The organism is Herminiimonas glaciei (assembly GCF_042664955.1).
GTDB lineage: Bacteria > Pseudomonadota > Gammaproteobacteria > Burkholderiales > Burkholderiaceae_D > Oxalicibacterium > Oxalicibacterium glaciei.
Window position 1 is genome coordinate 656,843 of sequence record NZ_JBHTBU010000001.1, and the last position, 115,343, is coordinate 772,185.

Sequence of the window (115,343 nt, forward strand, 5' to 3'; positions counted from 1 at the left end):
TTCTCTTCACGGTGACACCAGATAGTCCGATGCTCGACGCAGTCAATGCAATGGCGGAAAAAGACATCGGTTCCCTGGTTGTGATGGAGGCGGGCAATCTGATCGGCATGCTGACTTTTCGCGAAGTCATGGCGACCATCCATCAGAATGGTGGCGCGGTAGGTAGCGATACCGTGCGTCGTTATATGGATAAACATCCGATGACGATTACATCCGATGCCGAGATCAATGAGGTGCGACGGCTAATGCTGGAAAAGCACGCGCGTTATGTCCCGGTACTGGATGGAAAAGTCCTGGTCGGGGTCATCTCTTTCTATGACGTGGCGAAGGCTGTACTCGAAGCGCAAAGCTTTGAAAATAAAATGCTGAAATCCTATATCCAGGATTGGCCGGCAGTCGCGAACGAACAAGACGGTTAAGCAGCACGCTCGTCACCTGAAAAGCCGTTCGCGTATCCGTTTGGATGCGCGTGCGGCTTTTTGTCATCTGTATCCCTTACAATCGCGTGATATTGAGCGCGCGTAGCATGCGATGCGTTCGCATTCCTGAACCAATAAATGGATACCCATGAGTAAACCCAGCCAATTCAAGTTGCTCGCACAAAGGCGTTTCGCGCCATTTTTCTGGGCGCAGTTTTTTGGCGCGTTTAACGACAATGTCTTCAAAACGGCATTGCTGACAGTGCTGACGTTTGAAGCCTTGAGCTGGACCACGATGGATCGGGGCTTCCTGAATAACCTGATCCCGGGTTTGTTTATCCTGCCTTTTGTTTTGTTTTCGGCGATTGCCGGGCAACTGGCCGACAAGTTTGAAAAATCCGGTCTCGTGCGGTATATCAAATTGCTGGAAATCGCGATCATGTTGATGGCGGCAGTGGGCTGGATGCGGCAGGACTTATGGTTGCTGATAGCCGCTGTTGCCGGTATGGGTTTGCACTCGGCTTTATTCGGTCCGGTGAAGTATGCCTACCTGCCGCAAAAACTGGCGCCGAATGAATTGGTCGGCGGTAACGGCCTGGTCGAGATGGGTACCTTTGTCGGTATCTTGCTGGGTGAAGTATTGGGTGCCGTGCTGGTCTTGCACAAGCCATGGGGCGTTGAATTGGTGGCGGGCGGCACGATTGCGATTGCCTGCGCCGGCTGGCTCGCCAGTCGCGCGATTCCGCTGTCACCGGCCCCGGCCCCCGAGCTGAAAATCAACTGGAATCTGGCGACCGAAACGGTACGCAATATTCGTTACTCCAAACAGAACCGCCCGGTTTTTCTGTCAATGCTGGCGAACTCCTGGTTCTGGTTTTACGGCGCAATACTGCTGGCGCAATTCCCGCTCTATGCGAAAGAATATTTGCATGGCGACCACGGTATTTTTGTCTTGTTGCTGACGATTTTTTCACTTGGTATAGGTACCGGTTCCTTGTTGTGCGAGCGCCTGTCCGGACACAAGGTTGAAATCGGCCTGGTGCCATTTGGCGCGATAGGTTTGACGATCTTTGGCTTTGACCTGTTCCTGGCGAGCGGCAGTTACACCAATACCAGCCTGGTCGATATTGCCGGTTTTGTGCAACAGCAGGGCAGCATACGTATCCTGCTGGACTGCCTGCTGATCGGGGTCTTTGGCGGTTTGTACATCGTGCCGCTGTTTGCACTGATACAGACGCGCTGCGATCCACAGCACATGTCGCGCACGATAGCCGGGATGAATATCCTGAATGCAGTGTTCATGGTGGCGGCGGCGCTGCTGGCGATGGTCTTGCTGAACCTGGGTTTGAGCATCCCGCAATTATTCATGGTGACGGCAATCCTGAATGCGCTGGTTACTTTGTATATTTTTACCGTGGTACCGGAATTCCTGCTGCGCTTCCTGGCGTGGCTGATGTTGCATAGCACGCACCGGGTGCGTACTTTCAATGGCGAGCGCATTCCGGCTGAAGGCGCAGCGATCCTGGTGTGCAATCACGTCAGCTATATGGATGCGATTGTGATCCTGGCAGCCAGCCCGCGTCCTTTGCGCTTCGTGATGGATCACCGGATTTTCAAGATCCCTTTATTGTCGACATTGTTCAAAGCGGTACGTGCGATTCCGATTGCGCCGGCCAGCGAAGATCCGGTGGTGATGGAAGCCGCTTTTGGCAGCATTGCGCGGGCACTGGAACGCGGTGAGCTGGTGTGTATTTTCCCGGAAGGGAAGTTGACGCATGACGGCGAATTGAATGAATTCAAAGGCGGCATCATGAAGATACTGGAACGCACACCGGTGCCGGTGATTCCGATGGCCTTGCGCGGTTTATGGGGCAGCTTGTGGACGCGTAGCGCTGATAATCCGTTCCAGCGCTCTTTCCGCAGCGGGCCATTCGGCAGACTGGAATTGGCGGTGGGCCGGCCTATGGTGGCGGCCGAAGTGACACCGGAAATTTTGCGTGCGGAAGTGGCCCGTTTGCGCGGCGCACGCAAGTGACAAGACAGGTGGCGGCCTGTCTATTTGTGTGTGCCTAACCAGCTATGTAATGCCTCCGCATTCATAGGCTTGGCAAACAGATAGCCCTGGCCCAGCGGACAGCCGAGCTCGGTCAGGATGGCAGCTTGTCTTTCATCTTCCACGCCTTCGGCAATGACATCCAGTTCCAGGTTGCGGCCGAGCTGGATAATCATTTCGGCTATGCTGCTGCCGCGTGAAGAGTCGGTGATTTCAGTAACGAAGGCACGATCGATTTTGAGACGGTCTACGCTTAACTTTTGCAAATGGCTGAGCGATGAGAAACCGGTACCGAAATCGTCAATCGCAATACTGACGCCGGTAGCCGTAATCTGGTCCAGCAGTTTGATCAATGCATCCGGTTCTTCCATCGCCATCGACTCAGTGATTTCGAGCTCTACGCAATGCGCCGGCGCATTGGTGTCATGCAAGGCATTGCGCAGCATGTTGAGGAAATGCGGGTGGCGGAATTGCACCTGTGAGACATTGACCGAAATCATAAAGTCGGCAAAACCGAGGCTTTGTATGCGCACCAGTTCCTGGCAGGCCTGACGTAACACCCATTCACCCAGTTCGATGATCAGGCCCGAGTATTCCGCAATCGGAATGAAGCGATTCGGCGAAATCATCGAGCCGTCTTCAGTCATCCAGCGTAGCAAGGCTTCAGCACCTACCGGTTGGCGCGTCGTCATGTCAATCTGCGGTTGATAGACGACCGACAAACGTCGTTCTTCAAATGCAGTACGCAAGGCGTGCATCATATTTACGCGCTCACGTATATCGATACCCATATTGCGCGAGAAATACAGGTGCCCGGTACGTTGTTGTAACTTGGCGCGCTTGAGTGCGATATGCGCATTTTTCAGGGCTTCGACGCCGCGTCCTTCGTGTTCGGATAAACGCACCAGGCCGACCGTGGCGGATAACTGTACATCCTGGCCGTCGATGCTGAACGGCCGTTCGAATTGTGCGAGGACTGCAGCCGGATTTACCTGGCTGTCATGCCCGAGTACACCAAAGGTATCGCCGCCGACACGTGCCACGATGAGCCTGTCGCCCAGGCGTGATTGCAGGCGCGTGGCGACTGACAGCAAGAGCAGGTCGCCGAATTGATGGCCCAGCGTGTCATTGGTTTCCGCAAAGTGATCGATATCGATCAGTGCCAGTGTGCTTGGTAATTCCTTGCTGGCAGACAGGCTGTCGTCGATGATTTCCTTGAGGCGGGTGCGATTTGGCAGCTTGGTCAGCGAATCGTAAAAGGCGGAATTATGCAGGCGGGTGACTAGCGTGATATTCGAGAGGCCAACCGAGATATTGCTACAGAATACTTCCAGCAGACGCAGTTCGATTTCGGTTAACGGTCGGCCGGTGCGGAAGAAGGCGGCAAAATTACTCGAGGCATTGCCAGTGAAGTGCAGCGCACTGAATTCCCTGCCATGAATATTGCGTCGCTCTTTCAAGGCACGGGTCAGCGTGCGATCTATGCTCAAGTCTTCAATTGACGACAAGGGGTGGTTGATCAGGTCGCCGAAGCGGCCAGCTGCCGCCACCACGAACAAGGCGTTTTCCTGATTGTGCAATTGCTCCTGTACGCAGAACAGGCCGTCCGGCGGCACGTTGAGCAGGCGTGAGATATGTACCACGACGCCGGTGGCGAATTCTTCCAGGGTTTGCAATGCCATCAGTTCGGTGCTGGCGCGCAGGATCATATCCAGGCCGCTGCTGCTCGAATTGATGGTACAGATTTGTTCGTAAAAGCGGATGGCGGTGGTGACGACCGTGTACAGCTTGATGCGGGTCAGTTCGGATTTGATTTTGCAGTCGTTGATATCAAACTGCTGGATGACGTCTATCGTGGGAACATCGTCATGCCTGGCCGTGCTCAGGATGATGCGGGTTTCGGCACGATGCAATACATTGCGTATGTAATGCACCAGTTGCAGGCCTTCGTCGCGCTGTCCGACGGCCAGGTCCAGCAGGATCACCGCGATATGTGCTTCTTTTACCAGAATGTCCCGGGCTTGCTGCATCGAATGGGCGTGCAAAAACACCAGAGGCCGATTCTGTATTTCTACGTTGTTGAGCGCAAAAGTAGTAGCGGAGTGAACATCGACGTCAGCGCCGACGATCAGTACCTGCCATACATCCTTGCTTGCATTTATTTTATAGTCGCCGGACACACGCACCGTTTTATCCAGAAATACAAGGTCATCCTCGCTATGGCTGACCGACTTGCTCATGGTGCCTTCTCCGAGATTGGTTATTCTGATTTGGAAACCGTATATTGCACATCGATTTGTCCTGAGGCAATGATTTTTCTAGAACTAATTGTTTTCTGTCCACTGGTAGAATGACTACTTTATTTAGCTCATAACCAATTATCATGTCCGGCAATACTTTTGGAACACTCTTTACTGTCACCACTTTCGGCGAATCCCACGGTCCGGCCATAGGCTGCGTAATCGACGGTTGCCCCCCGGGCATGGTGTTGTCAGAAGTTGACATTCAGCCCGAATTGGACCGCCGCAAGCCGGGTACTTCGCGCCATGTGACGCAGCGGCAGGAGTCCGACACTGTTGAAATCCTGTCCGGCGTGTACCAGGGCAAAACCACGGGGACGCCGATTGCCCTGCTGATCCGCAATGAAGACCAGCGCAGCAAGGACTACGGCAATATTACCGAAACCTTCCGTCCGGGCCATGCGGATTACACGTATTGGCATAAGTACGGTATCCGCGATCCGCGCGGCGGCGGCCGCTCGTCAGCACGCCTGACTGCGCCGGTAGTCGGTGCCGGTGCGATTGCGAAGAAGTGGTTGTTTGAAAAATACGGCACTACCTTCAAAGGCTGCATGAGCCAATTGGGTGATATCGAGATCCCGTTTGAAGATTGGCGTCACGTCACCGAGAACCCTTTCTTTTCCGCCAATGCGAGCATCCTGCCGCAGCTGGAAGCGTATATGGATGACTTGCGTAAAAACGGCGATTCCTGCGGTGCACGTATCGACGTCGTCGCCGAAAACGTACCGGTTGGCCTGGGCGAGCCGATTTACGACAAGCTGGATGCGGAAATTGCATTTGCCCTGATGGGTATCAATGCAGTGAAGGGTGTGGAAATAGGTGCCGGTTTCAAATCAGTAGCGCAAAAAGGTACCGAGCACGGCGATGAGCTGACGCCGGAAGGTTTTGCCACCAATCATTCAGGCGGCATCCTCGGCGGTATCTCTACCGGCCAGGACATCACGGCTTCGATTGCGATCAAGCCGACTTCCAGTATCCGTACCGCACGCCATTCGATCGACAAGGCCGGTAATCCGGTGATGGTGGAAACCCTGGGGCGCCATGATCCTTGCGTCGGCATCCGGGCCACACCGATTGCAGAATCGATGCTGGCGCTGGTGTTGATGGATCACGCCTTGCGTCATCGCGCGCAGTGCGGCGACGTTGTCGTGACGCCGCCACCAATTCCGGGCAGCCGTTAATTGTTCAGTGTTTATTGTCCGGCGCCTTGCGCGCAATCATTCTTGATGGAGGGGAAATGAAAGCAATGAAGCGGCATTCTTTTCTGTCGTCGATAGCGATTGCTGCGGTCGCATTGCTGCTGTCCGCCTGCGAAACGGTGCAAACCACGCAGGGCGGGGCGGTTGGCGTGGATCGCCAGCAAAGGATGATGATTTCGGCGCAGGAGCTGGACCAGGCCGCCAATAAGCAATACAGCGAACTGCTGGCGGAAGAGAAGCAAAAGGGCAATTTGAACCGTACTCCGGCGCAAGTTGAACGTGTACGTACCATTTCGAATCGCCTGATCGCGCAGACCGGCGTGTTTCGCCCGGACGCGCGCAACTGGCGCTGGGAAGTCAATGTACTGACTTCAAACGAAGTGAATGCCTGGTGTATGCCCGGCGGCAAAATCGCGGTCTATACCGGTTTGATAGAAAAACTGAATGTGACAGACGATGAGTTGGCAGCTGTCATCGGACACGAGATTGCCCATGCCTTGCGTGAACATGCGCGTGAGCGGGCGTCGGAGCAAAAAGTCGCCGGCAGCTTTATTTCAATCGGGTCAGCCTTGCTCGGCGTCGGTGGTCTCGGCCAGCAGGGGGCGGAATTCGCCTATATGGGCTTGATAGGGCTGCCGAACTCGCGCAGCCATGAAACCGAAGCCGACCGTATCGGCGTCGAGCTGGCAGCGCGTGCCGGTTATGACCCGCGTGCCGCAGTCACCTTATGGCAAAAAATGGGCAAGGTTTCCAGCAATTCCACCCCGGCTTTCCTGTCCACCCATCCGTCCGGCTCGGCGCGTATCAGCGACCTGACCGTGTATTCCGACCGCGTCATGCCGCTTTATCAACAAGCGAAGAAGTAAGTGTCAAGACGGCAAGATATTGTATTTCGGGCCGTCAGCCGCATCTTTTTAGTCAGATAGCCGGCATTCCTGTTGCCGCGCAACGCCGCTTCCTGCAATGAAACGGCGCAAATATGGCATAATCGAGAGCTATCTAATCAGTCTTCGCGGACTTACTTTTACAGACGAAACATGGCTCAAACGCTCTACGATAAACTTTGGCAATCGCACGTCGTCGAAACCGGCGACGATGGCACCACTGTGCTCTACATTGATCGCCATTTGCTGCATGAAGTCACCAGCCCCCAGGCTTTTGAAGGCTTGAAGCTGGCCGGCCGTCGCCCATGGCGCGTCTCGGCCAACCTGATGGTGGCTGACCATAATGTGCCGACCACCGACCGTGCAAACGGTATCGCTGATCCGACATCGCGCCTGCAAGTGGAAACACTGGACGGCAATGCACATGAATATGGCCTGACCTACTTCAGCATGCGCGACAAGCGCCAGGGCATCGTGCACGTGATCGGACCTGAACAGGGTGCGACGCTGCCGGGCATGACCGTCGTTTGCGGCGATTCCCATACTTCCACGCATGGCGCCTTCGGCTGCCTCGCGCATGGTATCGGTACCTCCGAAGTGGAGCACGTGCTGGCCACGCAAACCTTGCTGGCACAGAAGTCGAAAGCAATGCTGGTACAAGTCGACGGCGCCTTGCCGGACGGCGTCACCGCAAAAGATATCGTCCTGGCTGTAATCGGCAAGATCGGTACCGCAGGCGGTACCGGCTATGCGATTGAATTTGCCGGTTCGACCATACGCTCGCTGTCGATGGAAGGTCGCATGACCATCTGCAATATGGCGATCGAAGCAGGCGCACGCGCCGGTATGGTTGCGGTCGACGATATCACTATCAATTACGTCAAAGGCCGTCCTTTGTCGCCGGTCGGTCCGCACTGGGATCGCGCGGTCGAATACTGGCGCACGCTGCATTCCGATGCCGGTGCCAAGTTCGACCTGGTCGTGACCCTGAACGCCGCTGAAATCAAGCCGCAAGTCAGTTGGGGCACTTCGCCCGAGATGGTGGTGGCGGTCGATGGCCGTGTGCCTGATCCGGACAAGGAAAAAGATCCAACCAAGCGTGACGGTATGGAAAAAGCGCTGATTTACATGGCGCTCAAACCAAATACACCGATTACCGATATCCGTATCGACAAAGTCTTCATCGGCTCCTGCACCAATTCACGTATCGAGGATTTGCGCGCTGCTGCTGCCGTCGTACGCGGCAAATATCGCGCATCGAATGTGAAGCTGGCGATGGTGGTGCCGGGTTCCGGCCTGGTGAAAGAGCAGGCTGAACGCGAAGGCCTGGACAAGATTTTCAAGGCGGCCGGCTTTGAATGGCGTGAGCCGGGTTGCTCGATGTGCCTGGCAATGAATGCTGATCGCCTGGAGCCGGGTGAGCGTTGTGCTTCGACTTCGAACCGCAACTTCGAAGGCCGTCAGGGCGCGGGTGGCCGTACCCATCTGGTGAGCCCTGCGATGGCGGCGGCGGCCGGGATCGAGGGTCATTTCGTCGATGTGCGTGCATTGAAACACTGAGGCCGGCATGAAGAAAACTGTTTCCTTCTTCCTGCTGATCGCCGCTGTCTCATCGCTGGCCGCCTGCAATACCGTGCATGGCTTTGGTCGCGATGTGGAACGCCTCGGTGAAAAAGTGCAGGGCAAGTAAGCCCCTGGCAAAACGAGTCGGATGCCGGTGCCTGTCACCGATCCGATAAACATGAGAAATCGGCGCTGCAGCACAATCACTGCAGCACGTACTAATAGTTGGATAGCATGGATAAATTTACTATTCTCAATGGCCTGGTTGCACCGCTCGACCGTGCAAACGTCGATACCGACGCCATCATTCCAAAGCAGTTCCTGAAATCGATCAAACGTACCGGCTTCGGTCCCAACCTGTTCGATGAATGGCGCTATCTGGATCAGGGTGAGCCGGGCAAGGACAATTCCAATCGCCCATTGAATCCTGATTTCGTGCTGAACCAGCCGCGTTATCAAGGTGCGTCGATTTTGCTGGCGCGCAAAAATTTCGGTTGCGGTTCGTCGCGTGAGCATGCGCCGTGGGCATTGAGCCAGTACGGCTTCCGCGCCATCGTCGCGCCCAGCTTCGCCGATATCTTCTTCAACAACTGCTATAAAAACGGTTTGTTGCCGGTCGCCCTGAGCGAAGCGCAAGTTGATCACCTGTTCAATGAAGTCAAGGCTTTCCCCGGCTTCCACCTGGTCATCGATCTGGAAAAACAGGTCATAGGTACCAGCAACGGCAGCGTGAGCTATCCGTTTGAAATCGACGCTTTCCGCAAATATTGCCTGCTCAACGGTTTTGACGATATCGGCCTGACCTTGCAAAAGGCGGACAAGATACGCGCGTTCGAAGAACGCCACCTGGCAGCGCAACCATGGTTGTCGAACACGATTTAATCCTTTTTTAATCCTTCTCGAAGTTATCAAATGAAAATTGCAATCCTGCCGGGCGACGGCATTGGTCCGGAAATCATGAATCAGGCAGTCAAGGTGATGAATGCCTTGGGTGAAAAGTTTGAAACCGAAACAGTACCGGTAGGCGGCGCAGCATATGCAGCGCAAGGCCATCCCTTGCCTGAATCGACATTGAAGGTTGCAAAAGAAGCTGACGCCATCCTGTTCGGTGCAGTCGGTGATTTCAAATACGACACACTGGAACGTTCGCTGCGTCCGGAACAGGCAATCCTCGGCCTGCGCAAGCACCTGGGTTTGTTCGCCAACTTCCGTCCTGCGATCCTGTATCCGGAACTGGCAGGTGCATCATCGTTGAAACCGGAAATCGTCTCCGGCCTCGACATCATGATCGTGCGCGAATTGACAGGTGATATTTATTTCGGCCAGCCACGCGGTGTGCGTGCTGCACCGGACGGTCCGTTCAAGGGTGAACGCGAAGGTTTCGATACCATGCGTTACACCGAACCTGAAATCCGTCGCATTGCGCACGTGGCTTTCCAGGCTGCGCAAAAACGCGGCAAGCGCCTGACCAGTGTCGATAAAGCCAACGTACTGGAAACTTTCCAGTTCTGGCGCGACATCGTCACCGACGTGCACAAGGAATACCAGGACGTCAAACTCGACCACATGTATGTCGATAACGCGGCGATGCAATTGGTCCGCGCACCGAAGGAATTCGACGTTGTGGTTACCGGCAATATGTTCGGCGACATCCTGTCGGATGCCGCTGCAATGCTGACCGGTTCGATCGGTATGTTGCCGTCGGCTTCGCTGGATGCCAACAATAAGGGTCTGTACGAGCCATCGCACGGTTCCGCACCTGACATCGCCGGTAAAGACATCGCCAACCCATTGGCGCAAATCCTGTCGCTGGCCATGATGCTGCGTTACTCGCTGGGCAAAACGGAGCAGGCTGACCGTATTGAAACAGCGGTCAAATCGGTGTTGAAACAAGGTTTGCGTACTGTCGATATTTTTGAGGCAGGCACTACCAAGGTCAGCACCACGCAGATGGGCGATGCGGTAGTCAAAGCATTGGCTTGATGTAAATAAGAGCGGCAGCAGGCTATAAGCCGCATATCAATTGATAAATAGGGTGGCTGCAAGTGCCCTGAACGAAGGAAATGATGATGAAAGTTGTTGGCTTAGTCGGATGGCGTGGGATGGTCGGATCGGTCTTGATGCAACGCATGCAGGAAGAGGGCGATTTCGACCACATCGAAGCTGTATTCTTTTCGACCTCAAACAAGGGTGGTAAAGCGCCTGCGATTGCGAAGAAGGAAACCACCCTGCAAGACGCCAACGACCTGGAAGCATTGAAGAAATGCGACATCATCATTACTTGCCAGGGCGGTGACTACACCACCGAGATTTTCCCGCAATTGCGTGCAGCCGGCTGGGACGGTTACTGGATCGATGCAGCGTCGACGCTGCGCATGAAAGACGATGCCGTCATCGTGCTGGATCCGGTCAACCAGAACGTGATCAAGGATGCGCTGAATCGTGGCGTGAAAAACTACATCGGCGGCAATTGCACCAACTCCATCCTGTTGATGGGTGTCGGCGGTTTGTTCAAGGAAGGACTGGTTGAATGGGTCAGCTCGATGACTTACCAGGCGGCTTCGGGCGGTGGTGCCAACCACATGCGCGAACTGCTGAGCGGCATGGGCGTGGTGCACGGTGCGGTGGCCAATGAACTGGCTACGCCATCGTCGGCCATCCTCGATATCGATCGCAAGGTGGCGGAAGCGATTCGCAAGGACGTGCCTACCGAATTCTTTGGCGCACCACTGGCTGGCGGCCTGATCCCATGGATCGACGCACAACTGGAAAACGGCCAGTCGAAGGAAGAGTGGAAGGGCCAGGCTGAGGTCAACAAGATCCTTGGCAATACCCAGGTCATCCCGGTCGACGGTTTGTGCGTGCGTATCGGCGCCATGCGTTGCCATAGCCTGGCATTGACGATCAAGCTCAAGCGCGACCTGCCTTTGGCTGAAATCGAAACCATCATCCGTTCCGCCAATCCATGGGTCAAATGGGTACCGAACGAACGTGCGGTGACGGTCCAGGAGTTGACACCTGCCGCTATCACCGGTGGTCTGGAAATCGGCGTCGGCCGCGTGCGCAAGCTGAACCAGGGCCCTGAATACATCTCGGCTTTCGTCATCGGCGATCAATTGCTGTGGGGCGCGGCAGAACCGCTGCGTCGCATGCTGCGCATCATTCTGGGCAAGTAATCAGCCTGGTAAGCCATTCGGTCTGTCATTATCGTTGTCAGATCGCAACATAAACCCGCCAAATCACCTTGTTAAATGGGTGCTTGGCGGGTTTTAAATTAGTTGCCAAGATGGTTGCGCTTGCGCGTGTAAGTCCATGATGCTATGGTGAAAGTTCTTAAAAAAACGATATGCAAGCGTTGTTTGTGGTCCCCGACGAACGCCAACGGAATACTCTCCATGCCACTCAAAATGCAGTCAAATCCTGGTTCTACTTTTTCCTCTTTGAAACTAAAGACACTAAGCGCGGCAGTCATTTCCGCGTTCGTGTTATCCAATGCTTATGCAGCGGGGCTGGGAAAACTGACTGTCATGTCGTCGCTGGGCCAACCGCTGCGTGCAGAGATCGAACTGACGTCGGTCGCTCCGGACGAACTTGCTTCACTGTCACCAAAACTCGCTTCGGCCGAGGCGTTCCGCCAGGCCAATATCGATTTCAATCCCAGCCTGTTCTCGCTGCGCTTTGCAGTAGAGCAACGTGGTGGGCAGCCTATCGTACGCATTACCTCGACCCAGCCGATTAACGAACCTTTCGTCGATATGCTGCTGGAACTGGGCGGCAACAAAGGTCGCCTGGTACGTGAATACACCTTCTTGCTGGATCCGCCGGAAATGCGTTCCGCGCAGGCCGCACAGGTAGCACCGATTGCGATTACCGCGCCGCCAGCGGCACGCGTAGTGGAAAGTCGTCCGGAAGTTGCAGCCGCGCCAGTGGCAGCGCCGACTCCGCCGGTACCTGCGCCAGTACGTGAAAATCCACCACCAGCAGCCGCCAAGCCGCGTGCAGTAGCGCCGGCACCGGTCGCTGCTGCAGCGCCTGCTCCAAAAGCTGCCGCGGCACCGGTCGATGAATACCAGGTCAAAAAAGGCGATACCCTCGCCAAAATCGCCAATCAGTACCGTCCAAGCGGCGTATCGCTGGATCAAATGCTGGTCGCTTTGTATCGTGCGAATCCGGAAGCCTTCATCGACAAGAACATGAATCGCCTGCGCGCAGGACAGATTTTGTCGGTGCCGGAAGCAGATGCTGCACAAGCCGTGGCCCAACCGGAAGCGCGTGGCGTCGTCATTGCACAAGCCGCAGATTTCAATGCTTATCGCAACAAGCTGGCAGGCCAGGTCGCAAATGCTGCAGCGAAGAAATCAGATGATGCGAAGCAGGCTGATGGCGGCAAAATTACTGCAAAAGTGCAGGATGAATCAGGTGCGGCGGCAGAAGCCAAGGATAAGCTGAAGTTGTCCAAATCGGGCGCTGCGGCGACCGGCTCGGACAAGCTGGCAAACCAGGCCGGAGCTGAAGAACTGATTGCGAAGGACAAGGCGATTGCCGACGCCAATGCCCGCGTTAAAGAACTGGAAAAGAACGTCAACGAATTGCAAAAAATCCTTGAAATCAAAAACAAGGATTTGGCAGCACAACAGAAACAAGCCGAAGTTGCGGCTGCTGCAGCGGTAGCTGCACCTGCTGCTGCAACACCACCGGCAGCGGCGCCAGCACCGGAAGCGGCACCTGCAGCGACGGCGGAAACACCGGCTGCCACAGCGACACCGCCGGCGACCGATGCAAAACCGGCTGAAGCTGCGCCGGCTCCTGCCGAACCGGCACCAGTTGCCGCCAAACCAAAGAAACCTGTCGTCGTTGCGCCACCGCCGCCACAACCAGGCTTCTTCGAAGATTTGACCGACAATGCGATGTTCCTGCCGGGTGCTGCGGCCTTGCTGGCCTTGTTGGCCGGTTTGGGTATCTACAGTTCACGTCGTCGCAAGCAACAACCTAAATCGTTTGAAGACAGCATCATCACGGACTCCAGCCTGAAGTCGAACTCGCTGTTCGGTTCTACCGGCGGCCAGAGCGTGGATACCAACAACAGTGTGTTCAACTCGAATTTCGTACCATCTGCCAGCCAGCTGGATACGAATGAAGTCGACCCGATTGCCGAAGCCGATGTCTATATCGCTTATGGTCGCGATGCACAGGCAGAAGAAATCCTTAAAGAAGCGCTGCGCAACCAGCCGGACCGTCATGCGGTACGCGTCAAATTGCTGGAAATTTATTCCAGCCGCAATGATGTGCGTTCGTTTGAAATCCTGGCGACTGAACTCTATAGCATGACCAAGGGCGAGGGTGATGACTGGGCGCAAGCTGCGACCATGGGCCTGATCCTGGATCCGAGCAATCCTTTGTATGCGAATGGCGCAGTGCCGGAAGACGTGGCGGCGAAAGCTTCGGCGATGACCGCACCGACGCAGCCGCTGGATGGACTCGATGACTTGCGCGGGATTGCACCTGTGGCGGCCGGTGCTGCCGCCCTGGGTACCGCAGCATATTTCGCCAGCAATAACTCCGAAGTCGAGGCTGAAGAGCCGACCTTCACGCCGGAAGCTGAACCGAAAGCGGTAGTGGAAGACCTGGATTTCGATCTGGAAGGCCTCGGGATAGAAAAAACGACTGATGCCGAAAAGCCAGCAGAAGATGCCGCAGTACCGGCAGAATTCCCGGCCGATGTCGCAGCCATTGATTTTGATTTCCTCGACGATAAGTCGGCGACACCTGCTGCCAAGTCCGGCAACACGCTGCAATTTTTTGATTCGGAAGCAAGTGCGCCGACAGTACCTGCGGCAAATACGCCTGCTGCGACGCCTGACTTCCTGCTGCCGGACGACATTGAACTGGATTTCCCTGAACACGATGCGGCTGCCTTCAGCGCGACCCAGCCGATGGCGAACCTGCCTGAATTCGACCTGTCCGACATCGCACTCGAACTGGACCCGGTAGACAAACCGGCAGTCGCAGGCGAGGCGGAAACAGCATTGCCGGAACTGGATGGCCTGGGCGATGAAGCCAGCTATTCGGCCAATGCGGAAATGGCGACCAAGCTGGACCTGGCGATTGCCTATCAGGAAATCGGTGACCGCGAAGGTGCACGCGAGTTGCTGGAAGAGGTCGTTAAAGGCGGTAACGGCGAACAGTCGGAAAAAGCCAAAGCCTTGCTGGGCAAGCTTTCCTGAGCCAATAATCAGCAATATTGACGGGCGCAATGCTATGCTTGCGCCCGTTTTCATTTTCAGTTTCGATTTTTCCGGTAAATTCTCACTATGAACGGGGTATCCAAACGCATCGTGCTTGGCGTGCAATATGACGGCACGCCGTGGCAAGGGTGGCAGACACAGCTGAACGGCCTGACCGTGCAGGACAGGCTGGAACTCGCGCTGAGTAAATTCACGCTGCAAACCGTTTCCACCGTCTGTGCCGGGCGTACCGATGCCGGTGTGCACGGATTGGAGCAGGTGGTGCATTTCGACACCACGCTGGAACGCGATATGTCGTCCTGGGTACGTGGCGTGAATACCTTTTTGCCGCCTTCGATTGCGGTACGCTGGGCCACTGAAGTCGCGCACAATCCGGAGCAACAGGATAATTTCCATGCGCGTTTCAGTGCACGTTCACGCATGTACCAATACGTGCTGTACAACAATCCGGTGCGCTCACCGCTGCTCGAGGGCAAAGCCGGCTGGGTATTCCGCAAGCTGGATGTGGCGCGCATGCGCGCAGCAGCGCAGCACTTGCTTGGCGAACATGATTTCTCGACCTTCCGCTCGGTGCAATGCCAGGCCAAATCGCCGGTCAAAAGCATGTATTCGATCAAGATAGAGCAGCGCGGCGACCTGATTATGTTCACGCTGCATGCGAATGCCTTCCTGCATCATATGGTGCGCAATATCGTCGGTTCGCTGATCTATGTCGGCAATGGCGCGCAACAGCCGGAGTGGCTGAAGGAATTGCTGGACGGGCGTGACCGCAAGTTTGCGGCACCGACTTTCATGCCGGACGGCTTGTACCTGGCGAAAATAGATTACGATCCGAAGTGGCAGTTGCCGCAACTGGAAGTACAGAATTTCCTCTGGTCGTGATCAACAACTGTAAACCTGTCGCTGCAGGCAGGTCCCATTTTGAGTTAATACCTAAACCATGACACATCGCACCCGAATCAAGATATGCGGCCTGACGCGGCCGCAGGATGTACAAAGCGCGGTGGCGGCCGGTGCCGATGCGGTGGGCTTTGTGTTCTATCCGAAGAGCCCGCGTTACATAGCTGCCGCAGCGGCGGGGCGCCTGATTGCGGAGATCCCGCCTTTCGTTACGCCGGTCGGTTTATTCGTCAATGCGACGCCGGAAGAAGTACAGGCGATCGTCGCGCAGGCGCCTATTGCCATGTTGCAATTCCATGGCGACGAGACGCCGGAACAGTGTGCTGCCATCGCGCAAGCGGTGAATCGCCCCTTCATACGGGCAATTCGCGTAAAAGAGGGTATGCAGGCAGTTGATTTGTTAGAATACGAGTCTGATTATCGCGCTGCCAGCACATTGTTCACCGGCTTGTTGCTGGATGCCTTTGTAGATGGCTATGGTGGCGGCGGAAAGGTCTTCGATTGGTCTCTCATTCCAGAAAGCATCGCGCCTCGGGTCGTTTTAAGTGGTGGCTTGAGCGTACAAAACGCGACTGACGCGGTCCTGAGCGTCAGTCCCTATGCGGTCGACATCAGCAGTGGCGTCGAACAGGACAAGGGGATCAAGGACGCCGTCAAAATACGCGCCTTCATTGCCGCGGTACGCACAGCAGACGCTGTTGCAGCAGCCGCGGACCAGACAAAATAGCAAAGAGAAAAGCCATGAAAGAATTAGACGCGCTGGGCAGTTTTGCCGAGCGACAAGTAATTGCAGAAAGCGCCTTGCACCAGACTGCGCCATACAACCTGCCGGATGCACGCGGCCACTTCGGTCCTTACGGCGGCAGCTTCGTGGCGGAAACCCTGAGCCACGCGCTGGCCGAGCTGAAGGAAGCGTATGCACACTACAGCAAGGATCCGTCCTTCCTCGCCGAATTCCATTACGACCTGAAGCATTTCGTCGGTCGTCCGAGCCCGATTTACCACGCCAAACGCTGGTCGGAAAAAATGGGCGGCGCGCAAATTTATTTCAAGCGTGAAGACCTGAATCACACCGGCGCGCACAAAATCAATAACGTGATTGGCCAGGCCTTGCTCGCCAAGCGCATGGGCAAGCCGCGCATCATCGCGGAAACCGGTGCCGGCCAGCATGGCGTGGCGACCGCGACGATTTGCGCCCGCTTCGGCCTGGAGTGCGTGGTCTATATGGGCAGTGAAGATGTCAAGCGCCAGGCGCAAAACGTCTACCGCATGAAGCTGCTGGGCGCGACCGTGGTGCCGGTCGAATCCGGTTCCAAGACACTCAAGGATGCGCTGAATGAAGCGATGCGCGACTGGGTCACGAATATTGAAAATACCTTCTACATCATCGGCACCGTAGCCGGTCCGCATCCATACCCGATGATGGTGCGCGACTTCCAGTCGGTGATTGGTAATGAGTGCATAGAACAAATGCCGGAAATGACCAGCCGCCAGCCTGACTATGTGGTGGCCTGTATCGGCGGTGGCTCGAACGCGATGGGTATTTTCTATCCGTATATCGAACACAAAAATGTACAACTGGTCGGCGTCGAAGCGGCGGGTGAGGGGCTGGAAAGCGGTAAGCATTCAGCTTCATTGACGGCCGGTTCGCCGGGTGTCCTGCATGGCAACCGTACTTATCTGCTGCAGGATGAAAACGGCCAGATTATAGAAACGCATTCGGTGTCCGCCGGCCTCGATTATCCGGGCGTGGGCCCTGAGCATGCATGGCTGAAAGACTCGGGCCGTGCACAATATGTGTCGATTACCGATGAAGAAGCCTTGCAGGCTTTCCACGATTGCTGCCATATCGAAGGCATCATCCCGGCGCTGGAATCCAGCCATGCGTTGAGTTATGCGGCCAAGCTGGCAGCGACCTTGCCGAAAGATAAGGTGGTGTTGGCCAACCTTTCCGGTCGCGGCGACAAGGATATGCATACGGTAGCGCAACGCATGGGTTTGCAATTCGATTAAATCTGCGCGTAACCGCTGCCAGCCGGCAGCGGTGCTTCGAATGCTGAGCGTAAAAACTACGGCTCTATCCAGTACAGAAAATTTATAAAGTAAATCATGTCCAGAATTCAGTCCACCCTGGCCGCTTTGGCGGCAAAGAATAAAAAGGGCCTCATTCCTTTCATCACTGCTGGTGATCCAGCGCCTGAGCTGACTGTGCCGCTGATGCATGCATTGGTTGCCGGTGGTGCCGACATCCTCGAACTGGGCGTGCCTTTTTCCGATCCGATGGCGGAAGGTCCGGTCATCCAGCGCGCCTGCGAACGTGCATTGGCATTCGGCGTGAGCATGCATGATGTACTCGGCTTCGTCAGCGAATTCCGCAAAACCAATAACAGCACCCCGGTGGTGCTGATGGGCTATGCCAATCCGATCGAACGCATGGGACAAACCAAATTCATCCTGGCCGCCAAGGCCGCCGGGGTGGACGGCACCATCGTCGTTGATTACCCGCCGGAAGAGTGCGAAGAATTTGCCGCCACGCTGAAGGAAAACGATATGGATCCTATCTTCCTGCTGTCGCCGACTTCGACCGAAGAACGCATCCAGCAGGTCGCCAAATTCGGCAGTGGTTTCAGCTACTATGTCTCGCTCAAGGGCGTGACCGGCGCGGCCAATATCGATACCAAGGAAGTGGCGGAACGTATCGCGGCTATCCGTAAATATGTGAAGCTGCCTATCGGTGTCGGTTTTGGTATCCGCGATGCGGCGACCGCCAGGGCGGTGGCGCAGGTTTCTGATGCTGTGGTCATCGGCAGCCGGATTATCCAGGAATTGGAAAACAGCCCGCGCGAGCAAGCTGTTGAAAGAGTGCAAACGTTTATTGCCGGCATCCGCAAGGCTTTGGACGAATAAGGTGAAAATGTCGTGTTAGGCAAGTAAAATACTGCCCAACACGTAATTGTGGCGAATTGCCGTGCAAACGGTACAATTCGGCCAGTACAAATTGAAAGAGGTCACGATGAGTTGGCTAGAAAAGTTACTTCCCCCACGTATCCAACGTTCCGATGCGGCACAACGCAAATCCATCCCGGAAGGTTTGTGGGTCAAATGCCCATCCTGTGAAGCGGTGCTGTACCGCACGGATCTGGAATCGAATATCCACGTTTGCCCGAAATGCGACCACCACATGCGCATCCGTGCCCGTGATCGCCTCGATGCCTTGCTCGACGCCGGTGGCCGTTACGACATTGGCCAGGAAGTCCTGCCGGTCGATACGCTCAAGTTCAAAGACAGCAAGAAATACCCGGATCGCCTGAAATCGGCGCTGGAAGCGACTGGCGAGACTGATGCACTGGTCGTGCTGGGCGGCTCCATCATGAGCCTGCCAGTGGTCGTAGCCTGCTTTGAATTCGAATTCATGGGTGGTTCCATGGGTTCCGTGGTCGGTGAGCGCTTTGCCCGCGGCGCGCAAACCGCACTGGAACAAAAAGTACCGTTTATCTGCATCACCGCTACCGGTGGTGCACGTATGCAAGAAGGTTTGTTGTCATTGATGCAAATGGCTAAAACAACTTCGATGCTGACCAAGTTGGCAGAAAAGAAACTGCCATTCATTTCGGTACTGACCGATCCGACCATGGGCGGTGTTTCCGCTTCTTTTGCCTTCATGGGCGACGTGGTGATTGCCGAACCTAAAGCCCTGATCGGTTTTGCCGGTCCGCGCGTGATTGAAAACACCGTACGTGAAAAACTGCCGGAAGGCTTCCAGCGTGCTGAATTCCTGGTGCAAAAAGGTGCGGTCGACATGATTGTTGACCGTCGCAAAATGCGCGAAGAAATCGCCCGTATCCTGGCCTTGTTGCAAAACCAGGCGGCTGAAGTCCTGGCCTGATTGCGCGGCTTAGTCAAAAAAGCCCGAACCTTATGCGGTTCGGGCTTTTTATTTGCGTTTCCGCCTTCACATACTGTTCTCTACAAGACGAGTTTGCATGGAAAATCCCAAGACCCTCGCTGACTGGCTGATCCGACTCGAAGCGCTGCATCCGAAAGCCATCGATATGGGGCTGGATCGCGTACGTGAGGTCAAACAGGCGATGGATGTGCAGTTCGCGTGTCCGGTAATTATCGTCGGCGGCACCAATGGCAAGGGTTCAACCTGTGCCATGCTGGAATCGATACTGTTGCGTGCCGGCTATCGGGTCGGTTTGTACACGTCGCCGCACTTGCTGCACTTCAATGAGCGTATGCGCGTCAACGGCGCTTCATGTACCGATCAGGAATTGATCGCGGCCTTTGACAAGCTGGAGGCAATACGCGGTGATGTTTCATTGTCATATTTCGAATTCACCACGCTTGCAGCTATCCAATTGTTTGCAGATGCAAAGCTGGATGCAGTGATTTTTGAAGTCGGCCTGGGTGGCCGGCTGGATGCGGTCAATGTGCTGGATGCAGACGTTGCGATCGTCACCAGTGTCGATATTGATCACACCGAGTACCTGGGCGATACCCGCGAAAAAATCGGTTTTGAAAAGGCCGGTATTTTCCGTTCCGGGCAAACCGCGATTTGCGGTGATCCGGTACCGCCCGCGTCACTGGTCGAACATGCCGAGAAGATCGGTGCTGACCTATGGCTGTTCAATCGTGATTTCAATTATTCCGGTGATAAGCAGCAATGGAATTTCAGCGGCCGTGGTCGCCGCCGCAATTCCCTCGGCTATCCGAGTTTGCGCGGTGCGAATCAGTTACTGAACGCTTCATCCGTACTGGCCGCGCTGGAAGCTTTACGCCTGCGCCTGCCGGTAGGTGCGCAGGAAGTGCGTACCGGCCTGGCTTTGGTCGATTTGCCGGGGCGTTTTCAGGTGTTGCCAGGGCAACCGACGGTCATCCTGGATGTCGCGCATAACCCGCATGCAGCAGCCACACTGGCGCAAAACCTCGACAATATGAACTTTGCGCCATACACCTATGCGGTGTTCGGCGCGATGCAGGACAAGGATATAGACGGCGTTATCAGTCACCTGAAAGGTCGTGTCGACCACTGGTGCGTGACCGACCTGCCATTGCCGCGTGCGGCCAGTGCGGCAGAGATCAGGGACAAGCTGATCTCTGCTTATGGCGAAGTACCGCCGGCCGGCGACAGCGAACGCAGCATACAAACCTTCGCCTCACCTGCAGAAGCTTTTGCAAATGCACTCAGCCGAGCGGGGGAGAATGATAGAATTGCGGTTTTCGGATCGTTCCTGACAGTTGCTGGCGTCATGGAATTCCGTAATTCCGAACATCACTGACGAATTTCACATTACATCGTATGGGCTTGTTCTCGTTTCTTCGTAAAAATCAGCAGGAATCATCGGTCGGCAAGAGCGATTTTTATTCGCAGGCTGATGAGGAAAAGCCGGCTCGCGGCAAACGCAGGCAGGGCAACAGACGCGAGGAACCGGTTGATCCGGTCTTGCCAGAAAAGAAACGTGCGCGCCGCCGCCTGGTTGGCGCAATTGCACTGGTTTTGGCCGCGGTTATCGGTTTGCCGATGATCCTGGATTCCGAGCCTAGGCAGCTGCCCGACGATATTGATATCCAGATTCCATCCAAAGACACCCCGGCGCCGGCAGCGCAAGCCAAGGCCGGCCTGGTGGCCAAGGCCGACACGAGTGCTGCGCGCAATTCACTGAGCGCGGAGGAAGAGATCGTTGAGCCGGAAGCACCGGCCCCAGTCGCCGCGCCCAAGGAAACACCGAAGGAAACGGTAAAAGCCGAGCCAAAACCTGCCGAAGCGGAAAAAAAGCCCGCAGTTGCTAGCGCCAAGCCTGAAGCCGCAGAACCAAAAGCCACGCCGCATGCTCCAAGCGTAAGCAAGGCGGACGATGCCGCCCGGGCCCGCGCTATCCTGGAAGGGAAGCCGGTCGCATCCGCCACTCCTCACGCATCCGGTAAGGTCGTACTGCAGGTCGCAGCACTGGCATCACAGGACAAGGTCAATGAATTGCAGAAAAAGCTGCAGGCAGCAGGTTTGAAGTCATATACGCAAAAAGTGGCGACTGAATCGGGTGAGCGTATCCGGGTTCGCGTCGGCCCATTTGCCAATGAAGCAGAAGCCGAAAAAGCACGCGCGAAGCTGACCAAGATAGGTTTGACCGGCAAGTCGGTTCCGGGCTGATGCGCGGTCAGGCATAAAGCAGACCGATAAGCAGACCGATTGTGACGATTTTTGATTATCTGGTTTTATTCGTACTGATTTGCTCTGTCGTTATCAGTACCCTGCGCGGGCTGGTGAAGGAAATTTTGTCCCTGCTGAGCTGGATAGTGGCATTTTTCGTTGCCAATGCCTATGGTGAAACATTGGCACAATGGTTGCCGGAAATGGTGCCGGGCAAGACGGCACGCCTGATCGTGGCTTTCATCGTATTGTTCATCGGTGTGCGCATCCTGATGGGCTTGCTGACGATGGCGCTGGATGCGGTGATCAAGGCTTCCGGCCTGACACTGGCGGATCGCGGTCTGGGTGGTTTGTTCGGTCTGGCGCGTGGTTTGCTGATTGTGCTGGCGGCGGTATTGCTATGCGGGATGACGGCGATTCCGCAGCAGCCGTTCTGGAAAAATGCACTGTTTAGCCCGCTGGCAGAAACTGCCGCGCATACGGTCAAACCTTTCCTGCCGGGCGAGTTTGCGCAGCACATAGAATTTTGATTCACCATAATATAAATAATTCTTAGTTTTAATTTTGCTTTAGTTGAGGAGTCCACCATGTGTGGCATTGTTGGCGTTGTTTCTCACACCCCTGTCAATCAATTGATTTATGACGCGTTGCTGCTGTTGCAGCACCGTGGTCAGGATGCAGCCGGTATCGCTACCGATAACGGCAATACATTCAGCATGCATAAGGCGAACGGCCTGGTACGGGATGTCTTCCGCACCCGCAATATGCGTTCGCTGTTCGGCAATTCCGGGGTCGGCCAGGTCCGTTACCCGACTGCCGGTTCTTCCAGTGCGGAAGAAGCGCAACCGTTCTACGTCAATGCACCGTTCGGCATCATCATGGCGCACAACGGCAACCTGACGAACTGGGAACAGCTCAAAATCGAGATGTTCAAGAATGATCGTCGTCACATCAACACCACTTCCGATTCGGAAGTCCTGTTGAACGTGCTGGCACATGAAATCCAGCAAGCGACCACCGGTTACTCGCTCGATCCTGCCGCGATTTTCAAGGCCGTGGCTATGGTTCACAAGCGTGTCCGTGGTTCGTATGCGGTAACCGCACAAATCGCCGGTTACGGCCTGCTGGCTTTCCGCGATCCTTTCGGTATCCGTCCGCTGTGCATAGGTTTCAATGAAACCGAAAAAGGCACCGAATACCTGGTTGCCAGCGAATCCGTGGCACTCGAAGGCCTGGGATTCCGCTTCCTGCGCGATGTATTGCCAGGCGAAGCGATCTTCATCGATATCGACGGCAAACTCTACAACCAGCAATGCGCTGAAAATCCAACGCTCAATCCATGTGCGTTTGAGTATGTTTATTTTGCCCGCCCTGATTCCATCATCGATGGTGCGTCGGTCTACGCGACCCGCCTGAAAATGGGTGAATACCTGGCAGAGAAAATCAAACAGGAAATCCCGCTCGGTGATATCGACGTGGTCATGCCTATCCCTGATTCGTCGCGTCCGGCAGCGATGGAACTGGCGCAAAAGCTGAACATCGAATACCGCGAAGGTTTCATCAAGAACCGTTACATCGGTCGTACCTTCCTGATGCCGGGACAGGCTATCCGTAGCAAGTCGGTACGTCAGAAACTGAATGCGATCGGTTCCGAGTTCAAAGGCAAGAATGTATTGCTGGTCGATGACTCCATCGTCCGTGGTACCACCAGCCGTGAAATCGTGCAGATGGCGCGTGAAGCCGGTGCGAAGAAAGTGATCTTTGCTTCTGCAGCACCACCGGTGAAATATCCGAACGTGTACGGTATCGATATGCCGACCCGTGCAGAATTGATTGCCTACGGTCGCAGTACCGAAGAAGTGTGCCGCGAAATCACTGCTGATGCGCTGATCTATCAGGATATCGAAGCCCTGAAGCGTTCGATTTCGGATGTGAATCCGGCCTTGAAGAGCCTGGAAGCCTCATGCTTTGACGGCATCTATGTGACCGGTGATATTTCGCGTGACTACCTGGATCGTATCGAATTCGCCCGCAACAATCCGAAACCGGAAGTGGACGATGCGATTCGCTCGCAATTGAATTTGAATCTGGCACAGGTAGATTAAGTTTTAATTTAATCGACGTTACAGCCATGCCTGATTTGCACGCGCAAGTGTGCATTCAGGCATTTTTTTCTTGGCCATCATGACTGACTCCAAAAAATACGGTTTTACCACTACCACCTTGCACAGCGATCGCCAAAAGGCGATTGAACATGGCTCCCTGCATAAACCTATCCATACCTCTGTCACCTTCGGTTATAGCGATGCGCGTGAACTGGCGACCGTATTCCAGGGTAAGAAACCCGGCTATCGCTATGGCCGCCAGGGCAATCCGACCGTCGCTGCGCTGGAAGACAAAGTGAACAAGATGGAAGAAGGTCTTTCCACCATCTGCTTTGCGACCGGCATGGCCGCGATCGGTGCAGTGGTGCAAGCCTTATTGCGCGAGGGTGATCATGTGGTTTCGTCGGCCTTCCTGTTCGGCAATACCAATAGCCTGTGGCAAACCGTAGGGGGACAGGGCGTACAGATCGCCATGGTTGATGCGACCGACGTCAAGAATGTAGAGGCTGCGATCCAGCCGAACACCCGCATCGTCTTCGTTGAAACCATCGCCAATCCACGTACCCAGGTCGCGGATCTGGCACGTATCGGCAAGTTATGTGCTGAGCGCGGCATCCTGTATGTGGTTGATAACACCATGACTTCGCCTTATCTGTTCCGTCCGAAAACAGTAGGCGCCGGCATCGTCATCAATGCACTGACCAAATCTATAGGCGGCCACGGCAATGCATTGGGTGGCAGTCTGACCGATACCGGCTTGTATGACTGGGCGCGCTTCCCGAACATCCTCGAAACCTATAAGCGTTACCCGACCGCGCAATGGGGCATGGCGCAAATCCGTGCCAAGGCCTTGCGCGACTTTGGCGGTTCGCTGGGGCCGGAAGCGGCACATCACCTGGCGGTAGGTGCCGAAACCATGGCGCTGCGCCTGGATCGTGAATGTGCGAATGCGCTGGCTGTTGCGCAGATGCTGGAAGCCGATGAACGGGTGGCTGCGGTGTATTACCCGGGTTTGAAGTCGCACCCGCAGCATGCGATTTCGACGGAACTGTTCCGTGCCTATGGCAGCCTGTTCAGTTTCGAACTGAAGGATGGCATCGATTGCTTCGATTACCTGAACCGCCTGCAACTGGGTGTGTCAGCCAGCAATCTGGGTGATACCCGCACGTTGGTGATCCCGGTCGCACACACCATTTTTTATGAAATGGGTGCCGAACGTCGCGCCAGCATGGGGATTGCAGAATCACTGATCCGTGTCTCGATAGGTATCGAAGACACGGCTGACCTGGTGGAAGACTTCCGCCAGGCGCTGGATGCCTGATTCCGCTAGCGCTATTAAGGCAGCAGTGTTTTAGCTGCCAGCGCGTCCAGCACTTTGGTGCTGGGTTGCGGCACAAAAGTTTGCAGCCGTATCATGAGTGCCAGCGGTGTTGTTTCATGCATCATCAATGAGGCTTGATTGTCTTTCACAAAACCTTGCGCCACCTGGTTTTGCAGGAAGGCGATCAGCCCGTCATAAAATCCATCGACATTGAGTACGCCTATCGGTTTTTGATGAAAACCGAGCTGCGACCAGGTCAGGATTTCAAATAATTCCTCCAGCGTTCCTATGCCGCCCGGCATCGCAACGAAACCATCCGACAGCTCCGCCATCAAGGCTTTGCGTTCGTGCATGTCCTTCACTACATGCAAATGCGTGAGCTCCCTGTGCCCGACTTCCTTATCCATTAAAGCTTGCGGAATCACGCCGGTGGCTTTGCCGCCGAGGCGCAGGATTTCATTGGCAATCACGCCCATCAAACCGACGTTGCCGCCGCCATAGACGAGCGAAATGTGATGATCGACCATTTCTTTTGCCAGCGCGCGCGCAGCTTCGGCGTACACCGGTTTAGCTCCATAAGAAGAGCCGCAATAAACACAAAGAGATTTCATTTTCGGTACAGGGAGAGGGTGATTAGACATGCTGATGTTGCAGATGCGGGTTTGCGCCAGGCGCAAACCCTGCGGTGTGGCTTAAGCAGTTTTTACTGCCGCTTTACGTGCTGCCGGTTTTTTCGCTGCAGCTTTTTTGACAGGTGCTTTCTTAGCCGGTGACTTCTTGGCTGCGGGTTTGGCGACTGCTTTTTTCGCTACGGCTTTCTTTGCCACGGTTTTCTTGGCAGCGGTTTTTTTGCCAGCACTTTTCTTTGCTGCCGGTTTTTTTGTCCCGACGGCCGCCGCGCCTTTTTTGGTTAACGTATCGATGCGCTTATGCAGTGCTTCCAATTCTTTTTTGGTTGATACGCCAAAATGATTGAGGGAATTGGCGACGGTGTTTTCGATTAGTTGTTCCAGTTTGTCCCATGAGCTGGATGCCTGTTTGCCGACGTTATTGCTGAGTTTGAGCAAGCCGTCGGAGACATCCGCAACTTTGCTTTCAGCGATTTTACGCGTGCGCTTGTGCAGGCTGCTCCCTTTCTTGGCTAGCTTGGCGAGTACTTTCTCACCTTCCTGCTGGGTCTTGGCAAATGCTTCCAGCCCGGCTTGCCAGATTTGTTGGGCTGATGCGTGTACGCCATCAGTCAATTGTTTGCTTCCTGATTTCGTTGTTTTTTTCAGTTTCTTTACCATGTGACTTCTCCGCTGTTTGGTTAAACAAAAATGCCTGTACAGGCATGGCACGTCAATCAAGATGAATACTGAAGGTACGACTCATTGTAATGATCTACCTAAGCATTGACCATAAGGAATCAACAAGATTCACTTTTGATGCCAAATAGCGGAGGTGAGCGGGGCGGGAAGCCTGGCCTGCACGAGGGCAGGCACGGAGATTATTTGATTTTATTGAGCTGGACCAGCTTGGTGCCGGCGATGCGGTCATGGAGAAACTGACGGCTAGGATGGACGTAAGCAGCGAGTGCCCATGCCGCGACATTCGCACCAACAATCGCAACGGAAGTCCATGCCTTGGCATCCAAAGCCCATGCAATGGCAAGGCCCGGCAGGAACCAACCCCAGGCCAGGAAGTAGCGTGCAAGGGCATGTTTGAAACCCAATGCTTGACCATCTACCGTCACCAGGCGGATACGCCATGTTTTCATGGGCAAGGTTTGTCCGCTATGTATCCAGAACCAGATGAAATAGACGCCGACCACAAAGAATAACCAATATTGCAGCGCATGACGCAGATAGAGGGCATTACGTTGCTGGAAAATCGTGGAGAACAGCAGGCCTGCAATTGCGACGACGCCGAATAGCAGGAGGCCTTCATAAATCATTGTAGTCAGGCGGCGTTTGATCGTTGGCGTATCAGAGCTGTTCAATGACATAAGGCGGTGGCGGCAGTTTTATTGTGATTGTACCGTAGGCGGGGTCACCGGCGCGGGAGCCGGTGGTGGCAACGAAGGCTGGATCGCTTCCTGGCGTGGTACTGGCTGTTTGGCCGGTGCCGCTTTAGGCGCGATCTTTACTTGCGGCGAATTTTGACCATTGCTTAGGCCGTTACTTTGTCCGTTGCTCAGGCGCGGCGGATTCACGATGCGCTTTGCCGGCGGCGTCGTTTCTGCCAATTGTTTTTTCTTTTCATCAGGCAGCTGTTGATACTCTTCCCACTGCTTGGCCTTTTGCTCGGCATTCAGTTTCTTCGCACGATTGTAATTTTCGCGCGCCAGCCGTCTTTGGTCAGGCGTCAGCTTTACCCAGTCGCGCATACGTTCCTGCATGCGTTCCTGTTCTGGTGGTGTCATGGTGGCAAATCGATTCGCCAGCTCCAGCCATTTTTCCTTACGGAAGGAATCCAGTTTGTGCCAATCGCCGGCCAATGGTGCCAGTGCTTGCTTTTGTGCAGGGCTTAATTTGTTCCATTCCGCCTTGCTATTGTTGCTATTGGTTTTGGCCGCGGCTGAAGGCGTTGCCTTGACTATCGGTTTGCTATTGGCCGCAGGAGTGGCCGGAGCAAATGTCGGCGCGCTAGCTGGCGCTGCTTGCGTTGCATGGGTATATGCAAGGGACAAGGCGAAGAGGGTAGTAGTGATTTTCCCGAGAGCTGATGTATTCAGGGAAAAAATCCATGCCTTCATGCCTATTTGTCCCCTTTTGCCAAAAATGCATCAAAACCGTGATCGAGATAAGCCGATATCGGCAAATCATCAGTTAATACTTCGGCATCAATGGATGCGGAATCCATGATTTGCTGATGTTGTTCAAACTGATAGGCGCCAATCAAACCGAACACCAGGGCAGCCAGCGGTACGATCAAGCCCATGCGACCCAACCAGGCCCAGCGATGATCCGACGACGGTGCGCCACCATAGGATGCCAGCGCGGGTTGTGCCGCGTAAGCTGGTGCCGCAATACCCTGTTTTTTGCGGGATAAGGCGATATTGCGTGCAGATGCCAGGCGTTCGGCGGTATTTGCCGACACCTGATTGGCGCTTTCATCCAGCGCATGACGCAGTTTATATGCGAGATCCAGTTCTTTGGTTTTCATAGGTAAATTCCTTTGGCTTTGAGCGCCTGAGCCAAGGCATGCGTTGCACGAGAACAGTGCGTTTTCACACTTCCTTCAGAGCATCCCATTACGGCGGCAGTTTCTGCCACGTTCAGATCCTGCCAATAACGCATCAGGAAGGCTTCTCGTTGACGTGATGGGAGATTTTGTACTTCATGTTCTATGAATTCGAGGACTTGCTTGCGTTCCAGCTTGACCAAGCCGGTCTCGGCGCCAAAGCTGCCTTCTTCCGCCTCTATCATATCCATCGCATCGAAATTTTCCTGATCTTCCTGTTTGTTGCCAAAACTGGAGAACAGGCTGATCCATGAGGTGCGGACTTTTTCGCGCCGGAAATAGTCGCGGATGGTATTTTGCAGGATGCGCTGGAACAGCATCGGCAGTTCAGGGGCGGGCTTGTCGCCGTATTTCTCAGCGAGTTTGATCATGGCATCCTGGACGATGTCCAGTGCCGATTCTTCCTTGCGAACCGCGTACACCGCCTGTTTGAAGGCACGGCGTTCGACATCTTCAAGAAAATCCGAAAGTTCTTTATCAGTTGCCATTGGATGCAGCGCATTCGAGGGAACGCTGCCGAGGGTGTTTCGGGATGAGATGTCTCAACAATTTGACAATCACGTTTTTAAACTGCACGCATGCTAGCAAAAAAGCCTCGTTTGCGGGCGTTTTTTGTGCAAAATCGTTGATTTCATACAGCTTTCCAGCGATTTAGCTTGACCAATATTGTGCAACGCAGTAACGTATCGTTCCCCTTTCCATCTCAAAGGGTACCCATGGTCTTTCTGCATATTGCGCATGATGCAATGTTGTTGGAAGGCGCGCTTCAAACAATTTGAAAGCTGTTTGCTCTAACCCACGCCACAAGCGTGAGAAATCCGTCATTGCCCCAGAACCTCTGGCTGAACGAGTCGCGTTAAGCGTCTTTTTGAAACACATTCACAGATGTGTGACGAATTGGCGTGACCGCACAAAAAAGGGACGCCTAAGCACTGGAGCATCAAGCGGTTTCAACAGGAGAGAGCATCCGATCAATTTCCAATGGACCTTGAAAGGACGTTAGCATGACCTCTGAAACAAGTACTAGCAGCAATAATAAAATCGGCGAAGAATTAACCGGCGCCGAAATCGTTGTCCGTTGCCTGGCCGAAGAAGGTGTTGAACATGTGTTCGGCTACCCTGGCGGTGCAGTGCTGTATATCTACGACGCGATTTTCAATCACAGCAAATTCCAGCATATCCTGGTGCGCCATGAACAGGCCGCCGTACATGCTGCTGACGCATATTCCCGCAGCTCCAACAAAGTCGGTGTTTGCCTGGTGACCTCTGGTCCTGGCGTAACCAATGCCGTCACCGGTTTGGCGACTGCGTATATGGATTCGATCCCGATGATCGTCATTTCCGGTCAGGTGCCTTCGCACGCGATCGGCCTGGATGCATTCCAGGAATGCGATACCGTCGGTATTACACGTCCATGCGTGAAACACAATTTCCTCGTCAAGGATGTCAAGGATCTGGCAGCGACCATGAAGAAGGCTTTCTTCATCGCGACCACCGGCCGTCCAGGTCCGGTATTGATCGACATCCCTAAAGACATCACGATGCACAAGTGCGTGTTCGAGTATCCGCAAGAAGTCGAAATGCGCTCGTACAAACCGGTAGACAAAGGTCACTCCGGTCAAATCCGCAAAGCTGTGCAGCTCTTGTTGCAAGCAGAACGTCCGATGATTTATACCGGCGGCGGTGTGATCCTGGCGAATGCTTCGGAAGAACTGAATCGTCTGGTGGATCGTCTCGGCTACCCATGCACCAACACCCTGATGGGTCTGGGCGCATACAAAGCCTCGAGCGACAAATTCGTTGGTATGCCTGGCATGCACGGTACCTATGAAGCCAACATGGCGATGCAGCACTCGGACGTGATGATTGCGATCGGCGCGCGCTTCGATGACCGCGTGATCGGTAACCCTAAACATTTCTCTGCAACCCCGCGCAAGATCATTCATATCGACATCGATCCATCGTCGATCTCGAAGCGCGTCAAGGTTGATATTCCTATCGTTGGTAACGTCAAGGAAGTGCTGGTTGAATTGCTGGCGCAACTGGATGCGGCTGATGCCAAACCGAACAGCGTCGCGCTGTCGGCATGGTGGAAGCAGATCAACGAATGGCGCAAGCGCGATTGTCTGAAGTTTACTGATTCGACTGAAGTCATCAAACCGCAATCGGTGATCCAGAAAGTATGGGAAGTCACCAAGGGCGATGCCTTCATCACTTCGGATGTAGGCCAGCATCAAATGTGGGCGGCGCAATACTATCCGTTCGACAAGCCGCGTCGCTGGATCAACTCGGGTGGTCTCGGCACCATGGGCGTCGGCTTGCCGTACGCAATGGGCGTACAAAAGGCAAATCCGGATGCGACCGTGGCCTGTATCACCGGTGAAGCATCGATCCAGATGTGTATCCAGGAACTGGCAACCTGCAAGCAGTACCACCTGACACCAAAAATTATCCTGTTGAACAATCGTTTCCTCGGTATGGTTCGTCAGTGGCAACAGCTGGAATATGGTTCACGTTATTCCGAGTCTTACATGGATTCCCTGCCTGACTTTAACAAGCTGGTTGAGTCTTACGGTCACGTCGGTATGAAGATCGAAAATCCGGCTGATGTCGATGGCGCACTGAAAGAAGCGTTCGACATGAAAGACCGACTGGTATTCATGAATTTCATTACGGATCAAACCGAAAACGTCTGGCCTATGGTCAAGACAGGCAAGGGTTTGACTGAAATGCTGTTGGGTTCGGAGGATCTGTGATGCGCCATATCGTTTCTGTTTTACTGGAAAATGAAGCGGGTGCCTTGTCGCGCGTAGTAGGTTTGTTCTCTGCGCGTGGTTACAACATTGAAACGTTGACCGTGGCCCCAACCGAAGATGCAACCTTGTCGCGGATGACAATTGTCACCAGCGGCTCGGACGATGTGATTGAGCAAATCACCAAGCATTTGAACCGTTTGATCGAAGTGGTGAAAGTGGTCGACCTGACCGAAGGTGCGTTTATCGAACGTGAGCTCATGCTCATCAAGATACGTGCAGTCGGTAAGGAACGTGAAGAAATGAAACGTACTGCAGATATCTTCCGCGGTCGTATCATTGACGTCACGGACAAGACTTACACCATCGAGTTGACCGGTAACAAAACCAAGCTCGACGCGTTTATCGATTCGATCGATCGCACGGCGATTCTGGAAACTGTCCGTACGGGCGGCTCCGGTATCGGTCGCGGCGAACGCATACTCAAAGTTTAAGTAGTTCATTCACACCAACAACACCATTTAGGAACATCATGAAAGTTTTCTACGATAAAGATTGTGATCTGTCGCTGATCAAAGGTAAAAACGTTGCCATCATCGGTTACGGTTCGCAAGGTCACGCGCACGCGCAAAACTTGAACGATTCCGGCGTCAAAGTGACAGTCGGTCTGCGTAAAGGCGGCGCATCCTGGGATAAAGTGAAGAACGCAGGTCTGAACGTTGCAGAAGTCAATGACGCAGTTAAAGCTGCTGACGTCATCATGATCTTGCTGCCAGATGAAAACATCGCTCAGGTCTACAACGAAAACGTTGCTCCTTACGCTAAACAAGGCGCAGTACTGGCATTCGCACACGGCTTCAACGTTCACTACGGTCAAGTTGTGCCACGCGCTGATCTGGACGTCATCATGATCGCGCCAAAAGCACCAGGCCACACCGTACGTGGTACTTACTCGCAAGGTGGCGGCGTGCCTCACCTGATCGCTGTGTACCAGGACAAGTCCGGCGTCGCACGCGACATCGCTTTGTCGTACGCAATGGCTAACGGCGGCGGCCGTGCCGGCATCATCGAAACCAACTTCCGCGAAGAAACAGAAACAGATTTGTTCGGCGAACAAGCTGTTCTGTGCGGTGGCGCAGTTGAACTGATCAAAGCTGGTTTCGAAACCCTGACCGAAGCTGGTTACGCTCCGGAAATGGCTTACTTCGAATGCTTGCACGAACTGAAACTGATCGTTGATCTGATCTATGAAGGCGGTATCGCCAACATGAACTACTCGATCTCGAACAATGCAGAATACGGCGAATACGTGACCGGCCCTAAAGTCGTCACCGAAGACACCAAAAATGCAATGCGTCAATGCCTGAAAGACATTCAAACCGGCGAATACGCGAAGAGCTTCATCCTGGAAAACAAGGCAGGCGCGCCTACCCTGATTTCCCGTCGTCGTTTGACAGCTGAACACCAAATCGAAGAAGTTGGTGCGAAACTGCGTGCGATGATGCCTTGGATCGCTAAAAACAAGCTGGTAGACCAAACTAAAAACTAATTTAGTTTTTACTACCACTGGGCATCATTCGGTGTTCGCTTGCAAGCGAACACCGCGCTCGGACGAAAAGCCACGCACTAGCGTGGCTTTTTTTTCGCCCTCACGTGCCTTGGATCGCTAAAAACAAACTGGTAGACCAAACTAAAAACTAAGTTTGATTTAACTAGCTGCTGGCATCAAACGGCATGCGCTTGCAAGCGCATGCCGCGCTCAGCCGAAAAACCACGCACTAGCGTGGTTTTTTTTCGTCTTCGCGTGCTTTGGATTGCAAAAAACAAACTGGTTGATCAAACCAAAAACTAATTTGGCCTAACTATCTGCTGGCTAGCCAATCTTGTAAAAAAGTGTGACGATTGCTGGTCAGAAAGAACTTAAGCCATATGCTGGCTGTCGAATCGCAGCTTGCCTTTCTTTTACGTTTTTTTGGGAGATATCACATGTCACAATTCAAAACCCTGCTGGCCCTTGGTTGCGTAGCCGCGAGTGCGACTGCATTTGCACAGTCACCAGCGCCGGTACAAACGACGGGTACCCTGGTCATCGTTCCTGCTTACGGCGAAGTCAAGCACGCAAATGACGAAGCGCGCCTGACCCTGATGGTGGAAGAGCAGGACAAGGACAAAGCAGCGGCAGCATCGCGCGTAAATCAAAAAATGAAGCAGGGTACCGAGATCGTGCGTAAAGCCGATCCACAGGCCGTGCTGAGTACACGTGGCTACTACACCTATGCGGTCTATCCGGAAGACCAGCCACGCCAGTCCAACAAAGCGCGCCAGCCTACCGCATGGCGTGTCGGCCAGTACCTGGAAGTCAAAACCACCAATCTGAATGCTTTGCCGAAGACAGTTGCGGCAGCGCAGGGCGTGCTGGCACTGAATGGCCTGCAATTCGGCTTGACCGATGCGACCGCGAAGAAGCTCGATGCCGAACGTATTGACGCCACCTATAAAAACCTGACTGAGCGTACCGCAGCGATTGCGCGCGCAATGGGGCGTAATCCGGCCGATGCCGTGATGGATACCGTGGACTTTGAAGGTTCCGGTAACTACGCAGAAATGGCTGCTGCGCCCAAGATGATGCGTGCTTCGATGGCTGCCGATGCGGCACCGGTTGAAGAGCCTAGTTTTGAACCTGGCGAAACCACGCTGAATATGCGTGTTGTAGGCAAGGTCAGGTTCCGTTAAGACTGCGCGCCATATCGGGGTCCTGGCCTCGATATGGCACTGCAACATAAAATCTGTTGATGGCCGCTGCTTCGGTAGCGGCCATTGTCGTTTTTAGCGCATTCCTGTCCCTGTTGCGGGGCAAGAATTATGTGATGTTTATGGCCGCCGTCAGCCGGTTGCATTGCCCGTCTGATACACTACGCCTCCTGATCCTCCATCCATAGCGCTAGCTGAAAACAGGATACGCATGTCAAGTTTCAATCGTCGAAAAGCGAAAAATAGCAAAGTTCCTTATACCAAGCCACGGCCGCTGGGCCGGCTTGCACGGGGCAACCAAAGCTTGTCCGCCGAAACGCAGGATGTTGCCGCGCCGCGCCCGACCTTGCGCCGCCGTGGCATTTACCTGCTGCCAAATGCATTCACGACCGCCGGACTGTTTTGCGGCTTTTATGCCATCGTGATGGCGATGAGCCAAAAGTTCGATTACGCGGCGATTGCGATTTTCGCGGCGATGGTGCTGGATGCGATCGATGGTCGCGTGGCACGCCTGACCAATACCCAAAGTGAATTCGGCGCGCAGTATGACAGCCTGGCCGATATGGTTTCCTTTGGTGCGGCACCGGCACTGGTGGTCTACGTCTGGGCGCTGCAGGATATGGGCAAGCTCGGCTGGCTCGCCGCCTTTGTATATTGCGCCGGCGGCGCCTTGCGCCTGGCGCGTTTCAATACCAATATCGCCGTAGTCGACAAGCGTTACTTCCAGGGCTTGCCCAGCCCGGCGGCAGCGGCGCTGGTCGCCGGTTTCATCTGGTTGATGCAGGACCTCGGTTTTGCCGGTCCGGACCTGAGCTGGATCGCATGGGGCATTACCCTGTATGCGGGCCTGACCATGGTGACCAACGTTCCTTTCTATAGCTTCAAGGACATTAACTTCCGCAAGTCGGTGCCGTTCATCGGGATCTTCCTGATCGTGCTGGCTTTCGTGGTGGTGTCCAGTGACCCGCCCAAGGTCTTGTTCGGCTTGTTCGTCCTGTATGGCCTGTCCGGCTACTGCGTGTATTTCTGGCGCATGGCCAAAGGCAAGCCGGTCAGCAGCATTGTACAAACCGAACTCGAACCACACGACGATCATTGATTTTTATCGTATAGCTTTCACCTTATAGCGCGATTCTTAAAGCGCAATTCCCAAGGCGCATTTCCCAAGGATTAAACATGTCTGCCCAGCCATCCAACAAACTCATCATATTTGATACCACCCTGCGCGATGGCGAACAGTCGCCCGGCGCCTCGATGACCAAAGATGAAAAAATCCGCATCGCCCGCCAGCTGGAGCGTTTGAAGGTAGACATTATCGAAGCCGGTTTTGCGGCAGCTTCACAGGGTGATTTCGAATCCATCCACGCGATCTCCGGCATCATCAAGGATGCAACGGTTTGCTCCTTGTCCCGTGCCAACGACAAGGATATTGCACGCGCGGCGGAAGCACTGGCGCCGGCAGAGCGCAAACGCATCCATACCTTCCTCGCGACTTCGCCATTGCATATGGAGAAGAAATTGCGCATGACGCCGGACCAGGTATTCGAGCAGGCGAAGATGGCGGTGCGCTACGCACGCAACTTTACTGACGATATCGAATTCAGCCCGGAAGACGGCAGCCGCTCCGATATCGATTTCCTGTGCCGCGTGATTGAAGCGGTGATCAAGGAAGGCGCAACGACGATCAACTTCGCCGATACCGTCGGTTACGGTGTACCTGGCCTGTACGGCAATATGCTCAAGACCTTGCGCGAACGTATTCCGAATTCTGATAAAGCGGTCTGGTCAGTCCACTGCCACAACGATCTCGGCATGGCGGTAGCGAATTCGCTGGCCGGCGTGATGATAGGCGGTGCGCGCCAGGTCGAATGTACGATCAATGGCCTTGGTGAGCGTGCCGGCAATACCGCGCTGGAAGAAATTGTGATGGCGGTGCGTACGCGCAAGGATCACTTCAACCTCGAAGTCGGTATCGATACCACGCAAATCGTACCTACTTCCAAACTGGTGTCACAGATCACCGGCTTCGCAGTACAGCCGAATAAATCGGTCGTCGGTGCCAATGCTTTTGCGCATGCTTCCGGCATCCATCAGGATGGCGTGCTGAAAGCACGTGATACCTATGAAATCATGCGCGCAGAAGATGTGGGCTGGACTACCAACAAAATTGTGCTGGGTAAATTGTCGGGCCGCAATGCATTCAAGCAGCGCCTGGAAGAATTGGGCATCACGCTGGATTCCGGCGCTGAGATGGATGCTGCATTTGTGCGTTTCAAGGAGTTGGCCGATCGTAAATCCGATATCTTCGATGAAGACATCATGGCCTTGGTTTCGGATGAGCAGCAATCGCACGAAAAGGAATACTACAGCTTTGTTTCGCTGTCGCAGCAATCGTCTACCGGCTCAAAACCGGCGGCGAATGTCGTCTTTTCGATCGATGGCAAGGAAGAAAGCTGCAAGGGCGAGGGCAATGGCCCGGTTGATGCAATCGTCAATGCGATTGAAGCCAAGGTTGGCAGTGGCGCAGAATTGCTGCTGTTTTCCGTCAATGCAATCACGACCGGTACCGAATCGCAAGGTGAAGTAACGATGCGCTTGTCGAAGGCCGGACGTATTGTCAATGGCGTCGGTGCCGACCTGGATATCGTGGTCGCTTCAGCCAAAGCCTACATTTCTGCACTGAATAAATTGCACTCGAAGATAGAAAAACTGAACCCGCAATTGTAATTTTCAGTGGTGAATCAGAATAAAAAAGGCCTTGCTGCGAAGCAAGGCCTTTTTGTTTATGGTTGTAAACGATTGAGCCTCAGTTAAGTAAGAGCTTAAGTGCGTCAGCGTACAGAATCCATCGATGGCTTCAAATTAGAATCGCCTCTCAAATCCATCGCTTAGGCAGGCTGGCCGTTGTGCAAGGGGGGGGCTGTATGGATCAAGTAAATAACCCGCATATCTTTCGACTTTTTCTGGCGGCACTGACACTGGTGCTGTTTACGATTGCTGCCGCAGTGATAATTGTTGCGTGGATATCGACGATACCGGAAGCCTTTGCCGTCGAGATGGGGCAAGGCCAGGTATTGACCCCTTATCTGATGTGGCATCAGTCCTGGCATTACAGCGCATCACTGCACGATCCGCTGGCACTGGCTTACTGCCAAAAATAAAAATCAATGCTGGGATTGCAAACCTGAGTTGCCGAGAGTGCCCGGGACGTGCAGGTTCAGTTGCACGGCCTTGAGCGCATTGATCGCTGCCATGAATTGCTCGGAAGCCATCGGGTGGCCCATGAAGTAGCCTTGCAGCGTATCGCAACCCAAGGTGGTCAGATATTCTTGCTGTTTCTCGGTTTCGACACCCTCTGCCACGATACGCAAATTGAGCGAACGGCCCAGCGCAACGATGGCCGAAACTATAGAAGCATCGTCTGAGCCGTGTGCCAGGTCACGTATGAAGCCGCGGTCTATCTTTAATTCAGTTGCCGGCAGGCGCTTCAGGTAAAGCAGGCTGGAATAGCCGGTACCGAAATCGTCGATCGAAATCTCTACACCGAGGCTGACCAGTTGCTCAAGAATAGTCAGGCTGGCTTCGACATTATGCATGGCGGTGGATTCCGTGACTTCCAGCATCAAGCTGGTGGCCGGCAAGTTGTTGCGCGCCAGTGTTTCTTTCACCATCTCAACCAGATTGTCATTGCTGAACTGGACCGAGGACAGGTTGACCGCAATCTTCCATTGCTGATATCCCTCGTCATACCATTTGCGCATCTGGCGACAAGCTTCATCCAGCACCCATTCACCTATCGGTACGATGAGGCCGGTTTTTTCGGCCAGGCTGATGAAATCTGCAGGTGCCACGATGCCACGGATCGGATGCTGCCAGCGCAGCAGCGCTTCAGCCCCGACCACCACGCCGTCGGTAGTACTGAACTTCGGCTGGTAATGCAAACGGAATTCCTTGCGCTCCAGTGCCGTGCGCAAATCCTGTATCACCTGCAACTGGTTGTGCGCATTGATGTTCATCGATGCTTCGAAGAAGTGATAGCCGTTACGGCCGGTACTCTTGGTGTGATACATCGCTGCATCCGCATGTACCAGCAAATCATGGCGTGTCTTGCCATCCTCCGGATATACCGCGATCCCGATGCTGGCTGAAATGCCAAGGTTGTATTGCGCAATATCGAAGGGCTGGTTGAGGGTGGTGCACAGCTTGTCCGCGACCGAGGCGGCATCCTCCGGCTCGTTGACTTCAATCAACATGACGAATTCATCGCCACCGAGACGGGCGGCAGTGTCCTGCGCGCGAATATTGTCACGTATGCGTTTGGCGACGTCGATCAACAGCAAGTCGCCGATGTGATGCCCGAGCGAATCATTGATCGCCTTGAAGCCGTCGAGATCGATGAACATCAGGGCGAAGCGACTTTGCTCACGCACCGCCTTGTGCACCATTTGGTCCAGCCGGTCTTCCAGCAGGGTACGGTTAGGTAATTTGGTCAGGTTGTCTTGCAATGCCTGTTTGGTCAATTCCTGGTTGGCGAGCGCGAGGGAGCGTACCAGCTTGCCGGTTTGCGAATCCAGTCGTGCATCCAGTACCGAAGTCAGCAGTGCAATGGCAAGTACGGCAAGCGTGGTCACGATCACGACAATGGCGAGCCAGCCGGGACCGACACCTTCGACTGCCGCACTACAGACGCTGCCTATCGGGAAGTTGGCTGCCGCCATGCCGGTGTAATGCATGCCGATGATGGCTGCGCCCATCACTACCGCAGCCATAGCGCGCCAGCGTACTACATTCGGAGTGTTGGTACGCAGGCGAAAGGCGATCCATAAGGCGGCACCCGAGGCGCTGATTGCAATCAGGATCGAGAGTGCGAAGAGCCACGGATCGTATTCAATACCCGGCGTCATGCGCATCGCTGCCATGCCGGTGTAATGCATGGCGGCGATCGCAATGCCCATAAAGATGGCGCTGCCAATCAATTGCAATAAAGGTAATTCAGCCTGGCTGATACGCCATAAGGCAAAGCCGGAAGCAACGATGGCAATGACCAGCGAGAGTACGGTGATGCTGATGTCGTAGCCCAGCGGGATCGGCAGGTTGAATGACAGCATGCCTATGAAGTGCATGGACCAGATACCGATGCCCATCGCAACCGCACCGCCGGCGAGCCACAGCATGCTGCCCCTGGCAGTGGCGGAATTGATCCTGCCGGCCATGTCCAGCGCCGTGTAGGACGCAAGGATGGCGACCAGTAGCGAGATCAATACCAGTAGCGAATCGTAATGTGCGGTCAGCATAGAAAGGCTTTATTCATTTTAAAAGACAAACTGTTTTGATACGAAATTCGCAAGCTTCCTTGGTATTTCTTTCAGCACGACTCTTGGCAGAAAAGCGCAGAGGCTTTCTGTCTTTTATGCTCGTTTGGCTAAATGAAGATTGACTTGATATTTCGGCAACTTCGGTGGTCTTGAGGCAGCAGGAATGAAGTGGAATGACGCGGATACTACGATTCCATTCGTTGGCTCAGTATGCACTAACGCATCGGGCATTGTACCTTGCTTGTCAGAAATATGGATTTAGCAGCAATAAGCGTCTATTTTGCCTCGAATTGCGCGTCTAAATATATAACTAATGTGAAATCAATACTTCATAGTCATATGTACGCTGCCGAACAGAGCCTGGTTCAACTTTGCTGCATATTGATTCTTACTGCCATCCCATACCGGCTGCATATCTGCCGGTATCTTCCAGCAACGAAACGCGCTTTAAAAAAATCCATGCATGCTCGGATCGGTAATGGCGATTCGCGGTCGAAGTTATACGTGACAGAGTTCTCTACGGCACGCACAAGAAAAACATGAGGGGCGGACTTGATGTTTTCTGAAAGGAAGAATGATGAGAGACGATGTACTGGCGACCCTCAATGAATTGATCGAGGCGTGCAGGGATGGTGAAGCAGGCTTCAAGACATGTGCTGAAGATATACGCGATGTTCAATTGAAGCAGCCTTTTCTGAATCTGGCTGATGGCTGCAATGATGCAGCGCAGGAACTCAGTGTCTTGCTGGTTTCACGCGGTGGTAATCCCGAGCGGCGTCATAGCCTGGGAGGAAGTTTGCATCGGCGCTGGATAGATATCAAATCATCCTTGATGGGAAAAGACGATGAGGCGATTATGAAGGAGTGTGAGCGCGGTGAGGATATGGCGCTGAAAAGTTATCGCCGTGCGCTGGAAAAGGATTTGCCGCTCGATGTGCGGGCGGTAGTGGAGCGCCAGTATCAGGGTGTTATCCAAAACTATGAACTGATGAAGAACTTACGTAATCGTGCTCATTTGTCGATGAGTTGATAGCCTGGTCCTGCCGATTCAGGCAGGGCGTTTATTCGTACCGCTGACAGGCGGAACATTGATACACCTTTTAGGAGAAAAAAGATGATCGAATCCAAAGTTGATGATATTTCCAAAGATCTCAAGGCTTTGTCCAAGGATACGAAAGAGTTGGCGCGTGAAGCCAAATCCCAGGCGGTGGAAAAAACTGGTGAACTGAGCAAGAAGTATGTTGAGTTTCTGGATTCTGCCATTGCTGCGGCGAAAGAAATTCCTACCGTCGCTGTGAAAAAAACCAAGGAAGTTGCGACCACGACAGATGACTATGTCACGCATAACCCCTGGCGCGCGGTGACGATCTCAGCCGGCCTCGGTTTGGTACTCGGTTTCCTGTTTTCACGTAAATAGACGCCGGACAGGCCACAGCCCAAATCGCAGTAATGAAGTGAAAACGCCCGCCTGGTTTATACCGGGCGGGCGTTTTTGTTACCGTTGATTTTTTTGGGCGCGGTTTATTTGCTACCCAGCGGCGGGTAGAACGGAACCTTCGGATGCAAGGCGCTGCCTTGCACATAGCCGATGCCGATGCCGCGTAATTTATTCAACATCGCATCGCTGTCAACATTAGGCGCAATGGTCTTGATACCCATCACATTGCTGATGTGTTGAATTGCTTCAATCTTGGCGCAATCAACCGGATCGCTTTCCATGCCCTGAATATAGCCACCATCTATTTTCAGGAAATCAACGTCCAGGTGTTTCAGGTAAGCAAAGGAAGACATGCCGCTACCAAAATCATCGAGCGCAAAGCGACAGCCGAGTGGCTTCAGCGTATCAATGAAACTGAGCGCGCGCGTAAGGTTGGTAATGGCGGTAGTTTCTGCAATTGCGAAACAGATCGAGTCGTAAGGCAGTGCAAAGTGAATGAATTGTTCACGCACAAATTCAATGAAGGTTTCATCATCCAGCGAACTGCCGGATATCTTGATCAGCATGACTTGCAGGCGCTGATCCGATGACTTGAGCAGGGATGCTGCCTGCTGTGCAAAGACAGTACGGATCACCCAGCGATCTATGGTTGGCATGTAATGGTAACGCTCAGCTGCCGGGATGAAAGCGGTGGTCGGGATCAGGCGGCCGGCATCGTCCGTCATGTAGAGGCGCAACTCGGCAAACTTGAAGCTGCCGGCTTCCGGACGGATATTAACGATCTCTTGCGAGTACAGGCAAAAGCCATCGGTCTCAAAGGCTTTTTGTATCCGCTCATTCCATTTGATTTCGCCCTGGTTCTGCGCCAGCTGATGATCTTCGGCACGATAAATATGTACGCGGTTGCGCCCGGTGTCTTTGGCGACATAGCAGGCTGCATCGGCAGCGCTCAGCAAGTCCGGCAGCGACAGAGCGTCGCTGTTGAAATTAACCAGGCCTATGCTGACACCGATAGGGAAGATTTTGTCTTGCCATACGAAATGGAAATCGCAGATAGTCTGGCGCAATTTTTCTGCAATGCGTACTGCCGAATCGGGTGTGCAATTTTCAAGGAAGGCACCGAACTCATCGCCACCCAGGCGGGCCAGCGTATCGCTGTCGCGCACCAAGGGTTGCAGCAGGGCGGTGATCTGGCGCAACAATTCGTCGCCCGCGCTGTGACCGCAGGTGTCGTTGACGATTTTGAATTGATCCAGGTCCAGGTACAGCAGGGCATGCTGTTTGGATTGCAGTGCCAGCGTATCGATCGCCACTTCAAGCCGGCGTTCGAATTCACGGCGGTTGAACAAACCTGTCAATGGATCATGCGCCGCCTGGTGCGATAGCTGGATCGCAAGCTTGCGTGAATCGCTGACATCATGGAATACCAATACCACGCCTATGATTTTTCCATCGCGATCGCGTATCGGTGCCGCTGAATCTTCGACTGCATATTCATTGCCGTTACGACTCAGCAGTACAGTGTCCTTGATCAGTTCGACGTTGCTTTGCTGTTCGAATACCAGTTCCACCGGATTCGGTACCGGTTCGCGGGTATGGCCATTGATGATTTTGAATACGCGGGTTGACGGCAAGCCTTCCGCCTCCGCCTTGCTCCAGCCGGTCAGGTTTTCCGCCACCGGATTCATGTATTCGATATTGCCGAGTTTGTCGGTGGTGATGACCGCATCGGCAATCGATTCCAGTGTTACTTGCGCACGTTCTTTTTCAGCGAACAGAATTGCTTTCGATTGTTCGCGTTCCGTTTCGTGCTGTTGCAGCGAACTGGCCATGCTGTCGAAGGCGCGCGCCAGCTGGCTGATTTCTTCCTTGCCGTATTTGATACCGGTACGTGCTTTCAGGTTGCCGCCGGCCAGCTGGTCTGCGGTACGCACCAGCGCTTTAACCCGGCGCAAGATAATGACATCGCCGACAAACCAGGCTGCGATCAATGCCAGCAAGGCGATCACGGCGAGCGTGGTGAGCTCCATCATTTGTAAATGATTTGCCGGTGCCACGATGTCATCCATCGGGATGCCGATGCTGACCTTGAAATTGGAAATATTGTTGGTGCCTACCGGTGCAAATGCATGCAGGCGGGTTACGCCATCCGCGTCGGTCAGGGCCGACGTGCCAAAGCCGACTTTGATCATGACGTCGAACAGTGATTGCGGCGTGCGCGTGCCTATCCATTGTTCGGGATTTGGTCGCCTGGCGATGATGGTGCCGTTACTGTCCGCGGTGACGAGTACCGCACCTGCCGGCAATTCGATATCGCTGACAAAGCGATCAAGCACGCTTAAATCAAGCGCGGCAAAAATCACCGCCTGTACTTCGCCGTTATTACCTAGGATAGGGTAGGTCAGGTTGATCGTGTGCTTGCGTACCGTGCGACCCATGACATAGTCACCGGCGGCAAAGGTTTTATCCTGTACCGCGCGCTTGAAATGCGGCCGGTCGCCGAGATTGACCTTGCCCGTCAGCGGCAGTGCGCTACACGTGACATCGCCATTCAACTGGATCAGGCCGAAGTTGACGTAGCCTTCATTCTTTTTGAGGATGGTGCCGAGGAACTGGCTGCAAGTTTTCGCATCTCCACGCAGTTCCGGAATCACCGAGAGGACGGTAAGCAGTTGTCGTGCACCTTCTATCGAACGTGCTTCGCTGGTCGCAGCCAATTGCGTCAATTGCTGTAAATTGTCTTCCGCCATCCGTATCGCTTGCTGGCGTTCTTTCCATGCACCATAAACCGTCAGGATCACCGGCGGCACAATCGCGAGCAATACGAGTACCAGCAAGCGCACACGCAAGCTGTCGAAGTTAAAGCGGGAGGACAGAGTTTTTTTCAATGCATGGTCTTTTCAAATTGCGACGGACTGCGCGAAATGCCGGTTTGTACGAAAGGCCGTAGTCACTGCCTTGGTCGCTGAAAAGATGGATTGATGAAGGTTTTCAGCGACTGCCGGCTACCTTGCGGTAGTGGTCTTTATTAAGAATTTTCCCGCTTGGTTAGAAGCTAACGGCTAGCGATAGCTTTCGTCAAGCAGGGCGGGCAAATAAGTCGACGCTTGTAAATTTTTCAAACTGCGCTGCGCATTTTTTTAATCGTATAGTCTTTGACTTCCTTGGCTGGTTTGACCAGTTTGACAATGGCTAAGGTGCAATTGTCAGCCTTGCTGCCGGCCGCGCGTTTGCGTGCGTTCGCGATCAGCATCTCGGAGGCCTTGCGCGGCGAGTTGACTGCGATAGCCGCCCCCAGTTCCGCATCGCTGAAATAGGACCATAAGCCATCGGTGCAGAGCAGGAAGGAGTCGCCTGCCTTCAGGCCGTCGCGACGGTTCAGCGAAATATTGAAATCGTTACTACTGCTGCCGAGTACATTCACCAGCAGGTTGGCGAGCAAGGGATCCCTGGCTTTTGCCTCGTCCAGCTTGTTTTCGGCCTTCAGTTGTTCGAGATAGGTATGGTCTACCGTGCGTTTGATGCAATTCGGGCCATCGAAGAAATACAGGCGGGAATCGCCGACATGCGCCCAGATTGCACTATTTTGTGGCGTGATGATCAGCAACACTACGGTACTGTGTGGCTTTTTGTCTGACGACATGGCTGATAGCTTAATGACAGTATCGGCTTCGCTGGCGATCGTATGCAGGATGGCTTCCGGATTATCGGTGAGTGGCGAAAAACGCTCGAAAACCTGTTGCGCGCTACGCACGACTTGCTCTGCAGCCAATGCACCGCCCGATAAACCTCCCATCCCATCAGCAATGACGGCTAACATATAGCCAGGTGCTTTGGGCGCGGCAAACAGGGCGACGCGGTCTTGCTGTTCGCTACGGTCGCCTATGTGCTGGCCGGTCCCGGCTTCTATCTCGTATTGGCGCATGCGTGTTAGTGGATTAAACTTATGGCTGTGAATTATTGCGTTTGATTATTGCATGCAGAGTCCGCCGGAAGTAAATGCCGGGCTTTTAAAATTGTAAGAATTTTTTACAATTGGATGACGGTGCCTGGCGTCGGCTGTGCCTGTGATTTGATGGCCGGTAGCGGACAAAGCCCGGGCCGGGTGCTTAATCGGGCCTGTTGTGGCCACCCTGGATATTTGAATTGTTTCATCGACAAGAAGACAGACAATATGACTATGAACACTTCGCACGCTCTTCTGCATCAACGTATTGTCGAACTGGAAGTTGAACATCGGGACCTGGATGCCGTGATCGAGACTCTGGTACGTGACGGACGCCATGAGGAGTTACAATTGCGCCGTTTGAAAAAGCGGAAATTGCAGCTGAAAGACAATATCACCTTGCTTAAAATGCAATTGATTCCTGATATTCCAGCCTGAGGCCGTATTCCTTCGGTGGCCGTGTCGGCCGAATGACGCGGCGCATAGATTTTCTTTATCCCCCAGTGCTTAACCCCAAGACTTTATTTTGATCGACGAACCTTCTGCATTGCCTGTAGCCGCCACACACGATGCCGAAATCGATCAGTTGTTTGGTGTTGATAGCCCGCTGGGCCATGCGGTCGGGGCCTTCCGTCCACGCCAGTCGCAAACCGAAATGGCCAAAGCCATTGCGCATGCGATTTCCAATCAAAGCACGCTGATTGCGGAAGCCGGTACCGGCACCGGTAAAACCTTTGCCTATCTGGTGCCTGCGCTGCTGTGGGGCGGCAAGGTGATCGTTTCGACCGGTACCAAGAACTTGCAGGATCAGTTATTCCTGCGTGATATCCCCAGCGTACGTAAAGCCTTGAATGCACCGGTTTCGGTCGCTTTGCTGAAAGGGCGCGCCAATTACGTTTGTCATTTCCATCTCGAACGTACCTTGCAAAACGGTCGCCTGACGTCGCGCGACGACGTCGGCCACTTGCGTGAAATTTCGCGCTTCATGAAAACCACCAGTTCCGGCGACAAGGCTGAATTGTCGAAAGTGCCGGAAACCGCTTTGATCTGGAACCTGGTGACATCGACACGCGATACCTGCATGGGCGCCGAGTGCCAGTATTATCAGGATTGCTTCGTGATGAAGGCGCGCAAGGAGGCGCAGCAAGCCGACGTGGTGGTGGTCAATCACCATTTATTTTTCGCCGATGTGGCATTGAAAGACACTGGCGTGGCGGAATTGCTGCCATCGGCGAATACGATTATTTTCGACGAAGCACATCAGTTGCCGGATACCGCGACGCTGTTCTTCGGTGAAACCATTTCAACCTCGCAAGTGCTGGAACTGTGCCGCGATGTGCTAGCCGAAGGCTTGTCGCACGCGCGTGACGGCGCCGATTGGGCCGGCACGGTGACACCTGTCGAACGCGCGGCGCGCGATTTGCGGCTGGCATTCCCGCAGGATATCGTGCGCCTGGCGGTGAATCAGATTGCGCCTTCCAGCATCTTCTTCCCGGCGCTGGAAACCCTGAAAGAGCAGCTCGACAATATGATCGCCGTGCTGCAAAAGCAGGCTGAGCGCGCCGACACCATCGAACAATGTCGGGTGCGTGCGCTGGAACTGGCGATGCGCCTCGATGCGTGGAATAAGCCGAAGACCGAAGAAGTGATCATCGGCCAGGAGAGTGTGTTGTGGGTGGAGGCATATTCCACCTCATTGCAATTGCATCAGACACCGCTATCGATCGCGCCTATCTTTAATAAGCAGCGCGAAGGCGCGCCGCGTACCTGGATTTTTACGTCGGCAACGCTGGCCGTCAAAAACGACTTCAATCATTACAGCGCGCAAATGGGTTTGTGGGACGAGCCGGCGAAATCCTGGCCCAGCCCGTTTCAATATGGCGAGCAGGGTTTGCTCTATGTGCCGACCAGTTTGCCGCAACCGAACTCGCCTGAATACACCGATGCCGTGATTGACGCCGCCTTGCCGGTTATCGAGGCAGCGGGTGGCGGTGCCTTCTTGCTGTGTACGACGATACGTGCGGTGAATCGTGCAGCCGAACGCTTGCGCGAGGAATTCGAACGGCGCAAGCTGCCATTCCCGCTGATGGTGCAGGGTGAAGCGGGGCGTACCGAATTACTTGATCGTTTTCGCGCTGCCGGTAATGCCGTATTGATCGGTAGCCAGAGTTTCTGGGAAGGCGTGGATGTGCGCGGCGATGCCTTGTCGGTCGTGATTATCGACAAGCTGCCTTTTTCACCACCGGATGATCCGGTGCTGGCGGCGCGCATCGAAGCGCTGGAACGCAAGGGCATGAATGGTTTCATGCATCATCAGTTACCGGCGGCCATCATCAACCTCAAACAGGGTGCAGGACGCCTGATTCGCGATGAGCGGGACAAGGGTGTGCTGATGATTTGTGACCCGCGCCTGATTTCCAAGCCTTATGGCAAACGCATATGGCAAAGCCTGCCGCCGTTCAAACGTACGCGTGAACTGGCGGTGGTACAGGAATTCTTTGCGACGATAGACACAGCGGACGCCAGCGCAGAGTAAATTTGCACCAGTACGACGCAGCGGTAAGGCGCAGGCCGGGATGCAGAATTTATCTGGATCGGCTCGCAAGCTTATGCGGCAGAGGTCCTTGCTTCAGGTAAAATTCAGGGATGAAAATCCTTATCAGTAACGATGACGGTTACCTGGCGCCGGGGCTGATTGCCCTGGCCGATGCGATGGCAGCAATTGCCGATATCGTAGTGGTGGCACCAGACAGCAATCGCTCCGGCAGTTCCAATTCCCTTACGCTCGATCGCCCCTTGTCCGTCTACCAGGCTGCGAACAGATTTTATTTCATCAACGGCACACCATCGGATTGCGTGCATATAGCGCTGACCGGGATTATGGCGGAGCCGCCGGATTTGATCGTCTCGGGTATTAACCAGGGGCAGAATATGGGTGATGACACCCTCTATTCCGGTACCGTGGCCGCCGCTACCGAAGGCTTCCTGTTCGGTATCCCGGCGATTGCGTTTTCACAAGTCAACAAAGGCTGGGACCAGGTCGATGCCGCAGCCCGGGTCGCACGCGATATCGTCGAGCGCCGCTTCGATACCTATGGCAAACCATTCCTGCTGAACGTGAATATCCCGAACCTGCCTTACGAACAAATAAAGCCGCCGGTGGCAACCCGCCTCGGCAAGCGCCATCAATCGGAAGCGGTAATTAAGGCACAGGATCCGCATGGCCGTGATATCTACTGGATAGGTCCGTGTGGCGGGCAAAAGGATGCCGGCGAAGGCACTGATTTTCATGCCACCGCGCTGGGTCATGTATCGATTACTCCGCTGCAAATCGATTTGACGCATACGGCGCAACTGGAAGCCTTGAAGAAGGTTTTGGTATGACCGAGAAAAAGCGTTTCCCGCTCTCGCTGTCATCGATTGCAGAGAAAGCCCCGCGTAGCGGTGCCAGGCCGGAAGTAAACCGCAGTAGCACGTCCGGCAAAGTGGCAACGCCACAAACCGCGACTCAGAATGCCTCGCAACACGGCAAACGCACGGTGACGCCGGCGCGGCCGGCAGAAGCGCCGCGCAAGGCAGTCGCCGCTCCGTCTTCCGGCGAGCGGGCCACGCCTTTGGTCTCCGAAGCGGTGCGCAAGGCCATGACGGCCCGGGTCGCAAAACAAGGGGTAAAAGATAGCAAGGTACTGGCGGCGATGGATGCCGTGCCACGCCATTTATTCATGGAACCGGCGCTGGCGAGCCAGGCTTACATCGATGCATCGTTGCCAATTGGTTATCATCAAACCATCTCGCAGCCTTATATCGTCGCCAGAATGATTGAAGTCATGCGGAACAATCAGCAGGGTGGCGTACTCAATCGTGTGCTGGAAATCGGAACCGGCTGTGGTTATCAGGCTGCGGTCTTGTCCTTGGTGGCCAAGGAAGTCTATTCCATCGAGCGAATCAGGGGTTTGCATGAATTGGCAAAAACCAATTTGCGGCCGATGCGGGTTGCAAATATCCGCTTGCATTACGGAGATGGTATGCTTGGCTTGCCCCAGGCCGCGCCATTCGATGGCATCATTTTGGCTGCGGCCGGACTGGAAGTGCCGCAGGCTCTGCTGGAACAAATGACGATAGGTGGGCGTCTGGTTGCCCCGGTTGGCGAACGTCATCAGGTATTACAACTGATAGAACGCGTCAGCAAATTTGAATGGAAAAGTTCGACGCTGGAGGATTGCCATTTTGTGCCGCTCCGTCCAGGTACCGTGACTTAGTTTCCAATGCATCAACACCGCTAAAGAATAATTGAACGTAATGAGAATAAACACAACTCGACAGATATTTTTGATATCGCTGGTCGGCTTACTCAGCGCCTGTAGTTCTACCCAGAACTCGGCCCCGGTCAGTGAGCGCAGGATCAGTGGTACCACGCCGCCCAAAGCCGCAGTGGAAGACCGCACAACGTATACCGTGAAGAAGGGCGACACCCTGTATCGCATTGCTCTGGATTTTGGCCAGAGTTATAGCGAAATCGTGGCCTGGAACAACCTCGCGAATCCGAACGATATCAAGGTTGGCCAGGTGTTGCGGGTGGCACCGCCGGACTCGCCGGTCGCACGTAGTGGTGGGGCGCAGACTGGTGCGATCGCCAGTTCTTCGGTGGTAGAGAGTCGTCCTTTGGGGGCGCCTGCAAGTACTACTGCCAGTGCCGGCGCGACCAATAAAACCAGCCCGCGCGGCGAGAAGCGGCCATACTCGGACGCGACCTTGGCAGAGATGCAAAAACCGGAGAGCGCACCGGCAGCAGCCCCAGCTGCAAGTTCAACTGCAAGCACTGCAACGACGGCAGCCAAACCGGCCACACCAGCCGATACTGCGGCACCGGTCGCTTTGGCCACCGACGATGACAGCGTTTCATGGATCTGGCCAGCTGATGGCAAAGTAGTCGGTACTTTTGATGATGGCCGTAAAGGCCTGGATATCGCCGGCAAGTCAGGGCAGGCCGTACTGGCCGCCGGTGCCGGCAAGGTCATGTACGCGGGTAGTGGCATACGCGGTTATGGCAACCTGGTCATTGTGAAGCACACCAGTAATTTATTGTCCGCTTACGCACATAACAAGGCTATCCTTGTAAAAGAAGGACAAAATGTCAATAAAGGACAGAAAATTGCCGAAATGGGTGATTCCGATTCGGATTCAGTCAAATTGCATTTTGAAATCCGCCAGCAAGGCAAACCGGTCGATCCATCGAAGTTTTTACCTAGCCGCTAATCGCTAATGACACGCAACCGAGACGCACACGCAGAAGATGATGAAAACTCGGATGCACTGTCGTCCGAGCTTTCGCTGCAGGCTGACGATGACGCGGAGAAGTCCGACATCACCGATGACGATGGCGATGCCGTCGAGTTGGCGGAGCGTGTTGCGCCGGTAGAAGTGGCCGGTATTGATGAGCTGAAAAAAGTCCTGGCGACCGAGCTCTCGACCGATGCGACCCAGCATTACCTGAATCAGATCGGTACGCGTCCTTTGCTGACGGTGCCGGAAGAAGTGCATTACGCAACGCTGGCCAAGCAGGGTGACTTTGCTGCGCGCCAGAAAATGATAGAACACAATCTGCGCCTGGTTGTCTCTATCGCCAAGCATTACATCAATCGCGGCGTCATCCTGCTGGACCTGATCGAAGAGGGCAACCTCGGCCTGATGCGTGCGATCGACAAATTCGAGCCTGAACGCGGTTTCCGTTTTTCGACTTATGCGACCTGGTGGATACGCCAGAGCATAGAGCGCGCAATCATGAACCAGGCACGTACCGTGCGCTTGCCGGTGCATGTGGTACGTGAATTGAACCAGACCCTGCGCGCCAAATTCCACCTGGAAGCGCAGCACCATGACGGCAAGGATGCGACGGCGGAAGATATCGCGCACCTGGTTGATCGCAGCGTCGAAGATGTGCAAGACATCCTGGCGCTTTCCGAGCATGCGACCTCGCTGGATGCACCGCTGGATGGCGATCCGCAATCGAGCCTGATGGATTTATTGCAGGGTGACCATGCCAACGATCCGGATGCACTGGCCGAGCACAATGAAATGACGGTGCTGGTGCATGACTGGCTGGAAAAATTGCCAGATAAGCAGCGCCTGGTGATTACGCGTCGCTTTGGCCTGGATAATGATGATCCGGCCACGCTGGAAGCGCTGGCGGCAGAAATGCACGTCACCCGTGAACGGGTGCGACAAATCCAGCAGGAAGCATTGGTCAAGCTGAAACGCTCGCTGATGCGCACCGGGGTTGGCAAGGATTCCTTGCTCTAGCATTGCCCAAATACGCGACAAAATGAGTGGAATACGGCGCTAAAGCGCCGCAGTTTGATATCATCCGCCTTCACTTTCCTTATCCCATTTAACGCAAGCCGGTTCCAGGCTTGATTCAGAATTAGTCCCTATGCAGCAAACCATTATTGATATCGAATCCCTCGACATGGAAGCGCGCGGTGTCGGCCATTTGCAGAATGAGGATGGCACGCCGGGTAAAGTAGTCTTCGTCGAAGGCGCATTGCCGAAAGAGCGCGTCGTCTATTCTTCCTATCGCAAAAAACCGAACTGGGAAGCGGCAAAAATGATGTCGCTGATCAAGGAATCGTCACTGCGCACCAAGCCTAAGTGCGTGTATTTCGGGATATGCGGCGGCTGTTCGATGCAGCATCTGGAACCGACAGCACAGGTCGCACTGAAGCAGCGCATCCTCGAAGACAACCTGAAGCATATAGGCAAGGTCAAGGCGGAAACCATGTTGCGTCCTATCCATGGACCGACCTGGGGCTATCGTTATCGCGCCCGTATTTCGGTACGGAATGTGCCGAAAAAAGGCGGTGTGCTGGTCGGTTTCCATGAACGGAAATCATCGTTCATTACCGATATGAAGACCTGTGAAATCCTGCCGCCGAATGTATCGGTGATGCTAGTGCCTTTGCGCGAACTGATCGCTACACTGTCCGTCATCGACCATTTGCCGCAAATCGAATTGGCAATCGGCCAGGGCGCGCAGGAAAAAGTCACGGCCATGGTTTTGCGCATCATGACTGAGCTTTCGGCCGAAGATGAGGTGAAACTGAAGGCATTCGCCGACCTGCATCAGGTGCAGTGGTGGTTGCAACCGGCCGGACCGGATAGCGCCTACCAGTTCTATCCGACAGAAAATAATCTGCATTACGCGCTGCCGGAATTCAACGTGAAGATGCCGTTCAAGCCGACTGACTTCACGCAGGTCAACCATCAGATCAATCGCGTGCTGGTGGCGCGTGCCTTGCGTTTGCTGGATGCGCAGCCGACCGATCGTATTGCCGACCTGTTTTGCGGCTTGGGTAATTTCACCTTGCCGATTGCAACGCAGGCGCGTGAAGTAGTGGGCATTGAAGGCAGCACCACGCTGACCGAACGCTCACTGGAAAATGCCACCGCAAACGGTCTCGCCGATAAAACTTCGTTCTATTGCCGCAACCTGTTTGAAGCGAAAGCAGAAGACTTTGTTGAGTTGGGTAAATTCGATCGCATGCTGATCGATCCGCCACGTGATGGTGCGTTGGCCGTATGTGAAGCCTTATCCGAACTGGGCAAGAGTCATCCGGATCTGCTGCCTAGCCGCATCGTCTATGTCTCGTGTAACCCGTCGACGCTGGCACGTGATGCTGCGGTATTGGTGAACGAAGGGCATTACGATTTGAAGAATGCAGGTGTGATTAATATGTTCCCGCATACCTCGCATGTGGAATCGATGGCGGTATTCGAGTTGCGCCAGGCGCCAACAGCGACCGCGTAAGCATTCGTAAGCAAGCTGCAGGAATAAAAAAGCCGACTGAAAAGTCGGCTTTTTGTTTATGGCACTGAAAATTTATCAGTCGCGTTCGCCACCGAAGATGCCGAGCAGCGCCAACAGATTCGAGAAAATATTGTAGACGCTCAGGTAAATGCCCAATGTCGCAGTAACGTAGTTGGTTTCGCCGCCGTTGATGATGCGTTGTACATCATACAAGATGAAGGCAGAGAAAATACCAATCGCCACAACCGAGATGGTCAGTTGCAATGCAGGCAATTGCAGCCAGATATTGGCGATTGCCGCGACGATGATTACCAGTACGCCCATGAACAGCCATTTGCCGAGGCCGCTAAAGTCGCGCTTGGAAACAGTCGCTACCGTTGCCATTGTTGCAAGGATGGCAGCGGTACCGCCAAAAGCCGTCATGATCAGCGAAGTGCCGTTGGCAAAGCCGAGGATGTGACCGATCAGGCGTGACAGCATCAAGCCCATGAAGAAGGTGAAGCCCAGCAAGAGGGCGACGCCCAGGCCGGAATTTTTGGTTTTTTCAATTGCATAGAAGAAACCGAATGCAATTGCCAAAAAGATAATCATGCCCATGAATGGGCTGCCGGCGAAGAAGGCAAATTTGAACTGTACGCCGATCCAGGCACCAAGCACGGTAGGGATCATCGAAAGGGCGAGCAGCCAGTATGTATTGCGCAAGACACGATGGCGTACCGCCGTAGTGTCATAGGTAGACCCAAAGGTCTGCTGTAAATTGCTCATGGTTTCTCCAGGTTAATATCAAGCTCGAGTTGTTGCCAAGCAGGTTCTTGACATACACATAGTATAAACGGTTCTGTTCTTAACGCTATCTTCACATTTAAAAGCTCTTGTTTCTGCTTCAAGTAGATGGGGCTTTCATGGTAGAATTAAAGGTTAGTTGAAATATCGGAATTTTGTCTTAACCCTTTCATTTTATTGGAGTTTTTCAGATGGCAATCGAACGCACACTGTCGATTATTAAACCGGATGCAGTAGCAAAAAACGTAATCGGTCAGATTTATAGCCGTTTCGAAGGCGCAGGCCTGAAAATCGTCGCTGCTCGCATGACGCAATTGTCGCGTGCTGAAGCCGAAGGTTTCTATGCTGTACACAGCGCACGTCCTTTCTTCAAAGACCTGGTCGACTTCATGATTTCCGGCCCTGTCATTATCCAAGTGCTGGAAGGCGAAAACGCAATCCTCAAGCACCGCGACCTGATGGGCGCTACCGATCCGAAGAAAGCAGACAAAGGCACCATCCGTGCTGATTTCGCTGATTCGATCGATGCAAATGCAGTGCACGGTTCCGATGCAGAAGAAACAGCGAAAGTTGAAATCGCTTACTACTTCCCTGCATTGAACGTTTATTCGCGTTAATTTGGATTCCTGTCCGTCGCCGGCGACGTGCTTGAGCGACAGGCAGATTCAAGAAATGTTTTTATGACGACTCTCACCAACCTGCTGGATCTGGATCCTGCGCAACTCATCGCTTATTGCGGCGAGTTGGGTGAGAAGCCGTTCCGCGCCAAGCAATTGCAACGCTGGATACACCAATTCGGCGCCAGCGATTTTGACGCGATGACCGATTTGGCCAAATCGCTGCGTGACAAGCTCGCTACGCGCGCGATCATCGCTGCACCCGCCGTGATCTCGGATCACACCTCTGCCGACGGCACCCGCAAGTGGCTGGTCGATGTAGGGCAGGGCAATGCAGTCGAAACAGTATTTATCCCTGAAGAAAACCGCGGCACGCTGTGTATTTCGACACAAGCCGGATGCGCGGTGAATTGCCGTTTCTGTTCGACCGGCAAACAGGGTTTTAACCGGAATCTTTCGGTTGGCGAAATCATCGGCCAACTGTGGATGGCCGAGTTTGAATTACGTCGGACCAAAGGCATAGAGCCGGGCCCTAAAGGCGAACGCCAGATCACCAATGTGGTGATGATGGGTATGGGCGAGCCTTTGCTGAACTACGAACCTACCGTCACCGCATTGAAGCTGATGCTGGACGATAACGCCTACGGCCTGTCGCGCCGCCGCGTGACGCTGTCGACCAGCGGCGTGGTGCCGATGATAGACAAGCTGTCGCAGGATTGCGCCGTCGCGCTGGCGGTCTCGCTGCACGCATCGAACGATGCCTTGCGCGATGGCCTGGTGCCACTGAATAAAAAATACCCGTTGGTCGAATTGATGGCAGCCTGCAAGCGCTATCTGGAATTCGCGCCGCGTGATTTCGTCACTTTCGAATATTGCATGCTGGATGGCGTCAATGACAGCGACCAGCACGCGCGTGAATTGATTGCTTTGGTACGCCAGGCTGATGTGCCATGCAAATTCAATCTGATCCCGTTCAATCCTTTCCCTGAATCGGGTTTGACGCGTTCGCACAATCCACGCATCAAAGCCTTTGCACAAGTGCTGATGGATGCAGGCATCGTGACCACTGTGCGCAAGACGCGCGGTGACGACATTGATGCTGCGTGCGGACAATTGGCGGGTGAAGTGCAAGACCGTACCCGGGTACAGGACCGTATGAAAAAGATGGCGGAGTACCAGGAAAAATTTGGCAAGAATTTCGGTCGTATTGTGGAGATTTCATCTTGATGACAGCACGTCGATCGGCTTGGTTGGGAATGTCCCTGTTGTCTGCAATCCTGCTCCTGGGTTGCGCCGCCAGACCTGCTGTAGCACCAGATAGTGAATTGTCGACCAGCTTCGATAAAACAGATAATCAAAAGCGTGCACGCATCCGTTTGCAACTGGCAATCGGCTATTACCAGCAGGGCCAGTTGAATGTGGCGCTGGATGAAGTCAAACTGGCTTTGCAGACCGATCCGAATTTTGCCGATGCTTACAGCATGGCGGCCTTGATCTATATGGACCAGGGCGAAACCCGGATGGCGGAAGAAAACTTCCAGCGCGCCTTGCGCCTGGCGCCGAATGATCCGGATTTGAGCAATAACTATGGTTGGTTCCTGTGCCAGAACGGACGCGCGAATCAGTCGATCCCGTATTTTGAAGCGGCCTTGCGCAGCAAGACTTATCAGTCGCCTGCCAAAGCCCTGAATAACGCCGGTGCCTGCAGCCTGATCCTGAAGGATACAGTGGCGGCAGAGCGTTATTTCAATGAAGCATTTCGCCATGATCCCGGCAACCTGACGACCGCTACTAATCTGGCGCGTCTGAATTATGAGCGCGGTGATCTGGAGCGTGCACGGTTTTATATTAATCGCGTGACTAAAGCAGATGTGCTGAGCGCGGAAGTGTTGTGGTTAGCAATAAAAATTGAACGCAAGGTGGGCGATCGTGCCGCAGAAAACAGCCTTGCGACGCAATTGCGCCGCCGTTATCCGGACTCGGCTGAGTTTGCTGCCTATCAGCGTGGAGCCTTTAATGAATAATGACGTGCCTGTGAATGAAGCTATGAGTGATGCGGCCCCGGAACCGGTGCAAGAAGCAGAAAAACCTGAACCGGTCGTTTCTGCGGGCGCGCAGCTGACGGCCTTGCGCCAGGAGCGCGGCTGGACGGTAGAGCAGGTCGCCAATCAATTGAACCTGGCCAGCCGCCAGATTCAGGCACTGGAAGAAGATAATTACGCAGCCTTGCCCGGCATGGTGATCGTGCGCGGTTTCATCCGTTCCTATTCGAAAGTATTGCGCGTCGATCCGGCACCGATACTGGCGGGGATCAAGGACGATACCGTGGCGCCGGCCATCTTGCCGCCTGAACGTAGCCCGTTATCGGCATCGTTTTCTGAAACCAAATTGCTGTCGTCTAACCAGCATGGCCTGCGTTCGAAAGCAGTGCTTGGTGGTGGCATCCTGGTGGTGTTGGCTTTGTTGGCATATGCCGGTCAACACATGGGATGGTTGTCGCATGGCCCTGCGGGTTCGACGGCAAAAGTGGAAGAAAAACTGGCACCGATCGAGTTGTCGGATGCCGCACCTGAAGCCGTGGTCGAGACGCCTCCTCCGGTTGAAGTAATCGAAGCGACGGAAGCCAAGCCGGTTGAAGTGAAACCGGCTGAAGTAGCCAAGCCTGTCGTCGAAGCAGTTGCTCCAGCCGCCAAGCCTGCCGCACCGGTTAGCGCAGCGGCTGCAGTACCAGCTGCGGCACCTGCCGCTCCTGCTGCAAAGCCGGCAGCGGTAGCAGTGGTAGCGCCGAAACCAGTGGTGCCGGTGGATAGTAAAAATGCGCTCGCGATCAATGTGCGCGAGGATTCCTGGGTCGAAATCAAGGGCGCCGACAATAGCGTGATTTTGTCCCGCTTGCTGAAAGCCGGCAGTTCTGAAGCTGTTGCGGTTACCGGCCCGGTTTCGGTGGTGATCGGTAATGCTGCAGGTGTAGATGTCACTTTGCGCGGTGCGCCGGTTGATGTCGTGACTGGGAATAGCAGCAACGTTGCCCGATTGAACTTGAAATAAAACGCTTATGTCGTCATCCAACCCGATAGCTACCGGCCCTGTGACGCGTCGTCATAGTCGTGTGGCGGTAGTCAGTTATGGTGGTCGTGAAGTCCGTATAGGCGGCGATGCGCCGGTAGTCGTGCAGTCGATGACGAATACCGATACCGCCGACGTCATCGGTACTGCGATCCAGATCAAGGAATTGGCACGTGCCGGTTCGGAAATGGTGCGCATAACCGTGAATACACCGGAAGCCGCCGCCGCGGTGCCGGAAATTTGCGAACAACTCGACAAGATGGATATCGTCGTGCCACTGGTCGGCGACTTCCATTACAACGGTCATAAATTGCTGAATGATTATCCGGACTGCGCGAAAGCGCTGGCGAAATATCGCATCAACCCGGGCAACGTCGGCAAAGGCAACAAGCGCGATACCCAGTTTGCGCAAATGATAGAAACCGCATGCCGCTTCGATAAGCCGGTGCGCATAGGCGTGAACTGGGGCAGCCTGGATCAGGAACTGCTGGCGCGCATCATGGATGAAAACGCGGCACGCGCGACGCCATGGAGCGCACAAGCGGTCATGTATGAAGCATTGGTGACGTCGGCGATTGAAAACGCGCTGCGTGCCGAAGAAGTCGGCCTGGCGGGTGATCGCATCATCCTTTCGTGCAAGGTATCGGGCGTACAGGATTTGATCGCCGTATATCGCGAACTGGCACGTCGTTGTGATTATCCTTTGCACCTCGGTTTGACCGAAGCAGGGATGGGCAGCAAGGGTATTGTTGCTTCGACCGCCGCTTTGTCGGTTTTGCTGCAGGAAGGCATAGGCGACACGATACGTATTTCGCTGACGCCGGAACCGGGTGGCGACCGCACCAGGGAAGTCATCGTCGGCCAGGAAATTTTGCAAACCATGGGCTTGCGTAAATTTACGCCCATGGTGATTGCATGCCCGGGTTGTGGTCGTACTACTTCGACCGTGTTCCAGGAATTGGCGGATGGCATACAGACATATCTGCGCGACCAGATGCCGGTCTGGAAAAAGCAGTATCCGGGCGTGGAAGCAATGAACGTGGCAGTGATGGGTTGCATCGTGAACGGTCCCGGTGAATCCAAACACGCGAATATCGGCATCAGCCTGCCGGGTACCGGCGAATCGCCAGCGGCACCGGTCTTTGTTGACGGTGAAAAAACCGTCACCCTGCGTGGCGATAATATCGCCGAAGAATTCCATGCGATTGTGCTCGACTATGTGAAGAGCCACTACGGCAAAGAAAGCACTGCCGCTTAAGCAGCATTCGTCACATACATCGTATTCAACAAGTTGTAGAAAATAAGTCTTTAAAAATAAATGTCAGATACTAAAAAAACAGAAAAAATCGTCGGCGTGAAGGGAATGAACGACATTCTCCCGGCTGATGCGCCTTTGTGGGAATTGTTTGAAAACACCGTGCACACTGTGCTCAAGAGCTATGGTTTTCAACAGATACGCACGCCTATCGTAGAACCAACTGCACTGTTTGCGCGCGGCCTGGGCGAAGTGACCGACATCGTTGAGAAGGAAATGTATTCCTTCACCGATAGCATGAATGGTGATCAGCTGACCTTGCGTCCTGAATGCACGGCTGGTGTCGTACGCGCAGCGCTCGAACACAACCTGACTTACGATGGCCCGAAACGCCTGTGGTACGCCGGTCCCATGTTCCGTCATGAAAGGCCGCAACGCGGTCGCTATCGCCAATTCCATCAAATCGGTGCCGAAGCCATCGGTTTTGCCGGCCCGGATATCGACGCCGAACTGATCATGATGTGCCAGCGGCTGTGGGACGATCTCGGTCTGCAGGATGTACGCCTTGAATTGAATTCGATCGGTAATGCAGAAGAGCGCAACAAGCATCGCGCCGACCTGATTGCCTATTTTGAAAAGAATGCGGATCTGCTGGATACCGAAGCGCAAAAGCGTTTGCACAGCAATCCTTTGCGTATCCTGGATACCAAGAATCCGACCATGCAGGATATGGTCAATGCAGCGCCCAAGCTGCTCGATTACCTGGGCGAAGAATCGCGTGCGCACTTTGAAGGCGTGCAAAAAATCCTGCGCCACAATGCGATTCCATTCACTATCAATCCGCGCCTGGTACGCGGGATGGATTACTACAATCGCACCGTGTTTGAATGGGTAACGGATCAACTGGGTTCGCAGGGTACGGTATGCGGCGGCGGTCGTTACGACCCGCTGGTTGAAATGTTCGGTGGCAAACCGACCCCGGCTTGCGGTTTCGCAATGGGTGTTGAGCGTTTGCTGGAGTTGATGAAGGCCAGCGGCGAACAGTTCGCGCCGAATCAATGCGATGTCTATATCGTGCATCAGGGCGAAGAAGCGCAATTGCAGGCATCAGTGGTGGCGGAACGTTTGCGTGACGCCGGACTCGATGTGGTATTGCATTGCGCAGCTGCGACCGGCATCGGCAGCTTCAAATCGCAAATGAAACGCGCGGATGGCAGCGGTGCTGCGTACGCCGTGATTATCGGCGAAGACGAAATCGCGCAAGGCACGGCTGTCGTCAAGGAAATGCGCAACGCCGAAGCAGCCGGCAACCAGGCCAGCGTACCGTTCGAAGGTATTGCGGATTACCTGGTAGATCAGATTGTTGGCGCGCATGACCACGCGCACGACGAACACGTACATTATCATCATTAAACTTGGACCATCATGGCATACGATCACGCAGAGCAAGAACAACTAGCTACTCTTAAATCCTGGTGGAATCAGTACGGCAACCTCGTTACCTGGTTGCTGATAGTGGTCCTTGGTGCTTACGCCGCATGGGCGGGTTGGGGTTACTACCAGCGCAGCCAGGCGACGCAAGCCGGCCAACTGTATGAAGAGTTGCAAAAAGCCGTCGCTGCACAAGACAAGGAAAAAGTGCAACGTGCCGCGACCGATATGGAAGCCAAGTTTGCCGGTACCGCTTATGCACAGATGAGCGCACTGGCGGCTGCCAAGTCGGCTTTTGACTCGAATGATTTCAAAACCGCCAAAGCGCAATTGCAATGGGTGATAGACAAGGGCCAAAGCGATGAATACAAGGCTGTCGCGAAAGTCCGCCTGGCCGGTATCCTGCTCGATGAAAAAGCATACGACGAAGGTTTGAAAGTATTGTCGGGTGAGTTCCCTGCACAATTCGCCAATGTCGTCAGTGATCGCAAGGGCGACATCCTGGTAGCACAAAACAAGCTGGAAGAAGCCCGTGCTGCGTATCAGGCCGCCCTGGAAAAAACCGATGCCAAGAATCCTGCACGCCAGCTGATCCAGATCAAACTGGATGCCATCGGTGGTGCAGCGGTAAAAAAAGCAGCATAAAAGCTTAAAGGAAAAGAAATGCAGAAGTATCGAATCGCATTAAAAGTACTGTCGGCCAGCCTGTTGTTGGCGACTGCCGGTTGCTCCTTCCTGTCATCGATGAATCCGTTTGCCAGCAAGCCATCGACGCGCAACACACCAGCGCCTCTGGTTGAGTTCAAGCAAAGCCTGAATGCCCGCACCGCCTGGACTGCGTCGGTCGGCAAGGCAGGTAACTATGCATTTTCACCGGCTTTGGTGCGTAACGATCTCTATACTGCAGCGGCGGACGGCACGATTACCCGCCTGGATGCGACGAATGGTCAATCGCAGTGGCGTATCAATGCCGGTATGCCCTTGACGGCAGGCGTCGGTAGCGATGGCCAGACAGTTGTAGTGGCAGGTGAAAAGGGCGTAGTACTGGCATTTGATAACCAGGGCAAATTGCGCTGGAAAGCACAAGCCAGCAGCGAGATCCTGTCGACACCTGCAGTCGGCCTGGATACGGTTGTGATCCGCAGCATGGATAACCGTGTGGTCGCCTTTGATGCTGAAACCGGCACCCGTAAATGGTTCGCGCAACGTACCGCACCGCCATTGACCCTGCGTACTTCGCCGGGCATCGCGATTGCGAATTCGAATGCCTATATCGGCCTGGCCGGCGGACGTTTGCTGGCGGTTGCGCTCGCCACCGGCGCACCGCGCTGGGAAGTCGCCGTCGGTGACCCGCGCGGCACTACCGAGCTGGAACGCATTGCCGATATCTCCGGTGCGCCATTTGTCGCCGGTCGTGATGTATGTGCGGTTTCATATCAAGGCCGTATTGCCTGTTTCGATACCGTCAGCGGCACGCCGCGCTGGGGCAAGGCGTTTTCCAGTGATGTCGGCGTCGATGTCGATGAGCGCGCAGTGTATGCTGCGAATGAACGCGGTACCTTGCAGGCATTTGCCCGCGATACCGGCACCAGTTTCTGGCAGAACGAGCAGTTGAAAAACCGCCGCCTGTCGACCCCGATCTCTTCCAGCCGTGCAGTAGCGGTTGGTGATTACCAAGGTTATATCCATTTCTTCTCGAAAGAAAATGGCTTGTTGTTGGCACGTGTGAACACTGACGGGAGCCCGATTGTCGGCGTACCGGTTCGCACTGATGCGAATTTTATTTTTCAAACCCAATCAGGAACAGTGGCTGCCATCGCAGCCGAGTAAAACATTAGATGAAGCCGGTTATTGCACTTATAGGTCGACCTAACGTCGGCAAATCCACGCTATTCAACCGACTAACCCGGTCGCGCGATGCGTTGGTCGCTGACCTTCCGGGTTTGACGCGTGACCGGCATTACGGCGAAGGCCGGGTGGGCGAACGTCCGTTCCTGGTGATCGACACCGGCGGTTTCGAGCCTGTTGCCAAAGAAGGCATCATGCATGAAATGGCCAAGCAGACGAAACAGGCGGTTGCGGAAGCTGACGTCGTGATTTTCATCGTTGACGGTCGCCAAGGTTTGACACCGCATGACAAAACCATCACTGACTTCCTGCGTAAATCGGGTCGTTCCGTGATGCTGGTCGTGAACAAGGCCGAAGGCATGAAGTACACGACGGTGACGGCTGACTTCTACGAACTCGGCATGGGCGACCCGTATGTGATTTCGGCTGCCCACGGCGACGGTGTCAACGACCTGGTCGAAGAAGCGCTGAATATCGCTTTTGCCCAGCGTCCACCGGAAGAAGAAACGCCTGCGTCGAATGACAGGAGCATCAAGCTGGCCATCGTCGGTCGTCCTAACGTCGGCAAATCGACGCTGGTCAATACCTTGCTCGGCGAAGAGCGCGTGATTGCTTTCGATTTGCCGGGCACTACCCGTGATTCGATCGAGATCCCGTTCGAGCGCGACGGCAAGCACTACACACTGATAGATACCGCAGGTATCCGTCGTCGCGGCAAGGTGTTTGAAGCAATCGAGAAATTCTCGGTGGTCAAAACCCTGCAATCGATTTCCGAGGCCAATGTCGTCTTGCTCTTGCTGGATGCGCAGCAGGACATCTCCGAGCAGGATGCGCATATCGCCGGCTTTATCCTGGAGTCGGGCCGTGCCTTGGTGGTTGGCGTGAATAAATGGGATGGCTTGACCAGCGATCGTCGCGACGAGATCAAAATGGACCTAGAGCGCAAGCTGAGCTTCCTCTCGTTTGCAAAAACACATTTCGTCTCGGCTTTGAAGTCCAGCGGTATCGGTCCGATGATGAAATCTGTCGATGGCGCGTATGCCGCGGCGATGTCGAATCTGTCTACGCCCAAGCTGACACGTGCGCTGATCGAAGCAGTCGAGCACCAGCAGCCGCGCCGCAAGGGTTCTATCCGTCCGAAATTGCGTTATGCGCATCAGGGTGGTATGAATCCACCGATTGTTGTCATTCATGGCAATGCGCTGGAAGCGATAGACGCAAATTACAAACGCTTCCTGGAAAAGCATTTCCGAGAAACTTTTTCGCTGGTTGGGACTCCACTACGTATCGAGTTACGTTCAGGGAAGAATCCTTTCTCGCGTTCGGAAAAATAAGCGGTTTGGCGAAAAAGCCGGAAATCGATTACATTCCAATGGTTGGAACACTTGAAAAAAAGCAAGATGCCTCAACCTCTTAAACACAACAACACACTGGAGCTGTCATGACCAACAAAGGGCAACTGTTACAAGACCCATTCCTCAATGCTTTGCGCAAAGAGCATGTTCCCGTTTCGATCTATCTCGTCAACGGTATCAAACTCCAGGGTCATATCGAATCTTTTGATCAATACGTCGTCCTTTTGCGTAATACCGTCACCCAAATGGTGTACAAACACGCAATTTCCACCGTCGTTCCTGCACGTGCCGTGAACCTGAGCCTTGAATCAGAAGCTGAATAACATTTGCGTCGCCCAGTCACGGGCGCAGTATTAATATGCGCGCAGTACTGGTAGGCCTTGATTTTGGCAAAGGCGATTTCGCTGCAAGCCTCGAAGAACTTTCCCTTCTTTCCAGATCGGCAGGTGCCGATCCGATCATGACGATCACTGGCAAGCGTTCGAGTCCGGACGCGGCCTTGTTTGTCGGCTCGGGTAAGGCAAATGAAATCGCGGATGCAGTCGTTGACCACGAGCTTGATATCGTTATTTTCAATCATGCCTTGTCGCCGGCGCAGCAGCGCAACCTTGAGCGTCATCTCAAGGTGCGTGTGGTGGATCGCACCAGCCTGATTTTGGATATTTTTGCGCAAAGGGCGCAAAGCCACGAGGGTAAGGTACAGGTGGAGTTGGCACAGTTGCAACATCTTGCAACCCGCCTGATCCGCGGCTGGACTCACTTGGAACGGCAAAAGGGCGGTATCGGCCTGCGCGGTCCGGGTGAAACCCAGCTTGAGACCGATCGTCGCCTGCTGGGTGTGCGGGTCAAGGCTTTGCGCGCCAAGCTGGATAAATTGCACAAGCAGCACGCGACCCAGCGTCGTGCGCGTGGTCGTAATAATGCATTTTCGGTTTCCCTGGTTGGTTATACCAATGCCGGGAAATCAACCTTGTTTAACGCCGTGGCGAAAACCAGGGTATTGGCAGCCGATCAGCTATTCGCTACCTTGGACACGACTTCACGTCGTATTTATCTGGGCGAAGCAGGGAATGTGGTTATTTCCGATACGGTTGGATTTATCCGCGAATTGCCGCACCAATTGGTTGCCGCCTTTCGCGCCACGCTGGAGGAAACAATACATGCGGACTTGCTGCTGCACGTGGTGGATGGTGCCAGCCCGGTCCGGATGGAACAGATAGAGCAGGTGAATATGGTCTTGCGGGAAATTGGCGCCGACCATATCCCGCAGATTCTGGTTTGGAACAAGATTGACGCTGCCGGTCTGGAACCTGCTTTGGAGCGTGATGAATATGATAAAATTCGTCGTGTTTTTATTAGTGCCCAGACTGGAAGCGGATTGGATCTATTGCGTGAAGCAATAGCCGAATGTGCGCAGGAGCGCGCCGCTGGATTAGAAGATGTATCCGTAGTTGCATCTGACGACGTCAATGTATAAATAATTTACTTGGCCTTCCAACCCATTATTTTTCAGCCCGGACCGCAAAAGAATGCTCGTTTCCCTACTCAAAAAATTTGGTTTGAAGTTTTCGCTCAATGACCCTCGTTGGGGTCGTGGTTCCGATGACAATAATAAAAATCAGGATAATAACAAGCGCCCGAATGACGGCCCGCCTGATCTCGATCAATTGTGGCGCGACTTCAATCAGCGCCTGAGCAATATATTCGGCAACAAGAAGAATGGCGGCGGCGGTAACGGCGGCGATTCTTCCGGCGGCGGCATGGGCGGCTTCAAGCCGGATATGCGCGGTGCCGGGATTGGTGCTGCGATCATCGCAGCTATCGTCGCATTCCTGTGGCTGGTCAGCGGTTTCTTCATCGTGCAGGAGGGCCAGACCGGCGTGGTCATGACTTTCGGCAAATACAGCCACATGACGCCGGCCGGTTTTAACTGGCGCTGGCCAACCCCGATCCAAAGCCACGAAATCGTCAACGTATCGCAAGTGCGTACGGTTGAAGTGGGCTATCGCGGTAACGTCAAGAACAAGCAGCAGCAGGAATCGCTGATGCTGACCGAAGATGAAAACATCATCGACATCCAGTTCGCCGTGCAATACACACTGAAAAACGCTTCAGACTGGGTATTCAACAACCGTGAACAGGAAGAAATGGTCAAGCAGGTTGCTGAAACCGCGATACGCGAAGTAGTCGGCCGCAGCAAGATGGATTTCGTCTTGTATGAAGGTCGTGAAAAAATCGCCTTCGACAGCAGCCAGTTGATGCAGCAAATCGTTGACCGTTACAAGTCCGGCGTACAGATTACCAATGTCACGATGCAAGGCGTACAACCGCCGGAGCAAGTGCAGGCATCTTTTGATGATGCGGTCAAAGCAGGACAGGATCGCGAACGCCAAAAGAATGAAGGCCAGGCTTACGCCAATGACGTAATCCCACGTGCACGTGGTGCGGCTTCGCGCCTGATGCAGGAATCGGAAGCATATCGTTCCAGCGTAACCGCGAATGCGCAGGGTGAAGCTTCACGCTTCAAACAAATTCTGGTTGAGTATCAAAAAGCGCCTGCCGTTACCCGGGATCGTATGTACCTCGAAACGATGCAGAAAATTTTCTCAAGCACTACTAAGGTTATGGTCGATTCAAAAGGTAATAACAGCCTGATTTATTTGCCGCTGGATAAACTGATTTCGCAAACTGCTGCGCCGGCTGGTGCGGCGGCAGAAGTTGGTGCGATCAGGCCGCCTGCCACTTCGTCAACAGCTGCACCGGATACAAGTGCACTGGAGGCGCAGGAGTCCCGAGCCAGAGAGAGCCGTAGTTCGCGTGATCGGGAGGTACGATAATGAATCGCCTTATCTCCTATGTCATCGTTGCGGTGATCGCGTTTATCGCCTTGTCTTCTACATTGTTTGTGGTCGATCAGCGCCAGTACGCAATCGTGTTTGCACTGGGTGAAGTGAAAACCGTCATCAGTGAACCTGGCTTGCATTTCAAATTACCGCCGCCATTCCAGAACGTCGTGTTCCTGGACAAGCGCATCCTGACCCTGGATACGCCGGATGCAGACCGTTTCATTACAGCGGAAAAGAAAAACATCCTGGTTGATGCTTTCGTTAAATGGCGCATCGTTGATCCCCGCTTGTACTTCGTCAGCTTCAGCGGCGATGAACGCAGCGCGCAAAATCGGATGGCACAGATCGTCAAGGCTTCGCTGAACGAAGAAATCACCAAACGCACCGTACGTGAAGTGATCTCCGGTGAGCGCGGCAAGGTGATGGACGGTATCCAAAAGAAAGTCACCGAAGAAGCGAAGCAGATCGGTGTTGAAATTGTTGATGTCCGTCTGAAGCGCGTCGATTACGTGGAACAGATTAACAACTCCGTGTTCGATCGTATGAAATCTGAACGTGCCCGTGTCGCGAATGAATTGCGCTCGACCGGTGCTGCCGAGTCTGAAAAGATTCGTGCTGATGCGGATCGCCAGCGTACTGTGATTTTGGCAGAAGCATATCGTGATGCAGAGCAGATTCGCGGTGAAGGCGATGCCAAGGCTTCGCAAATTTACGCGCAGGCATTTGGTCAAAGCCCTGAGTTCTACAAGTTCTATCGTAGCCTCGAAGCGTACCGCGCCAGCTTTAAAACACGTAACGATATGCTCGTGATCGATCCTAATTCCGAGTTTTTCAAGTATTTTAAAAATCCTGGCTCGACAGGTGCCGGCGCGAAGAAATAACGCTAAGCGCCGTTAAAATGAAATACGCATATTTGCATGAAGTGATAAGCCATCACTTCATGCAGTTTCTTTTTTGTGGCGGCTACATGCATAAACGCAAATAATTTCCTGACAGACACGACCCGCTTGCGGGTTTGTCGTTTGCATCGTTGATATAAGCCTGCCGTACGCTGTATCCCTTTTCCTTTTTCTGACTTTTCGTTTCCCGTCATGCCAAACTGGCTGCTGCCTGAAAATATTGCTGATGTTTTGCCGTCTGAGGCGCGCAAAATTGAAGAACTGCGTCGTGTCATTCTCGACAACTTCCACCTGTACGGGTACGAACTTGTCATGCCGCCGATGCTGGAATACCTGGACTCATTGCTGGCCGGTGCCGGTCATGACATGGATTTGCGTACCTTCAAGCTGGTCGACCAATTGTCCGGCCGCACCCTCGGTTTGCGCGCAGATATGACCACCCAGGTGGCCCGTATTGATGCACATTTGCTCAATCGTGCTTCGGTCACCCGCCTGTGCTATTCCGGCAGCGTGCTGCACACCCGTCCGAATGGTTTGCATGCAACCCGCGAGCCTTTGCAGATAGGGGCGGAGATCTACGGTCACGCCGGGCTGGAAGCCGATGCGGAAATCCAGGAACTGGCGTTGGCATCACTTGCTTTGGCCGGTTTTACCCAGGTCCGGCTGGATTTGTGCCATGTCGGCGTGTTGCGGGCGATCATTGAAAATGACGCAAATGCGCAAAAAGATGAGTCGGCACTGTATACTTTGCTACGCGCCAAAGATGTCCCGGCGCTGCAGGAAATAACCGCTGCCTATGGTGAAGAATCGCGCCGTGCCTTGCTCGCCTTGCCTAGCCTATACGGTGACGCGACGGTGTTGACACGTGCGCGCAAAGAATTGCCGGCCTTGCCGGGTATTACCAAGGCACTGGATGAGCTGGCCGCGTTGACCAGCCTGGCAGGTGAAGCCAACGTCACGATAGACCTGGCAGACCTCGGCGGTTACCAGTATGAGAGCGGTGCGATGTTTGCGATTTACGTACCGGGCTTGCCGAATGCGGTAGCGCGTGGCGGCCGTTACGATCACGTCGGCGAAGCATTCGGACGGGCCCGTCCGGCAACTGGTTTCTCTATGGATTTACGCGAACTGGCGCGCTTATTGCCAGTAGCGGAACGCAAGCGCGCAATTCGTGCGCCGTGGGGCCGCGAAGCATTATTGCGTAGCAAGATTGTCGCATTGCGCAAAGCAGGGGAAGTTGTAATTCAAAGCTTGCCCGGCTACGAAAACGATCAGGACGAGTTTGAGTGCGATCGCGTACTCGTACTTGAAGATGGCAACTGGATTATCAAAAATTTAGGTTAAGTGATGTCAACAAAAAGCATGGCAAAAAACGTTGTAGTTGTCGGTACCCAATGGGGCGATGAAGGCAAGGGCAAGATCGTCGATTGGCTGACAGATCATTCACAAGGTGTAGTGCGCTTCCAGGGCGGTCACAACGCCGGCCACACACTGGTGATCGGCGGTCATAAAACCGCGCTGCAACTGATCCCATCCGGCATCATGCGCGAAGGCGTCGCATGCTATATCGGTAACGGCGTGGTCTTGTCGGTACCTGACGTATTGCGTGAAATCGACAAGCTGGCTGCGATCGGTGTGGAAGTCCCGTCGCGCCTGAAAATCTCGGAAGCCTGTCCTGTCATCCTGCCGTACCACACGGCACTGGACGTGGCACGCGAAGTAGCACGTGGCGATGCAAAAATCGGTACTACCGGTAAAGGCATAGGCCCGGCATACGAAGATAAGGTCGCGCGTCGTGCAATTCGTGCGGCTGACTTGCTGAACGAAAAACGCTTTGCGGAAAAACTGCTGGAAAACCTCGATTACCACAACTTCGTGTTGTCGCATTACCTGAAGGTACCGGCTGTTGATTATCAAAAAACCCTGGATGATGCGCTGGCTGATGTGCCACGCCTGAAACCTATGGTTGGTGACGTATCGAGTGCGCTGTATGCAGCCCACAATGCAGGTGCAAACCTCTTGTTCGAAGGTGCGCAAGGCAGCTTGCTGGACGTCGATCACGGTACTTACCCGTACGTCACTTCAAGCAACTGCGTGGCAGGCAATGCTTCCACCGGTTCCGGCGTTGGTCCTGGCATGTTGCATTACATCCTCGGCATCACCAAGGCTTACACTACACGTGTCGGCTCCGGTCCATTCCCGTCCGAATTGCCTACCGATGCAGGTGTTGGTAAACACCTGGCAACAGTTGGTCATGAGTTCGGTACCGTGACCGGTCGCGCGCGTCGTTGCGGTTGGTTTGATGCAGCCTTGCTGAAGCGTTCGGTGCAAATCAATGGCGTTACCGGTATGTGTTTCACCAAGCTTGACGTGCTGGACGGTCTGGAATCGCTGCGTATCTGCACCGGTTACAAACTCAATGGCAAAACTGTTGATATTTTCCCGGTTGGTGCAGAAGATGCAGCAGCTTGCGAACCGATATACGAAGAAATGCCAGGCTGGAAAGAAACAACGGTGGGCGCGAAAACATTGGAAGCATTGCCGGCAAACGCGCGTGCTTACATCGACCGCATCGAAAAACTCGTTGGTGTACCTATTGATATGATTTCGACCGGTCCTGACCGCGAAGAAACCATCGTCTTGCGTCATCCTTTCAAATAAAAATTACTTAGTCCGACGAGTTGCACGATGCCAGAATCAGGCGATAAAGATCTATGGGTGACATGGGATGCCTATCACCAAGCCATCGAGCGCCTGGCTCTGCTGGTGCACGAGTCGGGTTGGGAATTTGACCAGGTCTTGTGCCTGGCACGGGGCGGTCTCCGCCCCGGTGACGTGTTCTCACGTATTTTCAATGTGCCGCTGGCGATTTTGTCGACCAGCTCTTACCGCGAAGATGCGGGCAAAGAGCAGGGCTCGCTGGATATCGCCAAGCACATCACGATTACCAATGGCACACTGGGCGGCAAGGTATTGCTGGTCGACGACCTGGTCGATTCCGGCGTAACGCTGGAACAAGTGCAGCGCCATCTCTCCGAAAAATTCCCCGCAGTGACGGAAGTAAAATCTGCAGTCATCTGGTACAAAGCTTGCTCATCTGTTGAGCCGGATTTTTATCTCGACTATTTGCCGCATAATCCGTGGATACATCAGCCGTTTGAAGAATACGACGGCTTGCGTCCGCATCAATTGGCAGCATGGTTGCGCAAAGGTGAAACAGAATAGGGCGCGTCGTCACTGATGTGTCATTTTCTGCAGGCAATATCGATACGCTTGCAGAAGTAAAAAGTAACAAAGAAATAGTGAGAGAGTTTCGCAAGGAATTTTGCGAATCTGAAGTTTGCTGCGTGCGTATGAAATGAGCTTGAAGTAAGCTTTTGAAGCAAGCTCGTGATACAAGCTCGGAAATAAATGCGACCGGAAAAAGAAAAACCCCGTTGACGAATCAACGGGGTTTTAATAACTTGGTGCCCACGGAGGGACTCGAACCCCCACACCTTGCGGCACATGGACCTGAACCATGCGCGTCTACCAATTCCGCCACGTGGGCCTTACATGAAAGATGAGCAGTATAGCGGAAATCAGTTGGAAGTCAATCATTGATTGCGACTAATTTGCATGTTTATCGACTTATTATGCAAACATCGTCGTCGTCCGTTACACTGACTCCCGTTCTAATAACAATTAACCAAAACAGCTTTTGAGCCAATACTCTTATACCATTCCCAGCCGCGAGGAAATTCTCGGCATCTTACGTACGGCCACCGGTTCGCACGACGCTTCCACACTTGCTACTGCTCTCGGTGTAAAACCTGATGAGATGGACGGTTTGATGCGTCGCCTGAATGCGATGGAGCGCGATGGTCAAATCAAACCTGATCGCGCCGGCAATTATCAACTTGCCCATTCTTCCAATTTTATTGAAGGCCGCGTCAGCAGTCACAGGGACGGCTTCGGCTTCCTGATTCCTGACGACGCCAGCGCCGATATCTTTTTGCCTGAAAAAGAAATGCAAAAAGTTTTGCATGGCGATCGGGTACAAGCACGCATCATCGGCACCGACCGACGCGGTCGCCCTGAAGGCACCATCGTTGAAGTGGTGTCACGTGCAAACAGCCATGTGATCGGCCGCCTGCTGAACGAAAATGGTGCGTGGGTAGTGGCACCTGAAGATAAACGCATAGGCCAGGACATCATGCTGGCCGGTTCGCCGGGTAAGGCCAAAACCGGGCAGGTCGTCAGTGTTGAATTGACCGAACAGCCTTCGCGTTTCAGCCAGCCTGTCGGCAAGATAGTCGAAGTCCTCGGTGACATCGATGATCCCGGCATGGAAATCGAAATTGCCGTGCGCAAATATGGCGTGCCGCATGAATTTTCCGAAGCAGCAAAAAAAGCTGCCGCGAAATTACCGAATGAAGTGCGTGCAGTTGATTTGCACGACCGTGTCGATTTGCGCGATGTGCCACTGGTCACCATTGATGGTGAAGATGCCCGTGACTTCGATGATGCCGTGTATTGCGAACCGTGCAAGATCGGTCGTGCTGATGGCTTCCGTCTGATCGTTGCGATTGCAGACGTCAGCAATTACGTCAAACCGAATGAAGCGCTGGATGTAGATGCGCTGGAACGCAGTACTTCGGTCTATTTCCCGCGCCGCGTAATTCCTATGCTGCCGGAGAAATTGTCGAACGGTTTGTGTTCGCTCAATCCTGGCGTTGATCGTTTGACACTGGTATGCGATGCCGTGATTACCGCCAAGGGCGAAATCAAGGCTTACCAGTTCTATCCGGCAGTGATTCATTCAGCAGCGCGCCTGACCTATACCGAAGTAGCCGCCATCCTCGGTAATACCAAGGGTATAGAAGCGACCAAGCGTCCGGCGCTGGTACCGCATCTGCTGAACCTGTACGGCGTCTACCAGGCCTTGCTGCAGGCGCGCCATGCACGCGGTGCGATCGATTTCGAGACCACTGAAACCTATATCGTCTGCAATGAAGTCGGCAAGATCGAGCAGATCCTGCCACGCACCCGTAATGAAGCGCACAAGCTGATTGAAGAGTGCATGCTGGCAGCCAACGTCTGTGCCGCCGATCTCTTGCAGCGCCACAAGCACCACAGCCTGTATCGTGTGCATGCGTTGCCGACCAAGGAAAAACTGAATCAGGTCCGCACCTTCCTCAAGCAGGTTGGTTTGAACCTGGGCGGTGGCGATAAGCCGACCGCTTCGGATTATGCCGAGTTGATGCCCAAGATTAAAAATCGTCCGGATGCATTGCTGTTACAGACCATGTTGTTGCGTTCGATGCAGCAAGCTGTCTACAGCCCGGAAAATATCGGCCACTTTGGTTTGTCGTATGAAGCCTATGCGCATTTCACCAGCCCGATCCGTCGTTATCCGGATTTGCTGACGCATCGCGCCATTAAAGCCATCCTGCAAGGCAAGAAGTATGAGCCGCGCGGTATGGATACCAGCACACTGAATACCATGCTGTCGCCTGCCGCACGCAAGAAGCACGCGCAGGACAAGGCAGAAGGCAAGCAAAAGTCGGAAGGCGACCTGGCGATCTGGGAAGCACTAGGCATACATTGCTCGGCAAATGAACGCCGTGCTGATGAAGCATCACGCGATGTTGAAGCATGGTTGAAGTGTTACTTCATCCGCGACAAGCTGGGTGAAGAATTCACCGGTACGATTTCCGGCGTAGCTACTTTCGGTATTTTCGTGCAACTGGATTCACTGTTCATCGAAGGTATGGTGCACGTGACTGAACTCGGTGCTGATCATTTCAAATTCGATGAAGCGCGCCATGAGTTACGTGGTGAGCGTACCGGCATCCGCTATCAGTTGACAGACCGTGTAACGGTACAAGTCAGCCGGGTTGACCTGGACGCACGTAAAATCGATTTGCGCCTGGTCAATGAGCCCGGTATCCGCACCGTATTAAAAAACGAAGCGCGCCGCGCCGACAACGAACACCAGAAACACAGCAAGAAAGCCGAAAAATCGACTGCAGGCAAAACCGCGGCCAAGGCTGCAACGCCTGCCGCTACTGCACCCGGCAAAAAAGCCAAAGCCAAACGGGCACCGGCTACACCTCATAAACAACGTGCACCAGCAGTGCACCCTAAATCAAGCAAGAAGAAGCGATAAAAATGAAGAGCAAGATGATTTTCGGCTTTCACGCCGTCACGGCGCGTTTGCGCCATGAAGCCTCTTCGGTGGAAGAAATTTATATTGACGCCGGTCGCCACGACCAGCGCATGAAGGATTTGATACGCGCAGCTGAAGGCGCGAAAGTGCGTATTATCCCGGCCGATGATGCACGCCTGAGCAGCATCGTCGGTACGCGGCGCCATCAGGGCGTGGTAGCCAAGGCGGGTGAGCTGTCGCTGGCGCGTAACCTGGATGAATTGCTGGATGCAATCGAAGGTCCGCCCTTGCTGTTGGTACTTGATGGCATCACCGATCCACACAACCTGGGTGCCTGCCTGCGGGTGGCAGACGGTGCCGGTGCGCATGCGGTGATTGCACCGAAGGACCGGGCGGTTGGCTTGAATGCGACTGCCGCCAAGGTCGCCAGTGGCGCGGCCGATACCGTGCCTTACATCACGGTCACCAACCTGGCACGTACGCTGCGTGAGTTGAAAGAGCGCGACATCATGCTGATCGGTACCACCGACGACTCCGAAAAAGGTTTGTACGACGCCGATTTCTCCGGCCCGGCCGCCCTGGTCATGGGTTCGGAAGGCGAGGGCATGCGCCGCCTGACGCGTGAAACCTGCGATGTCCTGGTTGGTATTCCCATGTTCGGCTCGGTAGAAAGCCTGAACGTTTCTGTCGCCTCCGGCGTTTGTCTGTACGAAGCGCGCAGACAGCGCATCGCGACCGGTTCTTAAGCCTGTGTGACAACATGGCGGCACCGGCAAAAATAGCCGGTGTCCGCCATGATTTGCGTTAACAGGCTAATATTGCTATCCAAGCATTTTTCGCATATCCATATTTACTTTATGTTTAGCCGTATCCGAGAAGACATCGCCAATATCATTGCCCGCGACCCTGCTGCGCGCAGTGAATGGGAAGTTATTACCTGCTATCCGGGCTTGCACGCCATTGTCATGCAGCGCTGGGCGCACTGGTTCTGGACCCATGATTTCAAATGGTTGGGGCGTTTTACCTCGCATATCGCGCGCTGGTTGACCGGGATCGAAATCCATCCGGGTGCGACCATCGGTCGGCGTGTCTTCATCGACCATGGTTTTGGCGTGGTGATCGGTGAAACTGCAGTGGTCGGCGACGATTGCACGATTTACCAGGGAGTAACTCTGGGCGGTACTTCGCTCAGCAAAGGTGCCAAGCGGCATCCGACATTGGGTACCGGTGTCATTATTGGGGCCGGTGCGCAAGTATTGGGCGCTTTTACCGTTGGCGAGGGTGCCAAGGTCGGCTCGAACGCGGTGGTGGTACGCGAGGTCCCGGCTGGCGCGACGGCAGTTGGCAATCCGGCGCGTATCATCGAGAAGGACAATGCACGTGATGAAGCGGCGGCGCGCATGTTTGCCGCGTATGGCGTGACGCCGAACGGCGACGATCCCTTGTCCAAGGCTTTGCATGGCTTGATCGATAATGCTGCGACCCAGGAACACCAGATCGAACGCATCCTGGCCGCGCTGAAGTGCGCCGGCATCGATTGCGAAACCCTGAATGCCACCGAGAAATTTGATCCTGAACAGTTGAACAAACTGGTTGAGTAAGTAGCTAGCCATGACAGATGAAGTAAGCAATACAGCAGCCGCCGATGCGCGGGATGACGGTCAAATCGTGTTCGATGCCGGTGCGGTTCGCGTACTGGCTGTGCTGGCGGAGAAAGAGGCGCTGACGCCCGATGCTTATCCGATGTCGATCAATGCGCTGACCAATGGCTGCAATCAATTGACCAGTCGCGATCCGGTCATGGCGCTGACGGAAGCTGGCGTGCAGGCCATTTTGCAGGAATTGATCGCGGATAAATTCGTGGCCGAGGTGAATCAGGCCGGCGCGCGTGTGAGCAAATACGAGCACAGGCTGCGCATGAAGTGGTCGCTTGAGCAGGACAAGCTGGCCGTGTTGACCGTGCTGATGCTGCGCGGCATCCAGACCGCAGGCGAGATTCGCACACGCTCAGGGCGTCTACATGAATTCGCCACGATTGCGGATGTGGAAGCAGCGCTGCAATTCCTGATCGATAAATATCCACCGCTGGTGGCGCGCCTGCCGCGTGCACCGGGTACCAAGGAAACGCGCTACGCGCCTTTGCTGTCTGGTGAAGTTTTCCCGGAAGCGGGGGATTTACCGGTTGCGGCTGCGAGCGGAGTGAGCCGACATGATCGTATCGGCCAGCTGGAAGCCGAAGTAAGCAGCCTGCGCGACGAAGTCGAAGCTTTGAAAACGCAATTCCAGCAATTCAAACAGCAGTTTGAATAAATAAGCCCGAGATCGGCAGCAACTCAGCTGTCGATCTCTGTTCCATCCAGAGCAAAACGGTGGATTTCTCCGGCCGTATCCAGCGCCAGCCAGTCGCCACGCGGCGACGCCGTGTGATCCAGATCCCAATCCGACAGTACATAGCGTAGACGTTCAGCGCCATCCACCTGATGCTGATGTTGCGCAGGTCTATGCGTATGACCATGGAGCATGGTGGCGCTGCTACTGTGGCGGAACAAGTCGGCAATTGCCTCCTGATTCACATCCATAATCTCGTAGGATTTATCGCGCTGCGCTGCGCGGCTACCCGCGCGCAGGTTTTCTATAATGGCTTTGCGCTGCGCCAGAGGCAAAGCAAGGAAGTGTTGTTGCCACTCAGGCTGCCGTACCTGTGCGCGGAACTCCATATAAGCGGCATCGTCGGTGCAATAGGCATCGCCATGCGTCAATACCAGCAGACGACCTGCCAGGCTAGTGACAAAGGGGTCCGGCAGCAGACTAATGCCAGTGACCTCGGCAAATCTCTGTCCCACCAGGAAATCGCGATTACCGGCCATCCAGAATACTTCCACGCCGCTTGCACTGACTTGTTTCAGGGCGTTGACGACTTGCTGATGATAGGGATCATCGATGTCATCATCACCGGCCCAGGCTTCGAAGATATCGCCGAGCAGGTAGAGCTGTTTCGTATGTAATGCCTGATTTTGCAGGAAATTGAAGAAGGCCTGCGTGGTGCGCGGCATTGCTGCCTGCAAATGCAAATCGGAAACAAAAAGCGCAGCCATTGCTGGCTGCGCTTGATTCGTCGAAGCAGAGGATAGGGAAGAGCTCATATCGTGCATCGAAGTGGCTAAGTAAAAATAAGCAGTTGCTTAGATGACTTCAGCTTTTTCGATGACGACGTCGTCTACCGGTACGTCGGCGAACATGCCGCTGCGGGTGGTTTTGACTGCACGGATTTTTTCAACGACGTCGATACCGTCGGTAACTTTACCGAATACACAGTAGCCCCAGCCGTCCTGGCCCGGATAGTCGAGGAAGCCGTTATCGTTAACGTTGATGAAGAATTGTGCGGAAGCCGAGTGCGGTGCCGAGGTACGTGCCATTGCCAGCGTGTACATGCCGTTTTTCAAGCCGTTCTTTGCTTCGTTTTCGACTGGCTCATTGGTTGGCTTTTGTTTCATGCCTGGCTCAAAACCGCCGCCCTGGATCATGAAACCATCGATCACACGATGGAAAATGGTACCGGCATAGTGACCCGAGTTCACGTAGGCGAGGAAGTTTTCTACCGTTTTTGGCGCTTTTTCCGCGTCGAGTTCGATAGTGATGTTGCCGTGGTTGGTGGTGAGGAGGACTGCCATATTATTCCTTGATAAATGTAGGGGTGATGAATAAAAAATGAAGGACTAAAAATCAGTAATGATTAATTGATGACGGTAGCGGATTCTATGACGACCGGAGTGGTCGGTACATTTTGATGGCCGCCGCGATTGCCGGTGCTAACGTTCTTGATCTTGTCGACGACTTCGCTGCCTTTGATGACTTTGCCGAATACTGCATAACCCCAACCGTCACGGCTAGGGTAGTTCAGCATGCTGTTGTTGGCGGTGTTGATAAAGAATTGTGCCGTTGCCGAATGCGGCGCGCTGGTACGCGCCATCGCAACAGTATAAATGTCGTTCTTCAAGCCGTTTGCTGCCTCGTTCTGGATAGGCGCACGTGTCGCTTTTTCTTTCATGTCTTTATCGAAGCCGCCACCCTGGATCATGAAGCCATCGATCACGCGGTGGAAAATGGTGCCGTTGTATTGACCGCTTTTTACATACTGTACAAAATTTTCTACCGATTTCGGCGCTTTCTCCTGGTTCAGTTCCAGCACGATATCGCCCATATTGGTTTTCAACAGTACCTGTGGTGCATCTGCGGCATGCGCCAGTTGCAACATGCCGGACAGTGTAACGGCGGCAACCATGGCCAGGGCGTGGCGACGAGAAAATTTCATGCGGGCTTCTTTCATTTAAATGAAGGTGGGTGGTTCTCTGAGGTAGGGCTAATCCCTGATACAGATGAAGCTAATGAATAAATATTCAATAGTCTGCAACTTGCAGGATGACTCGCGCTGTCATATTATGCCGTCCCGCTTGCGGCTCAGTACGGGACTATCTCCAATTTTGTGCTTGTTTAGCCGTGACAGGGAAGGCAAAGATAAAATGCAATCTTGCGCAAGAACCAGTGCAGATAAGCAACTTGGTCGGCGGTTGCGGTTTTTATCAATGCTATACTGCTGCAAAAACGTGTTGCCAAAACGTGCCACGGAAAAGTGCATTTTATCAAAAAAGAAGCATGACTAAGTGTTTTGGCGGCGTCGCCATAGCTGCGACCCGGAGTTGCTGATGCGTATAAGTGGCGATGCGCAGCCAGTCTTGTGACAAATCTTAGCCGAAACAGACAACCATTCATGAGTGCCCTGAAGATCTACAATACGCTGGCGCGTGAGAAGCAGCCGTTTACTCCTATTGAACCGGGCAAAGTCCGGATGTACGTATGCGGGATGACCGTATACGACTATTGTCATATCGGGCATGCGCGCGTCATGGTGGTCTTCGACCTGGTGCAACGCTGGTTGCGTGCCTCCGGCTACGAAGTCAACTATGTGCGCAATATCACTGATATTGACGACAAGATCATCAAGCGAGCCGCTGAAAACGGCGAGTCCATTTCTGCGCTGACGCAGCGTTTCATCGATGCGATGGATGAAGACGCCGCTGCCCTGGGCGTGCAAAAACCGGATCATGAACCGCGCGCGACCAATTACGTACCGCAAATGCTGGGACTGATTGAAGCGCTGGAGCGTAACGGCCTCGCTTATAAATCTTCCGATGGTGATGTGAATTACTCGGTGCGCGACTTCCCGGGGTACGGCAAGCTGTCCGGCAAATCGCTGGATGATTTGCGTGCCGGCGAACGCGTCGATGTCAACACTGGTAAACGTGATCCGCTGGATTTCGTGTTGTGGAAATCATCGAAGGAAGCCGAACCCGAAGAAGTGAAGTGGGCTTCCAAATGGGGTAGTGGTCGCCCGGGCTGGCATATCGAATGCTCGGCCATGGCCTGCGAACTGCTCGGTGAGCAATTCGACATCCACGGTGGCGGCGCTGATTTGCAATTCCCGCATCACGAAAATGAAATCGCGCAGTCCGAAGGGGCGAGCCAGCATACTTTCGTCAACTACTGGATGCACAATGGTTTCGTGCGTGTCGACAATGAAAAAATGTCGAAGTCGCTGGGTAATTTCTTCACCATCCGTGAAGTACTGGCGAAGTACGATTCCGAAGTCGTGCGCTTCTTTATCCTGCGTGCGCATTACCGCAGCCAGCTGAATTATTCCGACGCGCATCTGGATGATGCCCGCAACGCCTTGACCCGTATGTATACCGCACTCAAGGACGTGACACCGGATGGCGCACCGCTGGACATGACGGAAGCGCATGCCGTGCGCTTTGCCGAGGCGATGAATGACGATTTCAATACGCCGCTGGCGGTCGCCGTGTTGTTTGAGCTGGCAAATGAAATCAATAAAACAAAATCCCCCGCTTTGGCGCGCCAACTGGTCGGACTCGCTGGTATAGTCGGTCTCTTGCAGCGCCCGGCCCAGCAATTCCTGCATGCCGGACTGGCTAATGGGGAAGATGGCGGGATGGAAACATTTGTCGTCGAGCAAATCGAAGCACGTGTCAACGCCAAGAAGGCGAAGAACTTTGCCGAAGCTGACCGTATCCGTGCCGCGCTGCTGGAAAAAGGCATCGTCCTGGAAGATAAACCGGGTGGCCTGACCGAATGGCGAAGGGCCTGATCTGATGGGGAAAACGATCGCCACTGACGAAACCCGTATCCTGCCAGCCTATTGGGAGGAGGCCAAGGCCGAGCTGATGAAGCGCGACCGTATCCTGCGCAAGCTCATCCCGCAGTTTGGCGATTTGCACCTGGTTAGCCGCGGTGAAGCTTTTTCCACATTGGCACGTTCCATCATAGGACAACAAATTTCGACCACGGCGGCAGACTCGGTCTGGCAGCGCTTCCTCGAAGTGTGTCCAAAATGCACGCCGGCGCAGGTAATCAAGGCTGGTGACAAGCTGGCAACTTGTGGCTTATCCAAGCGTAAAGCAGAGTATATTTTCGATCTGGCCGACCATTTCAAGGCAAAACGTGTCAATTGTGACAAGTGGGCGGAGATGGAAGATGAAGAAGTTATCGCTGAGTTAATTCAAATTCGCGGTATTGGACGCTGGACAGCGGAGATGTTTTTGATATTTAATCTGCTCCGACCGAATATTTTGCCGCTGGACGACCTTGGTTTGCTGGCGGGTATTAGCCGTAATTATTTTTCTGGCGAGCCGGTTTCGCGCAGCGATGCGCGGGAAGTAGCCGCCAACTGGGAGCCTTACCGTACCGTTGCGACCTGGTATCTATGGCGCAGCCTGGATCCGGTGACGGCAACAAACTAGGTAGAGATACGAGATCCACCGCGTGTTGAATCAAAAAGGTGCACGATGAGTAAAACGACTTTCCTCGGCTTTGAACAGCCGATTGCAGAACTCGATTCCAAGATCGAAGAGCTGCGCTTTGTACAAGATGACTCTGCAGTTGATATCTCGGAAGAGATCGATCGCCTGTCGAAGAAGAGCCAGCAACTGACCAAGGATATCTACGCCAAGCTCACGCCATGGCAAGTGTCACAGATTGCACGTCATCCGCAACGTCCATACACCATGGATTATGTGAATGAAATCTTTACCGACTTCCACGAATTGCACGGCGACCGCAGCTATGCGGACGACCTGTCCATCGTCGGTGGCCTGGCACGTTTCAATGGCATGCCATGTATGGTCATCGGCCATCAAAAAGGTCGTGATACCAAAGAGCGCAGCATGCGTAACTTTGGTATGCCTAAACCGGAAGGCTATCGCAAGGCGATGCGCCTGATGAAGCTGGCCGAGAAGTTTGGCCTGCCGGTGTTTACATTTGTCGATACCCCGGGTGCATTCCCTGGTATCGATGCCGAAGAGCGCGGACAATCGGAAGCGATTGGTCACAACCTGTACGTCATGGCTGAATTGAAAGTGCCATTGATCGCGACCATCATCGGCGAAGGCGGCTCCGGCGGCGCGCTGGCGATTGCAGTCGGCGATGCAGTCCTGATGTTGCAATATTCGACTTACTCGGTGATCTCGCCGGAAGGTTGCGCATCCATCCTGTGGAAATCCGCAGAGCGCGCATCCGATGCGGCAGAAGCACTCGGCCTGACCGCACATCGCCTGAAAGCCATGGGCCTGATCGACAAGATCATCAATGAACCATTGGGCGGCGCGCATCGCGATCCTAAACAGATGGCAGCATTGGTCAAGCGCGCATTGGCGGATACCGTACGTCAATTCCAGGGCATGAAAACCAAGGATCTGCTGGCGGCACGCCATGAAAAATTGATGAGCTACGGTAAATTCAAAGAGCTCAACACACCGGAATGATGCGTGACGAATAAAGAAACTGCGTCTATGCAAGCTGGATTTGAACGCGCGTTAGGGGAGATCCGGACGCGCGTTTCTCTTTCCGGCTCCACTAAAACGAAAATCGCGCTGGCGTATAGCGGCGGCCTCGATTCGGCTGCCTTGCTGCATTTGCTGCATGCATATGGACAAGCACAGCAGCTGGAAGTCTATGCTTTCCATGTACATCATGGCTTAAGTGCGAATGCCGATGACTGGCTGGCACATTGCCGCGCGCAGTGTGCGGCCCTGGGCGTGACTTTCGATGCGCGCCAGGTACAGATCACCCAGCAGGAAAAAAGCGGCATAGAGGAAGCGGCGCGGCAAAGTCGCTACGCGGCACTCGGTGATATGTGCCGCGCGCACGGCGTACCGCTGCTACTGACTGCGCATCATCTGGATGACCAGGCAGAAACCGTATTGCTGCAACTCTTGCGTGGCTCCGGGGTGGCTGGTCTGTCGGGCATGGATAGCGCGAATCATGCTGCGGACTTGCTAGGTGATGCGAGCTTGCTGATGGGACGTCCCCTGTTGCAGCTAAGGCGTGAAGATTTGCAGGCTTACGTCACAGCGCACGCGATCCAGTTTGTCGAAGATGAATCGAATCTTGATCCACGCTATGCCCGCAACGCTTTGCGTCATCAGGTCATGCCGAAACTGGAAGAACACTTTCCGGGTTTCCAGCAGCGCTTTGCGCGCACCGCACAGCATGCGCAATCAGCGCAACGTTTATTGATAGAACTGGCGGCTGAAGATTTGCAGCAATGCCTGGATGGCGAGTGTGTGGATGTGAGCAAACTGAAGCAGTTCAGCGCTGATCGCATCGACAATATGTTGCGCTACTGGTTTGGTTTGCGCGGTGTGCGTATGCCATCGACTGCCTGGCTCAATGAGATGCGCACGCAATTGCTGGAAGCAAAACACGATGCACAACTATGTGTCACGCATGCAGACTGTCACATCCGGCGGCACCGTGACCGGGTCTACATCACGCCTAAATTCGATCCGGACTTGCTGCTGCAGCCGCCACGCTCCTTCAATTGGCAAGGCGAAGCCAGCCTGTATTTCCCCAGCTTTGGCGGCACCTTATACTTTGACCCGGCGGAGCAGGGCATCGCTGCCGACTGGTTAGGTGCGCAAACACTGTCTATCCAGCTGCGTAGCGGTGGCGAACGTTTGAAACCCGCATGGAATCGTCCGACCAAAAGTTTGAAGTACCAATATCAGGCTTGCGATGTCCCGGCCTGGGAGCGGGAGCGCCTGCCGCTGGTTTTTGCAGGCAAGCAATTATTGTTTGCGGCTGGCATCGGCATGGATTGTCATCCGCTCAACACTGAGGCAGGCAATAATATTCAGCTGCGTTGGCAGTTCGATCAGGGTCAAATGGCATTGCCTTAGAGATTTTTGGTGATTTTGATAAGCCCAAGGGCCGGCAAGGCCTTGTCGGACTTGTCATTCTGCGCTGCAGGCTGTAAAGTCGAGGGTTGATTTTTCACGCTTTTCTCTTTCTTTAAGAGCTCTTTACCGACCCTTATGGCTTTAATCGTTCACAAATACGGCGGCACTTCGATGGGCTCCACCGAGCGCATCAAAAATGTCGCCAGACGCGTCGCCAAATGGCATGACGCTGGTTATCAAATCGTAGTGGTGCCGTCGGCTATGTCCGGCGAAACCAATCGTTTGATCGGATTGGCCAAAGAGTTGATGCCACAACCAAATCCACGCGAACTGGATATGCTGGCTTCAACCGGCGAACAGGTTTCTGTCGCTTTGCTCGCCATGGCTTTGCAATCGATCGGCAAGGAAGCCGTGTCGTATGCCGGCTGGCAAGTCGCGATCAAGACTGATTCGGCTTTCACCAAGGCACGCATCCAGTCGATTGACGATGCGAAAGTGCAGAAGGACCTGGATGCAGGTCGCATCGTTATCATCACCGGTTTCCAGGGTGTGGACGACGACGGCAATATCGCGACCCTTGGTCGCGGCGGTTCGGATACTTCGGCAGTGGCTGTTGCAGTCGCGCTGAAGGCACAGGAATGCCTGATTTACACAGATGTTGACGGTGTTTATACGACTGACCCGCGCGTCGTGTCGGAAGCGCGTCGCCTCAATACCGTGACCTTTGAAGAGATGCTCGAAATGGCATCGCTAGGCTCGAAAGTGCTGCAGATTCGCTCGGTCGAATTCGCCGGCAACTACAAGATGCCGACGCGCGTGCTGTCGTCGCTGACCGATCCTATGATACCGCTGGAAGAAGAAGCAAAATCCGGCACCCTGATTTCGTTTGAGGAAGATACACACATGGAACAAGCCGCCATCACCGGTATAGCATTCAATCGCGACGAAGCGAAAATTACCGTACTGGGCGTACCGGATCGTCCAGGTATCGCTTACCAGATCCTGGGCCCGATTGCCGCTGCCAATGTTGAAGTCGACATGATCATCCAGAACCAGTCAGTCGACGGCAAAACAGATTTCACCTTCACCGTGCCACGCGGTGATTACGCGAAGGCAGTAGATGTCCTGAACGAAAGCGTAAAAGCACATATTGGTGCGGCCAGCATCCAGGGCGACACCAAAGTGTCCAAAGTCTCGGTAGTCGGTGTCGGCATGCGTAGCCATGTCGGTATTGCATCGCAAATGTTCCGTACCTTGTCGGAAGAGGGCATCAACATCCAGATGATCTCGACTTCGGAAATCAAGATTTCGGTTTTGATCGACGAGAAGTATATGGAATTGGCCGTTCGTGCCTTGCACAAGACTTTTGATCTGGAAAAAAGCAATTAAAAAAGCGAATAAGTCATGGCGAAATGCATAGTTTTGGGTTGACCGGGCATGCATGAAAAGTTATGATGCTGGACCTTCTGGTAGCGTGCTGTCGACGTTGCTGAAGTAATGTGGAGACGTGGCCGAGTGGCCGAAGGCACTTCCCTGCTAAGGAAGCATATGGGCTTAAACCTGTATCGTGAGTTCGAATCTCACCGTCTCCGCCAAAGAATTGAAAGCCCTTGATGAAAATCAAGGGCTTTTTTTCTTTCTCGAATTGGATAGAGTCACTTTTACTGGAATACGTATTTTGAACACGAAGAGAAGCAAGCGCTGGGATGGAAAGATAGATACGCTGACCGCGGATTACCTGAAGGATGTTGTAACGCAGATGAAGGCTTACGGCGATCGCGTACAGTTTGCCTTGAACGGTCCGGGGCAGAAGCCGCACTATCAGGTCATCAATAGTTTTGAAAAGAAAATGGCATTCGACAGCAATAATCATTTGCTGCATCCGGGTGAAGATGAATTCGTTGGTGCCAATGCGACTCCTGTGCTGACGCTGGCGCAGATCGAGACTGCGATAGCCAACGTAGGTGTGAAGCGCGTTACCACCACTACGCGTGCAGTACGCAGCGTACGGGGCAGCAGCACACCGGCAGCACGTCCGGGTGACCTGATCGATATCCAGAAGTACGAATACTTCAAGAACAACGTACAGAAGCTGCCGGAAGGCATACGCGCCTATTCGCAGGACATTACCAATCTGATGAAGAAGGGTATGACCGCGGAAGCCGCTTTTGGCGAGATCGTCGAACAATACTTCTGACCGGTCGGCGGGCATGACTCGCCAGGCCTGGATGTAAAAAAGCCCGCATCGTCTGGATGCGGGCTTTTTTATTTGCCGAACCGGTCAGTGTGTGGCCATTCGGCGCTTCGTGTGGTTGAGACTACGTCTGTTCATCAGCGACGTGCTCAGACTCTGTAAATTTTTTCCCCGGTCTGCACAATTTTGAATTTTGCGTCGGATAGCGGGTCGAGTGCGCGGCCATCTGCCAATTGATACGTTTTGGAGCCAGGCAGTTCGTCCGGGTCGGGCGTACTGATAGGCGTTTGATAAACCTCAACGTGGTATGCGGCACCGGTCTTTCCTTTGGCATCGAATTTTTCTACCAAATCCATAAGAGTCTCCTTTGGGTTGAGGGTGAGATAACAATACCAGATTTTGTTTGCCGCGCCAGTGGCATTCTGCCCGCCGTCAAATTGATTGCCTAAAGAATAACAATGCATCGATCAGATCAAGGGAAGGGGCTTAGTTTGAGCAATTGAGATGTCAATCTCACAAGTAAAGTGTAATAAATCGAAAAAAAATCAAAATATTTTCACTTAAACCCTAAAGTTCTGATTTTCGCGGCCGTTATCAAATTCAGACAGCAGGGATTTTTTCTATTTTTGGTTTCTGAAAATATTTTAAAAATATTTTGTTTAAACCCTAAAGTTTCGAAAAAACGTGCCGTTAAAGAGACAAGAGCCTGAAAAGAAGTTCATTTTTTTGTCTCTGGAGTCGGTTTTTTGGAAAATTCTGTATCCCCGGAATCAAGAAAAATTGCCTCAAAACATGCTTTTTTATAAGCAACATCTGAATGCGGAATAAATGCTCAGATGCAATATACAAGCCATTCTCCGCCTCATTTCATATGAGCGCGTATTAGATGCTGGTCGACGTTTGTAAGACAAACGCCTACCGGCATATTGTCGTCTGCTCTGTATAAAAATACAGAAATCTGCCTATTCCTGCCCCAAGTTTCCCCCTGCAGAATGCAATCACTGGCTACACATTACCGCCAGGAAATTCACAGATCAGGGGATAACATGACAACTAACGACATCATTGCTGAAATTCGTGACGCCAACCTGGGTTACTTGATGCTTGCACAACAAATGATTCGTTCCGACAAGGCGACCGCCATTTTCCGCCTCGGAATCAGCAATGAAATCGCCGACCTGATCGAAGGCATGAACAATGCCCAGATCCTCAAGCTCGCTGGTGCCAATATGATGCTCGCCCGTTTCCGTTTTGACGACGGCGCCATTCTCGGCATGCTGACCAATTACAACAAAGATCGCTCGCTTGCGCATTCGCACGCAGCCATCCTGATGGCAGGACAAGCTGTTGAGCAAATCGCTTAATTAAGCAGTTGCTGATCGTATTGTTGTAATTCTTCAGAAACGAGCGAAAAAATGGCCAAGAAAAGTGTAGTGACAGAAGCACAAGAAATTCAGCTTGCAATCGAGCTTATCAATCTGGGCGCAAGGTTGCAGTTGCTGGAATCTGAAACTTCGCTATCGCGCGAACGCTTATTGAAGCTGTACAAAGAATTACGCGGTGTGTCGCCACCAAAGGGCATGTTGCCGTTTTCGACCGACTGGTTCATTACCTGGCAGCCGAATATCCATTCGTCATTGTTTATGGGCATCCATAAATACCTGATCGAACATGCGCAAATCTCCGGTATCCAGGCTGTGATGAAAGCATATAAGCTTTATCTGGAGCAGGTTGAATTGGGCACTGACGGCGAACCGGTTTTGTCATTGACGCGCGCCTGGACTCTGGTACGATTCTTCGACAGCAAAATGCTGGCAACCGCATGTTGCAGCGAATGCGGCGGCAATTTTGTCGTGCATCGCCTCGATTTGAATGCAAATTACACCTGTGGCTTGTGCCACATGCCATCCCGGGCAGGTAAAACCAAACGTGCCAAAGCAGACAGTTTGCTGGCAGCCTGAGCGGGTAGCCTTATTATTGAAAGAGTGTCTGTGTGAAGAAAGTGGGGCGCTCCGGCGCAAAGTCGGCGCCTCCAAGGACGGTATTCCAGATACCGGCAGTGCAAGCCCTCCTGTTTCAAATTTCCTCCCTTTTTATCGTATTACTGCTGGCATATAGCCTGGCGGCAGTGACCGACTGGTCGATGAATGTACTCGTCGCGGCCAGCCTGCAGGGCGTGATTGCGGCCGGACTGTCCTGGTGGCGCGGTTTGGCACCGTGGTGGCTGCTGATACAACTGCTGTTTTTGCCGGTGCTCCTGCTGACGCTGACTTTGCAATGGTCGCCCTTTATTTTTCTGGCGGCATTCCTGGTCCTGCTATTCCTGTACTGGAGCACTTTCCGCACACAGGTTCCGTATTACCCGTCGCGCTTGTCCACATGGCAGGCGGTCGCCGGTTTGCTGCCGTCTGAACAAAAAATCAGCTTCATAGATATAGGTAGCGGTCTGGGCGGACTGGTGTTGAGCCTGGCGCGGCAAAGACCGGACAGTCGTTTCATCGGGATCGAAATTGCTCCGTTGCCGTGGCTGGTAAGTAGTGTGCGCGCTCGTTTGTATGGCAGTACAGCGCGTTTTGAGCGCGGCGATTATGGTCGGCTGGATTTTGCCGACTATGATGTTGTGTTTGCTTATTTGTCACCGGCGGCAATGCCGGCTTTGTGGCGCAAGGCGAAAGCGGAAATGCGCAGCGGTAGTTTGCTGCTCAGTTATGAGTTCATCATCCCGGAAGCCGCACCAGATATAGTGCTGTCGCCCGACAGCAGTGGCGTCCAGCTTTACGGCTGGCGTATCTGAGCAAATCTAAGCTCATCTCCCGGGTTTATTTCGGCGATTCCTCCCTCTTAATTGCTCAAGTTCCGATAATTCAGGCCGTTGAATGCATATGAGCGCTTGAGCGATCAATACCACCCTTATATACAACAGGTGGGCTGTCATCTTGGTTGCGCGTATGCAACTGTTAAGGCAATAATGGCAGCCTAAACCTAAGAAAAACGGAGCGAGCGCACTTGTTAGTCATCATTGGATATCTAGTAGTCGTCCTATCGGTCTTTGGCGGCTTCGCTCTGGCCGGCGGTCATTTGGCCGCCTTGTTCCAACCCCTTGAGTTGCTCATGATCGGCGGCGCTGCGGTTGGTGCCTTCTTCGTTGGTAACAACGGCAAGGCGATCAAGGCGACCCTGAAGGCTTTGCCCAGCGTTTTCAAAGGTTCCAAATATACAAAGAGTTTGTATATGGAACTGATGACGCTTTTGTTTGAAATCCTGACCAAGGTCCGCAAAGAAGGCTTGATGTCGATCGAAGGTGATATCGAATCGCCGGAAGAAAGTGCGATCTTCGCCAAGTATCCGACGGTACTGGCGGATCACCACACTATCGAATTCATGACCGATTACCTGCGCCTGATGGTGTCCGGGAATATGGATGCATTCCAGATCGAAAACCTGATGGATAACGAAATCGAAACCCATCATGCCGAAGGTGAAGTACCGGTGCATTGCGTGGCTAAAGTCGGTGACGGCTTGCCGGCGTTCGGTATCGTGGCAGCGGTGATGGGCGTGGTACATACGATGGAATCGGTGGGTTTGCCACCGGCTGAACTGGGTATGCTGATTGCGCATGCGCTGGTCGGTACCTTCCTCGGTATTTTGCTTTCCTATGGTTTCGTCACTCCTTTGTCGAGTTTGCTGGAACAAAAACTGCATGAGTCTTCGAAAATTTTCCAATGCGTGAAAGTGACCTTGCTGGCCAGCCTGAATGGTTATGCCCCGGCTTTGGCAGTGGAATTCGGCCGTAAAGTGCTGTTCTCGACCGAGCGTCCTTCCTTCAGTGAGATGGAAGAACATATCAGGCAGTCGAAAACAAAATAAACCCATTTATTAATTTTGCATCGCAAGTAACAAAGCAATTTAACGGAGACTGGCATGGCTGACGAAGGACTCCGTCCCATCATCATCAAACGTATCAAAAAATCCGGGGGCGGCCATCATGGCGGCGCCTGGAAAATCGCCTACGCTGACTTCGTCACGGCGATGATGGCTTTCTTCCTGCTGATGTGGTTGCTGGGTTCGACCACCAAAGGTGATCTGCAAGGGATTGCCGATTTCTTTAGTACCCCTTTGAAAGTAGCGATGGCGGGCGGCTCCGGTAGCGGCGACAGCTCGAGCGTGATCAAGGGTGGTGGCAAGGATATGACGCGTATCGACGGTCAGCAGAAGAAGGGCGAAGACCTGACACCGGCCAAGAACTTCAACCTGAAGGCGGCCGAGGCCGAGCTGGAGCGGCAGGAAGTCAATCGCCTGAAAGCGCTGAAAGAACGTATCGAAAAAGCCATCGATACGATTCCCGGTTTGCAGCAATTCAAGAATCAATTACTGATAGACATTACGACTGAAGGTTTGCGCATCCAGATCGTCGATGAAAAGAATCGTCCGATGTTCGCATTGGCACGTGCTGAATTGCAGTCTTATACCAAAGTCATCCTGCATGAGATCGCCAAGATCCTGAACGATATTCCGAACCGTATCAGCCTGTCCGGCCATACCGATGCGACGCCTTATTCCAGTGGTGAAAAAAGTTATAGCAACTGGGAGTTGTCGTCCGATCGCGCGAATGCATCGCGCCGCGAATTGATCGCCGGCGGCATGGCAGAAAACAAGGTGTTGCGTGTGGTCGGCCTGTCTTCCGCAGTGCTGTTTGACAGCTCTGATCCGCTGAATCCTATCAATCGTCGCATCAGCATTATTGTGCTGAACAAGAAAGCCGAAGACTCCATCACGCAAGAAAACAAGAAAGTGGATGTAAGCGACAAAGAGAGTGCGCAGGAAGCCGTTGAGACGGCGGTAAATGCGCAGCAAGTGAAGCCAGCCCCAGTTGCACCAGCAGCTCCGGTAGCCCCAGTTGCAAGATAGCCAAAGTGCTGTAAGTAAACGAAATGAGCGGGTGCTCCCCATGACAATAAAAAATTCGTTGGCGCTGGAAATAAAGGAACTGTTATCTGGCTTGTCCGAACACGGGAGTCAGCACCTGACAGAAATCGAAACGGATCTGGTGCAAACCAATGTCCTGTTGAGCGAAGCGATAGAAAAGCTTGGTGCCAGTTTCATGGCGATCCATGAAGCGGTGAGCGCGCAACAGCAATTGGTTGACACCTTGCTGGCGCAGGCGCCGGCCGCTGCGGTTGGCGAGCTGCGGACGAAAGCAGCGCAGATCGATCAGCATGTGAATGCGGCGGTGACGGGTTTGCAGTTCCAGGATATGACGAACCAATTGATAGGTCGTGCGATGCGACGCCTGGTCGGTGTACGTGATGTACTGGAAGTTTTGGGTACGCATAGCGCCGGCATTCCGGCTGACGCGGACCCGGCGCAGTTACAGGCTTTGCTGGCTAAAACGAATGAAAGCATCAAAACGCAAAACAGCAACCTGGAAAATGAATTGTGGAAGGCAGTACGACAAACGCATATGGAAAGCGGCGACGTCGAATTGTTTTAAACGCGGATTTAAATTTAGATAACCGGGCGTACAGGCCTGAAACGAGAATGGGCAGGGGTAAAGATGGCAAAGACAATATTGGCAGTCGATGATTCGGGTTCACTGCGACAAATGGTGGTCTTCAGTTTGAGGGCGGCCGGCTATCAGGTGACGGAAGCAGTTGATGGACAAGATGGTCTGGACAAGGCGAAGGCACAGGTTTTTGATCTGGTATTAACCGATCAAAACATGCCGCGCATGGATGGCTTTTCGCTGATACGTGCATTGCGTGCCTTATCCACTTATCAAAAAACCCCGATCCTGGTCCTGACTACCGAATCCAGCGATGAAATGAAAGCCAAGGGGCGTGCCGCCGGTGCCAACGGCTGGCTGGTCAAACCTTTTGATCCGCAACGACTGACTGAAGTCGTGAAAAAAGTGATTGGTTAATACATATCATGAGTTGCAACATCATCATGCGCACAGATAACGGAGCAGAACGATGACCATCGATATGAGTCAGTTCTTCCAGGTATTCTTCGACGAGACGGAAGAGCTCCTGGCCGAGATGGAAAAGCTGCTGCTGGCGGTGGACGTATCGGCTCCTGATGAAGAAGACTTGAATGCGATTTTCCGTGCGGCTCATTCTATCAAGGGTGGTGCCGCGACTTTCGGCATCACCGATCTGACCGAAGTCACGCATGTGCTGGAAACCTTGCTGGACCGCATCCGCAAAGGTGAGATGGCGCTGATGGCTGAACACGTCGATGCCTTCCTGTCAGCTAAAGACGTACTCAAGATGCAACTGGACGGCCATCGCCTGCATACGCCGGTGGATCTGGACGCGGTTGCTGATGTACGTATCTTGCTCGAATCCTTGTCGCAGGACGATGCATCGCCACCACAAGCAGCGGCAGTCGCGGCTGCAGTGCCGGGCAGTGTCGCAGGCGATCGTCGCTTCCGTATCGAGCTGCCGCAAACTTCGGCACGCGACGTGGATGCACTGGCGGCCGAGCTGGGCTTGCTGGGTGAAATCCAGCGCGACGTGCTGCCGGATCAGCGCGCAGTGTTTACGCTGAGTACACAGGAAGGCGTGGACGACATCATCGCGATTTGTTCCTTCATCCTCGATCCGCAAGATTTAAAAATTACCGAAGAAGCCGTCATCAAAGGCGTGCATCAATCGATAGATGATCGTAGCCGCAATGAAGAAGAGCAGGGTTACGGTTTCTTCGAACCACTGCATTCAACGATTGCGGAAAATGCACAGGGCTATGGTTTCTTTGCACCGTTTGTTCCCTTGCCTTTGCCTGATGCCGGTAGTAAGGATGCAGCCGAGCACGATGAAGAGAAAAGCAACGCGCTGGCTGTGGAAGAAGTACAAAGCGCTGCTGCGGCGACGGACAAGAAACCTGCAGCGAAGCGTGATGTCGACAAAACGAATGTCAGCGCAGAATCGTCATCGATACGCGTCGGCATAGAAAAAGTGGATCAACTGATCAACCTGGTCGGCGAACTTGTTATCACGCAGGCGATGATAGAGCAACGCACCGGCACGCTCGATCCGATGCAACATGAGCGCCTCTTGAATAGCGTATCGCAACTGACGCGCAATACACGTGACTTGCAGGAAGCTGTCATGTCCATACGCATGATGCCTATGGATTATGTGTTCTCGCGCTTCCCGCGCATGGTGCGCGACCTTGCCTCCAAATTGGGCAAGAAAGTCGAGTTCGTGACGCACGGTGCCGCTACCGAACTGGATAAGGGTTTGATCGAACGCATCGTTGATCCTTTGACACACCTGGTGCGCAACAGCATAGACCACGGCATTGAAATGCCGGAAACGCGGGTGGCGGCAGGCAAGTCGGCATCAGGCCAGCTGTCCCTGTCGGCAGGGCACCAGGGCGGCAATATCATTATTGAAGTCAGCGATGATGGCGGTGGCCTCAATCGTGAGCGCATCCTGGCCAAGGCCAAACAGCAGGGCTTGCCGGTATCCGACGATTTGCCGGATGAAGAAGTCTGGCAATTGATTTTTGCACCGGGTTTTTCGACGGCCGAAGCGGTGACCGATGTATCCGGACGTGGTGTCGGCATGGATGTGGTCAAGCGGAATATTACCGCGATGGGCGGTTCGGTCGATATCCGTTCCAGCAAAGGTTATGGCACGACGATTTTGATTTCACTGCCATTGACACTGGCCATCCTGGACGGCATGTCGATCAAGGTTGGAGATGAAATCTATATCCTGCCGCTGGGTTATGTAGTGGAGTCGCTGCAGCCGGAGTTGGCAGATATTAAAGACATCAGCGGGCAGGGCCAGGTGATCAAGGTCCGTGGTGATTATTTGCCATTGATCCCGCTGTACAAGATTTTCAGCATAGAGCCACGCTTTACCGATCCATCGGAAGGCATCGTTGTTATCCTGGAATCCGAAGGCAAAAAAGCAGCACTGTTTGTCGATGACCTGGTTGGTCAGCAACAAGTGGTAGTCAAAAATCTTGAATCGAATTATCGTAAGGTGGCAGGAATATCGGGAGCCACAATTCTCGGTGACGGCGGAGTTGCGCTGATTATCGATGTTGCAGCGTTACTGCGTTCGAGCCGTCAGTTAAACGACGAATCCATTTATTCCTGAAGAGGAGAATTAACATGATTCACAATATACAAAACAATACGACCGGCGCTGAAAACGGCAATGAATTCCTGGCGTTCACCCTGGGCAAGGAAGAGTACGGCATCGATATCCTGAAAGTACAGGAAATCCGTGGTTACGAAGCCGTCACGCGCATCGCCAACGCACCTGAATTTGTCAAAGGTGTGGTCAACCTGCGCGGCATCATCGTGCCTATCGTTGACATGCGTATCAAATTCAATCTGGGTGAGCCAACCTACGATCAATTCACGGTCGTCATCATCCTGAACATTGGCGGTCGTGTGGTCGGCATGGTGGTCGACAGCGTGTCTGACGTGATCACTTTGTCACCTGAACAAATCAAACCGGCACCTGAAATGGGTACGGCTTTCAATACCGATTACCTGATCGGCCTTGGCACCCTGGACGAGCGTATGCTGATCCTGGTGGATATCGATAAATTGATGTCCAGCAGCGAAATGGGTTTGATAGAAAAGATCGCAGCTTAAGGCTTGCGTAGTAAAGGATTGCCGAGTGGGCGAGCAGAACCAGGCTACGCAAACAGTCGCGTGTAAGTTTTTGGCAATACGCATATTGAAAAATATGCAGCAGGCGAAAGGGGAATCTGCAGTATGAAAACCACTACTCAAGGTAGGGCAGAAGGCTCTAAAGAGTTCGAATTCACCGCGCGTGATTTCGAACGCGTCCGTGCCTTGATACACAAGAAGGCCGGCATCGCACTGGCCGAGAGTAAGCAGGAGATGGTTTACAGCCGACTCGCGCGCCGTTTGCGTGCGACCGGCATAGGGTCTTTCGTCAGCTACCTCGACCAGCTGGAGCAGGGTGGCAGTGATGAAGAGTGGGAAGCGTTCACGAATGCGCTGACCACCAACCTGACTTCCTTCTTCCGCGAAGCGCATCACTTCCCGATCCTGGCTGATCACATCAAGAAAATCAAAGAACCGATCGAGATCTGGTGCTCCGCCGCTTCGACCGGCGAAGAGCCATATTCGATTGCGATGACTGCCTGCGAAGCCTTTAATACGCTGACGCCGCCGGTACGCATCATCGCCACCGATATCGATACCAATGTGCTCAATACCGGCGCCAATGGCGTGTATTCAATAGACCGGCTGGACAAGATGTCGCCGGAACGCGCCAAGCGTTTTTTCCTGCGCGGCAAGGGTGCACGCGAAGGCATGGTGCGGGTACGCCCTGAACTGCGTCAAATGATTACCTTCAAGCAGGTCAACCTGCTGGAGAGCAACTGGGGTATTTCCGGCCAGTTCGATGCCATTTTTTGTCGCAATGTGATGATCTATTTCGACAAGCCGACGCAGGGCAAGATACTGGATCGTTTTGCACCGCTGATGAAGCCGGATGGCTTGCTGTTTGCAGGTCATTCAGAAAACTTCCTGTACGTCACCGATGCATTTAAATTGCGCGGAAAAACGGTATACGAGTTGGACCCCAATAAAAAGGCGGGCTTGTCGCAATCACGTCGGGCATAAGAATCTATGAATGAGCTGACCAAAGAGCATTTCGCCACGAACGTCTATTACGACCGGACCTTCGACCGCGACGCAGCCAAAATCCTGCCGGGTGAGTATTACTACACCGGCAAGGATATGTTGATCGTGACGGTACTCGGGTCTTGTGTGTCGGCTTGCATACGTGATCGCGTAACCGGTGTTGGTGGCATGAATCACTTCATGTTGCCGGATGGCGGTGGCGATGCGGATAGTCCGATTTCCGCGTCGGCACGCTATGGCACGTATGCGATGGAAATCCTGATCAATGATTTGTTGAAGGCAGGGGCGCGTCGCGAAAACCTGGAAGCCAAAGTCTTTGGTGGCGGGAATGTCCTCAGTGGCTTCAGCTCGATTAATGTCGGTGAGCGCAATGCGCAATTCGTGCGCAATTTCCTCAAGGTGGAAAACATACGCATCGTGGCGGAAGACCTGAATGACATCCATCCGCGCAAGGTGTATTACTTCCCGCGCAACGGCAAGGTGCTGGTCAAGAAGCTCCGGCAACTGAACAACAACACATTGGCCAATCGCGAACAGGATTATGCAAACCGCTTGCAGTCAGGCAGTGTCAGCGGAGACGTGGAACTCTTTTCCTGATTCAGCTCATCTATCTATAAAAAATTATAAGAAACGTTACACCAGGGTAGCCTCATGAAAATTAAAGTATTGATCGTGGATGATTCAGCGCTGATACGCAGCGTAATGAAGGAGATCATCAATAGCCAGCCGGATATGGAAGTCGTCGGCGTTGCACCTGACCCGATCGTGGCACGTGATCTGATCAAGCAGACCAATCCGGATGTATTGACGCTGGACGTCGAGATGCCACGCATGGATGGTCTCGATTTCCTCGAAAAACTGATGCGCCTGCGTCCGATGCCGGTCGTGATGGTGTCATCGCTGACTGAACGTGGTTCGGACATTACTTTGCGTGCATTGGAGCTGGGTGCGGTTGATTTTGTCACCAAGCCGAAGATGTCTATCCAGAGCGGCATGCTGGAATATACCGAATTGATAGCAGACAAAATCCGTACTGCTTCGAAGGCGCGCATTAAGTCCCGCCAGATCACACCGCACGATCCGAACAAGGTGGCCGGCGATGGCGTGTTGCCGCTGATACGCAATCCGCTCACCAGTAGTGAGAAGCTGATCATCATCGGCGCATCGACCGGCGGTACCGAAGCGATCAAAGATTTCCTGATGCAAATGCCATCCGATTGCCCCGGCATTTTGATCACGCAACATATGCCGCCGGGCTTCACCAAATCGTTCGCACAGCGGCTCGACAGCTTGTGCAAGATCAGCGTGAAGGAATCCGAAGGTGGTGAACGTGTACTGCCGGGCCATGCTTACCTGGCGCCCGGCCACTCACATTTACAACTGGTGCGTAGCGGTGCCAACTACATGACGCAACTGGACCAGGGGCCGCCGGTAAATCGTCATCGTCCCTCCGTCGATGTACTCTTCCATTCGGCAGCGGTACATGCAGGCAAGAATGCTGTCGGTGTAATTCTTACAGGCATGGGTAAGGATGGCGCACAGGGTATGCTGGAGATGAAAAACGTTGGTGCATATAACTTTGCGCAAGACGAGGCTTCTTGCGTAGTATTCGGTATGCCGCGCGAAGCAATTGCGGTAGGTGCAACACATGAAGTCGGACCGTTGAATGCCTTACCCGGTATGGTTCTGGGTTATCTGGCTGCGCACAGCAGCCGGGCGTTGCGCGTCTAAGTGTTTATTTGCGACAAGTGTCGACGGATTTCTGCCGAAATGCGGGCATCCTCGGTGCATAATAGCAAGGCATAAAAAAATGATGATGTTGTAGACCATGTTCGATTCTTTGCAGGATCGATAACGATTTAGAGATTTAATGGAGTAATTCATGGCAGGCCCAAACACCAAATTTTTAGTTGTTGATGATTTTTCAACGATGCGTCGCATTGTTCGCAATCTCTTGAAGGAACTGGGCTATACCAATGTCGACGAAGCGGAAGACGGCGCAATGGCGCTGGCCAAGCTGCGTAGCGAACAATTTGATTTCGTCGTGTCGGACTGGAACATGCCTAATATGGATGGCCTGACAATGTTGCAGCACATCCGTGCTGATCCTGCCTTGTCGAAGTTGCCGGTATTGATGGTGACCGCCGAAGCGAAAAAAGAAAACATCATCGCGGCAGCGCAAGCAGGTGCAAACGGTTATGTAGTCAAACCGTTTACCGCCGCGACGCTGGATGAAAAGCTGGCGAAGATTTTCGAAAAACTGGCTGCTGCAGGAGCCTGAGTTGACTGGCAACCCGGCTGCACAAATGGTGGACGTGAGCGACGCAGCGGGTATCCCGCAGGATGAAATGTTGTCGCGTGTCGGTCATATGACGCGCGCCTTGCACGAAAGCCTGCGCGGCCTGGGTTTCGACCAGTTGATAGAACGTGCCTCGCACGATATCCCCGATGCCCGTGATCGCCTCGATTACGTGGCACGCATGACAGAACAAGCGGCGCAACGCGTATTGAACGCGACCGAAGCGGCCGGCCCTTTGCAGGAGCAGGTGCAGTCCGGTGCGGCGGCAATGGCTACGCAATGGCAGCAAGCCTTGCAAGGCGGCTTTTCCGAAGAAAAATACAAGGCACTGGCTGAGCAAACGATCGCACACCTGAATGCGACCCAGGCGGCTACGACTGAAACGCGTCAACATCTGATGAATATCATGATGGCGCAGGACTTCCAGGACTTGACCGGCCAGGTCATCAAAAAAGTCACTGAACTGGCGCACGGCCTGGAGCAGCAATTACTGCAATTGCTGGTCGATTACGCGCCGGCCGAGAAGAAGAAAGAAGTCGAGACCGGATTGCTGAACGGTCCGCAAATCAACCCGACCGGTAACGATGTCGTAGCAGGGCAGGCACAGGTCGATGATTTGCTTGAGAGCCTCGGTTTCTGATTCGTTCAGCTCCAATCGCGTCGCGCTTCACTCACACTGACTTGTGCAGTACTTTTCCTTGACTCCCCATGTCTGAAACAAAATTCCTTGTGCGTGAGCCTTTGCTTAACGCCGCGCAACAGATTCTTGGCTACGAGCTCTCCTGGTATAGCGGCGAGCAGGGTGAGGGCATGGCCAGTGATGCGGATTTGCTGGAGCTGTTAAGCCTGGCGGCCGCGCAATTGCAAGGCGCAGAAGCGATGAGCCAATTGAATGGCAGCTTGCTGTTTTTTGAAGCCACGCCGGCTTTGTTGGCGGCAGATGTGGTGCGGCAGTTGCCTGCCAAAAATACGGTATTGCGCCTGACCGTTACCGATCTGTCTGATCCGGAAACACTGAAGGCAGCCGCCGCATTGCGGCAGCAGGGCTACGGCATTTCCTTGCGTGGCGCAGATGCACTCAAGACAGGTAATCCCTTGCTGCAAGTCGTCAGTCATGTCGAGGGCCGGCTCAGTCATGAACAAGGCGCGGCGATACCCATAGCTGCCTTGCAGTCAGCGACCGCCAAGGCAGTCGTGCGCAAGCTGGCATCGTGGCAGGAGTACGATGTTTGCGCCTTGCAGGGTCTGCATGCATTTATCGGTAATTTGTACCTGATACCGCGTGCCAATGCAGAGAAAAAAGGCTTGAACTCGGCGCAAATCATCATCGTCCAGTTGATGGAAATGTTGCGCCAAAACGCTGACATCCGTGAACTGGAAGAAGTCCTGAAGCGCGATGCCGCACTATCCTACAAGCTGTTCCGTTACATCAATAGCGTGGGCTTTGGCCTTGGAGCAGAAATCCAGTCTTTGCGCCATGCTGTGACCATGCTAGGTTATTCGCCACTGTATCGTTGGTTGTCGCTTTTGCTGGCGACTGCGAGTACTGATAGCCACGCGGCGGTATTGATGCAAACCGCGATTGTGCGCGGACGCTTTGCCGAATTGGCCGGACATGGTATTTTGCCGAAAAATGAAGCGGAAAACCTGTTCGTCGTGGGCATGTTTTCCTTGCTGGATCGTTTGCTGGGCATACCGATGGAAGAAGTCCTGGCAAAAATCCAGCTGGCCGAGCCGATGGCGCAAGCCTTGTTGACGCGTGATGGCATGTACGGTCCGTTCCTGGCGCTGGCAGAGGCTTGTGAACTCAATAATGGCAATATTGCAGCATTGGCTGATTCCTTGTTCATCAGCGCGCGTCAGGTCAATGATGCACATTTGGCGGCCTTATTGTGGGCGCAAGCCATCAAAATTTAGTTTTCCCCTGCAGTTTCCCGCTTTGCATGACTGAAAAGCGGCACCTTTCCCACCCTATTCCCCCGATTAGTCCGGGGCGTTCTGGCCAATAATCTACTCATAGGTCCGTATAGCGTCATGTTGATGCTGACGGAAGTACCCCAGGAGTCGGCTTTGGCTGAAGAAAGTGATCTCGAAAAGACGGAACCCGCGTCACCGCGCAAGCTTGAGCAAGCGCGTGAGCAGGGGGATGTGCCGCGTTCGCGCGAGCTGGCGACTTGTACGCTGCTGCTCGGCGCGGGCGCTGCTTTCTGGATCCTCGGCGGTCGCATGGTCGGCGAGTTGAACAAGATGCTCGCGGCGGGCTTGTCCTTCGACCGCGAGATGGCCTTCGATATGGAACTGCTGCTGGCGCACGCCGCAGCCAGCATTATCGATTTACTGATTGCCTTCGCACCGGCAGCAATGATCCTGATCGTGGTGGCCCTGGTATCGCCGGCGCTGATAGGCGGCTGGCTGTTCAGTGGCAAGGCCTTGCAACCGAATTTCGGCCGCATGAACCCGATCAAGGGCTTAGGCAATATGGTATCGAGCCGGGCTGCAGTCGAATTGGGCAAGGCGATTGCCAAAACCATCCTGATCGGCTGGATCGCATGGATGGTAATGCGGCATGAATTCGATGCGGTAATGGCGCTCAGCGTTGAGCCGCTGAAAAGCGGCACTGAGCATTTGGGCCATCTGCTGGTATTCAGCTTTATTTTCATCGCTGCCGGTCTGGTCATCGTCGCCGCGATCGACGCGCCTTACCAAATGTGGCAACACGCGAAGAAACTCATGATGTCGCGCCAGGATGTACGCCAGGAGTCCAAGGAATCCGAAGGTAACCCTGAAATCAAAGCCAAGATCCGCCAACAGCAACGTGAGATGGCACGTCGCCGCATGATGGCTGAAGTACCGACGGCAGACGTGGTAGTGACCAACCCGACCCACTATGCGGTCGCACTCAAATACTCCGAAAACGGCATGCGCGCGCCACGCGTGGTCGCCAAAGGTGCGGATGAAGTCGCAGCCAAGATCCGCGAATTGGCGATGGAAAACAATATCGTGCTGCTGGAAGCGCCGCCTCTGGCACGTGCGCTGTTCCGCCACGCCGAGCTTGGCGATGAAATTCCTGAAGCGCTGTATATCGCGGTGGCTGAAGTACTGGCCTATGTATTCCAGTTGCGTGCGTATAGCAAACATGGCGGTGCGCGTCCGGTCAAACCGGGCGATCTCGATGTGCCGCCAGAGATGGACCCACTTAATCCCTCTGCAGAAAATGCAGATTCGAATGGCCTGCCACAATGAATAGCCTGAAATTACCCGCCTGGATGACCGGCCAAGGATCGCGTGCTGTCGCAGCACCGCTGATCATCATCATGATGTTGTCGATGATGGTGCTGCCGCTGCCGGCGATTGTTCTGGATATCTTCTTCAGCTTCAATATCGCGCTGTCCATCATTGTCTTGCTGACCGCCTTGTACACAGTCAAGCCACTGGATTTCATGGTATTTCCGACCGTGCTGCTGGTCAGCACGATGTTGCGCCTTTCGTTGAACGTCGCGTCGACCCGCGTGGTGCTGACCGAAGGGCATAACGGTCCGGATGCTGCCGGTAAGGTGATTGAAGCCTTTGGTCACTTCCTGATTGGCGGTAACTATACGGTGGGTATCGTGGTCTTCGTGATCCTGACCATCATTAACTTTACCGTGGTCACCAAAGGTGCCGGTCGTATCGCCGAGGTGGGCGCACGTTTCGCCCTGGATGCGATGCCGGGTAAACAAATGGCGATTGACGCCGACCTGAATGCCGGCCTGATCGGTGAGCAGGATGCACGCCTGCGTCGTACCCAGGTCGCTCAGGAAGCGGAATTCTACGGCGCGATGGACGGCGCCAGTAAATATGTACGCGGCGATGCGATCGCCGGCATTATCGTCACGGTCATCAACGTGGTCGGTGGTTTGGTGGTCGGTATGGTGCAGCACGATATGGGCTTCTCCGCTGCGCTGGAAAACTACACCTTGCTGGCTATCGGTGACGGCCTGGTGGCGCAGATTCCTTCGCTGATCATTTCGACTGCGGCCGGTATTGTGGTCTCGCGCGTCGCCAGCGAGCAAGACATCGGCGGCCAGTTGATCGGCCAATTGTTTGCGCGTCCACAAGTGTTGTACATCACGGCAGCCATCATCGGCGGCATGGGTTTGATCCCTGGCATGCCGCACGTATCCTTCCTGTTCCTCGCCAGCCTGATGGCGGGTGCGGCCTACCTGATCTCGCAGCGCAACCTGAAGGCGCCGGAAGTTGAGCCGGAAGTGACGGCACCGCCGCCGGCACCGGAAGTCGAAGAAGCGACCTGGCAAGACATCGTGCAAGTCGATACGCTGGGCCTGGAAGTCGGCTATCGCCTGATTCCATTGGTCGATAAATCGCAAAGCGGTGAGTTGTTGCGTCGTATTAAAGGCATACGCAAGAAATTCGCGCAGGAAGTCGGCTTCCTGTCGCCACCGGTGCATATCCGTGACAACCTGGAACTGAAGCCATCGGCTTATCGCATCACGCTCAAAGGCGTCGAAGTCGGTAGCGGTGAAGCACTGGCCGGTCAATTCCTCGCCATCAATCCCGGCATGGTCAGCGGTACCTTGCCCGGACCAACTACCAGTGACCCAGCCTTTGGCTTGCCAGCTACCTGGATCGATTCCAGCATGCGTGAACAGGCGCAGGGCATGGGTTACACCGTAGTGGACGCCGGCACTGTCGTGGCGACCCACCTGAACCATTTAATCACGACCCATGCAGCCGAATTGCTGGGTCGCCAGGAAGTGCAGCAATTGCTTGATCACCTGACCAAGGAATCGCCGAAGCTGGTGGAAGACCTGGTGCCCAAGCTGATCCCATTGTCGACCCTGCAAAAGGTCTTGCAAAACCTCCTGATCGAAGGCGTCCATATCCGCGATATGCACACCATCATCGAAACCATGACGGAACACGCGGCCTACATCCAGGACGTCAATGAGCTGACCGCCTTGGTACGCGTCGCTTTGGGACGCGCCATCGTGCAGCAGTTGTTCCCGTCGACCAATGAATTGTCAGTGATGACGCTGGATAACCGCCTTGAGCGCCTGCTGACGCAAGCGCTGCAGGGTAGCGGGCCGGATGGTGCCGGCATCGAACCAGGCCTGGCCGATACCATCGCAGCGCAGGCGGAAGCCGCCACGCGCCAACAGGAATCTTTAGGATTAACACCGGTACTGCTGGTGCCAGCGCAATTGCGCGCATTGCTGGCGCGCTTCCTGCGCCGTGCCTTGCCGCAGCTCAAAGTGCTGTCGCATGCGGAAGTCCCGGATTCAAAAACAATCAGAGTAACTAGCTTAGTTGGAGGTCAGGTATGAACGTCAGGAAATTTACGGCAAGCACGTCACGCGGCGCATGGAGTCTGGTGCGCGAAGCACTCGGGCCTGATGCGGTCATCCTCTCCAATCGCGCCATCGATGGCGGCGTGGAAATTCTGGCGCTGGCCGGTGAGGATATGGCTTCGCTGGCGGAACCGATGGTGGAACGTGCGGCCATTTCGGAAAGCACGCTGGCTTCGCTGGTGCCGCACCACAAGCCAAGCCAGCCGGCTCCGCTGGCATTGACTTCGAATGCGGCGCAGCCGTCCGACAAGGTCGAAATCAGCAGTGCCGAACTGAACAATATGATGAGTGAAATCCGTTCGATGCGCGGCATGCTGGAAATCCAGTTGTCCGAACTCGCATGGAACGATCCGCAAAAGCGTGAACCGGTCAAATCGACCGTATTGCGTGAAATGCTGGCCGCAGGTTTCAGCGCCAGCCTGGCGCGTTACCTGATTGCGCGTTTGCCTGCCGGTGCCAGCAATCAAAGCGGTATGGAATGGATCAAATCCATCCTGACGCGTAACCTTGCCACCATAGGCGATGAAAACGAAATCCTGGAAAAGGGCGGCGTCTACGCTTTGGTCGGACCAACCGGTGTAGGTAAAACGACAACGACAGCCAAACTGGCGGCCCGCTGCGTGATGCGCCATGGCCCCAGCAAACTGGCGCTGATCACCACCGACGGCTACCGTATCGGTGGCTACGAACAATTGCGCATTTACGGCAAAATCCTCGGCGTCATGGTGCATTCGGTCAAGGATGAAGCCGACCTGCGCATCGCGCTGGATGAGCTAAAAGGCAAGCATACTGTCCTGATTGATACCGTCGGCGTCAGCCAGCGTGACCAGATGGTGGCGGACCAGATCGCGATGCTGACCGGTGCCGGTGACCAGGTCAAGCGCCTGCTGTGCCTGAATGCGACCTCGACCGGTGAAACACTGAATGAAGTGGTGCGTTCCTACATGGGTGACGGCCTGGCCGGCTGCATATTGACCAAACTCGATGAAGCTGCAACCATTGGCAGTGCACTAGATGTAGTCATTAGACAGAAATTGAACTTATACTACGTCGCGAACGGACAACGCGTGCCGGAAGACCTGCACGTTGCCAACCAGCAGTACCTGGTTGACCGTGCATTTAAACTCAAGCGCGAAACAGCGCCGTTCCAATTGGGTGATGCGGAGATACCGGCCGTGATGGCAAATACGGTACGTGGAATGAACGATAAGAGTTTGCGTGAGGTGATTCTTGGCTAGTTTCGAATGTGATCAGGCAGAAGGTTTGCGGCGTATGCTCGCAGGACCGAAGCCGCGCATTTTTACCTTTTTATCGGCGACGTCAGTCACGGATAAAAGCGCGATGCTGGTCAATCTGAGCGCCTCACTGGCCTTAAGCGGTAGCGATGTCGTATTGCTCGACGCCTGCGCCTCCAACGATGGCATCAGCCAGCGCATGGGTGTGGACTTGCAGGCCACGCTGCTGGACGTCGCCCGTCAGGAACGTGCATTGAACCAGGTTGTGCATGCAATGCCGCAGGGCTTTGGCCTTGCTTCGCTGACGCGTGGTTCGCTGCATGCGGCTGATGGTGACCGGCATCAGCAACGTCGCCTGTCGAATGCCTTTGGCGTGCTGGCAGCGCAATCCGATGTGTTGATGGTCGACGCTGAACTGGATGCGGATGACAACTTCGCGATCCCGGCGATGGCCAATGGTGAAATCATTGTGCAGGTTGCACCGGGTGCAGCCTCGATCAAGAAAGCCTACGCACTGATTAAAAGATTAAACGCGCAATTGGGTCGCCGTCCTTTCGGCATCCTGGTGACAGGTGCCGACGAACAGGAAGCAGCAGTGGTTTATCAAAACATGGCGCAAGCCGCCAGTCGTTATCTGGCCTTGCAATTACATTCCGTCGGCTTCGTGCCGCGGGACGATCATCTGACACGTGCTGCACGGCTGGGCCGGGCAGTGATCGACGCTTTCCCGCTGGCGGGTGCTTCGGTTGCCTTCCGCGGCCTGGCTGAACGTTTTGCCTTGCCCGCCCACGGCGCCAAGTTTGGAGCCTGATTCACATATGTATACAGCGGCCGGAAAATCGGACAAAAATCATCTGGTAGGTGAGCATGCGCCGCTCGTCAAGAAGCTGGCGCACCAGATGAAAGCCAAGCTGCCGCCTAGCGTAGAAGTCGATGATTTGATTCAAGCCGGCATGATAGGTTTGCTGGATGCAGTGAGCCGCTACGAAGAAACGCATGGTGCGCAGTTTGAAACCTATGCAGTGCAACGCATACGTGGTGCGATGCTGGACGAATTGCGCAGCAGCGACTGGATGCCGCGCAGCATGCGTCAAAACATGCGCAAGATCGAGGTGGCAATGAACACCTTGCAGCAGCGCCTTGGACGTCCGCCGAATGAAAGCGAAGTGGCGAAACAGCTCAAGCTGTCGCTGGCCGACTATCAGGATTTGCTGAGTGATGGTGGTGGCCACCAACTGGTTTACTACGAAGATTTCCACGATAGCGAAGACAACGAACACTTTCTCGACCGCTATTGCACGGACGAGTCACCGGATCCGCTGCAGAACCTGATGAATACCGGCTTCCGCGCAGCCGTGATTGAAGCGATCCAGGCGTTGCCGGAGCGTGAAAAAATCCTCATGGGTTTGTACTATGAGCAGGAAATGAACTTGAAGGAAATTGGCGCCGTCATGGGAGTCACCGAATCACGCGTATCGCAATTGCATAGCCAGGCTATCGCCAGGATGCGTGCGAACTTAAGGGAGAAAGCGTGGACTGGGGTAGCTTAGTTGGTATAGCACTGGCGCTGGGCGGGATACTCCTCGGGCAATTGCTCGAAGGCGGAGCATTGGGTTCGCTGGTACAACCTGCTGCTTTCATCATCGTCGTCGTCGGTACCATAGGCGCGGTCCTGCTGCAAAGCGGCTGGCGCAACTTCGTGCAGGGCCTCAAAATGTCGGGCCAGGTCTTCATGCCGAAGGAAGATGATTATCCGGCCCTGATCAAGGACATTACCGCCTGGAGTGTTATTGCGCGGCGCGAAGGCTTGCTGAGCCTGGAACGGGTCATCAAGGATGTACGCGATCCATTCATCGCACACGGTTTGCGCCTGATCGTCGACGGTGTTGATCCGACCAAATTGCGTGACGTGCTGGACCTGGAAATAGGTGCATACGAAACGCGTCAACGCCTGGCCATCAAAATATGGGAAGCGGCGGGTGGCTATGCACCGACCATCGGTATCCTGGGTGCGGTATTGGGTTTGATCCACGTGATGGAAAACCTGTCCGACCCTAGTCGCCTCGGTAGCGGTATTGCAGTGGCATTTGTCGCAACAATTTACGGTGTCGGTTTTGCCAACCTGGTATTCCTGCCTATCTCCAGCAAACTCAAAGCGCTGGTCAGTCGTGACATCTTCAAACGTGAAATGCTGGCAGATGCATTTGCCGGTATTGCAGCTGGTGACAATCCGCGCTTGATCGAAGAGCGGATGAACGTCTACACGATGTAAGTTAGCTGGCCCACAGCGTCGGCAGAATGATCCACCATGGCACGTAGAAAAAAATACGAAGAAGAGCATGAAAACCATGAACGTTGGCTGGTGTCTTACGCCGACTTCATCACGCTCCTTTTCGCCTTCTTCGTCGTCATGTACGCGATTTCATCCGTCAACGAAGGCAAGTACCGCATCCTTTCCAGTTCGCTCGGCATCGCTTTCGGCGGTGTAGCGGCGAAGACTGAAGCCATCAAGGACCCGGTCAGCCAAAACGCCCCCATCCTGCCTTTGCCGATGCCTACACCGGCACAACGCGCAAATGAAGCCGTCGTCAAACGCGAGAAAGCCCGCATGACCAGCATCGCGCGCGACATCCTCAAGGCGATGGCGCCTTTGGTCAGCCAGGGCAAGGTACGCGTCACCCAGACCAATCGCGGCGTCAGTGTCGAAATCAATGCGAGTGTCTTGTTTGCTCCGGGTGAAGCCAAACTGAATGCACAATCGGAAGCCGCCTTGCGCGCAGTGGCACAGGTCTTGAAGGATGTCGACAATGACATCCAGGTCGAAGGCCATACCGATAACACACCTATCAATAACTCCATGTTCCCATCCAACTGGGAGCTCTCTGCAGTACGTGCCAGCAGCGTGGTGCGCCTGTTCCTGGCAAGCGGTGTAGCCGAAAAACGCCTGGTCGCCATGGGCCACGGTGCCAACCTGCCTGTCGATAGCAATGACACGACAGAAGGGCGTCTGCGCAATCGCCGCGTGCAACTGATGATCTTGTCCGGGGTGCCGGATGTGGTTACTGAGGTGCCGGTTACTGCCGAAGATTAAGGCGATCTTTTCTGATCGTTGTTCCTGTATTGCAACGTCGAACACGCTGCAAACCTGCCTTTGAGAGAATTCTTCCGCACCATATTCCCTTCAGTTTGTCGCTGAAATTCTCATTTCCATGCGCCAAGCATGTGCGCGCCTACTTTTCTTCTACGTCCTTCCCTGCTTGGTTTTGCGCTGTTTGCAAATCACCCAATCCAATAAATTCTCTTAATTGTTTTTAAAATTAGCTATTTGTCGATAAGAGCAGTCTTTTTATATTTGTCATTATTTAACAAAATTCCCCATAAACATGGGAAGCGCCTGGGCTACATTCTCTATATCGTCTTGTATTTCTTTTGGGCAATATTTTGAATGGGTTCGAGGTCGTAATCGCAATGCACAAGCAAGCCGCTGTAAATTCTCTCTTCCGCAAATCGCTTTTCTCTTCAATTTATTTGTTGATCGGCGGGCTCTTCTGTCTCTCACCGGTATCCGCGCAAAGTCTTGCCGCTGACGAGCTGCTCAGGCAGCAAGAGCGCGAACGGCAATTACGTTTGCAACAAGAGCAGACGCCGGATGTCCGTTTGCAGGTGCCTGCTGCGCAAGCCGTGACTCTTTTGCCGGACGATGAGTCGCCATGTTTTCGTATCAACCATGTTTCCCTTGTTGGCGACGCTGCTGATCGTTTTCAATTCGGCTTGCAAAGAGTAATTGATGATGAAGATTCCCCGATAGGCCGCTGTCTTGGCGTAAATGGTATCAACCTGGTAGTGAGTCGCATACAGAACGTGATTGTTGATAAGGGTTACGTAACGACACGCGTGCTGGTTTCACCGCAAGACCTGAATGCCGGTAATTTGACACTTACCGTTATTCCGGGGCGGGTCCGAAAAATACGATTTGCGCAGGACTCTGATCCGCGCGGCACCAAATGGAATGCAATTCCGATTCGCGCCGGTGATATTTTGAATTTGCGTGACATTGAACAAGGTTTGGAAAACTTCAAACGTGTTCCGACCACTTCTGCTGATATCAAAATAGAAGCTGCGGAAGGAGAGGGGGCGCAGCCGGGCCAAAGTGATTTAGTCATTTCTTATCAGCAGGGTATTCCTTTTCGTATCGCCGTTTCGCTTGATGATTCAGGATCCAAATCAACTGGTAAATATCAAGGTGGTGTGACGCTTTCATACGACAACTGGTGGGCGCTGAATGACCTGTTTTATATCAGTATTAACCATGATCTGGGTGGTGGTGAAAGTGGCGCAAGGGGAACACGTGGTGGCGTTGTGCATTATTCGGTGCCGTATGGATACTGGTTGCTGAGCACGACCGCCACGCGCAACAGGTACTTCCAGACTATCGCCGGCCTGAACCAGAGCTATGTTTATTCGGGTAACAGTTCAAGTAATGACCTCAAGCTATCGCGTGTGGTTTACCGGGACGCACAACGTAAAACGACCGTGGGTTTCCGCGGCTATCTCAAAGAATCAAGTAACTTCATTGAAGACACTGAAATAGAAACCCAGCGCAGGCGTACCGCCGGCTGGGAATTAAGTGTTGCACATCGTGAATTCATGGGGCCGAATACGCTCGATGTCAATCTTGCCTATCGTCATGGCACAGGTGCCTTTCAGGCGCTAAGCGCACCGGAAGATTTGTTCGGTGAAGGTGCTTCACGTCCCAAAGTCTGGAATGCCGACGTCTCTCTATCTGTTCCATTTCAGCTGGCAAAACAGAATCTCCGTTATCTGGGTGCATTACGTGCGCAATGGAATGACACGCCCCTGGTCCCGCAAGACCGTTTTGCAATTGGCGGTCGTTACTCGGTACGAGGTTTTGACGGAAACATGATGCTTTCCGCTGATCGCGGCTGGACCTTGCGCAATGACATAGGCCTGGTCCTGGGTGCGAGCGGACAGGAGCTATACCTGGGACTTGATTACGGTGAAGTGGGTGGTCAGTCCAGTCGCTACCTGATTGGCACTCGCCTCGCCGGTACCGCTTTGGGCCTGCGCGGAAATTTGCTGGGCGGCTCGTACGACATTTTCATCGGTCAACCAATCAAAAAACCGGATGGATTCAGGACTGCGAATACGACTGCGGGCTTTAATCTGAACTGGAGTATTTAGCAGGATTTTGTGATTCGTATCTACAACGTTTTCATATTGACTAAATCAGGCAAGAGGCAGACATGAACAAGCATCTATATCGTATCGTCTTCAACAAAGCTCGCGGCATCATGATGGCAGTCGCAGAAAATGTATCCGCACAAGGCAAAGGAGATACCGCGTCATCGATGCATGGTGTGATTAAACCGGTGATAGAACAGATTTGCTTGCAGCTGAAATCTATCTCCTTCGCTGCCAAACTGGTTGCAGGTGTCATGACATTCATCATGCCCGTTTCCTATGCGCAGATCGTGGCCGATCAGAATGCTCCCAGCAACCAACGTCCGACCATTGTGCAAACTGCCAATGGCTTGCCGCAAGTTAATATCCAGACACCTTCGGCTGCCGGTGTCTCGCGTAATACCTATAGTCAGTTTGATGTGCAAAGCAATGGTGCCATCCTCAACAATAGTAGAGGCAATGTACAAACGCAAACCGGTGGATGGGTACAAGGTAATCCGTGGTTATCAGGTGGTGCCGCGCGGGTGATCCTGAATGAGGTGAACTCCAGTAATCCTAGCCAACTACGCGGTTATGTAGAAGTTGCCGGACAAAAGGCGGAAGTTATTATCGCCAATCCCTCCGGCATCCAGGTTAATGGTGGTGGTTTCATCAATGCAGATCGTGTCACGCTGACGACTGGTACTGCGGTAGTGAATCAAGTCAATAACGGTTCACTCGATAGTTACAGGATTTCACAAGGTGTGATCAGTGTTGATGGCCTCGGTCTGGATACACGTGGCGCGACTTATACCGATATCCTCGCAAGATCAGTTCAGGTTAATGCCGGTATATGGGCGAATAAATTAAAAGTAGTGACCGGAGCAAATGAGGTCAGCACTAATAGTGCAACCGGGAATGTCACGCAAGGAGTTACGCCGATTGCTGCTACTGGAACGACTCCGCAATTCAGCCTCGACGTGGCAGCACTGGGTGGTATGTATGCCGGCCATATTTACCTGGTTGGTAGCGAAAGCGGTATGGGCGTGCGTAACCAGGGTGCGATCAATGCCAATGGCGGCAATCTGGTTCTCTTGTCGAATGGCTTTTTGACGAATGAAGGAGCAATCCAGGCGGCATCGTTGAATGGTACCGGGGGCAAGCTAAGTATTGAAACGACCGGTAACATCAGTAACCGCGGTGCCAATGCAGTCATCAGTGCACAAGAGCAAGCCGACATCGTGAGCGCTGCGGATATAGTCAATACCATCGATGCGCGGATAGATGCCGGTCACAACTTGACCGTTACCGCACATACGTTGAGTAACGCCGGCAAGCTGGGTGCGGGTGACGTCGTTAGTTTAAACGCAAATAAACTAGATAACGAAGCTAGTGGCGAGATTGCGGCAACGACAAACAAAATGCTCGTATCGGATGTGCTCACCAATCGTGGTTTGATTGATGGCAACACGACCTTGCTACAGGTCTCTACGCTCAACAATATTGGTACGGGCCGCATCTATGGTGATCAACTCAGTATTGCGGCTGAGATTCTCAATAATGATACGGAGACCATAGACAGTTTACGCTCCGATGCGGTGATTGCAGCACGTGAGCGTCTGGATCTGGGCGTGGGCACTTTAAATAACCGGGACGGTGCATTGTTGTTCAGTGCAGGTACTGCGGCAACCGCGATGAACATCGGCCGCAACCTTGATGCACAAGCGCATGCTACCGGTACGGCTGATGAGGTTACCAATAAGGCTGCTACGATTGAGTCGATGGGTGGCATGGCGATTTCCGCACGGCAGCTCAATAACCTCAATCCGGATTTTAGTACGCGAACCGACACCTTCAATGAATCCACTTACGTTCATTACGTTCGTTTAGGCGGGGTAAGGTATCTGGAAAGTGCCCTGGGTCGCTGCTTCAAGTGTGCGTCTGATCGCTACGATGATGGTGATCCGACTCTTCCACGTTACGAATATGTGGCGCCTAGCAGTGCTTATCCATTCGAGGCTGGTTATTCACGCGTTCCTTATCAGTTAAATACATATGAAATGGTTTTGGATTCTGAGAACGGCTATGTCAATGTGCAGGTTCCGTATCACTATCCAACTGATAGTCCCGTCTGGGCACTTTTTGGTGTTGCGGTCGGCGACCAGAGCACATTGAGAAGCTATCTTCAGAGTTATAACCAGAACCTGATCTCCCGGTCGTACAGGGACTATTACCATATCTGGGTAACGAACATTCAAACGGTGCAGACCGTTGTGGATAATCCAGGCACCCCGGGTCGTATAGTTTCAGCCAGCGGGATGAAACTGTCCGGCGGCGCGATCCTAAATGACAATAGCCAGATACTGGCCGGTCGCGATCTGGATATCTCCGGCAGCACGTTGACTAATAAAGAAACTATGGGGCAGCGTGTCGTCACCAACTACGGCACGTTCCGGGGTGATACCGTCAATTACAAAAAATATCGAATACACGAAGGCTTGTTCGGCACCGGAAGTGAAGTATTTGTAAGTGAGAGTGTCACAACCAAACTCGATACGTCAGTTGCCAAAGGCAATGTAAGCGCGTCCGGAACCGGTACACAAGTCGCCGGCCCCCGTACGCCACCCACCAGTAGCCTGGTGACTCTCAATCCGGATCCAAATGATAGCCACATCTACAAGGGCGATCCACGATTCAACAACCAGCAGCAATGGCTCTCCAGTGACTACATGTTGCAAGTATTGGCGACAGATCCAAACACTATACAAAAGCGCCTGGGCGACGGCTTCTATGAACAGATGCTCATACGCGAGCAAATTGCCGAGCTGACAGGGCGCAGATTTCTTGATGGTTATGCCAGTGACGAAGCCCAATATCAGGCCCTGATGCAGGCAGGCGCGGCTTATGCGAAGCAATGGGAATTGGTACCAGGCGTGAGCCTGAGCCCGGAACAAATGGCTAAGCTCACCAGCGATATCGTTTGGCTGGTAGCACAAGAAGTGTTGCTGCCAGACGGCACGATCACTACTGCGCTGGTACCGCAAGTCTACGTCATGCCAAGGCCGGGTGACCTGTCCACTGGTGGCTCCTTGCTGGCCGGGCAAAACGTCAACATCCAGCTCACTGGTGATCTTAAAAATTCCGGCACCATCGCCGGGCGTAATGTCATGCAGATCAACGCAGATAACGTGCAAAACCTTGGCGAGATTGCAGGTAAGACGGTTAGTGTCGCTGCGCAGCAAGATCTGATTAATCTCGGTGGACGTATAGTCGCGGAAGATAGCCTGACTGCAAGCGCAGGGCGGGATCTTGTTGTAGAAAGTACTACCAGTAGCGCTACCTCTTCTGCAGGGCGTTCCAGCAGCAGCCTGACGCAGATAGATCGTGTCGCGGGTTTGTATGTAACCGGAGATAAAGGTATTTTGGTTGCCAGTGCAGGAAACGACTTCAGCGTATTAGCTGGGGTGCTTTCCAGTAAAGGCGATATTCAGGTCACTGCCGGCCACGACGTCAAGCTCGACACGGTAGAAACAAGTTTTAAAAGTGATCTTACTGCAAACGACCGTAACTACATGCGTGCATCAGGTACTGAAGACGTTGGTAGCCAGATTGCTGCAGGTGGAAAAATTTCCGTGACAGCCGGTAATAATTTCAGTGCAACTGCTGCCTCGGTTAATGCAAAGGAAGATTTGAGCATTAAGGCTGCAGGTGATATCCAGATCGCTGAAGGCCGCGCCACCAGTCAAAGTGACGATGCACGCTATGCGAAGAGCAAAGGCTTCCTTTCCTCATCCAGTACCGAAAGTCGTGAGCAAAGCCTGAGCGACACAGCTATTGGCAGCAACTTCGGCGGCAAAAACGTCACGCTTTCTTCTGGTGGCGATACCCTAATTCGCGGTTCTACAGTGATCGGCGATAAAGACACGACTATCGTTGCCGGGAAGGATCTCAACATTGAGGCCGCGACTAATACGAGTCAGTCCAGCAGTTTCTATGAATCGAAAAAGAGTGGCTTGTTTAGCGGCGGTGGTTTGAGCATCACGCTGGGCAAGCAACAACTGAATATAGATAAAGACAGGCAGTCCACAACTGCTTCAGCCAGCACCGTGGGCAGTGTGGGTGGTGACGTTAAATTAGTAGCAGGGCAAACTTATAGTCAGGTTGGTAGTGATGTGTTGGCTCCAACGGGGGATATCAGTATCGCTGCAAAAAAAGTCGATATTGTTGCCGCTATAAACACTGCTACGAATATCACTGAGCAGCGCTACAAACAAAGTGGGCTTACGCTTGCCGTCAGCAGTCCAATCATCAGCGCTATTCAGACTGTGCAACAAATGACTGATGCTGCGAGTCGGACGCAGGATGGTCGTATGCAGGCGCTTGCCGGAGCGACGACTGCATTATCAGTAAGCAATACTTACGATGCCATACAGCGTGGTCAAGGAACGACAATAAATGGCAAGGAAAATCAAATTCCTACTACTGATGCTAAGGGAAATCCATCTAGTCGCGATGCCAATGCAGCAGATCAAGTCGGTGGGGTAAACATTAGTATCAGTATCGGTGCTTCAAGTAGCCAAAGTAAGACTACACAGACAAGTACGCAAGTCGCGGGATCGAACGTAACTGCTGGTGGGAACGTTACTATCGTTGCGAGCGGAGATGGTAAAAACTCTGATGTAACGATTCATGGGTCGAACGTTAGCGCGCGTGACAATGTTCTTATCGCGGCGGAAGATCAGATCAATATAGTCGCAGCTAAAAACACCGACGAGCAGCATAGTACCAATAAAAGTAGTAGCGGGAGCCTTGGTATTAGTTTTGGAACTAGTGGTTTTGGAGTGACTGCGTCGGCAAGTTCTGGTCGAGGAAATGCTGACGGCACTGATGTTGATTGGACTAACAGCCATGTTGGTGCGGGTAATCAACTTGCTCTTGTTTCAGGCGGTGATACTAATTTAATTGGCGCGATTGCTAGCGGTAAGCAGGTGGTAGCAAATGTAGGCGGGGATTTGAATATTGAAAGTCTGCAAGATACGAGTAAATACGACAGTAAGCAGAAAGACATTGCTGGCAGTATCACTATTGGTGCTGGTGGCGGGGGTAGTCTGAGTTTCAGCAAGAGCAGTATTAACAGCAATTACGCAAGTGTTTCTGAACAAAGTGGAATCAAAGCAGGGGATAACGGCTTTCAAATCGTAGTAAGCGGAAATACAGATTTGAAAGGCGCCATTATTGCCAGTACTGATAAGGCAATAGAAGCGAATAAAAATAGCTTGATAACTGGTAGTTTAACCAGCAGCGATATTCAAAATAAGGCTGACTATAAAGGAAGTAGCGTCGGACTTGGAGTCGGATATAGCGCGGGTGGGAAAGGTGTTGGAACGGATCAAAAAGGTAGTGCGATTACAGGCGCTTTACAAACTCCTGGAAGTACATTATCCAGCACAAATGGCGGACTTTCAGCTACAGCACCTATTGCCATGTCCGCAAGCGGTAGTTCTTCAAGTGTTACCCAGTCTGGGATTAGTGCAGGAACGGTCATCATTACAGATGAGGAAAAACAAAAAAATCTAACCGGTAAGGATGTTGTTTCGACTATTGCGAGTATCAATAGCAACGTGTCTACCGATAAGGATGGCAGCAATGCCTTAAAGCCGATTTTTAATGAAAGTGAGATTCGCGCAGGGTTTGAAATTGTTGGTGCATTTTCTAAAGAGGCCGGCACCTTCTTAACTAACCGTGCTTTGGAGGCGGAGGCCGCCAAGAAGGAAATTGCAGGAAAAATCCTTGCTTCTAACGATTCGAAAGAAATCGAAATTCTTAAGGCGCAAAGTGCTGAGGCTGATCGCTGGAGTGTAGGTGGGACATATAGAAATATCGCAACCGCGTTAGTTGCTGCATCGGCTGGAAATATTACAGGTTCTTCCGTACAAATGCTTCAGGCAGCGGCCACAAATTATCTGCAGTCCTTGGGAGCTCAACAGATCAAGGAATTTGCCGATGCTATTGGGGATGAAAACGTAAGGAGTGCATTGCATGCATTGTCGGCCTGTGCAGGAGCAGCAATGCAATCGCAAAGTTGCAGTGGTGCGGCAATGGGCGCAGGATTAGGTAGTCTGATCAATAGTTTATTAGATGAAGTAAGTAATGCTACTCAAGATCAAAAGATTGCACGTTCAAACTTATTGTCTACATTGATCACTGCAGTCGCTGTTGCATCAGACATCGATCCTGTTGCGGTAAGTAATGCAGTCAGAATTGAGACGGAAAATAATGCGATATATCGTAATCGTTCGCAGATTGCCAAGATAGTTGGCCCGGATATAAAAAAATTAGAAGATGCTTTTATAGACGGAAAGATAAACAAGTCTGATTTCCTTGCAGCACAAAGTGTTCTCAATGCTTCAGCCGCAAAAATTGATGCACTGATTACCATTTACAATTTTAGTGACAAGCTTCCCCTTGCAGAAAATATAGGAAATCTCAGTCCGCAACATAAAGTTATGTTTGGCGAGGCTGTTGCGGGACTTTTAACCCTGCCGGGAATGGGAACTTCAGCATATGAGTTGTTGAATGGGAAAACTGTTTCCGGTGAAGAGGCGAATTACTTCTTCGCTGCCCTCGGAGTTTTGCCTGCGGCAGGATTGGGTAAGAGTGCTGTAAAAGGGGCCGAATTAGTTCGGGCATTATCCAGTACAGACGGTCTTAGGAGAGCGCAACTCATAGCAGAAAATCAAGCGAAGGGTGCGAGTTTTGAGAAAGCGGTATTGGAAGTTATAAGTAAGGAAAAAAATACTCAGGCATTTACTGCTTATATGCCCGGGAAAATGGTTACAGTTATTCCAGATTCAGTTTTAGAAGGTAATAAAATATTAGAAATTAAAAATGTTGCTTACCTAAGCAATAGTAGCCAGTTCCGTGCGTACGCGGAGCTAATCACAAATGGAGGTGTAGGAAAAGATGGTGGAGAGATTATATTTAGTGCTATTGAATTAATTGTTAATCCAGGCACTAAAATATCTCAGCCTTTGAAGGATTTGATCGCAAAATCAGGCGGGACTGTTAAAGTTTATGATCCATTATTGAAGACAATTTCCCCTTATGGAGGTCTTTTTTGAGTTTGAAAAAAATTAAAAATACTGCCTGTCGATTGATGTATGGTGGGCAATACTCTTCACTAGAAACATTTCTAGCATTGGTAGAAAACTTGGTTAAAGAATTACCTGAGGTGACTCCTGATGTTTGGGACATTGTTGAGCCTATGCGACGTCCATTTTCTTTGGAAGGCGTGCAAACAACTTTAGCAACTTGGGATCCGATTCATTTTGATTTTGACTGGAAAAAAAAGAAAGGAAATAAAGCTTGGGGGAGTTTTTCTAAAATTGCTTGGCTCGTGAATTTTACTCGACATGCACAATCTAGTATTTATATGGATTTATCCCCCGAATTGGAATCAAAGGTAATCGAATTTTGCAAGATATCTGCATTGAAATTTGATGTGCATTTTGGCTATTTTGACGTGCTAGTCGATGATTATCGTAGAACGGCAATCAAGAATTTGTCATCTCC

102 protein-coding genes and 2 tRNA genes (2 of these 104 running past the window's edge) are annotated in these 115,343 nt (G+C 53.5%); 88 read left to right on the forward strand and 16 right to left on the reverse strand.

Annotated elements, in window-relative coordinates; all coding sequences use genetic code 11:
* A protein-coding gene (locus ACFQPC_RS02870; RefSeq protein WP_382270127.1) for a CBS domain-containing protein crosses the window boundary here: on the forward strand, window positions 1-419 show its 3' portion. 37 nt of this gene lie to the left of the window's left edge; 419 of the gene's 456 nt are visible here — the last part of the coding sequence; its start codon lies off the left edge, out of view; the stop codon is at window positions 417-419.
* Window positions 420-567: 148 nt separating this feature from the next.
* Window positions 568-2,454 (forward strand): MFS transporter, encoded by a 1,887-nt coding sequence (locus ACFQPC_RS02875; RefSeq protein WP_382270128.1) that lies wholly within the window; start codon window positions 568-570, stop codon window positions 2,452-2,454.
* Between the two features lie 20 nt (window positions 2,455-2,474).
* On the opposite strand, the gene ACFQPC_RS02880 is transcribed toward ACFQPC_RS02875, so the two are convergent.
* Window positions 2,475-4,712 carry a putative bifunctional diguanylate cyclase/phosphodiesterase gene (locus ACFQPC_RS02880; protein WP_382270129.1) on the reverse strand — a complete coding sequence of 746 codons (2,238 nt, stop codon included), beginning with the start codon at window positions 4,710-4,712 and terminating at the stop codon, window positions 2,475-2,477.
* Between the two features lie 143 nt (window positions 4,713-4,855).
* Here ACFQPC_RS02880 and aroC point away from each other — a divergent pair, with 143 nt between their 5' ends.
* From aroC to ACFQPC_RS02970, 18 genes are all read left to right on the forward strand, one after another.
* On the forward strand, window positions 4,856-5,953 hold the full coding sequence (gene aroC / locus ACFQPC_RS02885; RefSeq protein ID WP_382270130.1) for a chorismate synthase: 1,098 nt from the start codon (window positions 4,856-4,858) through the stop codon (window positions 5,951-5,953).
* 65 nt (window positions 5,954-6,018) lie between these two features.
* Entirely contained in the window at window positions 6,019-6,837 is an 819-nt protein-coding gene (locus ACFQPC_RS02890; RefSeq protein ID WP_382271856.1) for a M48 family metallopeptidase, read from the forward strand.
* A gap of 171 nt (window positions 6,838-7,008) precedes the next feature.
* Window positions 7,009-8,415: a 3-isopropylmalate dehydratase large subunit gene (gene leuC / locus ACFQPC_RS02895; protein ID WP_012080025.1), complete on the forward strand. Its 1,407-nt coding sequence runs from the start codon at window positions 7,009-7,011 to the stop codon at window positions 8,413-8,415.
* Window positions 8,416-8,422: 7 nt separating this feature from the next.
* Window positions 8,423-8,545, forward strand: coding sequence for an entericidin A/B family lipoprotein (locus tag ACFQPC_RS02900; RefSeq protein WP_012080024.1), 123 nt, complete (start codon window positions 8,423-8,425; stop codon window positions 8,543-8,545).
* A gap of 107 nt (window positions 8,546-8,652) precedes the next feature.
* Window positions 8,653-9,300 carry a 3-isopropylmalate dehydratase small subunit gene (leuD, locus tag ACFQPC_RS02905; protein ID WP_382270131.1) on the forward strand — a complete coding sequence of 216 codons (648 nt, stop codon included), beginning with the start codon at window positions 8,653-8,655 and terminating at the stop codon, window positions 9,298-9,300.
* A 30-nt stretch (window positions 9,301-9,330) separates the two neighbouring features.
* A complete protein-coding gene (gene leuB / locus ACFQPC_RS02910; protein WP_012080022.1) occupies window positions 9,331-10,401 on the forward strand; it encodes a 3-isopropylmalate dehydrogenase in 1,071 nt (356 codons plus the stop codon).
* A gap of 86 nt (window positions 10,402-10,487) precedes the next feature.
* Window positions 10,488-11,594 carry an aspartate-semialdehyde dehydrogenase gene (gene asd / locus ACFQPC_RS02915; RefSeq protein ID WP_382271857.1) on the forward strand — a complete coding sequence of 369 codons (1,107 nt, stop codon included), beginning with the start codon at window positions 10,488-10,490 and terminating at the stop codon, window positions 11,592-11,594.
* 219 nt (window positions 11,595-11,813) lie between these two features.
* Window positions 11,814-14,642 carry a motility hub landmark protein FimV gene (locus tag ACFQPC_RS02920; protein ID WP_382270132.1) on the forward strand — a complete coding sequence of 943 codons (2,829 nt, stop codon included), beginning with the start codon at window positions 11,814-11,816 and terminating at the stop codon, window positions 14,640-14,642.
* An 87-nt stretch (window positions 14,643-14,729) separates the two neighbouring features.
* Window positions 14,730-15,545, forward strand: a complete 816-nt coding sequence (gene truA / locus ACFQPC_RS02925; RefSeq protein WP_382270133.1) for a tRNA pseudouridine(38-40) synthase TruA — start codon at window positions 14,730-14,732, stop codon at window positions 15,543-15,545.
* A 58-nt stretch (window positions 15,546-15,603) separates the two neighbouring features.
* A complete protein-coding gene (locus tag ACFQPC_RS02930) occupies window positions 15,604-16,290 on the forward strand; it encodes a phosphoribosylanthranilate isomerase (RefSeq protein WP_382270134.1) in 687 nt (228 codons plus the stop codon).
* A gap of 14 nt (window positions 16,291-16,304) precedes the next feature.
* Window positions 16,305-17,576 carry a tryptophan synthase subunit beta gene (trpB, locus tag ACFQPC_RS02935; RefSeq protein ID WP_382270135.1) on the forward strand — a complete coding sequence of 424 codons (1,272 nt, stop codon included), beginning with the start codon at window positions 16,305-16,307 and terminating at the stop codon, window positions 17,574-17,576.
* A 96-nt stretch (window positions 17,577-17,672) separates the two neighbouring features.
* Complete coding sequence (trpA, locus tag ACFQPC_RS02940; RefSeq protein WP_382270136.1) at window positions 17,673-18,470, forward strand: tryptophan synthase subunit alpha; 798 nt, start codon at window positions 17,673-17,675, stop codon at window positions 18,468-18,470.
* A 106-nt stretch (window positions 18,471-18,576) separates the two neighbouring features.
* Window positions 18,577-19,449, forward strand: coding sequence for an acetyl-CoA carboxylase, carboxyltransferase subunit beta (gene accD / locus ACFQPC_RS02945; RefSeq protein ID WP_012080015.1), 873 nt, complete (start codon window positions 18,577-18,579; stop codon window positions 19,447-19,449).
* Between the two features lie 97 nt (window positions 19,450-19,546).
* The gene (gene folC / locus ACFQPC_RS02950; RefSeq protein ID WP_382270137.1) at window positions 19,547-20,845 is read left to right on the forward strand and encodes a bifunctional tetrahydrofolate synthase/dihydrofolate synthase; all 1,299 of its coding nucleotides are present in this window, start codon (window positions 19,547-19,549) and stop codon (window positions 20,843-20,845) included.
* 20 nt (window positions 20,846-20,865) lie between these two features.
* Window positions 20,866-21,714, forward strand: coding sequence for an SPOR domain-containing protein (locus tag ACFQPC_RS02955; protein ID WP_382270138.1), 849 nt, complete (start codon window positions 20,866-20,868; stop codon window positions 21,712-21,714).
* A gap of 41 nt (window positions 21,715-21,755) precedes the next feature.
* Window positions 21,756-22,244 (forward strand): CvpA family protein, encoded by a 489-nt coding sequence (locus ACFQPC_RS02960; RefSeq protein ID WP_012080012.1) that lies wholly within the window; start codon window positions 21,756-21,758, stop codon window positions 22,242-22,244.
* A gap of 57 nt (window positions 22,245-22,301) precedes the next feature.
* On the forward strand, window positions 22,302-23,819 hold the full coding sequence (gene purF / locus ACFQPC_RS02965) for an amidophosphoribosyltransferase (protein ID WP_012080011.1): 1,518 nt from the start codon (window positions 22,302-22,304) through the stop codon (window positions 23,817-23,819).
* 79 nt (window positions 23,820-23,898) lie between these two features.
* Window positions 23,899-25,140, forward strand: a complete 1,242-nt coding sequence (locus ACFQPC_RS02970; protein WP_382270139.1) for a cystathionine gamma-synthase family protein — start codon at window positions 23,899-23,901, stop codon at window positions 25,138-25,140.
* Window positions 25,141-25,154: 14 nt separating this feature from the next.
* On the opposite strand, the gene ACFQPC_RS02975 is transcribed toward ACFQPC_RS02970, so the two are convergent.
* The 6 genes from ACFQPC_RS02975 to ACFQPC_RS03000 form a co-directional block, all read right to left on the reverse strand.
* A complete protein-coding gene (locus tag ACFQPC_RS02975; protein WP_382270140.1) occupies window positions 25,155-25,751 on the reverse strand; it encodes an LOG family protein in 597 nt (198 codons plus the stop codon).
* Window positions 25,752-25,832: 81 nt separating this feature from the next.
* A complete protein-coding gene (locus ACFQPC_RS02980) occupies window positions 25,833-26,480 on the reverse strand; it encodes a phasin family protein (RefSeq protein ID WP_382271858.1) in 648 nt (215 codons plus the stop codon).
* Between the two features lie 149 nt (window positions 26,481-26,629).
* Window positions 26,630-27,127, reverse strand: a complete 498-nt coding sequence (locus ACFQPC_RS02985) for an RDD family protein (RefSeq protein WP_382270141.1) — start codon at window positions 27,125-27,127, stop codon at window positions 26,630-26,632.
* An 18-nt stretch (window positions 27,128-27,145) separates the two neighbouring features.
* Window positions 27,146-27,877: a DUF3106 domain-containing protein gene (locus ACFQPC_RS02990; RefSeq protein ID WP_382270142.1), complete on the reverse strand. Its 732-nt coding sequence runs from the start codon at window positions 27,875-27,877 to the stop codon at window positions 27,146-27,148.
* A 2-nt stretch (window positions 27,878-27,879) separates the two neighbouring features.
* Window positions 27,880-28,287 carry a DUF3619 family protein gene (locus ACFQPC_RS02995; RefSeq protein WP_382270143.1) on the reverse strand — a complete coding sequence of 136 codons (408 nt, stop codon included), beginning with the start codon at window positions 28,285-28,287 and terminating at the stop codon, window positions 27,880-27,882.
* A complete protein-coding gene (locus ACFQPC_RS03000; protein WP_382270144.1) occupies window positions 28,284-28,853 on the reverse strand; it encodes an RNA polymerase sigma factor in 570 nt (189 codons plus the stop codon). Before ACFQPC_RS03000 ends, ACFQPC_RS02995 begins: the two co-directional genes overlap by 4 nt.
* Window positions 28,854-29,369: 516 nt before the next feature.
* Between ACFQPC_RS03000 and ACFQPC_RS03005 the strand changes: the two genes are divergently transcribed.
* The 7 genes from ACFQPC_RS03005 to ACFQPC_RS03035 all read left to right on the forward strand — a co-directional run bounded on the left by ACFQPC_RS03005 (window position 29,370) and on the right by ACFQPC_RS03035 (window position 37,030).
* Window positions 29,370-31,121 carry an acetolactate synthase 3 catalytic subunit gene (locus ACFQPC_RS03005; RefSeq protein ID WP_382270145.1) on the forward strand — a complete coding sequence of 584 codons (1,752 nt, stop codon included), beginning with the start codon at window positions 29,370-29,372 and terminating at the stop codon, window positions 31,119-31,121.
* On the forward strand, window positions 31,121-31,612 hold the full coding sequence (ilvN, locus tag ACFQPC_RS03010) for an acetolactate synthase small subunit (RefSeq protein WP_012080002.1): 492 nt from the start codon (window positions 31,121-31,123) through the stop codon (window positions 31,610-31,612). The genes ACFQPC_RS03005 and ilvN overlap by 1 nt, the downstream gene beginning before the upstream one ends.
* A 38-nt stretch (window positions 31,613-31,650) precedes the next feature.
* Window positions 31,651-32,667: a ketol-acid reductoisomerase gene (gene ilvC / locus ACFQPC_RS03015; RefSeq protein WP_012080001.1), complete on the forward strand. Its 1,017-nt coding sequence runs from the start codon at window positions 31,651-31,653 to the stop codon at window positions 32,665-32,667.
* Window positions 32,668-33,104: 437 nt separating this feature from the next.
* The gene (locus ACFQPC_RS03020) at window positions 33,105-33,851 is read left to right on the forward strand and encodes an SIMPL domain-containing protein (protein WP_382270146.1); all 747 of its coding nucleotides are present in this window, start codon (window positions 33,105-33,107) and stop codon (window positions 33,849-33,851) included.
* Between the two features lie 229 nt (window positions 33,852-34,080).
* On the forward strand, window positions 34,081-34,968 hold the full coding sequence (pssA, locus tag ACFQPC_RS03025; protein WP_382270147.1) for a CDP-diacylglycerol--serine O-phosphatidyltransferase: 888 nt from the start codon (window positions 34,081-34,083) through the stop codon (window positions 34,966-34,968).
* Between the two features lie 77 nt (window positions 34,969-35,045).
* The gene (locus ACFQPC_RS03030; protein WP_012079998.1) at window positions 35,046-36,596 is read left to right on the forward strand and encodes a 2-isopropylmalate synthase; all 1,551 of its coding nucleotides are present in this window, start codon (window positions 35,046-35,048) and stop codon (window positions 36,594-36,596) included.
* A gap of 197 nt (window positions 36,597-36,793) precedes the next feature.
* Window positions 36,794-37,030, forward strand: a complete 237-nt coding sequence (locus tag ACFQPC_RS03035; RefSeq protein WP_382270148.1) for a hypothetical protein — start codon at window positions 36,794-36,796, stop codon at window positions 37,028-37,030.
* A gap of 3 nt (window positions 37,031-37,033) precedes the next feature.
* On the opposite strand, the gene ACFQPC_RS03040 is transcribed toward ACFQPC_RS03035, so the two are convergent.
* The gene (locus tag ACFQPC_RS03040) at window positions 37,034-39,163 is read right to left on the reverse strand and encodes a putative bifunctional diguanylate cyclase/phosphodiesterase (RefSeq protein ID WP_382270149.1); all 2,130 of its coding nucleotides are present in this window, start codon (window positions 39,161-39,163) and stop codon (window positions 37,034-37,036) included.
* Window positions 39,164-39,761: 598 nt separating this feature from the next.
* Here ACFQPC_RS03040 and ACFQPC_RS03045 point away from each other — a divergent pair.
* Entirely contained in the window at window positions 39,762-40,214 is a 453-nt protein-coding gene (locus ACFQPC_RS03045) for a ferritin-like domain-containing protein (RefSeq protein ID WP_382270150.1), read from the forward strand.
* A gap of 84 nt (window positions 40,215-40,298) precedes the next feature.
* Window positions 40,299-40,601 carry an ElaB/YgaM/YqjD family protein gene (locus ACFQPC_RS03050; RefSeq protein ID WP_382270151.1) on the forward strand — a complete coding sequence of 101 codons (303 nt, stop codon included), beginning with the start codon at window positions 40,299-40,301 and terminating at the stop codon, window positions 40,599-40,601.
* A gap of 104 nt (window positions 40,602-40,705) precedes the next feature.
* Here ACFQPC_RS03050 and ACFQPC_RS03055 read toward each other — a convergent pair whose 3' ends face one another.
* Both ACFQPC_RS03055 and ACFQPC_RS03060 read right to left on the reverse strand, forming a co-directional pair.
* Window positions 40,706-43,510 (reverse strand): EAL domain-containing protein, encoded by a 2,805-nt coding sequence (locus ACFQPC_RS03055; protein ID WP_382270152.1) that lies wholly within the window; start codon window positions 43,508-43,510, stop codon window positions 40,706-40,708.
* Between the two features lie 230 nt (window positions 43,511-43,740).
* The gene (locus ACFQPC_RS03060) at window positions 43,741-44,547 is read right to left on the reverse strand and encodes a PP2C family protein-serine/threonine phosphatase (protein WP_382270153.1); all 807 of its coding nucleotides are present in this window, start codon (window positions 44,545-44,547) and stop codon (window positions 43,741-43,743) included.
* 255 nt (window positions 44,548-44,802) lie between these two features.
* Here ACFQPC_RS03060 and ACFQPC_RS03065 point away from each other — a divergent pair, with 255 nt between their 5' ends.
* The 7 genes from ACFQPC_RS03065 to rlmD all read left to right on the forward strand — a co-directional run bounded on the left by ACFQPC_RS03065 (window position 44,803) and on the right by rlmD (window position 52,372).
* Window positions 44,803-45,006: a YdcH family protein gene (locus tag ACFQPC_RS03065; RefSeq protein WP_382271859.1), complete on the forward strand. Its 204-nt coding sequence runs from the start codon at window positions 44,803-44,805 to the stop codon at window positions 45,004-45,006.
* A gap of 88 nt (window positions 45,007-45,094) precedes the next feature.
* Window positions 45,095-47,104 (forward strand): ATP-dependent DNA helicase, encoded by a 2,010-nt coding sequence (locus ACFQPC_RS03070; protein ID WP_382270154.1) that lies wholly within the window; start codon window positions 45,095-45,097, stop codon window positions 47,102-47,104.
* 110 nt (window positions 47,105-47,214) lie between these two features.
* Window positions 47,215-47,952, forward strand: a complete 738-nt coding sequence (gene surE, locus ACFQPC_RS03075; RefSeq protein WP_382270155.1) for a 5'/3'-nucleotidase SurE — start codon at window positions 47,215-47,217, stop codon at window positions 47,950-47,952.
* The gene (locus tag ACFQPC_RS03080; RefSeq protein WP_382270156.1) at window positions 47,949-48,827 is read left to right on the forward strand and encodes a protein-L-isoaspartate(D-aspartate) O-methyltransferase; all 879 of its coding nucleotides are present in this window, start codon (window positions 47,949-47,951) and stop codon (window positions 48,825-48,827) included. The genes surE and ACFQPC_RS03080 overlap by 4 nt, the downstream gene beginning before the upstream one ends.
* Before the next feature lie 40 nt (window positions 48,828-48,867).
* Window positions 48,868-49,824, forward strand: coding sequence for a peptidoglycan DD-metalloendopeptidase family protein (locus tag ACFQPC_RS03085; RefSeq protein WP_382270157.1), 957 nt, complete (start codon window positions 48,868-48,870; stop codon window positions 49,822-49,824).
* A gap of 6 nt (window positions 49,825-49,830) precedes the next feature.
* Window positions 49,831-50,868 carry an RNA polymerase sigma factor RpoS gene (rpoS, locus tag ACFQPC_RS03090; protein WP_382270158.1) on the forward strand — a complete coding sequence of 346 codons (1,038 nt, stop codon included), beginning with the start codon at window positions 49,831-49,833 and terminating at the stop codon, window positions 50,866-50,868.
* Window positions 50,869-50,998: 130 nt separating this feature from the next.
* Window positions 50,999-52,372, forward strand: a complete 1,374-nt coding sequence (gene rlmD / locus ACFQPC_RS03095; RefSeq protein WP_382270159.1) for a 23S rRNA (uracil(1939)-C(5))-methyltransferase RlmD — start codon at window positions 50,999-51,001, stop codon at window positions 52,370-52,372.
* Between the two features lie 75 nt (window positions 52,373-52,447).
* Here the strand turns inward: rlmD and ACFQPC_RS03100 are convergent, their stop codons facing one another.
* Window positions 52,448-53,137: a Bax inhibitor-1/YccA family protein gene (locus tag ACFQPC_RS03100; RefSeq protein WP_382270160.1), complete on the reverse strand. Its 690-nt coding sequence runs from the start codon at window positions 53,135-53,137 to the stop codon at window positions 52,448-52,450.
* Between the two features lie 209 nt (window positions 53,138-53,346).
* On the opposite strand from ACFQPC_RS03100, the gene ndk reads away from it, so the two are divergent.
* The 16 genes from ndk (at window position 53,347) to ACFQPC_RS03180 (ending at window position 69,697) form a co-directional block, all read left to right on the forward strand.
* Window positions 53,347-53,772: a nucleoside-diphosphate kinase gene (gene ndk / locus ACFQPC_RS03105; RefSeq protein WP_382270161.1), complete on the forward strand. Its 426-nt coding sequence runs from the start codon at window positions 53,347-53,349 to the stop codon at window positions 53,770-53,772.
* Between the two features lie 63 nt (window positions 53,773-53,835).
* The gene (gene rlmN / locus ACFQPC_RS03110) at window positions 53,836-54,999 is read left to right on the forward strand and encodes a dual-specificity RNA methyltransferase RlmN (protein ID WP_382270162.1); all 1,164 of its coding nucleotides are present in this window, start codon (window positions 53,836-53,838) and stop codon (window positions 54,997-54,999) included.
* A 29-nt stretch (window positions 55,000-55,028) separates the two neighbouring features.
* Entirely contained in the window at window positions 55,029-55,796 is a 768-nt protein-coding gene (gene pilW, locus ACFQPC_RS03115) for a type IV pilus biogenesis/stability protein PilW (RefSeq protein ID WP_382271860.1), read from the forward strand.
* The gene (locus ACFQPC_RS03120; protein ID WP_382270163.1) at window positions 55,789-56,820 is read left to right on the forward strand and encodes a helix-turn-helix domain-containing protein; all 1,032 of its coding nucleotides are present in this window, start codon (window positions 55,789-55,791) and stop codon (window positions 56,818-56,820) included. The genes pilW and ACFQPC_RS03120 overlap by 8 nt, the downstream gene beginning before the upstream one ends.
* A gap of 7 nt (window positions 56,821-56,827) precedes the next feature.
* Window positions 56,828-58,096, forward strand: a complete 1,269-nt coding sequence (gene ispG, locus ACFQPC_RS03125) for a flavodoxin-dependent (E)-4-hydroxy-3-methylbut-2-enyl-diphosphate synthase (protein WP_382270164.1) — start codon at window positions 56,828-56,830, stop codon at window positions 58,094-58,096.
* A gap of 60 nt (window positions 58,097-58,156) precedes the next feature.
* Window positions 58,157-59,506: a histidine--tRNA ligase gene (gene hisS, locus ACFQPC_RS03130; RefSeq protein WP_012079979.1), complete on the forward strand. Its 1,350-nt coding sequence runs from the start codon at window positions 58,157-58,159 to the stop codon at window positions 59,504-59,506.
* 12 nt (window positions 59,507-59,518) lie between these two features.
* Complete coding sequence (locus ACFQPC_RS03135; RefSeq protein WP_382270165.1) at window positions 59,519-60,169, forward strand: tetratricopeptide repeat protein; 651 nt, start codon at window positions 59,519-59,521, stop codon at window positions 60,167-60,169.
* An 18-nt stretch (window positions 60,170-60,187) separates the two neighbouring features.
* Window positions 60,188-61,354 (forward strand): outer membrane protein assembly factor BamB, encoded by a 1,167-nt coding sequence (bamB, locus tag ACFQPC_RS03140; protein ID WP_382270166.1) that lies wholly within the window; start codon window positions 60,188-60,190, stop codon window positions 61,352-61,354.
* 8 nt (window positions 61,355-61,362) lie between these two features.
* Complete coding sequence (der, locus tag ACFQPC_RS03145) at window positions 61,363-62,706, forward strand: ribosome biogenesis GTPase Der (RefSeq protein ID WP_382270167.1); 1,344 nt, start codon at window positions 61,363-61,365, stop codon at window positions 62,704-62,706.
* Between the two features lie 107 nt (window positions 62,707-62,813).
* A complete protein-coding gene (hfq, locus tag ACFQPC_RS03150; protein ID WP_012079975.1) occupies window positions 62,814-63,050 on the forward strand; it encodes an RNA chaperone Hfq in 237 nt (78 codons plus the stop codon).
* A gap of 35 nt (window positions 63,051-63,085) precedes the next feature.
* The gene (hflX, locus tag ACFQPC_RS03155) at window positions 63,086-64,204 is read left to right on the forward strand and encodes a GTPase HflX (protein ID WP_382270168.1); all 1,119 of its coding nucleotides are present in this window, start codon (window positions 63,086-63,088) and stop codon (window positions 64,202-64,204) included.
* Window positions 64,205-64,256: 52 nt separating this feature from the next.
* Window positions 64,257-65,564: an FtsH protease activity modulator HflK gene (gene hflK / locus ACFQPC_RS03160; RefSeq protein WP_382270169.1), complete on the forward strand. Its 1,308-nt coding sequence runs from the start codon at window positions 64,257-64,259 to the stop codon at window positions 65,562-65,564.
* Entirely contained in the window at window positions 65,564-66,454 is an 891-nt protein-coding gene (gene hflC, locus ACFQPC_RS03165) for a protease modulator HflC (RefSeq protein ID WP_012079972.1), read from the forward strand. The genes hflK and hflC overlap by 1 nt, the downstream gene beginning before the upstream one ends.
* A gap of 210 nt (window positions 66,455-66,664) precedes the next feature.
* Window positions 66,665-67,816: an ATP phosphoribosyltransferase regulatory subunit gene (locus ACFQPC_RS03170; RefSeq protein WP_382270170.1), complete on the forward strand. Its 1,152-nt coding sequence runs from the start codon at window positions 66,665-66,667 to the stop codon at window positions 67,814-67,816.
* 3 nt (window positions 67,817-67,819) lie between these two features.
* Window positions 67,820-69,133, forward strand: coding sequence for an adenylosuccinate synthase (locus tag ACFQPC_RS03175; protein ID WP_382270171.1), 1,314 nt, complete (start codon window positions 67,820-67,822; stop codon window positions 69,131-69,133).
* A 27-nt stretch (window positions 69,134-69,160) separates the two neighbouring features.
* The gene (locus ACFQPC_RS03180) at window positions 69,161-69,697 is read left to right on the forward strand and encodes a phosphoribosyltransferase (RefSeq protein WP_382270172.1); all 537 of its coding nucleotides are present in this window, start codon (window positions 69,161-69,163) and stop codon (window positions 69,695-69,697) included.
* 240 nt (window positions 69,698-69,937) lie between these two features.
* Here ACFQPC_RS03180 and ACFQPC_RS03185 read toward each other — a convergent pair.
* Window positions 69,938-70,022, reverse strand: a tRNA-Leu gene (locus ACFQPC_RS03185).
* Between the two features lie 150 nt (window positions 70,023-70,172).
* Between ACFQPC_RS03185 and rnr the strand changes: the two genes are divergently transcribed.
* From rnr to ACFQPC_RS03205, 4 genes are all read left to right on the forward strand, one after another.
* Window positions 70,173-72,623 (forward strand): ribonuclease R, encoded by a 2,451-nt coding sequence (gene rnr, locus ACFQPC_RS03190; protein WP_382270173.1) that lies wholly within the window; start codon window positions 70,173-70,175, stop codon window positions 72,621-72,623.
* 2 nt (window positions 72,624-72,625) lie between these two features.
* Window positions 72,626-73,369 carry a 23S rRNA (guanosine(2251)-2'-O)-methyltransferase RlmB gene (gene rlmB, locus ACFQPC_RS03195; protein WP_382270174.1) on the forward strand — a complete coding sequence of 248 codons (744 nt, stop codon included), beginning with the start codon at window positions 72,626-72,628 and terminating at the stop codon, window positions 73,367-73,369.
* A gap of 111 nt (window positions 73,370-73,480) precedes the next feature.
* Window positions 73,481-74,224, forward strand: coding sequence for a serine O-acetyltransferase (gene cysE / locus ACFQPC_RS03200; protein WP_012079966.1), 744 nt, complete (start codon window positions 73,481-73,483; stop codon window positions 74,222-74,224).
* A gap of 10 nt (window positions 74,225-74,234) precedes the next feature.
* Window positions 74,235-74,933, forward strand: a complete 699-nt coding sequence (locus tag ACFQPC_RS03205; RefSeq protein WP_382270175.1) for a YceH family protein — start codon at window positions 74,235-74,237, stop codon at window positions 74,931-74,933.
* 23 nt (window positions 74,934-74,956) lie between these two features.
* Here the strand turns inward: ACFQPC_RS03205 and ACFQPC_RS03210 are convergent, their stop codons facing one another.
* The 3 genes from ACFQPC_RS03210 to ACFQPC_RS03220 form a co-directional block, all read right to left on the reverse strand.
* Window positions 74,957-75,718, reverse strand: coding sequence for a UDP-2,3-diacylglucosamine diphosphatase (locus ACFQPC_RS03210; RefSeq protein ID WP_382270176.1), 762 nt, complete (start codon window positions 75,716-75,718; stop codon window positions 74,957-74,959).
* Window positions 75,719-75,805: 87 nt separating this feature from the next.
* The gene (locus tag ACFQPC_RS03215) at window positions 75,806-76,294 is read right to left on the reverse strand and encodes a peptidylprolyl isomerase (RefSeq protein ID WP_382270177.1); all 489 of its coding nucleotides are present in this window, start codon (window positions 76,292-76,294) and stop codon (window positions 75,806-75,808) included.
* 62 nt (window positions 76,295-76,356) lie between these two features.
* A complete protein-coding gene (locus ACFQPC_RS03220; RefSeq protein WP_382270178.1) occupies window positions 76,357-76,935 on the reverse strand; it encodes a peptidylprolyl isomerase in 579 nt (192 codons plus the stop codon).
* 456 nt (window positions 76,936-77,391) lie between these two features.
* Here ACFQPC_RS03220 and cysS point away from each other — a divergent pair, with 456 nt between their 5' ends.
* The 7 genes from cysS to ACFQPC_RS03255 all read left to right on the forward strand — a co-directional run bounded on the left by cysS (window position 77,392) and on the right by ACFQPC_RS03255 (window position 84,071).
* Window positions 77,392-78,786, forward strand: coding sequence for a cysteine--tRNA ligase (gene cysS / locus ACFQPC_RS03225; protein ID WP_382270179.1), 1,395 nt, complete (start codon window positions 77,392-77,394; stop codon window positions 78,784-78,786).
* A gap of 4 nt (window positions 78,787-78,790) precedes the next feature.
* Complete coding sequence (locus ACFQPC_RS03230; protein ID WP_382270180.1) at window positions 78,791-79,438, forward strand: DNA-3-methyladenine glycosylase family protein; 648 nt, start codon at window positions 78,791-78,793, stop codon at window positions 79,436-79,438.
* A gap of 45 nt (window positions 79,439-79,483) precedes the next feature.
* Entirely contained in the window at window positions 79,484-80,458 is a 975-nt protein-coding gene (locus ACFQPC_RS03235; RefSeq protein WP_012079959.1) for an acetyl-CoA carboxylase carboxyltransferase subunit alpha, read from the forward strand.
* Window positions 80,459-80,485: 27 nt separating this feature from the next.
* A complete protein-coding gene (gene tilS, locus ACFQPC_RS03240) occupies window positions 80,486-81,874 on the forward strand; it encodes a tRNA lysidine(34) synthetase TilS (RefSeq protein WP_382271861.1) in 1,389 nt (462 codons plus the stop codon).
* A 135-nt stretch (window positions 81,875-82,009) separates the two neighbouring features.
* Entirely contained in the window at window positions 82,010-83,263 is a 1,254-nt protein-coding gene (locus tag ACFQPC_RS03245) for an aspartate kinase (RefSeq protein WP_012079957.1), read from the forward strand.
* 112 nt (window positions 83,264-83,375) lie between these two features.
* Window positions 83,376-83,469: transfer RNA gene (locus ACFQPC_RS03250), tRNA-Ser, on the forward strand.
* A gap of 83 nt (window positions 83,470-83,552) precedes the next feature.
* Complete coding sequence (locus tag ACFQPC_RS03255) at window positions 83,553-84,071, forward strand: hypothetical protein (protein WP_041296532.1); 519 nt, start codon at window positions 83,553-83,555, stop codon at window positions 84,069-84,071.
* 146 nt (window positions 84,072-84,217) lie between these two features.
* Here the strand turns inward: ACFQPC_RS03255 and ACFQPC_RS03260 are convergent, their stop codons facing one another.
* Window positions 84,218-84,424 (reverse strand): hypothetical protein, encoded by a 207-nt coding sequence (locus tag ACFQPC_RS03260; protein ID WP_124573863.1) that lies wholly within the window; start codon window positions 84,422-84,424, stop codon window positions 84,218-84,220.
* Between the two features lie 690 nt (window positions 84,425-85,114).
* On the opposite strand from ACFQPC_RS03260, the gene flhD reads away from it, so the two are divergent.
* The 25 genes from flhD to ACFQPC_RS03385 form a co-directional block, all read left to right on the forward strand.
* Window positions 85,115-85,432 (forward strand): flagellar transcriptional regulator FlhD, encoded by a 318-nt coding sequence (gene flhD, locus ACFQPC_RS03265; protein ID WP_012079955.1) that lies wholly within the window; start codon window positions 85,115-85,117, stop codon window positions 85,430-85,432.
* Between the two features lie 51 nt (window positions 85,433-85,483).
* The gene (flhC, locus tag ACFQPC_RS03270; protein ID WP_382270181.1) at window positions 85,484-86,029 is read left to right on the forward strand and encodes a flagellar transcriptional regulator FlhC; all 546 of its coding nucleotides are present in this window, start codon (window positions 85,484-85,486) and stop codon (window positions 86,027-86,029) included.
* A gap of 32 nt (window positions 86,030-86,061) precedes the next feature.
* Window positions 86,062-86,862 (forward strand): class I SAM-dependent methyltransferase, encoded by an 801-nt coding sequence (locus ACFQPC_RS03275; protein ID WP_382270182.1) that lies wholly within the window; start codon window positions 86,062-86,064, stop codon window positions 86,860-86,862.
* A 212-nt stretch (window positions 86,863-87,074) separates the two neighbouring features.
* Complete coding sequence (gene motA / locus ACFQPC_RS03280; RefSeq protein WP_175625671.1) at window positions 87,075-87,935, forward strand: flagellar motor stator protein MotA; 861 nt, start codon at window positions 87,075-87,077, stop codon at window positions 87,933-87,935.
* A 54-nt stretch (window positions 87,936-87,989) separates the two neighbouring features.
* A complete protein-coding gene (motB, locus tag ACFQPC_RS03285; protein ID WP_382270183.1) occupies window positions 87,990-88,976 on the forward strand; it encodes a flagellar motor protein MotB in 987 nt (328 codons plus the stop codon).
* Window positions 88,977-89,016: 40 nt separating this feature from the next.
* The gene (locus ACFQPC_RS03290) at window positions 89,017-89,559 is read left to right on the forward strand and encodes a chemotaxis protein (RefSeq protein WP_382270184.1); all 543 of its coding nucleotides are present in this window, start codon (window positions 89,017-89,019) and stop codon (window positions 89,557-89,559) included.
* A gap of 63 nt (window positions 89,560-89,622) precedes the next feature.
* Window positions 89,623-89,988, forward strand: coding sequence for a response regulator (locus ACFQPC_RS03295; protein ID WP_382270185.1), 366 nt, complete (start codon window positions 89,623-89,625; stop codon window positions 89,986-89,988).
* A gap of 52 nt (window positions 89,989-90,040) precedes the next feature.
* A complete protein-coding gene (gene cheA, locus ACFQPC_RS03300) occupies window positions 90,041-92,179 on the forward strand; it encodes a chemotaxis protein CheA (protein ID WP_382270186.1) in 2,139 nt (712 codons plus the stop codon).
* Between the two features lie 14 nt (window positions 92,180-92,193).
* Complete coding sequence (locus ACFQPC_RS03305; RefSeq protein WP_012079947.1) at window positions 92,194-92,685, forward strand: chemotaxis protein CheW; 492 nt, start codon at window positions 92,194-92,196, stop codon at window positions 92,683-92,685.
* Between the two features lie 123 nt (window positions 92,686-92,808).
* Window positions 92,809-93,687 carry a CheR family methyltransferase gene (locus ACFQPC_RS03310; protein WP_012079946.1) on the forward strand — a complete coding sequence of 293 codons (879 nt, stop codon included), beginning with the start codon at window positions 92,809-92,811 and terminating at the stop codon, window positions 93,685-93,687.
* Window positions 93,688-93,693: 6 nt separating this feature from the next.
* Window positions 93,694-94,305, forward strand: coding sequence for a chemoreceptor glutamine deamidase CheD (gene cheD, locus ACFQPC_RS03315; RefSeq protein WP_382270187.1), 612 nt, complete (start codon window positions 93,694-93,696; stop codon window positions 94,303-94,305).
* A 54-nt stretch (window positions 94,306-94,359) separates the two neighbouring features.
* Entirely contained in the window at window positions 94,360-95,439 is a 1,080-nt protein-coding gene (locus ACFQPC_RS03320; protein WP_382270188.1) for a protein-glutamate methylesterase/protein-glutamine glutaminase, read from the forward strand.
* 151 nt (window positions 95,440-95,590) lie between these two features.
* A complete protein-coding gene (gene cheY / locus ACFQPC_RS03325; protein WP_012079943.1) occupies window positions 95,591-95,989 on the forward strand; it encodes a chemotaxis response regulator CheY in 399 nt (132 codons plus the stop codon).
* 25 nt (window positions 95,990-96,014) lie between these two features.
* The gene (gene cheZ, locus ACFQPC_RS03330) at window positions 96,015-96,647 is read left to right on the forward strand and encodes a protein phosphatase CheZ (RefSeq protein WP_382271862.1); all 633 of its coding nucleotides are present in this window, start codon (window positions 96,015-96,017) and stop codon (window positions 96,645-96,647) included.
* Between the two features lie 68 nt (window positions 96,648-96,715).
* Window positions 96,716-97,924, forward strand: a complete 1,209-nt coding sequence (locus tag ACFQPC_RS03335; RefSeq protein ID WP_382270189.1) for an EAL and HDOD domain-containing protein — start codon at window positions 96,716-96,718, stop codon at window positions 97,922-97,924.
* A 153-nt stretch (window positions 97,925-98,077) separates the two neighbouring features.
* Entirely contained in the window at window positions 98,078-99,250 is a 1,173-nt protein-coding gene (flhB, locus tag ACFQPC_RS03340) for a flagellar biosynthesis protein FlhB (RefSeq protein WP_382270190.1), read from the forward strand.
* Window positions 99,247-101,331: a flagellar biosynthesis protein FlhA gene (gene flhA, locus ACFQPC_RS03345; protein ID WP_382270191.1), complete on the forward strand. Its 2,085-nt coding sequence runs from the start codon at window positions 99,247-99,249 to the stop codon at window positions 101,329-101,331. Before flhB ends, flhA begins: the two co-directional genes overlap by 4 nt.
* Window positions 101,328-102,593 (forward strand): flagellar biosynthesis protein FlhF, encoded by a 1,266-nt coding sequence (gene flhF / locus ACFQPC_RS03350; protein ID WP_382270192.1) that lies wholly within the window; start codon window positions 101,328-101,330, stop codon window positions 102,591-102,593. The genes flhA and flhF overlap by 4 nt, the downstream gene beginning before the upstream one ends.
* Window positions 102,586-103,401 (forward strand): MinD/ParA family ATP-binding protein, encoded by an 816-nt coding sequence (locus ACFQPC_RS03355; protein ID WP_382270193.1) that lies wholly within the window; start codon window positions 102,586-102,588, stop codon window positions 103,399-103,401. The genes flhF and ACFQPC_RS03355 overlap by 8 nt, the downstream gene beginning before the upstream one ends.
* Window positions 103,402-103,408: 7 nt before the next feature.
* Entirely contained in the window at window positions 103,409-104,140 is a 732-nt protein-coding gene (locus ACFQPC_RS03360; protein WP_012079936.1) for an RNA polymerase sigma factor FliA, read from the forward strand.
* Window positions 104,122-104,862 (forward strand): flagellar motor protein, encoded by a 741-nt coding sequence (locus ACFQPC_RS03365; protein WP_382270194.1) that lies wholly within the window; start codon window positions 104,122-104,124, stop codon window positions 104,860-104,862. Before ACFQPC_RS03360 ends, ACFQPC_RS03365 begins: the two co-directional genes overlap by 19 nt.
* Window positions 104,863-104,898: 36 nt before the next feature.
* Window positions 104,899-105,681, forward strand: coding sequence for a flagellar motor protein MotD (gene motD / locus ACFQPC_RS03370; RefSeq protein WP_382270195.1), 783 nt, complete (start codon window positions 104,899-104,901; stop codon window positions 105,679-105,681).
* A 377-nt stretch (window positions 105,682-106,058) separates the two neighbouring features.
* Complete coding sequence (locus tag ACFQPC_RS03375; RefSeq protein ID WP_382270196.1) at window positions 106,059-107,792, forward strand: ShlB/FhaC/HecB family hemolysin secretion/activation protein; 1,734 nt, start codon at window positions 106,059-106,061, stop codon at window positions 107,790-107,792.
* A 62-nt stretch (window positions 107,793-107,854) separates the two neighbouring features.
* Window positions 107,855-114,892, forward strand: coding sequence for a hemagglutinin repeat-containing protein (locus ACFQPC_RS03380; protein ID WP_382270197.1), 7,038 nt, complete (start codon window positions 107,855-107,857; stop codon window positions 114,890-114,892).
* Window positions 114,889-115,343, forward strand: the 5' portion of a protein-coding gene (locus ACFQPC_RS03385) for a hypothetical protein (protein WP_382270198.1). 346 nt of this gene lie beyond the right edge of the window; 455 of the gene's 801 nt are visible here — the first part of the coding sequence; the start codon lies at window positions 114,889-114,891; the stop codon falls past the right edge of the window. The genes ACFQPC_RS03380 and ACFQPC_RS03385 overlap by 4 nt, the downstream gene beginning before the upstream one ends.

Bases quoted from the DNA above. Each gene is read 5' to 3' on its own strand.
- ACFQPC_RS03040 (WP_382270149.1), bottom strand. From the start codon at position 39,163: ATGCTGACCGCACATTACGATTCGCTACTGGTATTGATCTCGCTACTG.
- cysE (WP_012079966.1), top strand. From the start codon at position 73,481: ATGTTTAGCCGTATCCGAGAAGACATCGCCAATATCATTGCCCGCGAC.
- tilS (WP_382271861.1), top strand. From the start codon at position 80,486: ATGCAAGCTGGATTTGAACGCGCGTTAGGGGAGATCCGGACGCGCGTT.
- ACFQPC_RS03170 (WP_382270170.1), top strand. From the start codon at position 66,665: ATGCCAAACTGGCTGCTGCCTGAAAATATTGCTGATGTTTTGCCGTCT.
- leuD (WP_382270131.1), top strand. From the start codon at position 8,653: ATGGATAAATTTACTATTCTCAATGGCCTGGTTGCACCGCTCGACCGT.
- motB (WP_382270183.1), top strand. From the start codon at position 87,990: ATGGCTGACGAAGGACTCCGTCCCATCATCATCAAACGTATCAAAAAA.
- ACFQPC_RS03120 (WP_382270163.1), top strand. From the start codon at position 55,789: ATGAATAATGACGTGCCTGTGAATGAAGCTATGAGTGATGCGGCCCCG.
- ilvC (WP_012080001.1), top strand. From the start codon at position 31,651: ATGAAAGTTTTCTACGATAAAGATTGTGATCTGTCGCTGATCAAAGGT.
- pssA (WP_382270147.1), top strand. From the start codon at position 34,081: ATGTCAAGTTTCAATCGTCGAAAAGCGAAAAATAGCAAAGTTCCTTAT.
- ACFQPC_RS03245 (WP_012079957.1), top strand. From the start codon at position 82,010: ATGGCTTTAATCGTTCACAAATACGGCGGCACTTCGATGGGCTCCACC.
- cysS (WP_382270179.1), top strand. From the start codon at position 77,392: ATGAGTGCCCTGAAGATCTACAATACGCTGGCGCGTGAGAAGCAGCCG.
- ACFQPC_RS02955 (WP_382270138.1), top strand. From the start codon at position 20,866: ATGGGCTTGTTCTCGTTTCTTCGTAAAAATCAGCAGGAATCATCGGTC.
- hfq (WP_012079975.1), top strand. From the start codon at position 62,814: ATGACCAACAAAGGGCAACTGTTACAAGACCCATTCCTCAATGCTTTG.
- trpA (WP_382270136.1), top strand. From the start codon at position 17,673: ATGTCCAGAATTCAGTCCACCCTGGCCGCTTTGGCGGCAAAGAATAAA.
- surE (WP_382270155.1), top strand. From the start codon at position 47,215: ATGAAAATCCTTATCAGTAACGATGACGGTTACCTGGCGCCGGGGCTG.
- flhA (WP_382270191.1), top strand. From the start codon at position 99,247: ATGAATAGCCTGAAATTACCCGCCTGGATGACCGGCCAAGGATCGCGT.
- ACFQPC_RS03290 (WP_382270184.1), top strand. From the start codon at position 89,017: ATGACAATAAAAAATTCGTTGGCGCTGGAAATAAAGGAACTGTTATCT.
- trpB (WP_382270135.1), top strand. From the start codon at position 16,305: ATGAAAGAATTAGACGCGCTGGGCAGTTTTGCCGAGCGACAAGTAATT.
- aroC (WP_382270130.1), top strand. From the start codon at position 4,856: ATGTCCGGCAATACTTTTGGAACACTCTTTACTGTCACCACTTTCGGC.
- bamB (WP_382270166.1), top strand. From the start codon at position 60,188: ATGCAGAAGTATCGAATCGCATTAAAAGTACTGTCGGCCAGCCTGTTG.
- ACFQPC_RS03030 (WP_012079998.1), top strand. From the start codon at position 35,046: ATGTCTGCCCAGCCATCCAACAAACTCATCATATTTGATACCACCCTG.
- ACFQPC_RS02875 (WP_382270128.1), top strand. From the start codon at position 568: ATGAGTAAACCCAGCCAATTCAAGTTGCTCGCACAAAGGCGTTTCGCG.
- pilW (WP_382271860.1), top strand. From the start codon at position 55,029: ATGTCCCTGTTGTCTGCAATCCTGCTCCTGGGTTGCGCCGCCAGACCT.
- ACFQPC_RS03020 (WP_382270146.1), top strand. From the start codon at position 33,105: ATGTCACAATTCAAAACCCTGCTGGCCCTTGGTTGCGTAGCCGCGAGT.
- flhD (WP_012079955.1), top strand. From the start codon at position 85,115: ATGACAACTAACGACATCATTGCTGAAATTCGTGACGCCAACCTGGGT.
- ACFQPC_RS03050 (WP_382270151.1), top strand. From the start codon at position 40,299: ATGATCGAATCCAAAGTTGATGATATTTCCAAAGATCTCAAGGCTTTG.
- hflX (WP_382270168.1), top strand. From the start codon at position 63,086: ATGCGCGCAGTACTGGTAGGCCTTGATTTTGGCAAAGGCGATTTCGCT.
- ACFQPC_RS03065 (WP_382271859.1), top strand. From the start codon at position 44,803: ATGAACACTTCGCACGCTCTTCTGCATCAACGTATTGTCGAACTGGAA.
- leuB (WP_012080022.1), top strand. From the start codon at position 9,331: ATGAAAATTGCAATCCTGCCGGGCGACGGCATTGGTCCGGAAATCATG.
- ACFQPC_RS02920 (WP_382270132.1), top strand. From the start codon at position 11,814: ATGCCACTCAAAATGCAGTCAAATCCTGGTTCTACTTTTTCCTCTTTG.
- rlmB (WP_382270174.1), top strand. From the start codon at position 72,626: ATGAAGAGCAAGATGATTTTCGGCTTTCACGCCGTCACGGCGCGTTTG.
- motD (WP_382270195.1), top strand. From the start codon at position 104,899: ATGGCACGTAGAAAAAAATACGAAGAAGAGCATGAAAACCATGAACGT.
- ACFQPC_RS02900 (WP_012080024.1), top strand. From the start codon at position 8,423: ATGAAGAAAACTGTTTCCTTCTTCCTGCTGATCGCCGCTGTCTCATCG.
- ACFQPC_RS03360 (WP_012079936.1), top strand. From the start codon at position 103,409: ATGTATACAGCGGCCGGAAAATCGGACAAAAATCATCTGGTAGGTGAG.
- der (WP_382270167.1), top strand. From the start codon at position 61,363: ATGAAGCCGGTTATTGCACTTATAGGTCGACCTAACGTCGGCAAATCC.
- cheA (WP_382270186.1), top strand. From the start codon at position 90,041: ATGACCATCGATATGAGTCAGTTCTTCCAGGTATTCTTCGACGAGACG.
- truA (WP_382270133.1), top strand. From the start codon at position 14,730: ATGAACGGGGTATCCAAACGCATCGTGCTTGGCGTGCAATATGACGGC.
- ACFQPC_RS03305 (WP_012079947.1), top strand. From the start codon at position 92,194: ATGATTCACAATATACAAAACAATACGACCGGCGCTGAAAACGGCAAT.
- cheY (WP_012079943.1), top strand. From the start codon at position 95,591: ATGGCAGGCCCAAACACCAAATTTTTAGTTGTTGATGATTTTTCAACG.
- ACFQPC_RS02880 (WP_382270129.1), bottom strand. From the start codon at position 4,712: ATGAGCAAGTCGGTCAGCCATAGCGAGGATGACCTTGTATTTCTGGAT.
- rpoS (WP_382270158.1), top strand. From the start codon at position 49,831: ATGACACGCAACCGAGACGCACACGCAGAAGATGATGAAAACTCGGAT.
- ACFQPC_RS03220 (WP_382270178.1), bottom strand. From the start codon at position 76,935: ATGAAATTTTCTCGTCGCCACGCCCTGGCCATGGTTGCCGCCGTTACA.
- ndk (WP_382270161.1), top strand. From the start codon at position 53,347: ATGGCAATCGAACGCACACTGTCGATTATTAAACCGGATGCAGTAGCA.
- ACFQPC_RS02975 (WP_382270140.1), bottom strand. From the start codon at position 25,751: ATGAAATCTCTTTGTGTTTATTGCGGCTCTTCTTATGGAGCTAAACCG.
- ACFQPC_RS03380 (WP_382270197.1), top strand. From the start codon at position 107,855: ATGAACAAGCATCTATATCGTATCGTCTTCAACAAAGCTCGCGGCATC.
- flhF (WP_382270192.1), top strand. From the start codon at position 101,328: ATGAACGTCAGGAAATTTACGGCAAGCACGTCACGCGGCGCATGGAGT.
- ACFQPC_RS03175 (WP_382270171.1), top strand. From the start codon at position 67,820: ATGTCAACAAAAAGCATGGCAAAAAACGTTGTAGTTGTCGGTACCCAA.
- ACFQPC_RS02995 (WP_382270143.1), bottom strand. From the start codon at position 28,287: ATGAAAACCAAAGAACTGGATCTCGCATATAAACTGCGTCATGCGCTG.
- ACFQPC_RS03235 (WP_012079959.1), top strand. From the start codon at position 79,484: ATGAGTAAAACGACTTTCCTCGGCTTTGAACAGCCGATTGCAGAACTC.
- accD (WP_012080015.1), top strand. From the start codon at position 18,577: ATGAGTTGGCTAGAAAAGTTACTTCCCCCACGTATCCAACGTTCCGAT.
- cheD (WP_382270187.1), top strand. From the start codon at position 93,694: ATGAATGAGCTGACCAAAGAGCATTTCGCCACGAACGTCTATTACGAC.
- folC (WP_382270137.1), top strand. From the start codon at position 19,547: ATGGAAAATCCCAAGACCCTCGCTGACTGGCTGATCCGACTCGAAGCG.
- ACFQPC_RS03205 (WP_382270175.1), top strand. From the start codon at position 74,235: ATGACAGATGAAGTAAGCAATACAGCAGCCGCCGATGCGCGGGATGAC.
- flhC (WP_382270181.1), top strand. From the start codon at position 85,484: ATGGCCAAGAAAAGTGTAGTGACAGAAGCACAAGAAATTCAGCTTGCA.
- ACFQPC_RS03000 (WP_382270144.1), bottom strand. From the start codon at position 28,853: ATGGCAACTGATAAAGAACTTTCGGATTTTCTTGAAGATGTCGAACGC.
- asd (WP_382271857.1), top strand. From the start codon at position 10,488: ATGAAAGTTGTTGGCTTAGTCGGATGGCGTGGGATGGTCGGATCGGTC.
- ACFQPC_RS03215 (WP_382270177.1), bottom strand. From the start codon at position 76,294: ATGGCAGTCCTCCTCACCACCAACCACGGCAACATCACTATCGAACTC.
- ACFQPC_RS03045 (WP_382270150.1), top strand. From the start codon at position 39,762: ATGAGAGACGATGTACTGGCGACCCTCAATGAATTGATCGAGGCGTGC.
- hisS (WP_012079979.1), top strand. From the start codon at position 58,157: ATGTCAGATACTAAAAAAACAGAAAAAATCGTCGGCGTGAAGGGAATG.
- ACFQPC_RS03320 (WP_382270188.1), top strand. From the start codon at position 94,360: ATGAAAATTAAAGTATTGATCGTGGATGATTCAGCGCTGATACGCAGC.
- ACFQPC_RS03085 (WP_382270157.1), top strand. From the start codon at position 48,868: ATGAGAATAAACACAACTCGACAGATATTTTTGATATCGCTGGTCGGC.
- hflC (WP_012079972.1), top strand. From the start codon at position 65,564: ATGAATCGCCTTATCTCCTATGTCATCGTTGCGGTGATCGCGTTTATC.
- rlmN (WP_382270162.1), top strand. From the start codon at position 53,836: ATGACGACTCTCACCAACCTGCTGGATCTGGATCCTGCGCAACTCATC.
- ACFQPC_RS03180 (WP_382270172.1), top strand. From the start codon at position 69,161: ATGCCAGAATCAGGCGATAAAGATCTATGGGTGACATGGGATGCCTAT.
- ACFQPC_RS03210 (WP_382270176.1), bottom strand. From the start codon at position 75,718: ATGGCTGCGCTTTTTGTTTCCGATTTGCATTTGCAGGCAGCAATGCCG.
- ACFQPC_RS02970 (WP_382270139.1), top strand. From the start codon at position 23,899: ATGACTGACTCCAAAAAATACGGTTTTACCACTACCACCTTGCACAGC.
- purF (WP_012080011.1), top strand. From the start codon at position 22,302: ATGTGTGGCATTGTTGGCGTTGTTTCTCACACCCCTGTCAATCAATTG.
- ACFQPC_RS03375 (WP_382270196.1), top strand. From the start codon at position 106,059: ATGCACAAGCAAGCCGCTGTAAATTCTCTCTTCCGCAAATCGCTTTTC.
- ACFQPC_RS03100 (WP_382270160.1), bottom strand. From the start codon at position 53,137: ATGAGCAATTTACAGCAGACCTTTGGGTCTACCTATGACACTACGGCG.
- ACFQPC_RS03005 (WP_382270145.1), top strand. From the start codon at position 29,370: ATGACCTCTGAAACAAGTACTAGCAGCAATAATAAAATCGGCGAAGAA.
- ilvN (WP_012080002.1), top strand. From the start codon at position 31,121: ATGCGCCATATCGTTTCTGTTTTACTGGAAAATGAAGCGGGTGCCTTG.
- ispG (WP_382270164.1), top strand. From the start codon at position 56,828: ATGTCGTCATCCAACCCGATAGCTACCGGCCCTGTGACGCGTCGTCAT.
- leuC (WP_012080025.1), top strand. From the start codon at position 7,009: ATGGCTCAAACGCTCTACGATAAACTTTGGCAATCGCACGTCGTCGAA.
- cheZ (WP_382271862.1), top strand. From the start codon at position 96,015: ATGGTGGACGTGAGCGACGCAGCGGGTATCCCGCAGGATGAAATGTTG.
- ACFQPC_RS03135 (WP_382270165.1), top strand. From the start codon at position 59,519: ATGGCATACGATCACGCAGAGCAAGAACAACTAGCTACTCTTAAATCC.
- hflK (WP_382270169.1), top strand. From the start codon at position 64,257: ATGCTCGTTTCCCTACTCAAAAAATTTGGTTTGAAGTTTTCGCTCAAT.
- ACFQPC_RS03310 (WP_012079946.1), top strand. From the start codon at position 92,809: ATGAAAACCACTACTCAAGGTAGGGCAGAAGGCTCTAAAGAGTTCGAA.
- ACFQPC_RS03335 (WP_382270189.1), top strand. From the start codon at position 96,716: ATGTCTGAAACAAAATTCCTTGTGCGTGAGCCTTTGCTTAACGCCGCG.
- ACFQPC_RS03080 (WP_382270156.1), top strand. From the start codon at position 47,949: ATGACCGAGAAAAAGCGTTTCCCGCTCTCGCTGTCATCGATTGCAGAG.
- rlmD (WP_382270159.1), top strand. From the start codon at position 50,999: ATGCAGCAAACCATTATTGATATCGAATCCCTCGACATGGAAGCGCGC.
- ACFQPC_RS03295 (WP_382270185.1), top strand. From the start codon at position 89,623: ATGGCAAAGACAATATTGGCAGTCGATGATTCGGGTTCACTGCGACAA.
- ACFQPC_RS03230 (WP_382270180.1), top strand. From the start codon at position 78,791: ATGGGGAAAACGATCGCCACTGACGAAACCCGTATCCTGCCAGCCTAT.
- ACFQPC_RS03035 (WP_382270148.1), top strand. From the start codon at position 36,794: ATGGATCAAGTAAATAACCCGCATATCTTTCGACTTTTTCTGGCGGCA.
- ACFQPC_RS02985 (WP_382270141.1), bottom strand. From the start codon at position 27,127: ATGTCATTGAACAGCTCTGATACGCCAACGATCAAACGCCGCCTGACT.
- ACFQPC_RS02930 (WP_382270134.1), top strand. From the start codon at position 15,604: ATGACACATCGCACCCGAATCAAGATATGCGGCCTGACGCGGCCGCAG.
- ACFQPC_RS03260 (WP_124573863.1), bottom strand. From the start codon at position 84,424: ATGGATTTGGTAGAAAAATTCGATGCCAAAGGAAAGACCGGTGCCGCA.
- ACFQPC_RS02990 (WP_382270142.1), bottom strand. From the start codon at position 27,877: ATGAAGGCATGGATTTTTTCCCTGAATACATCAGCTCTCGGGAAAATC.
- ACFQPC_RS02890 (WP_382271856.1), top strand. From the start codon at position 6,019: ATGAAGCGGCATTCTTTTCTGTCGTCGATAGCGATTGCTGCGGTCGCA.
- ACFQPC_RS03060 (WP_382270153.1), bottom strand. From the start codon at position 44,547: ATGCGCCAATACGAGATAGAAGCCGGGACCGGCCAGCACATAGGCGAC.